At 55.5% G+C, this 97972-nt stretch carries 105 protein-coding genes and 1 pseudogene; 71 read left to right on the top strand and 35 right to left on the bottom strand.

Annotated elements, in window-relative coordinates:
• The first annotated feature begins 120 nt into the window (after window positions 1-120).
• The 8 genes from J3353_RS04400 (at window position 121) to J3353_RS04365 (ending at window position 8445) form a co-directional block, all read left to right on the top strand.
• Window positions 121-543, top strand: a complete 423-nt coding sequence (locus tag J3353_RS04400; protein WP_207684272.1) for a hypothetical protein — start codon at window positions 121-123, stop codon at window positions 541-543.
• Between the two features lie 12 nt (window positions 544-555).
• A complete protein-coding gene (locus J3353_RS04395; protein WP_207684271.1) occupies window positions 556-3153 on the top strand; it encodes a translation factor GTPase family protein in 2598 nt (865 codons plus the stop codon).
• 177 nt (window positions 3154-3330) lie between these two features.
• On the top strand, window positions 3331-4224 hold the full coding sequence (locus J3353_RS04390; protein WP_207684270.1) for an NAD(P)H-hydrate dehydratase: 894 nt from the start codon (window positions 3331-3333) through the stop codon (window positions 4222-4224).
• Window positions 4225-4333: 109 nt separating this feature from the next.
• A complete protein-coding gene (locus J3353_RS04385) occupies window positions 4334-5059 on the top strand; it encodes an NAD-dependent protein deacylase (protein ID WP_207684269.1) in 726 nt (241 codons plus the stop codon).
• A 1-nt stretch (window position 5060) separates the two neighbouring features.
• Window positions 5061-6023, top strand: coding sequence for a D-2-hydroxyacid dehydrogenase (locus J3353_RS04380; protein ID WP_207684268.1), 963 nt, complete (start codon window positions 5061-5063; stop codon window positions 6021-6023).
• A gap of 16 nt (window positions 6024-6039) precedes the next feature.
• Complete coding sequence (locus tag J3353_RS04375) at window positions 6040-6927, top strand: aldose 1-epimerase family protein (RefSeq protein ID WP_156068876.1); 888 nt, start codon at window positions 6040-6042, stop codon at window positions 6925-6927.
• 245 nt (window positions 6928-7172) lie between these two features.
• Window positions 7173-8303 carry a sodium ion-translocating decarboxylase subunit beta gene (locus J3353_RS04370; protein ID WP_156068875.1) on the top strand — a complete coding sequence of 377 codons (1131 nt, stop codon included), beginning with the start codon at window positions 7173-7175 and terminating at the stop codon, window positions 8301-8303.
• Window positions 8304-8316: 13 nt separating this feature from the next.
• A complete protein-coding gene (locus J3353_RS04365) occupies window positions 8317-8445 on the top strand; it encodes an oxaloacetate decarboxylase (RefSeq protein ID WP_097770616.1) in 129 nt (42 codons plus the stop codon).
• Between the two features lie 55 nt (window positions 8446-8500).
• Here J3353_RS04365 and J3353_RS04360 read toward each other — a convergent pair whose 3' ends face one another.
• Window positions 8501-9688 carry an LL-diaminopimelate aminotransferase gene (locus J3353_RS04360; protein ID WP_097770617.1) on the bottom strand — a complete coding sequence of 396 codons (1188 nt, stop codon included), beginning with the start codon at window positions 9686-9688 and terminating at the stop codon, window positions 8501-8503.
• Between the two features lie 176 nt (window positions 9689-9864).
• On the bottom strand, window positions 9865-10704 hold the full coding sequence (dapF, locus tag J3353_RS04355) for a diaminopimelate epimerase (RefSeq protein WP_097772376.1): 840 nt from the start codon (window positions 10702-10704) through the stop codon (window positions 9865-9867).
• 287 nt (window positions 10705-10991) lie between these two features.
• Between dapF and acpP the strand changes: the two genes are divergently transcribed.
• From acpP to mgtE, 6 genes are all read left to right on the top strand, one after another.
• Window positions 10992-11225, top strand: coding sequence for an acyl carrier protein (gene acpP, locus J3353_RS04350; protein WP_005932296.1), 234 nt, complete (start codon window positions 10992-10994; stop codon window positions 11223-11225).
• A 133-nt stretch (window positions 11226-11358) separates the two neighbouring features.
• On the top strand, window positions 11359-12798 hold the full coding sequence (gene proS, locus J3353_RS04345) for a proline--tRNA ligase (protein WP_156061526.1): 1440 nt from the start codon (window positions 11359-11361) through the stop codon (window positions 12796-12798).
• A 143-nt stretch (window positions 12799-12941) separates the two neighbouring features.
• Window positions 12942-13313: a GntR family transcriptional regulator gene (locus J3353_RS04340; protein ID WP_005932304.1), complete on the top strand. Its 372-nt coding sequence runs from the start codon at window positions 12942-12944 to the stop codon at window positions 13311-13313.
• A 3-nt stretch (window positions 13314-13316) separates the two neighbouring features.
• Window positions 13317-14159, top strand: coding sequence for an ABC transporter ATP-binding protein (locus J3353_RS04335; protein ID WP_156061524.1), 843 nt, complete (start codon window positions 13317-13319; stop codon window positions 14157-14159).
• Entirely contained in the window at window positions 14156-14782 is a 627-nt protein-coding gene (locus tag J3353_RS04330; protein ID WP_156061522.1) for an ABC-2 transporter permease, read from the top strand. Before J3353_RS04335 ends, J3353_RS04330 begins: the two co-directional genes overlap by 4 nt.
• A 299-nt stretch (window positions 14783-15081) precedes the next feature.
• Window positions 15082-16461 carry a magnesium transporter gene (gene mgtE, locus J3353_RS04325; RefSeq protein WP_347562931.1) on the top strand — a complete coding sequence of 460 codons (1380 nt, stop codon included), beginning with the start codon at window positions 15082-15084 and terminating at the stop codon, window positions 16459-16461.
• Window positions 16462-16625: 164 nt separating this feature from the next.
• Here the strand turns inward: mgtE and J3353_RS16555 are convergent, their stop codons facing one another.
• The 6 genes from J3353_RS16555 to J3353_RS04295 form a co-directional block, all read right to left on the bottom strand.
• On the bottom strand, window positions 16626-17771 hold the full coding sequence (locus J3353_RS16555; protein ID WP_207684267.1) for a GNAT family N-acetyltransferase: 1146 nt from the start codon (window positions 17769-17771) through the stop codon (window positions 16626-16628).
• Between the two features lie 265 nt (window positions 17772-18036).
• Window positions 18037-18519, bottom strand: coding sequence for a YhcH/YjgK/YiaL family protein (locus J3353_RS04315; RefSeq protein WP_207684266.1), 483 nt, complete (start codon window positions 18517-18519; stop codon window positions 18037-18039).
• A 3-nt stretch (window positions 18520-18522) separates the two neighbouring features.
• On the bottom strand, window positions 18523-19428 hold the full coding sequence (locus J3353_RS04310; protein ID WP_005932322.1) for an SPFH domain-containing protein: 906 nt from the start codon (window positions 19426-19428) through the stop codon (window positions 18523-18525).
• 16 nt (window positions 19429-19444) lie between these two features.
• The gene (locus J3353_RS04305; protein WP_005932324.1) at window positions 19445-19894 is read right to left on the bottom strand and encodes an NfeD family protein; all 450 of its coding nucleotides are present in this window, start codon (window positions 19892-19894) and stop codon (window positions 19445-19447) included.
• Window positions 19895-20043: 149 nt separating this feature from the next.
• Entirely contained in the window at window positions 20044-21900 is a 1857-nt protein-coding gene (locus tag J3353_RS04300; protein ID WP_097770626.1) for a glycoside hydrolase family 13 protein, read from the bottom strand.
• Between the two features lie 238 nt (window positions 21901-22138).
• The gene (locus J3353_RS04295; protein WP_098922739.1) at window positions 22139-24535 is read right to left on the bottom strand and encodes a glycogen/starch/alpha-glucan phosphorylase; all 2397 of its coding nucleotides are present in this window, start codon (window positions 24533-24535) and stop codon (window positions 22139-22141) included.
• A 331-nt stretch (window positions 24536-24866) separates the two neighbouring features.
• Here J3353_RS04295 and zapA point away from each other — a divergent pair, with 331 nt between their 5' ends.
• The 9 genes from zapA (at window position 24867) to mgsA (ending at window position 34019) form a co-directional block, all read left to right on the top strand.
• Window positions 24867-25256, top strand: coding sequence for a cell division protein ZapA (zapA, locus tag J3353_RS04290; protein WP_156066248.1), 390 nt, complete (start codon window positions 24867-24869; stop codon window positions 25254-25256).
• A gap of 39 nt (window positions 25257-25295) precedes the next feature.
• A complete protein-coding gene (locus tag J3353_RS04285; RefSeq protein ID WP_207684265.1) occupies window positions 25296-27365 on the top strand; it encodes a U32 family peptidase in 2070 nt (689 codons plus the stop codon).
• A 166-nt stretch (window positions 27366-27531) separates the two neighbouring features.
• On the top strand, window positions 27532-27978 hold the full coding sequence (gene dut, locus J3353_RS04280) for a dUTP diphosphatase (protein WP_035394001.1): 447 nt from the start codon (window positions 27532-27534) through the stop codon (window positions 27976-27978).
• A gap of 5 nt (window positions 27979-27983) precedes the next feature.
• On the top strand, window positions 27984-28538 hold the full coding sequence (locus J3353_RS04275; RefSeq protein WP_156070679.1) for a nucleoside triphosphate pyrophosphatase: 555 nt from the start codon (window positions 27984-27986) through the stop codon (window positions 28536-28538).
• Between the two features lie 184 nt (window positions 28539-28722).
• A complete protein-coding gene (locus J3353_RS04270; protein ID WP_005932353.1) occupies window positions 28723-29745 on the top strand; it encodes a rod shape-determining protein in 1023 nt (340 codons plus the stop codon).
• A 66-nt stretch (window positions 29746-29811) separates the two neighbouring features.
• Window positions 29812-30642 carry a rod shape-determining protein MreC gene (gene mreC / locus J3353_RS04265; protein WP_099357213.1) on the top strand — a complete coding sequence of 277 codons (831 nt, stop codon included), beginning with the start codon at window positions 29812-29814 and terminating at the stop codon, window positions 30640-30642.
• 12 nt (window positions 30643-30654) lie between these two features.
• Window positions 30655-31188, top strand: a complete 534-nt coding sequence (gene mreD, locus J3353_RS04260) for a rod shape-determining protein MreD (RefSeq protein WP_098922735.1) — start codon at window positions 30655-30657, stop codon at window positions 31186-31188.
• A 26-nt stretch (window positions 31189-31214) separates the two neighbouring features.
• Window positions 31215-33452 (top strand): penicillin-binding protein 2, encoded by a 2238-nt coding sequence (locus J3353_RS04255; protein ID WP_207684264.1) that lies wholly within the window; start codon window positions 31215-31217, stop codon window positions 33450-33452.
• 162 nt (window positions 33453-33614) lie between these two features.
• Window positions 33615-34019 (top strand): methylglyoxal synthase, encoded by a 405-nt coding sequence (mgsA, locus tag J3353_RS04250; protein WP_097770635.1) that lies wholly within the window; start codon window positions 33615-33617, stop codon window positions 34017-34019.
• Window positions 34020-34096: 77 nt separating this feature from the next.
• Here the strand turns inward: mgsA and J3353_RS04245 are convergent, their stop codons facing one another.
• The 4 genes from J3353_RS04245 to J3353_RS04230 form a co-directional block, all read right to left on the bottom strand.
• Window positions 34097-34609, bottom strand: a complete 513-nt coding sequence (locus J3353_RS04245) for a nitroreductase family protein (RefSeq protein ID WP_207684263.1) — start codon at window positions 34607-34609, stop codon at window positions 34097-34099.
• A 96-nt stretch (window positions 34610-34705) separates the two neighbouring features.
• Complete coding sequence (locus J3353_RS04240; RefSeq protein ID WP_207684262.1) at window positions 34706-35602, bottom strand: hypothetical protein; 897 nt, start codon at window positions 35600-35602, stop codon at window positions 34706-34708.
• Window positions 35603-35604: 2 nt separating this feature from the next.
• A complete protein-coding gene (locus J3353_RS04235) occupies window positions 35605-36396 on the bottom strand; it encodes a DUF975 family protein (protein ID WP_207684261.1) in 792 nt (263 codons plus the stop codon).
• A gap of 117 nt (window positions 36397-36513) precedes the next feature.
• On the bottom strand, window positions 36514-37344 hold the full coding sequence (locus J3353_RS04230; protein ID WP_370569160.1) for a helix-turn-helix domain-containing protein: 831 nt from the start codon (window positions 37342-37344) through the stop codon (window positions 36514-36516).
• 216 nt (window positions 37345-37560) lie between these two features.
• Here J3353_RS04230 and J3353_RS04225 point away from each other — a divergent pair, with 216 nt between their 5' ends.
• The 4 genes from J3353_RS04225 (at window position 37561) to J3353_RS04210 (ending at window position 42355) form a co-directional block, all read left to right on the top strand.
• Window positions 37561-38949 carry an MFS transporter gene (locus J3353_RS04225; protein WP_005932378.1) on the top strand — a complete coding sequence of 463 codons (1389 nt, stop codon included), beginning with the start codon at window positions 37561-37563 and terminating at the stop codon, window positions 38947-38949.
• Between the two features lie 3 nt (window positions 38950-38952).
• Complete coding sequence (locus tag J3353_RS04220) at window positions 38953-39708, top strand: S9 family peptidase (RefSeq protein WP_207684259.1); 756 nt, start codon at window positions 38953-38955, stop codon at window positions 39706-39708.
• 12 nt (window positions 39709-39720) lie between these two features.
• Entirely contained in the window at window positions 39721-41646 is a 1926-nt protein-coding gene (bilR, locus tag J3353_RS04215) for a bilirubin reductase, long form (RefSeq protein ID WP_207684258.1), read from the top strand.
• A gap of 232 nt (window positions 41647-41878) precedes the next feature.
• Window positions 41879-42355 (top strand): hypothetical protein, encoded by a 477-nt coding sequence (locus tag J3353_RS04210; RefSeq protein ID WP_207684257.1) that lies wholly within the window; start codon window positions 41879-41881, stop codon window positions 42353-42355.
• 149 nt (window positions 42356-42504) lie between these two features.
• Here the strand turns inward: J3353_RS04210 and J3353_RS04205 are convergent, their stop codons facing one another.
• Together J3353_RS04205 and J3353_RS04200 are read right to left on the bottom strand one after the other, a co-directional pair.
• Entirely contained in the window at window positions 42505-42864 is a 360-nt protein-coding gene (locus J3353_RS04205) for a DUF2500 domain-containing protein (RefSeq protein WP_207684256.1), read from the bottom strand.
• Between the two features lies 1 nt (window position 42865).
• Complete coding sequence (locus tag J3353_RS04200; protein ID WP_005932394.1) at window positions 42866-43213, bottom strand: DUF6054 family protein; 348 nt, start codon at window positions 43211-43213, stop codon at window positions 42866-42868.
• A gap of 155 nt (window positions 43214-43368) precedes the next feature.
• Here J3353_RS04200 and J3353_RS04195 point away from each other — a divergent pair, with 155 nt between their 5' ends.
• The 11 genes from J3353_RS04195 (at window position 43369) to J3353_RS04145 (ending at window position 50193) form a co-directional block, all read left to right on the top strand.
• Window positions 43369-44064 carry a sigma-70 family RNA polymerase sigma factor gene (locus tag J3353_RS04195; protein WP_223453893.1) on the top strand — a complete coding sequence of 232 codons (696 nt, stop codon included), beginning with the start codon at window positions 43369-43371 and terminating at the stop codon, window positions 44062-44064.
• A 472-nt stretch (window positions 44065-44536) separates the two neighbouring features.
• Window positions 44537-44755 (top strand): HFLK protein, encoded by a 219-nt coding sequence (locus J3353_RS04190; protein WP_117532980.1) that lies wholly within the window; start codon window positions 44537-44539, stop codon window positions 44753-44755.
• A gap of 114 nt (window positions 44756-44869) precedes the next feature.
• Window positions 44870-45397 (top strand): isochorismatase family protein, encoded by a 528-nt coding sequence (locus J3353_RS04185; protein ID WP_117532981.1) that lies wholly within the window; start codon window positions 44870-44872, stop codon window positions 45395-45397.
• A gap of 10 nt (window positions 45398-45407) precedes the next feature.
• Window positions 45408-45926 (top strand): O-acetyl-ADP-ribose deacetylase, encoded by a 519-nt coding sequence (locus J3353_RS04180; RefSeq protein WP_156074996.1) that lies wholly within the window; start codon window positions 45408-45410, stop codon window positions 45924-45926.
• Window positions 45927-46038: 112 nt separating this feature from the next.
• On the top strand, window positions 46039-46476 hold the full coding sequence (locus J3353_RS04175) for a hypothetical protein (protein WP_197039584.1): 438 nt from the start codon (window positions 46039-46041) through the stop codon (window positions 46474-46476).
• 14 nt (window positions 46477-46490) lie between these two features.
• Window positions 46491-47156, top strand: coding sequence for a DNA/RNA nuclease SfsA (gene sfsA, locus J3353_RS04170; protein ID WP_207684255.1), 666 nt, complete (start codon window positions 46491-46493; stop codon window positions 47154-47156).
• A gap of 110 nt (window positions 47157-47266) precedes the next feature.
• Window positions 47267-47644, top strand: a complete 378-nt coding sequence (locus J3353_RS04165) for a desulfoferrodoxin family protein (protein WP_055185761.1) — start codon at window positions 47267-47269, stop codon at window positions 47642-47644.
• Between the two features lie 511 nt (window positions 47645-48155).
• Entirely contained in the window at window positions 48156-48617 is a 462-nt protein-coding gene (locus J3353_RS04160) for a DUF523 domain-containing protein (RefSeq protein ID WP_207684254.1), read from the top strand.
• Window positions 48602-49144 (top strand): HAD family hydrolase, encoded by a 543-nt coding sequence (locus J3353_RS04155; RefSeq protein WP_242700850.1) that lies wholly within the window; start codon window positions 48602-48604, stop codon window positions 49142-49144. The genes J3353_RS04160 and J3353_RS04155 overlap by 16 nt, the downstream gene beginning before the upstream one ends.
• Window positions 49141-49728: a pentapeptide repeat-containing protein gene (locus J3353_RS04150; RefSeq protein WP_207684253.1), complete on the top strand. Its 588-nt coding sequence runs from the start codon at window positions 49141-49143 to the stop codon at window positions 49726-49728. Before J3353_RS04155 ends, J3353_RS04150 begins: the two co-directional genes overlap by 4 nt.
• Before the next feature lie 12 nt (window positions 49729-49740).
• Window positions 49741-50193: an aminoacyl-tRNA hydrolase gene (locus J3353_RS04145; RefSeq protein ID WP_117930484.1), complete on the top strand. Its 453-nt coding sequence runs from the start codon at window positions 49741-49743 to the stop codon at window positions 50191-50193.
• Window positions 50194-50215: 22 nt separating this feature from the next.
• Here the strand turns inward: J3353_RS04145 and J3353_RS04140 are convergent, their stop codons facing one another.
• On the bottom strand, window positions 50216-51097 hold the full coding sequence (locus J3353_RS04140) for a DUF5131 family protein (protein ID WP_335341488.1): 882 nt from the start codon (window positions 51095-51097) through the stop codon (window positions 50216-50218).
• Window positions 51098-51211: 114 nt separating this feature from the next.
• Between J3353_RS04140 and J3353_RS04135 the strand changes: the two genes are divergently transcribed.
• From J3353_RS04135 to J3353_RS04085, 12 genes are all read left to right on the top strand, one after another.
• Complete coding sequence (locus J3353_RS04135) at window positions 51212-52246, top strand: macro domain-containing protein (RefSeq protein WP_207684252.1); 1035 nt, start codon at window positions 51212-51214, stop codon at window positions 52244-52246.
• Between the two features lie 91 nt (window positions 52247-52337).
• On the top strand, window positions 52338-52472 hold the full coding sequence (locus tag J3353_RS16460) for a hypothetical protein (protein ID WP_255536305.1): 135 nt from the start codon (window positions 52338-52340) through the stop codon (window positions 52470-52472).
• A 14-nt stretch (window positions 52473-52486) separates the two neighbouring features.
• Entirely contained in the window at window positions 52487-53038 is a 552-nt protein-coding gene (locus J3353_RS04130) for an ADP-ribosylglycohydrolase family protein (RefSeq protein WP_207684251.1), read from the top strand.
• 165 nt (window positions 53039-53203) lie between these two features.
• Window positions 53204-54031, top strand: coding sequence for a purine-nucleoside phosphorylase (locus J3353_RS04125; RefSeq protein ID WP_207684250.1), 828 nt, complete (start codon window positions 53204-53206; stop codon window positions 54029-54031).
• A gap of 10 nt (window positions 54032-54041) precedes the next feature.
• Window positions 54042-54518, top strand: a complete 477-nt coding sequence (locus J3353_RS04120; protein WP_117477261.1) for a hypothetical protein — start codon at window positions 54042-54044, stop codon at window positions 54516-54518.
• 215 nt (window positions 54519-54733) lie between these two features.
• Entirely contained in the window at window positions 54734-55198 is a 465-nt protein-coding gene (locus tag J3353_RS04115; RefSeq protein WP_097770687.1) for an Hsp20/alpha crystallin family protein, read from the top strand.
• A gap of 156 nt (window positions 55199-55354) precedes the next feature.
• Window positions 55355-55633 (top strand): hypothetical protein, encoded by a 279-nt coding sequence (locus J3353_RS04110; protein ID WP_117532994.1) that lies wholly within the window; start codon window positions 55355-55357, stop codon window positions 55631-55633.
• 68 nt (window positions 55634-55701) lie between these two features.
• Window positions 55702-55845: a hypothetical protein gene (locus J3353_RS04105; protein ID WP_223385157.1), complete on the top strand. Its 144-nt coding sequence runs from the start codon at window positions 55702-55704 to the stop codon at window positions 55843-55845.
• Window positions 55846-55847: 2 nt separating this feature from the next.
• On the top strand, window positions 55848-56360 hold the full coding sequence (locus J3353_RS04100) for an NAD(+) diphosphatase (protein WP_207684249.1): 513 nt from the start codon (window positions 55848-55850) through the stop codon (window positions 56358-56360).
• Window positions 56361-56498: 138 nt separating this feature from the next.
• On the top strand, window positions 56499-57692 hold the full coding sequence (locus tag J3353_RS04095) for a Fic family protein (RefSeq protein WP_207684248.1): 1194 nt from the start codon (window positions 56499-56501) through the stop codon (window positions 57690-57692).
• Window positions 57693-57722: 30 nt separating this feature from the next.
• Complete coding sequence (locus J3353_RS04090) at window positions 57723-60881, top strand: DUF3427 domain-containing protein (RefSeq protein ID WP_207684247.1); 3159 nt, start codon at window positions 57723-57725, stop codon at window positions 60879-60881.
• A gap of 12 nt (window positions 60882-60893) precedes the next feature.
• Window positions 60894-61349, top strand: a complete 456-nt coding sequence (locus J3353_RS04085; RefSeq protein ID WP_207684246.1) for a (deoxy)nucleoside triphosphate pyrophosphohydrolase — start codon at window positions 60894-60896, stop codon at window positions 61347-61349.
• A 152-nt stretch (window positions 61350-61501) separates the two neighbouring features.
• Here J3353_RS04085 and J3353_RS04080 read toward each other — a convergent pair whose 3' ends face one another.
• The 3 genes from J3353_RS04080 to mobQ all read right to left on the bottom strand — a co-directional run bounded on the left by J3353_RS04080 (window position 61502) and on the right by mobQ (window position 63665).
• Window positions 61502-61690, bottom strand: a complete 189-nt coding sequence (locus tag J3353_RS04080) for a hypothetical protein (protein ID WP_207684245.1) — start codon at window positions 61688-61690, stop codon at window positions 61502-61504.
• Between the two features lie 209 nt (window positions 61691-61899).
• Complete coding sequence (locus tag J3353_RS04075; RefSeq protein WP_117554711.1) at window positions 61900-62073, bottom strand: hypothetical protein; 174 nt, start codon at window positions 62071-62073, stop codon at window positions 61900-61902.
• Window positions 62074-62087: 14 nt separating this feature from the next.
• The gene (mobQ, locus tag J3353_RS04070; protein ID WP_370569161.1) at window positions 62088-63665 is read right to left on the bottom strand and encodes a MobQ family relaxase; all 1578 of its coding nucleotides are present in this window, start codon (window positions 63663-63665) and stop codon (window positions 62088-62090) included.
• A gap of 99 nt (window positions 63666-63764) precedes the next feature.
• On the opposite strand from mobQ, the gene J3353_RS04065 reads away from it, so the two are divergent.
• Window positions 63765-64577, top strand: a complete 813-nt coding sequence (locus tag J3353_RS04065) for a PD-(D/E)XK nuclease family transposase (RefSeq protein ID WP_055185675.1) — start codon at window positions 63765-63767, stop codon at window positions 64575-64577.
• A gap of 213 nt (window positions 64578-64790) precedes the next feature.
• Here J3353_RS04065 and J3353_RS04060 read toward each other — a convergent pair whose 3' ends face one another.
• From J3353_RS04060 to J3353_RS04025, 8 genes and pseudogenes are all read right to left on the bottom strand, one after another.
• Window positions 64791-65108 (bottom strand): DUF3847 domain-containing protein, encoded by a 318-nt coding sequence (locus J3353_RS04060; RefSeq protein WP_156074980.1) that lies wholly within the window; start codon window positions 65106-65108, stop codon window positions 64791-64793.
• Window positions 65109-65201: 93 nt separating this feature from the next.
• A complete protein-coding gene (locus J3353_RS04055) occupies window positions 65202-66512 on the bottom strand; it encodes a nucleotidyltransferase domain-containing protein (protein ID WP_156074979.1) in 1311 nt (436 codons plus the stop codon).
• A pseudogene (locus tag J3353_RS04050) lies at window positions 66496-66969 on the bottom strand (SLATT domain-containing protein); the annotation flags it as partial. The pseudogene J3353_RS04050 and the gene J3353_RS04055, both read right to left, overlap by 17 nt.
• Window positions 66970-67039: 70 nt before the next feature.
• Window positions 67040-68551, bottom strand: a complete 1512-nt coding sequence (locus J3353_RS04045) for a recombinase family protein (RefSeq protein WP_055080838.1) — start codon at window positions 68549-68551, stop codon at window positions 67040-67042.
• Between the two features lie 94 nt (window positions 68552-68645).
• Entirely contained in the window at window positions 68646-68837 is a 192-nt protein-coding gene (locus J3353_RS04040; RefSeq protein ID WP_002566025.1) for a hypothetical protein, read from the bottom strand.
• A gap of 70 nt (window positions 68838-68907) precedes the next feature.
• The gene (gene mobV / locus J3353_RS04035; protein ID WP_055080837.1) at window positions 68908-69849 is read right to left on the bottom strand and encodes a MobV family relaxase; all 942 of its coding nucleotides are present in this window, start codon (window positions 69847-69849) and stop codon (window positions 68908-68910) included.
• A 185-nt stretch (window positions 69850-70034) separates the two neighbouring features.
• On the bottom strand, window positions 70035-70430 hold the full coding sequence (locus tag J3353_RS04030) for a replication initiator protein A (RefSeq protein ID WP_055080836.1): 396 nt from the start codon (window positions 70428-70430) through the stop codon (window positions 70035-70037).
• 111 nt (window positions 70431-70541) lie between these two features.
• Window positions 70542-70955 (bottom strand): cysteine-rich VLP domain-containing protein, encoded by a 414-nt coding sequence (locus tag J3353_RS04025; protein ID WP_055081050.1) that lies wholly within the window; start codon window positions 70953-70955, stop codon window positions 70542-70544.
• 357 nt (window positions 70956-71312) lie between these two features.
• Between J3353_RS04025 and J3353_RS04020 the strand changes: the two genes are divergently transcribed.
• Genes J3353_RS04020 through J3353_RS04010 form a run of 3 tightly spaced genes read left to right on the top strand, consistent with a single transcriptional unit; the run spans window position 71313 to window position 73323 of the window.
• Entirely contained in the window at window positions 71313-72062 is a 750-nt protein-coding gene (locus J3353_RS04020) for an SMI1/KNR4 family protein (protein ID WP_021750165.1), read from the top strand.
• Between the two features lie 38 nt (window positions 72063-72100).
• Window positions 72101-72901, top strand: coding sequence for a helix-turn-helix domain-containing protein (locus J3353_RS04015; RefSeq protein ID WP_055080835.1), 801 nt, complete (start codon window positions 72101-72103; stop codon window positions 72899-72901).
• A gap of 35 nt (window positions 72902-72936) precedes the next feature.
• Complete coding sequence (locus tag J3353_RS04010) at window positions 72937-73323, top strand: hypothetical protein (protein WP_055080834.1); 387 nt, start codon at window positions 72937-72939, stop codon at window positions 73321-73323.
• Window positions 73324-73795: 472 nt separating this feature from the next.
• Here J3353_RS04010 and J3353_RS16550 read toward each other — a convergent pair whose 3' ends face one another.
• Together J3353_RS16550 and J3353_RS04005 are read right to left on the bottom strand one after the other, a co-directional pair.
• The gene (locus tag J3353_RS16550; protein WP_370569158.1) at window positions 73796-73915 is read right to left on the bottom strand and encodes a hypothetical protein; all 120 of its coding nucleotides are present in this window, start codon (window positions 73913-73915) and stop codon (window positions 73796-73798) included.
• A 163-nt stretch (window positions 73916-74078) separates the two neighbouring features.
• Window positions 74079-74663 (bottom strand): TnsA endonuclease N-terminal domain-containing protein, encoded by a 585-nt coding sequence (locus tag J3353_RS04005; protein WP_197039582.1) that lies wholly within the window; start codon window positions 74661-74663, stop codon window positions 74079-74081.
• 702 nt (window positions 74664-75365) lie between these two features.
• Between J3353_RS04005 and J3353_RS04000 the strand changes: the two genes are divergently transcribed.
• From J3353_RS04000 to J3353_RS03980, 5 genes are all read left to right on the top strand, one after another.
• Entirely contained in the window at window positions 75366-75752 is a 387-nt protein-coding gene (locus tag J3353_RS04000) for a DUF6551 family protein (protein WP_330220936.1), read from the top strand.
• Window positions 75753-75837: 85 nt separating this feature from the next.
• Window positions 75838-76221: a type II toxin-antitoxin system PemK/MazF family toxin gene (locus J3353_RS03995; RefSeq protein WP_156074977.1), complete on the top strand. Its 384-nt coding sequence runs from the start codon at window positions 75838-75840 to the stop codon at window positions 76219-76221.
• 60 nt (window positions 76222-76281) lie between these two features.
• Window positions 76282-76518, top strand: coding sequence for a hypothetical protein (locus tag J3353_RS03990; RefSeq protein WP_005922522.1), 237 nt, complete (start codon window positions 76282-76284; stop codon window positions 76516-76518).
• Window positions 76519-76697: 179 nt separating this feature from the next.
• The gene (locus tag J3353_RS03985; protein WP_156074976.1) at window positions 76698-77231 is read left to right on the top strand and encodes an AbrB/MazE/SpoVT family DNA-binding domain-containing protein; all 534 of its coding nucleotides are present in this window, start codon (window positions 76698-76700) and stop codon (window positions 77229-77231) included.
• A gap of 231 nt (window positions 77232-77462) precedes the next feature.
• Window positions 77463-78548, top strand: coding sequence for a hypothetical protein (locus J3353_RS03980; RefSeq protein ID WP_207684242.1), 1086 nt, complete (start codon window positions 77463-77465; stop codon window positions 78546-78548).
• Between the two features lie 122 nt (window positions 78549-78670).
• Here J3353_RS03980 and J3353_RS03975 read toward each other — a convergent pair whose 3' ends face one another.
• Window positions 78671-79150 (bottom strand): helix-turn-helix transcriptional regulator, encoded by a 480-nt coding sequence (locus J3353_RS03975; protein WP_242700848.1) that lies wholly within the window; start codon window positions 79148-79150, stop codon window positions 78671-78673.
• A 189-nt stretch (window positions 79151-79339) separates the two neighbouring features.
• Between J3353_RS03975 and J3353_RS03970 the strand changes: the two genes are divergently transcribed.
• Entirely contained in the window at window positions 79340-79696 is a 357-nt protein-coding gene (locus J3353_RS03970; RefSeq protein ID WP_097770677.1) for a sigma-70 family RNA polymerase sigma factor, read from the top strand.
• A gap of 63 nt (window positions 79697-79759) precedes the next feature.
• Here J3353_RS03970 and J3353_RS03965 read toward each other — a convergent pair whose 3' ends face one another.
• Window positions 79760-80560 carry an SDR family oxidoreductase gene (locus J3353_RS03965; RefSeq protein WP_207684241.1) on the bottom strand — a complete coding sequence of 267 codons (801 nt, stop codon included), beginning with the start codon at window positions 80558-80560 and terminating at the stop codon, window positions 79760-79762.
• Between the two features lie 366 nt (window positions 80561-80926).
• Here J3353_RS03965 and J3353_RS03960 point away from each other — a divergent pair, with 366 nt between their 5' ends.
• The 10 genes from J3353_RS03960 (at window position 80927) to J3353_RS03915 (ending at window position 89654) form a co-directional block, all read left to right on the top strand.
• A complete protein-coding gene (locus J3353_RS03960; RefSeq protein WP_156074973.1) occupies window positions 80927-81775 on the top strand; it encodes a PRD domain-containing protein in 849 nt (282 codons plus the stop codon).
• Window positions 81776-81863: 88 nt separating this feature from the next.
• Window positions 81864-83939, top strand: coding sequence for a PTS transporter subunit IIABC (locus tag J3353_RS03955; RefSeq protein ID WP_156074972.1), 2076 nt, complete (start codon window positions 81864-81866; stop codon window positions 83937-83939).
• Window positions 83940-84465: 526 nt separating this feature from the next.
• A complete protein-coding gene (locus J3353_RS03950) occupies window positions 84466-85971 on the top strand; it encodes a DNA methylase (protein WP_207684240.1) in 1506 nt (501 codons plus the stop codon).
• Window positions 85952-86449: a hypothetical protein gene (locus J3353_RS03945; RefSeq protein ID WP_207684239.1), complete on the top strand. Its 498-nt coding sequence runs from the start codon at window positions 85952-85954 to the stop codon at window positions 86447-86449. Before J3353_RS03950 ends, J3353_RS03945 begins: the two co-directional genes overlap by 20 nt.
• Before the next feature lie 98 nt (window positions 86450-86547).
• Window positions 86548-86754, top strand: coding sequence for an HFLK protein (locus J3353_RS03940; protein WP_207684238.1), 207 nt, complete (start codon window positions 86548-86550; stop codon window positions 86752-86754).
• Window positions 86755-86871: 117 nt separating this feature from the next.
• Complete coding sequence (locus J3353_RS03935; RefSeq protein WP_207684237.1) at window positions 86872-87597, top strand: MerR family transcriptional regulator; 726 nt, start codon at window positions 86872-86874, stop codon at window positions 87595-87597.
• Window positions 87598-87845: 248 nt separating this feature from the next.
• Window positions 87846-88367 (top strand): O-acetyl-ADP-ribose deacetylase, encoded by a 522-nt coding sequence (locus J3353_RS03930; protein ID WP_207684236.1) that lies wholly within the window; start codon window positions 87846-87848, stop codon window positions 88365-88367.
• 3 nt (window positions 88368-88370) lie between these two features.
• Entirely contained in the window at window positions 88371-89036 is a 666-nt protein-coding gene (gene sfsA, locus J3353_RS03925; protein ID WP_207684235.1) for a DNA/RNA nuclease SfsA, read from the top strand.
• Window positions 89037-89038: 2 nt separating this feature from the next.
• Window positions 89039-89191, top strand: a complete 153-nt coding sequence (locus J3353_RS03920) for a hypothetical protein (RefSeq protein WP_207684234.1) — start codon at window positions 89039-89041, stop codon at window positions 89189-89191.
• Window positions 89184-89654 (top strand): ADP-ribosylglycohydrolase family protein, encoded by a 471-nt coding sequence (locus J3353_RS03915; RefSeq protein WP_242700852.1) that lies wholly within the window; start codon window positions 89184-89186, stop codon window positions 89652-89654. Before J3353_RS03920 ends, J3353_RS03915 begins: the two co-directional genes overlap by 8 nt.
• 141 nt (window positions 89655-89795) lie before the next feature.
• Here J3353_RS03915 and J3353_RS03910 read toward each other — a convergent pair whose 3' ends face one another.
• The 5 genes from J3353_RS03910 to J3353_RS03890 all read right to left on the bottom strand — a co-directional run bounded on the left by J3353_RS03910 (window position 89796) and on the right by J3353_RS03890 (window position 96569).
• Window positions 89796-91397 (bottom strand): glycoside hydrolase family 36 protein, encoded by a 1602-nt coding sequence (locus J3353_RS03910; RefSeq protein WP_207684233.1) that lies wholly within the window; start codon window positions 91395-91397, stop codon window positions 89796-89798.
• Window positions 91390-92775 carry a glycoside-pentoside-hexuronide (GPH):cation symporter gene (locus tag J3353_RS03905; RefSeq protein ID WP_207684232.1) on the bottom strand — a complete coding sequence of 462 codons (1386 nt, stop codon included), beginning with the start codon at window positions 92773-92775 and terminating at the stop codon, window positions 91390-91392. Before J3353_RS03905 ends, J3353_RS03910 begins: the two co-directional genes overlap by 8 nt.
• A complete protein-coding gene (locus J3353_RS03900; RefSeq protein WP_207684231.1) occupies window positions 92766-95147 on the bottom strand; it encodes a glycoside hydrolase family 2 TIM barrel-domain containing protein in 2382 nt (793 codons plus the stop codon). The genes J3353_RS03905 and J3353_RS03900 overlap by 10 nt, the downstream gene beginning before the upstream one ends.
• The gene (locus J3353_RS03895; RefSeq protein WP_207684230.1) at window positions 95144-95707 is read right to left on the bottom strand and encodes a TetR/AcrR family transcriptional regulator; all 564 of its coding nucleotides are present in this window, start codon (window positions 95705-95707) and stop codon (window positions 95144-95146) included. The genes J3353_RS03900 and J3353_RS03895 overlap by 4 nt, the downstream gene beginning before the upstream one ends.
• Window positions 95708-95915: 208 nt before the next feature.
• Window positions 95916-96569: an NAD(P)H-hydrate epimerase gene (locus J3353_RS03890; protein ID WP_207684229.1), complete on the bottom strand. Its 654-nt coding sequence runs from the start codon at window positions 96567-96569 to the stop codon at window positions 95916-95918.
• Window positions 96570-96771: 202 nt separating this feature from the next.
• Between J3353_RS03890 and J3353_RS03885 the strand changes: the two genes are divergently transcribed.
• The gene (locus J3353_RS03885; RefSeq protein ID WP_156069491.1) at window positions 96772-97755 is read left to right on the top strand and encodes a Gfo/Idh/MocA family protein; all 984 of its coding nucleotides are present in this window, start codon (window positions 96772-96774) and stop codon (window positions 97753-97755) included.
• The last annotated feature ends 217 nt before the right edge of the window (window positions 97756-97972 follow it).

Here is a 97972-nt window from a genome sequence, read left to right as displayed (position 1 = left end):
GTATATCTGCAAAGAACAGGCGAAAGAGAGAAACTGTTCACGCTGTGCGCACAAAACAGCTATCTTTTTTCACAAAAACATGATAGAATAAAATGTATCTGTATCAATAAGGAGCGCACCATGAAGAAACTGACCTCGATGTACAAACGCTACATGTTCCACCCCATTTTATATAAGACCGTGACCCGCACCTCCATTGTGGCCGTGCTGATGCTGCTGTGGCAGCGCTATGTCAGCGATGGCACGTTTACCATCTGGGAGGCCCCGGGCTTTCTGTGCGGCGTGGTGCTGCTCATCTGGGCCTGGGTGGACTATCTGCGGCTGGATGGCGTGACCATCCACCATCTGCTGGAGGAGTTCAAGGGGATGGGCAAGCGGCAGAAAAAGATCCACTCCACCCGCTCCATCATCGACTATGCGGATGAGAAGATCGTCTCCTTTGAGGAGCTGGAACCCCAGGAGCGCACCTATTGCAGCCTGCTCTCCAATCTGGTGCTGGGCCTGCCGCTGGTCGCTGCTGCGCTGATCGCCAGCGCACTGTAAGGGGGCCGCGGCATGGAACAAGAGCACAAACAGCTGGTCATCGGCATTCTGGCCCATGTGGACAGCGGCAAGACCACCCTTTCCGAGGCCCTGCTCTACGGCACCGGCACCATCCGCAAGCTGGGCCGGGTGGACCATAAGGATGCCTTTCTGGACACCGACGCGCTGGAAAAGGCGCGCGGCATTACCATTTTCTCCAAGCAGGCCCTCTTCACGGCGGGCAATACCGATTTTACCCTGCTGGACACCCCGGGCCATGTGGATTTTTCCACGGAGACCGAGCGGACACTGCAGGTGCTGGATTATGCGGTGCTGGTCATCAGCGGCACCGACGGTGTGCAGAGCCATACCGAGACGCTCTGGCGGCTGCTGCGGCGGTACCGCATCCCCACCGTTGTGTTCGTGAACAAGATGGACCTGCCCGGCCCGGGCAGGGAAGCGCTTCTGACCCAGCTGAACCGTCGGCTGGGGGATGGCTTTGTGGATTTTGGGGCAGAGCAGGCCGACCGGGACGAGGCGCTGGCTCTCTGCGATGAGCGGCTGATGGAGACGATGCTGGACCGGGGAATCCTGACCGATACCGATCTCATCCCCGCCATTGCCCGGCGGCATGTGTTTCCCTGCTGGTTTGGCTCAGCCCTGAAGCTGCAGGGGGTGGATGCGCTGGTGGAGGGCCTTGACCGCTATACCCGCCCGGCCCCCGCGCTGGAAGCCTTCGGGGCCAAGGTGTTCAAGGTGAGCCAGGATGAGCAGGGAAACCGCCTGACCTGGCTGCGGGTGACCGGCGGCGCGCTCAAGGTGAAAGCCCAGCTCACCGGAGAGGTCGACGGGGAGCCATGGGCCGAAAAGGCCAACCAGCTGCGGCTCTACTCCGGCGCAAAGTTTACGCTGGCGGAGTGCATCGGCCCCGGCCAGGTGTGCGCCGTTACCGGCCTGACCAAAGCCCGCCCCGGCGAGGGTCTGGGGGCGGAACGGGACAGCGACCTGCCGGTGCTGGAGCCGGTGCTGAGCTATCAGGTGCTGCTGCCCGAGGGCGCAGACGTGCACGCCGCGCTGGGAAAGCTCCATCGGCTAGAAGAGGAGGAGCCCCAGCTCCATGTGGTCTGGAACGAGACCCTGGGCGAGATCCATGTCCAGCTGATGGGTGAGATCCAGCTGGAGGTGCTGAAAAGCCTGCTGGTTGAGCGGTACGGGCTGGAGGTCAGCTTCGGCCCCGGCGGCATCCTGTATAAGGAGACCATCACCGAAGCCATGGAGGGTGTGGGCCACTACGAGCCCCTGCGCCATTATGCGGAAGTCCACCTCAAGCTGGAGCCGCTGCCCCGGGGCAGCGGGATGCAGTTTGCCGCCGACTGCCGGGAAGAGGTGCTGGACAAGAACTGGCAGCGGCTGGTGCTGACGCATCTTGAGGAAAAGCAGCATCTGGGCGTGCTCATCGGGGCACCCCTGACCGATGTGAAGATCACCCTCATTGCGGGCCGCGCCCACCTCAAGCACACCGAGGGCGGCGACTTCCGGCAGGCGACCTACCGCGCCGTCCGGCAGGGCCTGATGATGGCAGACCAGATCCACAAGACCCAGCTGCTGGAGCCGTGGTATGCCTTCCGGCTGGAGCTGCCCTCTGACAACGTGGGACGCGCCATGAACGATATCCAGAATATGGGCGGCAGCTTTGACCCGCCCGAGACCGGAGCCGACGGGGATACCACCCTGCTCACCGGCACCGCACCGGCTTCCACCATGCGCAGCTACCCCATGGAGGTGGTGGGCTACACCCGGGGCAGGGGACACCTGACCTTGACGCTGGACGGCTACCGTCCCTGCCACAATGCAGCAGAGGTCATCGAGGCCGCGGGCTATGAGCCGGAACACGACCTCGACAACCCGGCGGATTCGGTGTTCTGCGCCCACGGGGCCGGATTTGTGGTGCCCTGGGAGCAGGTGCGCAGCCACATGCATGTGGACAGCGGCTGGGGCAAGACTGCAAAGACCGAGGAAGCGGTGCAGGCCCGTCCCCGCCGGATGGCCGCCTATCGTGCTACTTTGGAAGAGGATGCTGAGCTGCTGAAGATCTTTGAACAGACCTATGGGCCCATCAAGCGGGACCCGCTGGCGGCGTTCCGCCCCACCCAGAAGCGGGAACGCCCTGATTTCAACGCCGAGCAGTGGGAGATCCAGCCCGAATACCTGCTGGTGGACGGCTACAACATCATCTTTGCATGGGACGAGCTGAACGCACTCTCCAAAGAGAGCCTGGAAGCGGCCCGCCGCAGGCTGATGGACATCCTCTGCAACTATCAGGGCTTTAAGAAGTGCGTGCTCATCCTTGTGTTTGATGCCTACCGTGTGCCGGGCAGCCCCGGCAGCATAGAGCAGTACCACAATATCCATGTGGTCTACACCCGGGAAGCCGAGACCGCCGATATGTTCATCGAGCGTGTCACCCATGAGATCGGCAAGGGCCGCCGCGTCCGCGTGGCCACCTCCGATGGCATGGAACAGGTCATCATTCTGGGCCATGGTGCCCTCCGTGTCTCTGCCCGCATGTTCCATGAAGAGGTGCAGGAGGCGGAGAAGGAGATCCGGAGGTATTTGCAGGGGGAAGGGTAACATCCTCACCCTCTCAGTCAAAGCCTGCGGCTTTGCCAGCTCCCCCGAAGGGGGAGCCTCTGGCGGAACCACACAGCCTTGCTGTGGGTATTGCCAAGGCCTCTCCCTTTGGGAGAGGTGGCAGCGCATAAGCGCTGACGGAGAGGGCGAGCCACGGCAGGAAAGGAGCAGCAGCCTATGTTTAGCACGACCTCAGAATATGTTTGGCAAAAGATCCAGCCCCGCCCCCGGGATGCGCATAAGGGGACTTTTGGCTCCGTGCTGGTGGTGGCGGGCAGTGCGTCCTACCGGGGCGCGGCGGCGCTGGCCGTGGAAGGTGCCCTGCGCACCGGGGCCGGCATCGTTACGCTGGCAAGTGTGGAGCCGGTGCTGGCGGCTGTGGCCGCCCGCCTGCCGGAGTGCTGCCTCTGCCCCTGCGAAGCGGGGGCCGAGGGCGGCATCTCGCCCCAGAATATCGACCGCATCCGGCGGCAGAAGGCCTCTGTCCTGCTGGCGGGCCCCGGGCTGGGTTATACGGCCCAGAGCGCGGCCCGTGCCGCCGAGACCCGGGCACTGGTAAAAATGCTCCTGCCCGGCTTTTCCGGCAGTGCAGTGCTGGATGCGGACAGCCTGAACGCCGCCGCTGACCTGCTCCAAACGGAAAAAATGCCTCACCCTCAAGGAGAACTGATTTTAATGCCCCACCCCGGCGAGATGGCCCGGCTGACCGGACACTCTGCGGCAGAGATCAACGCGGACCGGGAAGGCACGGCGCTGCGCTATGCGAAAGCATGGAATGCTGTGGTGGTGCTGAAGGGAGCGCACACCGTCATTGCAGGGCCGGATGGCCGCTGTGCGGTCAATCCCACCGGCAACCCGGGGCTTTCCCGGGGCGGCAGCGGGGATGTGCTGGCGGGTATGACCAGCGCCCTGCTGGCCTGCGGTCTGCCTGCCTTTGAGGCCGCTGCCTGTGCCGTTTATCTCCATGGTGCAGCTGCCGACCGTGCCGCTGCCCTGCACGGGGAAACCGGGATGCTCCCGCATGATCTGCTGGATGCGCTGGGGACCCTGTTTGCCGAAAACGGGCGCTGAGCAAGGGGACGATCCCATCAAAAAAAGAAACGCTTCCTTTCCGCTGGATTTGTGTTATACTGGAGCTATCCAAAACACAACGATCTGCCGGAAAGGAAGCGTTTCTTTTATGGTTCCTGCACTGGAAAAAATCATTGCCGAGAGCGACCGCATCGTCTTTTTTGGCGGCGCGGGGGTCTCCACCGAAAGCGGCATCCCCGATTTCCGCAGCGTGGACGGCCTGTACCACCAGAAGTACGATTACCCGCCCGAGACCATCCTGAGCCATACCTTCTGGGAGGAGAACCCCGAGGAGTTCTACCGGTTCTACCGGGATAAGCTCATTGTGAAGGGGGCAAAGCCCAACGCTGCCCACCTGCGGCTGGCAAAGCTGGAGCGGGAGGGCAGGCTGAAGGCCATCGTCACCCAGAACATCGACGGCCTGCATCAGGCGGCTGGCTCCAAGACCGTTTACGAGCTCCACGGCAGCACCCTGCGCAACTACTGCGTGAAGTGCGGCGCGTTCTACGATGTGGACTTCGTTGCCAACAGTACCGGCGTGCCCCGCTGCCCCAAGTGCGGCGGCATCGTCAAGCCGGATGTCGTCCTGTACGAGGAAGGGCTGGACGAGGAAGTGCTCTCCGGGGCCGTGTCTGCCATCCGTAAGGCGGATACTCTCATCATCGGCGGCACCAGTCTGGTGGTCTACCCGGCGGCGGGGCTCATCCGGTACTTCCGGGGCCGCCATTTGGTGGTCATCAACATGCAGCCCACCGGGGCCGATGCGCAGGCAGACCTGTGCATTGCCAAGCCCATCGGTCAGGTGCTGAGCGAGGACGTATTGTTGGAGGACTGAGATGAAAGCTGTCATTCTGGAAAGCTATGTCATGGAGGAAGGCGACCTCGACTGGTCGGGGGTAAAGGCATTGGTGCCCGATACCACCAGCTATGTCCGCACGGCCTACGAGGAGATCGCCCCCCGCATTGGAGATGCGGACATCGTTCTGCTGAACAAGTGCCGCATGGATGAGAAGATCTTACAGCAGTGCCCGAACCTGAAATGGGTGGGCATCATCGCCACGGGCACCGACAACCTGGATCTGGAAGCCTGCCGCCGCCACGGCGTTGCAGTGGCCAATGTGCCGGGCTATTCTACCTACAGCGTGGCCCAGATGACCTTCAGCCTGCTGCTGGCCATCTGCCAGTGCGCGGAGCGCTACAACCGTGCCGTCAAGCAGGGATGCTGGCAGCTGGATATCCCGGAGAGCATCGGCCTGCTGCCCCAGATGGAGCTCTACGGCAAGACCTATGGCGTTTACGGCTATGGCAGCATCGGGCGGCAGTCGGCCCGCATTGCCAGAGCCTTTGGCATGGAGGTGCTGGTCTGCACCCGCACCGTCCGGCCCGAATACGCCGCCGACGGTGTGGAGTTCGTGGATTATGATACCCTGCTGAGGCGGTGCGATATCCTCAGCCTGCACTGCCCGGCCACGCCCCAGACCCGGGGCCTTGTCAACGCGGAGGCGCTGGCGAAGATGAAGCCCGGGGCCATTCTGCTCAACACGGCCCGGGGCGCGCTGGTGGATGAGGAGGCCGTGGCAGCGGCCCTCCACAGCGGTCAGCTGGGCTTTTACGGGGCCGATGCCTTTGTCACCGAGCCTCTGCCTCAGGAAAGCCCCCTGCGGGCAGAACCCCACGCTATCCTCACACCGCACATTGCGTGGACGACCCGGGAGGCTTTGCAGAACCTGATGGACATTACCACCCGGAACCTGTGCACCTGGCTGGAAGGAAACGGCGAGCACATCGTCAACAGATAAAAAGGAGAGATGAATCATGCAGGCAACCATTCACAACGAATTCCTGACCCTGACCGTGGATACCCATGGTGCCGAAGCAGTCAGCCTGAAAAATGCCGCCGGGCAGGAGATGCTCTGGCAGGCCGACCCGGCTGTCTGGAAGCGCCACGCCCCCATCCTTTTCCCCTGGACGGGCAAGCTGACCGGCGGGGCCTTTACCCATAAGGGCAAGACCTACCCCGGAGGGCAGCACGGCTTTGCCCGGGACGTGGAGCACACCCTGCTCTGCGCCGAGGGCGACACCATCCGGCTGGAGCTGCGCTCGGATGAAAAGAGCAAGGCAGAGCGCTTCCCGTTTGATTTTGTCCTGACCAGCACCTTCCGGCTGGAGGGCAGGACGGTGCACCACACCCTGACCGTCACCAACCCCGCCGATGCCGCCGAGGAGCTGCAGTTCGGCATCGGCTACCACCCGGCGTTCCGCATCCCCTTTGATGACAAGCACACCACCACCGATTACGAGTTCCGCTTCGACCAGCCGGAGAGCCCGATGATCCTGGACGCTTACCCCAACGGTCTGCTGACCGGCAAGTGCGGTTACCGGTGGAAGAACGAGCAGAGCATCCCCCTGACAGACGATCTGTTTGAGAACGACAGCTTCTGCATGGCCGGTCTGCGCAGCCGCACGCTGGGCATCTACGAGAAGGACACCGGCAAGGGAATTGTCTGCAATGTGGAGGGCTACCCCTATACCCTCATCTGGTCGGCTCCGGCAAAGCCAGTGCGCTTTGTCTGCATTGAGCCGTGGCACTCCCTGCCCGGTGCCCAGACCGATACCCAGGAGTGGAGCCAGCGCGCCGCTGCCGCCTGCCTTGCCCCCGGCCAGACCTGGGAGACCACCCTCAGCACAACGTTTGAGCGCTGAAGCAAAGTTTGGCAAAGAAATGCAGGAACCCCTTGACAGAGGGGACTGCATTCTGATTTAATTAGAATCGATAAAAGGGAGTAAAGGGCATCCCGCAGGGCCTGCGGGGTGCTGCATGGCAGCGTCATCACGGCAGAAATGCCCGATGTCATGTGTTGGCTTGAGACTTTTGTCACAGACAGAGTGCTGTGGCAAGGGTCTCTTTTTTCTTGCCCGGCACAGGAACATAAGGAGGAAAAATAAATATGGATCTTCTGAACACATTCGCCAGTCTCTTTTCCAATTTTGGGAATCTGACCTGGCAGATGGTGGTGATGTGGGGCATCGGTGCACTGCTCATCTACCTTGCCATCGCCAAAAAGATGGAGCCGAGCCTGCTGCTGCCCATGGGCTTTGGTGCCATTCTGGTCAACCTGCCTCTCTCGGGTGCCATCACGCAGGGGGATACGGTCGGCCCCATCTCTGCATTGTTTGAAGCGGGCATGTCCAACGAGCTGTTCCCGCTGCTGCTCTTCATCGGCATCGGTGCCATGATCGATTTTGGCCCGCTGCTGGAAAAGCCGTGGCTGATGCTCTTTGGCGCGGCGGCCCAGTTCGGCATCTTTTTTACCCTGTTTCTGGCGGGCTTCTTCTTTGACCTGAAGGATGCTGCCTCCATCGCTGTCATCGGTGCGGCAGACGGCCCTACCGCCATTTTCGTGGCCAATACGCTCAACTCCCAGTACCTCGGTGCCATCATGGTGGCAGCCTACAGCTACATGGCGCTGGTGCCCATCGTGCAGCCGCCCGTGATCCGGCTGCTGACCACGCAGAAGGAGCGCCGCATTCGGATGTCCTATGAAAAGGGCAGTGTTTCCCAGCTGACCAAGATCCTGTTCCCCATCGTGGTCACGATCATTGCAGGCATGGTGGCTCCGGCCAGTGTGGCGCTGGTGGGCTTTTTGATGTTCGGCAACCTGCTGCGGGAGTGCGGGGTGTTGAATGTGCTGAGCGAGACCGCCCAGAATGTGCTGGCAAATCTCATCACCATCGTGCTGGGCCTGACCGTTGCCGGGCAGATGACCGCCGACAAGTTCGTGCGGCCCGACACCCTGCTCATCCTTGCACTGGGTCTGGTGGCCTTTGTCTTTGATACGGCAGGCGGCGTGCTGTTTGCAAAGCTGCTGAACCTTTTCCGGCCGGAAGGCAAAAAGCTGAATCCCATGATCGGCGCGGCCGGCATCTCGGCCTTCCCCATGAGTGGCCGTGTGGTCAACAAGATGGGCCTGGAAGAGGACAACCAGAATTTCCTGCTGATGTATTCCATCAGCGTCAACGTTTCGGGACAGATCGCGTCCGTCATTGCAGGCGGCCTGATCTTGACCCTGATGGTTTAACGGAGGTGATCGCATGCTTCATCTTACTTCGTGGATGACCACGCTGCCGATGATGCTGATCGGGATGGTCGGCATCATCCTTGTCATCGGTATCATTGTTCTGGCAGTGATGCTGCTCAACCGGCTGACGGGCCGGAAATAAAAGAAAAAGGCGATGCAGCTGTTCAAAACTGCATCGCCTTTTTGCTTGTGTAAGATTACAGAGTCTGGATGGCGGCCTTGATGCGCTGGGCGGCGACCTTGGTCTTTTCGGCATCGCCGAAGGCGGTCAGGCGGAAGTAGCCCTCGCCGCACTCGCCGAAGCCGACACCCGGGGTGCCGACCACGCCGCAGTTCTCCAGCAGCCAATCGAAGAACTCCCAGCTCTTCATGCCGCCGGGGCAGCGCAGCCAGATGTAGGGGCTGTTCTTGCCGCCGCAGTACCACACGCCGCACTCGTCCAGCGCGTCGGCAATGACCTTGGCGTTCTGGCGGTAGTAATCGAGGTTGGCCTGGATCTCAGCCATGCCGCTCTCGGTGAACACGGCGGCAGCAGCGCGCTGAACGACGTAGGGCACGCCGTTGAACTTGGTGGTCTGGCGGCGCAGCCACAGCTTGTTCAGGTTCATGCCCTCGCGCTCCAGCTCGTGGGGCACGATGGTGTAGCCGCAGCGGGTGCCGGTGAAGCCTGCGATCTTGGAGAAGGAGCAGATCTCAATGGCGCACTCGCGGGCACCCTCTACCTCAAAGATGCTGCGTGCCAGAGCGGGATCGGTGATGAAGCACTCGTAGGCGGCATCGTACAGGATAACGGCGTTGTTCTTTTTGGCGTAGTCCACCCAGGCCTTGAGCTGCTCGCGGGTGTAGGCGGCACCGGTGGGGTTGTTGGGGCTGCAGATGTAGATGATGTCAGCCTTCACGCTGTCATCGGGCATCCCCAGGAAGCCGTTCTCCTGGCTGGTGCGGCCGTAAATGATCTTGCGGCCGTCGGTCACGTTGTCGTCCACATAGGTGGGGTACACGGGGTCCGGGACCAGAACGGTGTTATCCACATCAAACAGACCCAGCACGTTGGCCAGGTCGCTCTTGGCACCGTCGGAGATAAAGATCTCGTCCTCAGCCAGCTGGGTGCCGCGGCCTGCGTAGTAGCCCTGAATGGCCTGCTTCAGGAACGGATAGCCCTGCTCGGGGCCGTAGCCGTGGAAGCCCTCCTTGGTGCCCATCTCAGCGGCGGCATCCTGCATGGCGGTGACCACGCACTTTGCCAGAGGCTGGGTCACATCGCCGATGCCCAGGCGGATGATCTCCTTTTCGGGGTGTGCTTCCTGATAGGCGGCCACCTTGTGGGCAATGTCCACGAACAGGTAGCTTGCCTTCAGCTCGCCGTAATGGTGATTCATTTTCATAAGTTGTTCCCTCACTTTATAAGATTGCCCGCCCTCTCAGGCCGCTTCGCGTCCAGCTCTCCCAAAGGGAGAGCCGATGCAGCGTCTACGCCAGCAGAAGCTGACCGTTGAGCCGCAATTGCCTCTCCCTTTGGGAGAGGTGGCATTGCAAAGCAATGACGGAGAGGGCGAGGATGTTAAACTTCCGCAACTCCCTCGTACACCGTGACAGCGCTGCCGGTCATCAGCAGCTGCCTGCCGGGCAGTACCCGGATGACCAGCTCACCGCCGCGCAGCTGCACATGGATATCTTGCCCGGCGGGGCAGATGCCCAGCTCGGTCAGAGCCGCCACGGTGGCACAGGTGCCGGTGCCGCAGGCCCAGGTCTCGCCGCTGCCGCGTTCCCACACCCGCATCTTCAGGTGGGCGGCATCCACCACCTGCACAAACTCGGTGTTGATGCGCTCCGGGAAGTTGGCGTGATGCTCGAACGCCGGGCCGATGGCTTCCAGCTTCAGGCTGTCCACATCCTCCACCACGGTCACGCAGTGGGGGTTGCCCACGCTGATGCAGGTCACCTTCCACACTTTTCCCTCTACGGTGAGCGGCTGATCCACCAGCGGGCCTTCGCCCATGTGGATGGCCGGCAGGTCGGTCGGCAGGGTGCTGTAAGCGCCCATCTCCACCTGCCACAGCTGTGCGCCCTGCCGGCTGATGCGCTTGACACCGCTGTTGGTGTCGATGGTCAGGACAGGCTTTTCCACCCCGTGGGTGTAGAGCCACTCGGCCACACAGCGCACGCCGTTGCCGCACATCTGGGCCTCGCTGCCGTCCGCGTTGAAGATGCGCATCCGGCCATCGGCCCCGGGGGTCACAGGGGCGCAGATGCAGATGATGCCGTCCGCACCCACGGAAAAATGCCGGGCAGAGAGCCGCTGTGCAAGCGCGGCAATGTCTGCGGGCACACCGGATGCACGGCAGTCCAGATAGATGTAATCATTGGCACAGCCCTGCATTTTGGTAAATGACAATTTCATGGAGCATTCTCCTTTACAGGCGGGACCTCTGCGGCCATGCTGATGCAGCACGGCTGAGAGGTTTGGTTCGTCACATATAATCATAAGAATCAAACGGGCTTCTGTCAAGCAAAAAAGAGGGCTTTGTGCAATTTTCATCGGTTTTTTCTGCCCGTAAAGGGCCGGAATGCAAAACAGGGCTTGACAAGATACGGCCCATGGGATATAAAAAGAGAGAGTGCTTTTGCACGCCGGAGAGGGCGTGCGGGCAGAGAAGAAAGAATCATTGACAAAAGGAGACCGCGACGATGGATACTTTTGAAAAGATCCGTGCACTGCTGGCAGAGCAGCTGGATATTGACCCTGCTAAGATCACGATGGAGAGCGACATTATGAGTGATTTCGAGGCCGACAGCCTGGATATCGTGGACATGGTGATGACGCTGGAGGATGAGTTTGGCATTGAGGTGCCGGACGATGCCATCGAGAATCTGCGCACCGTGGGCGACGTGGTGGAATTTGTGGACAGCCACAAGGGCTGATAACAGTTTTGCAAAAAGGCCCCGCACCCGCAGCGCTGCACACGGCGGCACTGCAGCGGGGCTTTTAATATGAGCTCGTGCGGAACGGCTGGAACACAGGCGTTTGGCGCACGGCTTAGGAGGATATAACAAAATGGCAAAAGACAACAAGAAGCTTGTGCAGGCGATCACCAGCCAGGAAGAAAACTTTGCACAGTGGTACACCGACATCTGCGTTAAGGCAGAGCTGGTGGAGTACTCCAGTGTCAAGGGCTTCATCATCCTGCGCCCCTATGGTCAGGCCATCTGGGAGCTGATCCAGAAGGACATGGATGCCCGGTTTAAGGCAACCGGCCACGAGAACGTGGCCATGCCCGTGCTGATCCCCGAGAGCCTGCTGCAGAAGGAAGGCGAGCTGGTCAATGGCTTCGCGCCGGAGGTGGCGTGGGTCACGATGGGCGGCTCCGACAAGCTGGAAGAGCGCCTGGCGGTGCGTCCCACCAGCGAGACCATGTTCTGCGACCACTGGTCCCGCGTGCTGCACAGCTACCGTGAGCTGCCCATGAAGTACAACCAGTGGTGCAGCGTGGTGCGCTGGGAAAAGACCACCCGTCCCTTCCTGCGCAGCCGTGAGTTCTGGTGGCAGGAAGGCCATACCATCCACGAGACTGCCGCCGAGGCCGAGGCTGAGACCCAGCAGCAGCTGAACTGCTACGCGGATGTCTGCGAGCAGGATCTGGCCATCCCTGTTGTCAAGGGCCGCAAGACCGATAAGGAGAAGTTTGCCGGTGCCGAGGCTACCTATACCATCGAAGCCATGATGAAAGACGGCAAGGCCCTGCAGAGCGGCACCAGCCATTACTTCGGCGATAAGTTCAGCAAGGCTTACGATGTGACCTTTACCGGCCGCGACAACCAGCTGCATCACCCGTTCCAGACCAGCTGGGGCGTTTCCACCCGTCTGGTGGGTGCCATCATTATGACCCACGGCGATGACGACGGCCTGATCCTGCCCCCGGCAGTGGCCCCCATCCAGGTCGTGGTCGTGCCCATCGCCGCCCACAAGCCCGGCGTTTCCGAGAAGGCCGCTGAGCTGGCTGAGAAGATCAGCAAGTACGCCCGCGTCAAGCTGGACGACAGCGACAACGCCCCCGGCTGGAAGTTCTCCCAGTGGGAGATGAAGGGCGTTCCCCTGCGCCTGGAGATCGGCCCCAAGGATCTGGAAAAGAACCAGTGCGTGCTGGTCCGCCGCGACACCCGTGAAAAGATCTTCGTGAGCCTGGACGAGCTGGAGACCGCGATCCCGGCCCAGCTGGAGGCCCTGCGCAAGGACCTGTACCAGCGTGCCCTCGCCAACCGCGAGAAGCGCACCTGGGCAGCCACCACCATGGAGGAGGTCAAGGAGCTGGCCAAGGCCAACACCGGCTACATCAAGACCATGTGGTGCGGCGACCTGGCCTGCGAGATGAAGATGAAGGAAGAGGCTGGCCTGTCCAGCCGCTGCATGCCCTTTGAGCAGGAGCACATCAGCGATGTCTGCCCCTGCTGCGGCAAGCCCGCCAGCAAGATGGTCTACTGGGGCGTGGCCTACTAAGCCGCTCCACAGTCAGAGCCTGATCAGATGAAAAAAGCAGCTTTCCCGTCCAACGGGAGAGCTGCTTTTTTGTGTCTGCCTATTGACAATCATGTATCTACTGTATATACTGTAAATATACAGATGCAACGGAGGCGGCAGACATGAATCTCTTCATCGATAACAAGAGCGGTGCACCCATCTACGAGCAGCTCTACACCCAGATCAAGAACCAGATTTTGAGCGGGGAACTGCAGCCGGAGGAAGCGATGCCATCCATCCGGGGGCTGGCGCGGGACCTGCGCATCAGCGTTATCACCACAAAGCGGGCCTACGATGAGCTGGAACAGGAGGGCTTTTTGTATGCCGTGCCCGCCAAGGGCTTTTTCGTGGCAGCGAAAAACACCGAGCTGCTCCGGGAAGAGAACCTGAAAAAAATCGAAGCACACCTGACGGAAGCCGTCCGGCTGGCGGCTCCCTGCGGGCTGACCAAACAGGAACTGACCGAAATGTTGGAATTGCTGTGGGAGGAATGAACCATGAACGCATTAGAACTGCACGGCCTTGAAAAGCACTACCCGGATTTTGCGCTGGGGCCCATTGATCTGGAACTGCCCGGCGGCACAGTCTGCGGGCTGATCGGTGAGAACGGCGCGGGCAAGAGCACCACCATTAAGCTGATCCTGGACATGATCGACGGGGACGCAGGTACCGTTAAACTGTTCGGGCAGGAGGGGATTACCCCGCTTGCCAAAGCCGATATCGGCGTGGTGCTGGGCGGCGAGGGCATCCCCACCTGCCTGACCACCCCGCAGGTGGGAAAGGTGATGGCGGGCATCTATCCCAATTGGGATGCCGCCGCCTACGCCGACTGGTGCCGCCGCTTTGACCTGCCGGAGAACAAGAAGTATGGCGACTACTCCACCGGCATGAAGATGAAGCAGTGCCTTGCCGTGGCACTTTCTCATCACCCCAAGCTGCTGCTGTTGGACGAAGCCACCAGCGGTCTGGACCCGGTGGTGCGGGATGAGCTGATCGATCTGCTGCTGGACTTTGTGCGGGACGAGGATCACGCAATTTTGATCTCGTCCCACATCGTCAGTGATTTGGAAAAGCTCTGCGATACCATTGCCTTTCTGCACAAGGGGAAGCTCCTGCTCTGTGAGGACAAGGACACCCTGCGGGAGGAGTACGCCCTCTGGCACGGCACTGCCGGGCAATTGGAGGAGCTGGATAAAAACGCCATCGTCAGCCGTCGGGTGACAGCCTACGGGGCCGAGGCACTGGTGAAGAGGGAACTTGTCCCGGTGGGCAGCACCCTGACACCGGTGAGCATCGAAGAACTGTTCGTTTTGATGGTGAAAGGGGAGAATGTGCGATGAAAGGGCTGCTGCTGAAAGACTGGTATCAAGTCAAAACAAATATGTGGATGATGTACCTCACGGTGCTGGCTGTGCTGGCGATCTGGATCCTGAGCACTTCCGGGGATTCGAGCTTTGCGGTGAATTATTCAGCTGTTTTTCTGGGGATGATGCCCGCCTACCTGCTTTCCTACGACCACGCCAGCGGGTGGACGGAGTACAGCTTTGCCCTGCCGCTGAGCAAGGAACTTCAGGTAGCAGAAAAATATCTTGTGGGTCTGCTTTGCACGGCGGTCTCTGCGGCGCTGAACGGAATTTTCTGCGGCATCCGGTTCTGGATGGGAAAACCGCTTCCTGCGATGCCGATCGGCCTTTTGCTGGGGGCGGGCGCAGCTTCCATCCTGCTGATAAACGGGATCATGCTGCCGCTGTACTACCGTTTTGGCGCAGAAAAGGCGCGGATGCTCTACATGCTGATGTTTGCCGGAATGGGCGCTGCCCTGGGCGGCGGGATGGTCCTGATGGATGCCGTGCCGGAACCGGGCGCGGCCATTGCCATCGTCGGTGTGCTGGCAGCGGTGCTGGTGCTGTATGCACTTTCCTGGAGGCTGTCAGTGCAGTGGTATGGGAAGTATAAGAAGTAGGCTTTTCTTTGTGCAATATAGCAATAATCCGGTAAAAAAACTGTAAAAGGGGTTGAAAAATCCGGCCCGGCGTAGTATGATAACGGGGCTGAAAGAAAAATCTTACACCAAGGAGGAGTTTGTTTCCATGTCCAGTGACCATACGGATCACCCCAAACAACGCTTCTCCTGCGATGCGGGCCGTGCAAACGTGTTAGCCGCATCCTGAACTGCATGCCCTTTGTACACCGCAGGAGTTGTAACCAGACCGATGCGGTGTATTTTTTATGCCCGGAAACGGGAAACGGAGGGACCAAACCATGCAGAAGAAAAATTATGTGCAGGAGATTCTGGACATCATCCACAGCGGTCTGCCCCAGGCAGAGCTGGCTGAAAAGCTGTCCGATTACCATGAAAATGACCTGGCCGATGCCTTGACGGCCCTGACACCGGAGGAGCGCCAGAAGGTGTACACCGCACTGGGCGTGGATACGGTGGCAGAGATCTTCTCCTATCTGGACGATGCAGAGCCTTACCTGAAGGAGCTGGACCCCGAGCGGGCCGCCCGGGTCATCTCCCACATGGATTCGGACGATGCCGTAGATGCTCTGGATGACCTGGAAGAGGACGATAAGGCAAAGATCGTCCACCAGCTGGACAAGGATGCCGCCGATGATGTGAAGCTGCTGCTCTCCTATAACGAGGACGAGATCGGCAGCTGCATGACCACAAACTACATCTGCATCCGCAGGGATATGACCATCCGGCAGGCCATGAGCGAGCTGGTGAAGCAGGCAGGCGAGAATGATAACATCTCCACCCTGTATGTGGTGGATGAGAACGAGCACTTTTATGGTGCCATTGACCTGAAAGACCTCATCGTGGCCCGTGCGGAGGAGCGCCTGGAAAAGCTGATCGCACGCTCCTACCCCTACGTCACCGACCACGAGAAGATCAGCGACTGCATCGACCGCATCGTGGACTACGCCGAGCGCTCGCTCCCTGTCCTGAACGACAGCGGGAAGCTGCTGGGCATCATCACCTCGGCGGATGTGGTCGAGCTGGTGGACGACGAGATGGGCGATGATTACGCAAAACTCGGCGGCTTGACCAGTGAGGAGGATCTGAACGAGGGTGTGTTCCAGAGTGTGAAAAAGCGCCTGCCCTGGCTGATTGCCCTGCTGTTCCTCGGGATGCTGGTGTCCTCGGTGGTGGGGGCGTTTGAATCGGTGGTGGCGGTGCTGCCCATCGTCATCTGCTTCCAGTCCATGGTGTTGGATATGGCCGGCAATGTGGGCACCCAGTCGCTGGCTGTGACCATCCGTGTGCTGGTGGACGAGAACCTGACCACTGCCAAAAAACTCCAGCTGCTCTGGAAGGAAATGCGGGTGGGCCTGACCAACGGTGCACTGCTGGCCGTGCTGGCGCTGGGCTTCCTGGGCTGCTACATCCACTTCTTCAAGGCCTACGCCTGGGGTGAAGCCTTCCTGCTCTCGGGCTGTGTGGGCGTATCTCTGGTCGTGGCCATGGTGATCTCCAGCCTGGTGGGCACGGTCATCCCCATGCTGTTCCATAAGATCCACATCGACCCCGCCGTGGCTTCCGGCCCGCTCATCACCACCATCAATGATCTGGTGGCTGTGGTGGTCTACTATGGCCTGGCCGCCGTGGTGCTGATCGATATGTTCCATCTGGGCTGAAATAGAGAAAGGCTGCTGCCGACAACTCCCTCAGTCACGGCTTCGCCGCGCCAGCTCCCTCTTGGAGGGAGCCTTGACGTAATGGCAATCTGTGAAAGCCTCCCTCATTGAGGGAGGTGGCATCGCGTGAGCGATGACGGAAGGAGTTTGGCAACAGCCTCTTTTTACTTATTCTGTATCCAATACCGCTGTGTCAGCGTTCCATCGGAGGAATCGAACTGCTCGTCCTCCAGCACGCCGCCGTTGGCGCGGATGGTCTTTGCTGAGGCAACGTTGTAATGGTCGCAGCAGATGCGCACCTTTTCGATGTCTCGTTCTTTTGCCTTTTCCAGCGTCAGGCGAAGCATCTGGGTGGCGTAGCCGTTCTGCCGCTCCGAGGGGCGGACGCTGTACCCGATGTGCCCGCCGTAGGTCAGCAGGTAATCGTTGAGCCGGTGGCGCAGGTTGGTCATGCCCACCAGATGCTCATGCTCGTCCAGAGCCAGATACTCCGTGGCGGGCACGAGACCGGCGGGGGTTGTGGCCGGGTCTTTCAGCTTGCGGAGTTGGGCCAGCCAGGCATCGAAGTCGGCATATTTGTCCAGAGCCGAGGTGCCGTCCATCCGGGAGCCGATGGCCAAAAATTCTTCCCGGTAGGCCATTACCTGTTTCCGGTCACCCTCATCCGGCTCCCGCAGGTGGATCTTCTGGGGTGAGGTGCGCCGGGTGGCGGTGCGGAAATCCGGAGCCTTCATCAGGCCGTGGCAGTTGCAGTAGAAGTAAAGTACACCTGCGCCCCGCAGGGAGAAGCGGGCAGAAGCATCTCCCTCGGGGTAGAGCTTGACCAGCTGCAGCTTATCGCCGGTGAGGTAGGCCAGAAACGAGATGTAATGGTTTTTCTCCATGGGGTGGTGCAGGGTGACGAAGAGCTCGTCCTCCACCCGCTCCACGGTCAGCTGATGATGCTCGTCGGCATCCTCGGCTTCGGCGATGTCCAGCGCAGGCAGGGTGATGCCGCAGCAGCTCACCACGGCCTGCCCGGTGGCGTGGAGCACATTGCCGCAGAGAGGGCAGACGTAGAGCTTGCTCCGCAGCAGGTTGGCTGCCCGGTTCCGGTTGATGATGGGCTCTCCCTGCATCAGCTCCAGCACGCTGACCCCCAGAGCCGCAGCCAGCGGTTCCAGCAGGGAGATATCGGGCAGACCCTTGGCGGTCTCCCACTTGGAAATGGTCTTGGCGCTGACAGAAAGCGTTCCGGCAAGCTCTGCCTGGGTCAGGCCCTTGGTTTCCCGCAACTGCCGGATGGTGCTGCCTGTGACGTATGTGTTCATAATGAATGAAACCTCTCAGTCTCGCGTTGCTCGACAGCGTACGGGTTGCGGCTCCCAGCATCCACTTCGCACAAAGTATTGTGCTCGTGTCTTGCTGGCCGCGGCCCCAACAACTCCTCCCTTCATCCGCCACTGGCGGCGGTCGTCGTCGTTGCCTAATAGGGGAGCCCTTGGCAAGTCGGGCAAGCGTAATTGTTGAACCAGAGTATACTATACAAAAAAACTCCACGCAACCTACGCTGCGTGGAGTTCGTGCTTTCAGGAATTATTCGGCCTCGGTCTCGTCTTCCTCGTCCGGGTCCAGCTCCATGGTGAACACGGCCTTTTTCAGCTTGCCGCAGCCCTGGGCCTTCAAGCCGGATTTGTACGGCTCCCCGGCCAGATAGAGGGCAAAGCGGCCCTCGCAGAGCATTCCGGCAATGCTGGTGCCGGCGGTGCCCACGGTGGTATCAGCGGCTTCATCGGTGGGCCGGGTGGGGCTGAACTCGCCCAGGGACACTTCAAACAGCTCGCTGCCCTCGAGGTCGGTCTCAAGGGTCAGGTGGTTGTCGTGCCGGACAAAGGGGGCCTTGTCGCTGGCCTGCGGGGTCACGGTGCTCACCGTGACCACAGCCTTGTCACCATCGATGCGGGTGCGCCCGGCGGGCAGGTTGTTGATATCCCGCGCCATGATGAACTCGATGACGCTATCCAGACTGCTGCACAGGCCCAGATAGTTGGGGAGATTGTTCAGGGTATCGTAGATCATGGATCAGTCCTCTTTCGGGTCGGTCAGAAGCTCCTTGATGCTGGGCACAACGCCGCCCAGATTTTGCAGCTCCGACGGAATGATGATCTTGGTGGCCTTGCCGTTGGCGACCTTGGCCAGTGCTTCCAGGCTGCGCAGAGCCAGCACCTTGTCGTTGGGCATGGCCTCGTTCAGCAGGCGGATGGCATCGGCGTTGGCCTTCTGCACCGCGAGAATGGCCTGAGCCTCACCCTCAGCTTCGAGAATGCGCTGCTGTTTGACGGCATCGGCACGGAGGATGGCGGCTTCCTTTTCGCCCTCGGCGGCGGTGATGGCGGCCTGCTTCTCACCGTCGGCCTTCAGGATGACAGCGCGCTTTTCGCGCTCTGCCTTCATCTGCTTCTCCATGGCTTCCTGGATCTCGCGCGGCGGGATGATGTTCTTGACCTCCACGCGGTTGACCTTGATGCCCCACTTGTCGGTGGCTTCGTCGAGGATGGCCGTGATCTTGCCGTTGATGACATCGCGGCTGGTCAGGGTGTGATCCAGCTCCATCTCACCGATGATGTTGCGCAGGGTGGTGGCGGAAAGGCTCTCGATGGCTGCGATGGGCTGGTTGACACCGTAGGTGTAGAGCTTGGCATCCATGACCTGGAAGAACACCACGGTGTCGATCTGCATGGTGACGTTATCGCGGGTGATCACAGGCTGGGGAGGGAAGTCCGCGACCTGCTCCTTCAGGCTGACCTTTTTGGCGATCCGCTCAATGAACGGGATCTTGACATGCAGGCCGGCCGACCAGGTGTCGGAGTAGCTGCCCAGACGCTCCACAACGTACACCATGGACTGGGGTACGATGACGATGTTGGTGACGACGATGAGCAGGATGACAAAGATGAGCGCGAGGATCACGAACAGCATGATAGGCATAGAGACGCTCCTTTTTTCAGTGGTTGATGGATTCGGTCAGGATGGGTTCCACGATGAGCAGGGTGCTGTGGATCTCGGTGACCCGGCAGGCCTGCCCGGGGGTCAGGGTATCGCCGGGGGTGGCGCAGCGGGCGCTCCAATCCACGCCATCCAGCCGCACCCGGCCCGTCTGCTGGGCAGAAACGGGGGTCAGCACTCGGGCCTCCCGGCCAAGGGCGCGGTCACCGTTGGTGGGGGTGGGCTGCTTGTGCAGCCGTTTGGCCAGCGGCTTGAATGCCAGCAGGCAGACCGCGCTGACTGCAATGAACACCACCGCCTGCACCCGGAATGAGTGGGTGAACAGGCAGCAGAGCAGGGCTGCCGCGCTGCCTGCCGCAAACCAGACGGATACCATGCTGAAGGTCATACCCTCCAGCGCCAGGAAACCGACGGCGGCAAGGAGCCAGAAAATGGGGTCAATGGACATCGAACATCCCTCCTTCTTCGTTTATTATATAACAAAGGCGTGGAAATGACAATATGTTGTTATTTAAGGGCGAGTGATGCTTTGTCCAACCTCTCAGTCGCAGGCTTCGCCGCGTCAGCGAAGATGACGGAGAGGTTTAATCCGTCTCCTTATACATAATCATAGTAGCTGTGGTTCGGGTTATGCCCCACCTCTTCCACCACGATGGTGAAGCCCATGGGATTCACCTCAGTGCTCTTGCCGCTGGCAAGGGTCTCCACGATGATATGCTCGGTGCGGTTGACGATGATCTCCGCAGTCTCCACCTTGCCCACCCGTTGGTAGTGCAGGATACCGTCCTCGGCACGCAGAACCCGCAGCTGGCCGGTGCGGAAGGCCTCGCAGGTGTGGCGGAGCTGTGCCAGCTGTGCCAGCACGGGACGCAGGCGCTGTTCGTGGGCATCCCACCGGAAGAAAGCCCGGTTGAAGGGGTCCCGGTAGCCCTGCATGGCAATCTCGTCGCCGTAGTACAGGCAGGGCACACCCGGCAGGGTGTAGATGATGGCGTAGGCCATCCGCAGGCGGAGCAGGCCCTCCTCGTAGGCATCGCCGGTCACACAGCGGCCGCTCTGCCACGCGCGGCCCCGGCCATTGGCGGGCTCGTCAGCGATCACGGTCAGGGCACGCTCGGTGTCGTGGGTGGAGAGGAAGTTCAGGGCGGTGTCCATGGCGGGGGCAGGGTAGTGCTCGCAGATGGTCAGGATCTCCGTCATGGCCTGCTCGGCGGGCTTGCCCTTGACGAAATCCAGCACGGCGTTCTTGAAGGGGTAGTTCATCACGCTGTCCAGGCCCTTGCCCAGCAGATAGGTGCGGCGCTTATTGAAGCCGAACTTGGTGGTGGCATCCTCCCACACCTCGCCCAGCAGGAACTTTTCGGGGCTGACCCGCTTGACGGCGGCGCGCACCTTCTCAATGAATTCGTCGGGCAGCTCGTCGGCTACATCCAGCCGGAAGCCTGCCGCGCCACGCCGCAGCCAGGTGTCGATGACACCGCCCGGGCCGGTGATGAACTCCACATAGGAGGGAGTCTCCTCGTTGACCTCGGGCAGGGTCTCAAAGCCCCACCAGCTGCGGTAGCCGCCCTTGTACTGGGGGCCGAAATCGTACCAGCAGCGGTAAGGGGAGTTGGGGTCCCGGTATGCGCCGCCCTCGCCATAGCGGCCCTCGCGGTTGAAGTAGCGGCTGTCGGAGCCGGTGTGGCTGAACACGCCGTCCAGCACAATGCCGATGCCGTATTTTTTGGCGGCGGTGCACAGTGCCTCAAAATCCTCGTTGGTGCCCAGCAGGGGGTCCACATTCAGGTAGTCGGCGGTGTTGTAGCGGTGGTTGGAGTGGGCCTCAAAGATGGGGTTGAGGTAGATGAAATCCACCCCCATCTCGTGCAGGTAGGGGAGCTTTTGCTGGATGCCCTTGAGGTCGCCGCCGAAATAATCCTCATTCAGGTGGCCACCCACCTCGTTGGGCTGCCAGAAGGGCTCGGCGTGCTTGTCGGCCTGATAGATGCGGTCGGCAAAGGGCATGGGCTTGTTCTCCACCCCTTCGCAGAAGCGGTCCGGGAAGATCTGATAGAACACCTTGCCCTTGATGCTCTCAGGGGTCTCAAAGTCCTGCTCATAGACCGTGATCTGCCAGCTTTCGCCATCCTGCCAGCTGATTACACCGCAGTTGTCGGGGCCGCGCACGATGCGGCGGAAGTCGGTGTAGAGGTCGAAGTAGTAGAAGTAGAGGCCCGGGTCATTCAGAGGCACTTCCACAGAAAAGTGGTTCTGCCTGGGGGTCTGGCCATCGAAGTTCATCCGGTAGTAGACGGGAACATCGAACTTGCCCTCTTTTTTCAGGACAAGGTGCGGGTCTACATAGCCCAGCTCCTCGGGGATGCAGAGCGACAGCCGGACAGTCTGCCCGGCGCGCACCGCACCAAAGGGCTGCTTGAAATAGGGGTCAAAACTGTTGAACAGACAAGACAAGTAGGGTCGTTCCTTTCTCAAAAAAAGCCCCGGTTCCGTAATGGCTCCGGGGCAGAGATATATTTGTGCTGAACCCTTCCGTCAATGCTTCGCATTGCCACCTCCCCTAGTAGGAGAGGCCTTGGCAGAACGGTGAAGTCTGTGCGTAAAGGAAAAGCTGTAAAACTTCCCGTAACGCCAGAGGCCCCACTACTAGGGGGGCTGTCACCGTAGGTGACTGGGGGGTTAACCTTTCCAATTACTTCACAGCAGAAGCGTGCCAGATGTCGCGGGCGTAATCCAGCACAGAACGGTCTGCGCTGAAGATGCCGCTGTTGGCGGTGTTCTTCAGGCTCATCTGTGCCCACTTCTCGCGGTCAGCATACAGGCGCTGCAGGTCGGCCTGAGCACGGCGGTAATCCTTGAAGTCGGCCATGACCATATAAGGATCGCTGGTGCGCAGGTTCTCGGTGACCTCGTGGAAGTCCTCGCCGTTCCAGCCGCGCTCCAGGAAGTTCAGAGCGGCATTTGCCACGTCATCGCCCATGATGAAGGCGCTGGGGTGGTAGCCCACCTGCTTGAGGTTGTTGACCTCGGGGGTCAGCATACCGAAGATCAGCTCGTTCTCCTTGCCGGCGGCATCGGCGATCTCAACATTTGCGCCGTCCAGCGTGCCCAGCGTGATGGCACCGTTCAGCATGAACTTCATGTTGCCGGTACCGGAAGCCTCGGTGCCAGCCAGAGAGATCTGCTCAGAGACCTCGGCAGCGGGCATCAGGTGCTCGCTCAGGGAGACGCAGTACTCTTCCAGATAGACCACGCGCAGCTTGTCGCGCACGGCGGGATCATTGTTGATCAGGTCGCCCAGCTTGCAGATCATCCGGATCATCTGCTTGGCCATGTAGTAGCCGGGGGCAGCCTTTGCGCCGAAGATATAGGTCTTGGGGATGAAGTCGGCGTTGGGGTTCTCCTTCAGATACAGGTACTGAGCGGCGATGTTCAGGGCGTTCAGGTGCTGACGCTTGTACTCGTGCATCCGCTTGACCTGGCAGTCGAAGATGGAGTTGGGGTCGATGACCTGGCCGGTGCTCTTCTCGAGATAGGCCGCAAAGTTCTTCTTGTTGTTCAGCTTGATCTCGTTGATGCGCTTCAGCACGGTCTTGTCGTCCGCATACTTGTTCAGCTTGGAGAGGTTGGAAGCGTCGTGCTTGTACTCCTCGCCGATGGTCTCGTCCAGCAGCTTGCACAGCTCAGGGTTGGAGGCCAGCAGCCAGCGGCGGTAAGCGATGCCGTTGGTCACGTTCTTGAAGGCCTGGGGCTTGAACAGGTAGTAGTCGTGGAACACGCTCTCCTTGATGATCTCACTGTGCAGCTTGGACACGCCGTTGATGCTGTTGGCGGTGTAGGCGCAGATGTTTGCCATGCGGACCTGGTTGTCGCCGATCAGGGCCATGTAGTTGATCTTGCCCTCGTCGCCGGGGAATGCCTTCTCCAGCTCCTCGCGGGCACGGCGGTTCATCTCGACCACGATCTGGTAGATGCGGGGCAGGGTCATCTTGAAGATGTCCACATTCCACTTCTCCAGAGCCTCGGCCATAACGGTGTGGTTGGTGTAGGCAAAGACCTTCTGGCAGATCTCAAAGGCCTTATCCCAGTCAAAGCCGCACTCGTCCAGCAGGATGCGCATCATCTCGGGGATGGCCAGCGTGGGATGGGTGTCGTTCAGCTGGATGGCGACCTTGTCGGCCAGATTCTCCAGCGTGCCGTAGGTGGACAGGTGGTTCTGCACGATATCGCCGATGGATGCGGCAGAGAGGAAGTACTGCTGGCGCAGGCGCAGGATCTTGCCTTCAATGTGGTTGTCGTTGGGGTACAGCACCTTGGAGATCAGCTCGGCGCTGGCGTTCTTGCTCATGGCAGTGTTGTAGTTGCCCAGAGAGAAGCTGGACATATCAAAGTCAGGAGCCTTGGCCTGCCACAGGCGCAGCTTGGCAACGCCCTTGCCGTCGTAGCCCTGCACATACATGTCGGAGGGCACAGCCATAACGCTGTTGTAGTTGGTGTGCTGGATATAGTGGAAGCCGTGATCCCAGTTCTCGCGGATCTCGCCGTCAAAGCGGACCTCGATGGCCTGATCGGGGTGGCTCTTCAGCCAGACCTGACCACCGGGCAGCCAGTTGTCAGCGCGCTCCTGCTGCCAGCCGTCCACGATCTTCTGCTTGAAAATGCCGTACTCGTACAGGATGGAGTAGCCGGTGCCGCAGATGCCGGTGGTGGCCATGCCGTCCAGATAGCAGGCAGCCAGACGGCCCAGACCGCCGTTGCCCAGGCCTGCATCGGGCTCTTCCTCAAAGATGCCCTCGATGTTGATGTCGGCATCAGCCAGCACCTTCTGGGCAACATCTTCCAGACCCAGGTTGAACAGACTCATCTTCAGGCTGCGGCCCATCAGGAACTCCATGCAGAGGTAGTATACCTGCTTGGTGCCGGTGCCAATGGCCTTGGACTGGAACTTCTTGTGGTTCTCACTCATCATCTGACGGCAGATCAGGGCAAGAGAGCGGTAGATCTGCTGCTTGGAAGCAACGCTCAGATCCACGCCGTACTCGCTGGTCAGCTTGTCCTGAAGAATTTTTGCAAATTCTTTTGTAGTCATAAGGAACTCCTATCCGCACACACACTTGTGCTGTTTTGAAATATCGTAACAGAGAATTTCTCCTCTTTCCCTCTCCCTGTTACCACAACAAGAACATTATAATCAGTTCTATTCGTAAAAGCAAGGAAAAACGCCGATTTTTGCCGTAACTGACATTTTTGTCACAATCTTTCTGGTAAATATGCAAAAAATTCAAAAATAACACTTTCTCTTGGAACGCATTTATATTATAATAAGAAGTGAACGGCTGTCCCGGCGGGGGTAAAAGCGTGCGCCGGGGCAGGAAACTCGGCCACAAACTCCGCTCAGAGTAATTATTAGTGAGGATACGATGGTTAATAAAGTGAGAGTGACCATTGCGGGCGCGCCCTATGCGATCGCAACGACGGATTCCGAAAAGTATATCGCCTCTCTGGCCAAACGGCTGGATGAGGATATCACCAAACTGCTGGACACCAACGAAAACCTTTCGGTGACCAAGGCGGCGGTGTTCTGCGCCATGGATTATCTGGATGAATACAAAAAGAGCACCGGCAGCGCCGAGAATATGCGCAGCCAGATCCAGGATTATATTGCCGATGCCGCCAGGGCAAAGCTGGCTGAGGATAAGGTGAAAACAGAAAATGAAACACTGCGGCGTGAAAACGATGCCCTGCGGGAGCAGCTGGCACGCCTGCAGGCCAAGCAGAAGGCCGACCGGGAAGCAAAGACGGAAGCGTGAATGGGGGCGCGGTGAGCGCGCCGGAACAAAGGGAGTATTATGCCAAAGATCGAGATCCTTGCCCCGGTGGGCAGTGAAGAGATGCTCCGCGCTGCGGTGTTCAGCGGTGCGGACGCGGTATATCTGGGCTTTTCGGGCTTCAATGCCCGCACAGGAGCCGGAAATTTTGATGCGGACAGCCTGAAGGAGGCAGTCCGGTTCTGCCATGCGCGGGGTGTCAAGGTGCACGTGGCATTGAACACCACCGTTTACGGTGGGGAACTGGCCGCGCTGGCCGCTGCCGTGAAGGCTGTGGCCGAGAGCGGCGCGGATGCGGTCATCTGCCAGGATCTGGCGGTGGCGCAGCTCATCGGGCGGATCGCCCCCGACCTGCCCCGCCACGGCTCCACCCAGATGAGCGTCCACACCCTGCAGGGCGCACTGGAGCTGAAGGAGCTGGGCTTTACCCGGGTGGTGCTGGCCCGTGAGTTGAGCCTGCCCGAGGTGGAGCACATCACAAAGCACTGCGGCATCGAGACCGAGTGCTTTGTCCACGGCGCGCTCTGTATGTGCGTCAGCGGCCAGTGCTATATGTCGGCCTTCCTGGGCGGCCGCAGCGGCAACCGGGGCTCCTGCGCCGGGCCCTGCCGCCTGCCCTTTGAGGCGAACCCGCTGCCCGAGGGCAAACCGGGCCGTCTGCACCACCTTTCCTTGAAGGATAACTCTGTCATCGACAAGCTGGATCGGATGCAGGCCGTCGGCGTGGCATCGGCCAAAATCGAGGGCCGTCTGCGCACGCCGGAGTATGTGGCGGCGGCGGTCAGTGCCTGTCTGGCAGGCCGCGAGGGCCGCGCCTACGACCGTGACCTGCTGAAAAATGCGTTCAGCCGCTCCGGTTTCACCTCCGGCTATCTGGATGGAAAGATCGACGGCACCATGTTCGGCGTGCGCAGCGAAGCCGATGCGGAGCTGACCAAAAAGACCCTGCCTGCCCTGCGCGAGCTCTACCGCCGCGAGCGCAGCCGGGTGCCGGTGCAGTTCAGGCTGGAGATCGAAGAGGGCGGCGAGAAGCTGACCGTGACCGACGCGGACGGCAACAAGGCTTTTGCCTACGGCGATGCGGAACCGCAGCCTGCCCGCACCGACCCCACCGAGAGCCTGCAGCGCAGCCTTTCCAAGACGGGCGGCACCCCCTTTGCGGTGGAAAAGATCGATGTGGAGATGGACGGCGGCCCCTGGTTCGTGCCGGGCAGTGCCGTGAACGAGCTGCGCCGGGATGCGCTGGAGGCCCTGCTGAAAAAGCGGGAGGTCCTGCGCCCCTGGCCGGTACACGAGGCGGAGCCGGATGCTCTGCCCCTGCGCACTCTGCCGCCCCGCCGCACCCTGCGCGCCCGCTTTGAAGCTTGGGAGCAGGTGCCGGAGCAGGCCCTGAGCGGGGTGGAGTATCTCATTCTGCCCATTGCCCAGGCCGACCGGGTGCCCCGGGAGTGGCGGGAAAAGACCCTTCTGGAGCTGCCGCGCGTGATGTTCGGCGCGTTGGAGGAGGACACCGCCCGCCGCATTGCCGCCACTCAGGATGCGGGTTTTGCGGGCTATGAGGTAAGCAACATCGCCCACCTGCGGCTCTGCCGTGGCCTGCCGATGACCGGCGGCTTCGGCCTGAACGTCACCAACCAGATGGCGGCGCAGTTTTACGCCGACCATGGCCTGAACAGTGTGCTCATCCTGCCCGAAGTCAAGGACAGCGATATCAGCACCATTGCCCCCACCCATAACGGCAAGCCTGTGCCCACCGGTGTGCTGGTCTATGGCCACATGCCGCTGATGGTCACCCGTGCCTGCCCGCTGCAGAACATCCATGACTGCGCCCACTGCAATAAAGCAGGGGAACTGACCGACCGCAAGGCCAAAAAGTTCCCGGTGCGCTGCGGCATGGGCGTGCGGACGATCTATAACCCCGTACCTATTTATATGGGAGATAAGCCCGGTGCTCTGACTGTGGACTACGGCGTGGCCTACTTCACACTGGAATCCCGGGAAGAAGCAGCCGCCATTCTGGACAGCATCCGTGTCCACGCACCCTTTGAGGGAGAGTTTACAAGAGGACTGTATTTCAAGGGAACCAACTAAAGATGCAGTTTCCCCGGGCGGGAGCCGAGAGTTTCTCCGAGGACCGTCCGCTGGGGTGGGACCCTGCTGCCGCAGGCAGTAGGGCGGGCGATGGAATGGCCCGTTTCGTGTCCGAGGAGAAAGCTCCCGGAACACGCCCGAATATAACTTTAACAAGAGGTATACTATGGAACCGATCACCGTAAACTATAAAGTATTGGACCCCCGGGCCAAGGTGCCCGCCTATGCAACGCCGGGGGCAGCGGCGGCCGACCTGTGCGCCGTGCTGGATGAGCCCCTGACACTGGCCCCCATGCAGCGGGCGTTGGTGCCCACCGGCCTTGCCATCGAGCTGCCCGGCCCCCACGCTGTGGCGCTGGTCTATGCCCGCAGCGGCCTTTCCATCAAGCACGGCCTGTGCATGGCAAACGGCGTGGGTGTGGTGGACAGTGACTACCGCGGGGAACTGAAGGTGCCCATGATCAATCTGGGCACCGAGGCCTATACCATCCAGCCCGGTGAGCGTGTGGCACAGCTCTGCATTGCACCGGTGTATACCGCTGCCTTTGCTCAGGCGGCCGAACTGGGGGATACCCAGCGCGGCGCGGGCGGCTTTGGCTCAACGGGGAAGTGAAGCGTATGAAAGATCTGATCCTGGCTTCCCAGAGCCCCCGACGGAAAGAACTGTTGAGCTTATACACGACGGATTTTACCGTCTGTGTCAGCGATTTTGACGAGGATGCCGTGACGGCGGATACCCCCGCCCGGCTGGTGGAGCAGCTTGCCCGGGGCAAGTGCCTTGCTGTGGCCAAGGAACACCCCGGTGCCGTGGTGCTGGGCTGCGATACCGTGGTGGATGTGAACGGCGAGGTGTTCGGCAAGCCCCACAGCCCGGACGATGCCAGACGAATGCTCCGCGCGCTGTCCGGTGCGACCCACTATGTGCACACCGGTGTCTGCGTTTCCGATGGCACCCGCACCGAGAGCTTTGTGGATACCTGCAAGGTCACCTTCTTTCCGCTGAGCGAGGAGGAGATCGAGCGGTACGCCGCCACAGGGGAGCCCTACGATAAGGCCGGTGCCTACGCCATCCAGGGCCGCGCGGCGGTCTGGCTGGATGCCATTGAGGGCGATTATTACACCATTATGGGCCTGCCCGTCAGCCGGACGGTCCGCCTGCTTGAACAGTTCTGACAGTTTGTGCGGCGGAACGCGCAGAAAAATGAAAAATACGGAAAAACTTGACAAAACGCTTGAGAAAACGTTGACTTGCGGCTATAATAGAAACGTGTTATTCTGCGATAGGCGGTCAAACCCTGTGGAGTTTGGGCTGCTGTGCGTTTTGGAATAGACCGGAAATACGAAGGAGAGCTTCATTATGAGTTTTTTGTCAAAGGACGTTGGCGTTGATCTGGGTACTGCCAATACCCTGGTTTACATGAAGGGCAAGGGCATCATCATGCGGGAACCCTCGGTCGTGGCTGTGGATACCAAGACCGATGAGGTGCGCTGCGTGGGTGCTGAGGCAAAGGCTGTCATCGGCCGTACCCCCGGCAGCATCGTGGCAGTCCGCCCCCTGAAGGATGGTGTCATCGCCGATTTCGATATCACGGCAAATATGCTGGAAAACTTCCTGAAAAAGGCCTGCGGCAACAGCATGTTCTCCCGTCCCCGCGTGGTCATCTGCATCCCCTCGGGCGTGACCGAGGTGGAGCGCCGCGCTGTGCGTGAGGCGACCCTCAAGGCCGGTGCCCGTCAGGTCTCCGTCATCGAGGAGCCCATGGCTGCTGCCATCGGCGCGGGCCTGCCCATCAGCGAGCCCACCGGCAGCATGATCGTGGACATTGGCGGCGGCACCGCTGAGATCGCTGTCATCTCTCTGGGCGGCATCGTGGCCTCCCGCAGCGTCCGGATGGCCGGTGATATGTTCGATCAGGCCATCATCGCTTTCATCAAGCGCAAGTATAACCTGCTCATCGGTGAGCGCACCGCCGAGCAGATCAAGATCGAGATCGGCTCTGCCTACCCCATGGACCCCGAGATGACCATGGAGATCAAGGGCCGCAACCTGGTGGATGGCCTGCCCAAGAACATCGTCGTCCACTCTGAGGATGTGCGCGAGGCCCTGCTGGAGTGCCTGGTCAAGATCACCAGCGCCATCAAGGAGACCCTGGAGCGCACCCCGCCTGAGCTGAGTGCCGATATCATCGACCACGGCATCACCCTGACCGGCGGCGGTGCCCTGCTGCGGGGCCTGGATCAGCTGATCCAGAGCGAGACCGGCATTGATGTCCATGTTGCGGAGGACCCGCTGGATTGCGTGGCCAAGGGTGCCGGTGCGGTGCTGGATCATGTGGATGTTCTGCACGACGTGCTGGACACCGATGGAGCTCATATGTAACGATGTAACAGAGGGTGCGGACGGCTCTGGGCTGTCCGCGCCCTTTTGCAATCGGAGGAAAACCCCTTGAAAGACTTTTTCGATACCTGGAAATTCAAGATCCTGGTGGGCATCGCGGTGTTTCTGGTGGGCATCATGGCCTACGCCGGTGCCAACGGCCGCCTGACTGCCGCTCCGCAGGAGCTGCTGAGCGTGGCGGCTGCTCCATTCCAGAAAGTGGCTGCTGTGGTCAGCGGCGGCGTGGCCTCCCTGTGGGAAAAGTACACCAGCATCGATGACGTGATGGCTGAGAACGAGACACTCAAGGCCGAAAACGCCGAGCTGCGCCAGCAGATGGTGGATTACGACCGCGTCAAGGCCGAGAACCAGGCCTACAAGGCACTGGAAAGCATCCAGAGCCAGCGGCCAGAGATGAGCTATCTTTCCAGCTTTGTCATTGGCCGTGATCCGCTGGATTCCTTCTATGGCTTCACGCTGGACCGCGGCACGCTGGATGGCGTGGCCGTCAACGATGCCGTGGTCAGTGATCAGGGCTACCTGCTGGGCATGGTGGTGGAGGCTGAGCCCACCAGCTGCAAGGTGATGACCATTCTTCACCCCAACTTCAACGCGGCGGGCGTGGTATCCCGCACCCGTGACAACGGCATCGTCACCGGCAGCTCCGAATATGCCGCCGATGGCCTGTGCGTGCTGACCAACCTTGCGCGCAACACCCTGACGGAGAAAAGCGACCAGGTGGTCACCACCGGGCTGGGCGGGGTGTTCCCGGCTGACCTGCTGGTGGGCGTGGTACAGGAACTGGTGCCCGAGGTCAGCGGCAAATCGACCATTGCCGTCATCAAACCCGGTACCGACCCCCGCACGGTGCGCCATGCGTTCATCATTACCAGTTTCTGAGGAGGGACCCTGATGGAATCACGCCGGAAACGCAGCCGGGGCCAGATCGTCAAATGGATCTGCTATGCGCTGCTGGGCCTTCTTTGTGCTGTTTTGCAGACCACGCCCGGGCTGTTCCAGTTCGGGGCGGCAAAGCCGCTCTGGTTGCTGCCGCTGGCGCTGGCGGTCGCCGTGTTTGAGGGCGAGTTCGCCGGGGCTGTCTTTGGGGCGGTCTGCGGCCTGATGTGGGACTGGCTGGCCGGGCGCACCGTGGGCATGCTGGCGCTGGAGCTGCTGCTGCTCTGCTTTGCCGTTTCGGCGGTGATGCAGCTCTACTTCAAGAATTCGGCCGCAAACTTTGCACTCATTGCGTCTGCTGCCGCCCTGCTGGTGCTCACGCTGGACTGGCTGTTTTTCTACTACATGCCCGGTTACAGCGGCGCGGCCAGCCGCTGGCTGTGGTTCGTGCTGCCCACGGCGGCGCTCTCGGTGCCCGTCTGCTTCCCTCTGTTCGGGGTCGTGCGCCGCATCCACGAAGAATTTAAGATCGACAACGGCGTGGTGTAACGCACCCCGCGCCGGAAGGAGAATCCATGAACCAAGAAGAACGGAAAACCGCCATCCGGCGGATGCGTGTTCTGGTTGCCGCCGCCTGCATCCTCATGCTGCTGTACGGGCTGCGGCTCATCTTTTTACAGCTGGTCAACGGGGACGATTTCAAATCCCAGGCCACCAACACCACCGACTACAAGTTTACGGTCACGGCGGCACGCGGTGATATTGTGGACAGCCGGGGGGAGCGCATTGCCACCAGCGTCACGAGCTACAACGTGGTGCTCAACAAGCTGCTGATGGGAGACGAAGATCTGGACGGGATGCTCCAGAAGATCGTCGAGCTGCTGCGTGCCAACGGTGAGAGCTGGAACGATACTCTGCTCATCAGCCAGCCGGATGCAGCGGGCAATTATACCTTTACCGCCGAAGAGGGCAGCACCAGGGATCAGAAAGCCCTTGCCGCCATGAAGGACAATCTTGGTTTACAGCAGTATGCAACGGCCAATGATGTGATGGAGAAGCTGGTGGAGGACTACGACCTTGCCAGCTATCCGCTGAGCTGGCAGCGCACGCTGGGCGGCATCCACTATGAGATGCAGCTGCAGGCGTTCTCCAATGTGAACAACTTTATCATGGCGGAAAACGTCAGTGAGGCCACCGTGGCGACCATCAAGGAGCACAGCCTCTCGCTGCCGGGTGTGGAGATCGTGGAAACGAGTACCCGCAGCTATGAGCAATCCACGGTGCTGCCCCATGTGCTGGGCCGGGTGGGCAAGATCACCGCTGAAAAGTGGAAGGTGACCGATGAAAACGGCCAGACCACCTACCCCTTGCGCGAAAAAGGCTACAACATGAACGACATCATCGGCATCTCGGGCCTGGAATCGGCCTATGAGGACGAACTGCGGGGCAAGGATGGCGTGGAGACCATCACCCGCAACTCCGATGGTGTCATTGTGGATACGGCCCTGACCACAGTGCCCGAGCCGGGCCACACCGTGCAGCTGACCATCGACAGCCGGTTCCAGAAGGCGGTGGACAAGGCACTGGCCGAGAACATCGACATGATCAACCGGGTCTACAACACCGGCAGCATGAAGGCTGCCGCCTGTGCCGCCGTGGTGCTGGATGTGAAGGACGGCAGCGTGCTGGCCGCATCCAATTACCCCAGCTTTGACCAGAACCTGTATGCCACCCAGTACAGCGAGTACAGCGCGGACGAGAGTCTGCCCCTGTTCAACCGGGCACTGCAGGGCCTGTACACCCCCGGCTCCACCTTCAAGCCTGCCGTGGCGGTGGCGGCGCTGGATTCGGGCCTCATCAACCGGTATTCCACCGTGTTCTGCAACGGTGTGTACAATTATTACAGCGACTACCACCCCAAGTGTACCCGCCACGGCCACAGCGGCAACATCGACGTGATCACCGCCATCAAGTGGAGCTGCAACATCTTCTTCTACGACGTGGGCCGCCGCCTGACCAGTGAGGTCTACGACGCCTACGCCTACAAGCTGGGCATGGGTGTGCGCACCGGCGTGGAGGTCAGCGAGGCGCTGGGTCACCTGACCAGCAAGACCGACTCCAACTATATCGAGTCGCTGGACGTCCAGGCCGCCATCGGTCAGGGCAACACCGTGGTCAGCCCGGTGCAGCTGGCCACCTACGCGGCCACCATCGCCAACCGGGGCACCCGCTACCGCACCCACTTCGTCAAGGCCATCCTGGACTCCAACACCGGCGAGGTGCTGCAGGAGACCCAGCCCGAGGTCATGGACGTCATTGAGGACAGGGGAGAGACCTTTGATCTGGTGCAGCAGGGCATGATCGGCGTGTCCCAGACCATCCCGGTGCTGGCCAGCTACCCCTATACCATCGCCTGCAAGACCGGCACCCCCCAGCGCAGCGAGGGGTACTACGTCGGCAGCACCTATAAGCACTACACCAATACCATGATGATCGCCTACGGCCCGGCGGAGGACCCCCAGATCGCCATCGGCATCGTGGTGGAGTACGGCGGCGGCGGCGCCCGCGCGGGCAACCTGGTGGCGGATATCTTCAACGCCTGGTTCGCCATGCAGGATGGCACCCTGAATGAGGATGGCACCATCGGCAAGCAGGAGACCGCCGCAGACAGCACTTCTGCTGCCCAGACTGCCCCCGCCCAGACCGAAACCGGCACGGATGCGGCAGCGGATACGGCCACAGACCCCGCCGCAGGCACCACGGATGCTGCTCAGGAGACCGCACCTGCCGGGCAGGATGCTTTAGACAATTGAAGAAGGATAAAACGCTGAAACACTGCTTTTGGTGAATTCTGGCGCTTTTTTCCGAAAAAAGTATGAAGTTTGTCTAAAAAACGGTTGTAAAAGAACGGAAACTGTGATACTATGATATATGCAAGAAAATGCCCACTGGCAAAACAAAGGAGAGGTTGACCGATGACGATTGCACTGATTGCGCATGACTCCAAAAAAGAGCTGATGGTTCAGTTCTGTACGGCGTATTGCCGGATTTTGAGCCAGCATAAATTGGTGGCTACGGGCACCACCGGCAAGCTGATCTCTGAGGCAACGGGTCTGCAGATCCAGCGCTTTCTGGCAGGTGTTCAGGGCGGTGATCAGCAGATCGCATCCCGCATTGCCTGCAATGAGGTCGATCTGCTCCTGTTCTTCCGCGATCCGATCAACGCAAAGCCCAGCGAACCCAACGAGATGACCCTGCTGCGCCTGTGTGATGTGCATAACATCCCGCTGGCCACCAACATCGCCACCGCGGAGGTGCTCATCCACGGTCTGGAGCGTGGAGATCTGGATTGGCGGGATATCGTCCACCCGCAGAACTGAAAACTGGAATAAAACACAAGCCCCCGCATGTTGGCCGGAAAACCAACGTGCGGGGGCTTTTTTGCATCCCTGTGATGTTACAGGAACGTGACGGTTTCGGACAGAGGCTTGCGGGAGCTGTGGTTGGGCAGGGGACCTGCACCCTCGGCAGCGTGGCCCAGATCAAGGAGCATCACGATCTCCTCGTTTTCGGGCAGACCCAGCGCTTTTGCCAGCTTGTCCGGGTCAAAAAAGTTGACCCAGCAGCTGTCTACGCCTGCATTGGCAGCGCCCAGCAGCAGGTGGGTGGCCACGATGGCGGCATCCTCCATGCCGGAGTTCATCCGTTCGCCGGGGTAAGTAAAGGTGTGGTTCTTGTCATAGGCGACCACCAGACAGACGGGGGCACCGTAACGGCAGGGAGTGGCAGCATCGATCTTTGCCAGCCCCTCTTCGGACTGAACGACGTAGATGCGCTGTTCCTGGGTGTTCTTGGCGGTGGGTGCCAGCCGACCGGCTTCCAGAATGGTGTGGAGTGCTGCAGCGTCTACCTTGCCTGTACCAAAATTTTTGCAGGAATACCGCTGTGCAATAAGCTGAGTGAATTCCATAACGATCTCCTCCTGACTTGGATTGGACGGAACAGAGCGCCGCATGCAAGTGCTCTGTTATGCTGATTATACCACACTGCGCCGGTGGCGCAACCCTTAAAAGAGATCCAGCATGTTGTCCAGATAGATCGCCTCCCGGACGTGGATCTGATACTCCGGCCGGGTCAGATAATAGAGCAGAAACTCCAGCACCAGCGCGCTGCCCAGCCCGCGCCCTTCCAGCTTGAAATTGGAAAAGCCCAACGGCAGATAGCGCTCCCGGATGTCCGCAGTGCCGATGAACCCGGGGTTTTCCATCGCCTTGGAAAAGCGGTAGCCCTCCTGCGCGCCGGGGGCGGTGCACCGATGTTCGCAGACCTCCCCCAGATTTTTGCGGCTGACGGCTTCGTAGCAGCGCCTGCGCTCAGTGCAGCCGAACCAGCAGCACTCGTTGCAGAGAAATTCTACCTTGTCCTTTTCGGGCTGGGAGAGTGCATTCAGGACATCGAAGGCCTTGTTCAGCCGGAAATCCGGTACGACATACCGGAACTCCGGCCGCCGGACCTCTGCCTGAAACGCCTGAAGATCCGTCAGGACCTTGGTGGTGGAGGATACGAGATAAAGCTCCGGGTAATGCTGCTGCAGGTAGTTCAAAAGCAGCTCGGAGTGAACGATGACCCCATTCTGCACAGTGCCCCGCTGGGCAAACTGCTGACACACTGCGTTGCATTTCCGGTCTGAAAGGTGCTCCGGGCGGAGCAGGGAATTGCTGAATGTGAGCCGGGCAGAGATGCCGTATTCCTGGGTCAGGGCCAGAACTTCGGCGGGGGAGTGCTCCCCGGCCTCCACGCGGCCCCCGCCCCAGATGCAATCCGGCGGCGCGCCATAGATGGAGCCGATCTCGCACCAGTCATAAAAATATTCCCGGTGCTCCCGGAACAGGGGCAGGAACAGGCGGTAGAGCTCGTAGAACTCGAACAGCCCGGGCAGGTGATAGCAGGCGGTATGTTTCATTCTCAGATTTCCTCGGTGTCAGAAGGTGCAGCGGTGATATCCCGGTAAAAGATCGCCCAGGCCGCTTCCTCGTAGGGGTGCAGAAAGAAGAAGCCGGCGCTCAGCGGGATGGACAGCAGGATCAGCGGAACAAGGACCGTATCCGCCGAGCGGGTGAAGGCAAAGACGAGAGAGAAACCAATCAGCATGGGCAGGGTGCAGAGCAGCTCCCAGCCCAGAAAGCTGAGATCGAGGCAGAACAGCCGCCACTTGTTGCCGTCCATGATGCGCCGGGATTCAGTGATGGCTTCGTTGGCCGTCAGGCCGGGGTGCTCGGCCATGATATAGGGGGTCATGGCATAGCTGTAGGCTTTTACCACGCCGGGGATGAACAGCAGCAGCGACCAGAGCGCCACATAAAGCCCCTGCAGGAAATTCATGCAGAAGCCGTCCCACAGGCGGTGCTTCTGGGAAGCGAGGTCGGAGAGGGCAGCGTCCCTGCCGTCTGCAAGGTTCAGGTTGAACCGGGCGTAGCCCAGCCGCGCCGCACCGCCCACGATGAAGGTGAACACTGCCCAGGCAAGGATGCAGACCACAAGAACCGCCAGCACGCCGCCGCTGCCGGTGGAAAACAGCCCGGCAAACCCTGGGGTGTCGCCGTTGGCGTTCTGGCTCATGTTGGAGATGACCCTGTCTGAGCTGCTCACAATGTTGGCGCTCAGCAAACTGGCGATCAGTCCGGCCAGAACAGCTGTCTTCCATCTGCCGCGCAGGGCATCCAGCGCAAGGGCACGATAATCAGCAGAAAATTTCATAGAGCTTTCCTCCTGTCAGCAATGGAGATCGTTTGTTGAAAAACGGCAGCTGCCGTTTTATATAAAATACGTTTCAGCCTGCACAAAAATTGCAGCCGGGACTTCTTTTGCAAAGGCTCATCCCCGGGCATCCTGCCGGGTGGTGCTGAAATATTCCTTGGGGGTCATGCCGTACTCCTTTTTAAAGGCGCGGAAAAAGTGGTTATAGCCCCCGAAACCGCTGGTTTTGTACACCTCGGTGATGGGCAGGCCCTGCTCAATGAGGGTGCAGCAGCGGTCCAGTCGGGCCTTTACGATGTAGCGGTGTACGGTCTGGCCGGTCTGGCGTTTGAATTCCCGGGCAATATGCTCCCGGGAGACGAAAAACTCCTTTTCCAGACGCTCCAACGTCAGTTCCTCGGTGAGGTGCGACTGAATAAACAGGAATACCTCATCCAGCATCAGGTGGTGGCGGCTGACAGAAGCGGTGTGGAATTCGGCATGGATGCAGGCACGCAGTGCCAGCACCACGAACATCTGCAGGATGCCGTGCTCGAACGCCGTCGCGCCGAACTGGCTGCTCTCCTGGGGGAGTACCAGCAGCTTCCGGGCAAGATTCTTCAGCAGCATATAGATCTGGCTGTCCGGCCGGACAGCCACCTGCCGGAAGGGCACCACGTTGAAGCTTTTTTCAAAGTCAGTGTCCTCATCCGACAACTGCGCCAGCATCTGGGGAGACAACTGCACCCGGATGATCTCCAGCGGGCCGTAGGCTCCGGCATATTCCAGCCTGCCGCCCTGCCCGGGCTTGAGGATGATCAGATTCTGCTGCTGGGCGGGCAGCACCACTTCGCTGCACCGGAACACCCCGCTGCCCCGGATGACCAGAAACAGGTCATAATACGCGCCCGAAAAGAATTCCCGAACCGTGCTTTGTTCAAAAAGATAACGTTTGGCTGTATAATTCACCAAAATTCCCTCCGTGGAACTGTCAGATGCGACAGTTTGTTGTACACAACTGAAAAGTACAACTGTCATAATTGCATAATACATCAATTTGCGATAGTTTTCAATCATTTTTTGGATATGCTTTGACGCAAAATTAACGTATAATACAATCGAAGAGAAGAGGCTTGTGTGAAAAGCCTCGTGGTTTCATCTGTTTTTTAAGGAGGATAAAACGCAATGGACCAGAAAAAGACCGTTCGGCCCTTCTCCATGAAGGACAAGATCGGCTATACACTGGGCGATCTGGGCTGCTGCTTCACGGAGCAGTACCGCGCCATGTATCTGTCGATCTTCTACACCCTGATCCTGCAGGTCAACCCCTTCCATGTGGGTATCCTGCTGCTGATCACCAAGATCTGGGATGCCGTCAACGACCCCATCATCGGCGCGATCGTGGACTCCCGCAAGGCCACCAAGGGCGGCAAGTTCATCCCGTGGATCCGCGCTTTCTCGTTCCCCATGGCAGTGCTCTGTGTGCTGGCCTTTGTCAATGTGGGCAACATCAGCTACGGTCTGCGTCTGGCTTACATGTTCATCACCTATGTGCTGTATGAGGCACTGTACACCTGCGTCAACGTGCCCTTCGGCACCCTGTCCAGCGTGATGACCGATGATGTGAGCCAGCGCACCGCCCTGTCCCGTTACCGCAGCCTGGGCGGCACCATCTTTATGACCGTCATGGTTATGGTCGGCCCCCTGTTCCTGTATGTGGACAACCAGCCTGTGGCTGGCCGCTTCCTGATGCTGGCCTGCATCTGCGCCATGCTGGGCCTGCTGTGCCTGCAGATCACCTGCGTGTGGTGCAAGGAGCGTGTGGAAGTGCCTGAGCGTCCGCAGGGCGAAAAGCTGAACTACCTGCATGTTCTCAAGGAAATCTCCCACAACAAAGCCCTGCTGGGCGTGATGTTCTTCAGCCTGACCGGCATGATCGGTGCATCCGTGGTCAACGGCCTGAACACCTACCTGTACAAGGATTTCTTCGGCAACGTTAAAATTCAGGCTGTCTCCGGTATGCTGAGCGTTCTGTACGCTGTGCTGTCCTTTGCCATCACCCAGCCTCTGGCCAACAAGCTCGGCAAGAAGGAGTGGTGCTGCATGGGCGCAGGCTTTGCCGCCGTCGTGTTCGGCATCCTGTTCTTCTTCCCCATCCATAACCCCGTGGCTTTCATCGTTATCAACGGCATCTGCTACCTGGGCGCTTCCGGTATGCAGGTGCTGATCTGGGCCATGGTCAACGATGCCATCGACTACCATGAGCTGCAGACCGGCGAGCGCAACGAGGGCATCGTCTACTCCACCTACTCCTTCTTCCGCAAGCTCGCAAGCGCCATCTCCGGCAGCCTGTCCAGCTTTGTGCTGGGTGCCATCGGCTACAACGTGACCGCAGGCGCTGTGCAGACCGCAGGCGTTGTGAACGCCATCTGGAAGAGCTACACCGGTGTCTACTTCCTGGGCTACGGCATTGCAGTGGCCATCCTGTTCTTCGTCTACCCCCTGACCAAGCAGAAGACGGCCGAGATGCTGGCAGAGCTGAAGAGCCGCCGCGCCGCAAAGGAGAGCAAGTAAACCATGAAGATTTTACAGGTTCAGTTTCAAAACCGCAATGGCCACACCCTGCGTGGCATCGTGACCCTGCCTGATACGGAGGGCAAGGTACCCTTTGTGGTGCATCTGCACGGCTTTGCCGGCAGCTGCAGCGGCTACAAGTCCATGTACACCCACCTGTCCCGCGCTCTGGCAGCGCAGGGCATCGGCAGCGCCCGGTTTGATTTCTACGGCAACGGCGAGAGTGACGGCGAGTTCGAGGATATGAGCTTCGACGGCCTGCACACCGATGCACAGGATATCTTTGCATGGGCAGCTGAGCAGCCCTATGTGGACAGCGAAAAGCTGTTCCTCTCCGGCCAGAGCATGGGCGGCTACATTGCCGCTTCCTGCGCACCGGTGATCCAGCCCCACGGCCTGATCCTGCTGTGCCCGGGCGCCGGGATGTGGTTCGGCTGCGCCCAGCGCGCCGACGGTGTGACCCAGACCGGCAAGGACTACGCCGACATGGAGGGTCTGTGCTACAAGATGGCCTTTAACTACGAGATGGCAAAGCACCCCGATCCCTTTACCGAGGCCAAGGGCTACAACGGCCCGGTGCTGCTGCTGCGCGCCGACGATGACCGTCTGGTGGACGAGGGCACCTGCAGCCGCTATGCCGAGGGTTACACCGCACCTGAGGTGGACACCATTGCAGGCGGTGGACACAACTTTGCCACGCTGACCGCCCGTGCCGCCGTGGAGGAAAAGACCGCCGCATTCATCAAAGCACATCTGTAAGGAGGCATTTGTATGGAAAACATGATCCTGCAGCCCATTGTAGTGGGCGGACAGACCTTTAAGAACCGCATCATGTTCCCCCCGCTGACCACCGGCTACGAGAAGAACGGCATGATCAGCGAGCAGGACATGGGTTTTTACACCCGCCTGGCCAAGGGCGGCGTGGGTTACATCGTTCTGGGCGATGTGGCACCCATCAACAGCTTTTCTCCTACCCCCAAGCTGTTTGACGACAGCCAGATCCCTGCCTTCAAGGAGCTGGCCGACAGCGTCCACGCTTACGGCACCAAGCTGGGCATCCAGATCTTCCACCCGGAGTACGACGTGGATGCCATCAACAGCCTGTTCATGCAGAAGAAGTTTGACGAGATGCGTCAGCGCCTGCATCACGACATGATGTTCTTTACCGATGAGGTCAGCGAGGAAATGCTGATGGCTATCATCGATAAGATGTGCGCCTGCGCGGTGCGTGCCCAGAAGGCCGGTGTGGACGTGATCCAGATCCACGGCGACCGCCTGAACGGCTGCCTGTGCTCCACCCGGATGAACCACCGCACCGACAAGTTCGGCGGCAGTCTGGAGAACCGGGTTCGCTTTGCCCGGATGCTGACCCGCGCCATCCGCAAGGCTGTGCCGGATATGATCATCGACTACAAGCTGTCCATCGTCACCCCGCAGCGCGGCAAGGGCGGCATTGACGAGGCCGATGCCGTGCAGTTTGCCCAGTGGCTGGTGGAGGACGGCGTGGATATGTTCCACGTTGCCCAGGCCAACCACACCGGCAACATGGCCGATACCATTCCTCCCATGGGTGTGCAGCCCTACGGCTTCTTTGTCAGGATCGCCGGCGACATCAAAAAGGCTGTCAACGTGCCGGTCAGCGCCGTGGGCCGTATCGTGGATGCCGAGATGGCTGAGCGCGTCATCGAGAGCGGCATGGCTGATATCGTTGCCATGGGCCGCCCGCTGCTGGCTGACCCCGACTGGGGCACCAAGATCGCTGCCGGTAAGGCCTGCGATATCCGCCGCTGCATCAGCTGCAACAAGGGCTGCACCGATGCTATCCAGAACCGCCAGTTCCTCTCCTGCGTGCTGAACGCAGAGAACGGCTACGAGAACAGCCGCAGCATCCAGCCTGCAGAGCAGAAAAAGAAGATCGCTGTCCTGGGCGGCGGCCCTGCCGGTCTGGAAGCAGCCCGTGTGGCAGCCCTGCGCGGCCATGATGTGACCCTGTTTGAAAAGACCACCTCTCTGGGCGGTCAGCTGAACATCGCCTGCGTGCCTCCCCGCAAGGAGGAGATGCGCCGCGCCACGCAGGATCTGATCCATGCAGTCTGCAACGCCGGTGTGCACCTGTGCATGGGCCAGACCCGCACTGCCGAGCAGCTGAAGGATGCCGGTTTTGAGGCAGTCATCAACGCTGTGGGTGCCCACAGCGCCGCACCCCGCATCCCCGGCATTGACGGCGTGAACGTGGCCGATGCCTGGAAGGTGCTGGCCGGTGAGCAGCAGGTGTACGGCACTGTGGCTGTCATCGGCGGCGGCATGGTGGGCTGCGAGACCGCAGAGTATCTGGCTGCCCGCGGCTGCAAGGTGTCCGTCATTGAGATGATGGACAAGATCGCAGCAGGCGAGAGCACCACCATTCTGCCCACCCTGCTGGAGAACTACAAGACCTACGGCGTGGAGCAGTACCCCAGCCACAAGGTCAAGGAGTTCCGCATGGATGCCGTTGTCTGTGAGAACAAGGACGGCGCAGAGGTGACCATCCCCTGCGATTACATCGTGCTGGCTATGGGCGCACGCTCCAACGAGTTTGACGCTGCTGCGCTGGAAGCTGCCAACATCCCGGTGTACTCCATCGGCGATGCCGCAGGCAAGGCTGCAGATATCTCCAACGCCATCCGTACCGGCTACGATACCGCCTGCCAGCTGTAAAGTAGTCTGAGATGCGCACAGCGCATCGCCAAAAGTGCAAGCCCGGAAGGTCTGTGTGCCTTCCGGGCTTGCTTTTTTTCGGGAAAAGACGTGATCATTGGCCGCCCTCTGCGATATTTTTCCGTCGGTTAAGACTGGATATAGAAATCCGACAAGAGTTGTGTTAGAATAAGGCATCCGGGAGCGCCATGCGGCGGGTGCTCCGCTTCAACATGAAAAATGGAGGCTTTTTATGAAAAAGACCTATCGCTCGTTCTTTTGTCTGCTTGCAGTGCTGCTGCTCAGTGTCAGTGCACTGCCCGCTGCCTCGGCACTGTTTTCGGAGCGGCTCTACTACTATGGTACGGTGGAAGAGATCAGCCGCAATGAGGACGGCACGGTGGAGTCCGTACTGGTGACCGCAGAGGGGCAGGAGACCTATGAAATGGTGATCACTGAGCGCACCCAGTGGCAGGACCATGACGAAAAGACCACCTCCGATCCCGCTACCCTTGCAGTGGGGGAGCAGATCTGTGTGGTGCACGACCCTGCCGTGATGATGTCGCTGCCGCCGCAGTCGGTGGCTTATACCGTCATCCGCAATTTCCCCGCAGGTACGGATCTGGAGCAGGAAGCCCGCGACGCTGCCTGCCCGGTGAAGCAGTTCTTCGCCCGGACCCGCAAGGCCATTGAGGACTGGTTCTACCAGACCATGCCCATTGCGGAGTGAATCTGACTGCATCGTAAAAAAGGAAAAACATCTGCTGTCCCACACCGGAGGCTGTCACGTCCGGCAAAGGGGCAGCAGATGTTTTTTTGTGTGTAATCCTGCCTTGTTCAACTTACGATTCATCCAGTTGGGCAGCAGTGCAGAAACACTCAGTTCCGCTGGAACCCAAGATAGCGGGTGCCCTGAAAACTCAGCTTTCCAATGTCGCCCTCCACAAGCATTCCGTAGTCCGAACCACTTACGGTAAGCTCCATGCGGTCGCCGCTCTCTACCTGAAAGGTCACATAATAGGTGGTAAACGTATGCATCATCGTGTTGTCCGTGTGGTGATGAGAGACCTCCGTGCGCTTTGCCACCACCGCTGCCGGAACGGTGAGCCGCGGCGAATGGTTGTTTTTATTCCATGTGCGGATATTTCCGATGATGGTGTATAGAATCATGCCCAGAACCACAAGGAACAGGATGGGAAACAGGATGTTGAACAACAGATCAAATCCAGCGAAAAACATCTTACTCCTCCAAAATTTCTTCCAGCAGTCCCTTTACGTCCTCCAAAAAGGATTCCTCTCCAAGGGTGTTCACTTTGAAGAACACCGCCTGACTGCCGCCTGCGGTGATGGCGGATAACCGGATCGGGCTGTCCCCGTTCTGAAACATGGTCAGCGTCAGACTCAGGCGATTACCGCCCATCACGCTGTACCGTTCAAAGACGCGGACGCTGCACCGGGCATCGCCCTCTTTGAAATCACTTCCGGCTTCCAGCTCTGCCGACCAGCTGCTGGCCGGAATTTCGTTTTCCAACTTCCAGAGCAGCTGATCAAATTTCTTGTTCTGAATGGTCTTTTCAAAGATCGCCATAATGGTTCCTCCGTTTTACCAACAAAATTCGGTCCCTTATCCTTAATACGAACGAACCCGCAGGAAAATTGCAGAATGCCATCCCTGCGCTCCGGATTCGGAGGAATACTTTGTGATCTTCCAACAGCATACAGTAGCACCAGGGGGTGCTGTGTATGCTATTAACGCTGCTGCAATTTTTCGCTACAAAATTTCTGGTGCTGGCGCTGCATCTGGAAGCGGGGAGTTTCCCAAAGCCGCTCAGCGCACGGGAGGAGATCGAAACCTTTGCGGCTCTGCGGGCGGGGGACAGGAGTGCGCGGGAGAAGATCATCCGGCACAACCTGCGGCTGGTGGCCCATGTGGCAAAGAAATACTACGCCCAGCCCGGCGACCAGGAGGACCTGATCTCAATTGGAACCATTGGGCTGATGAAGGCCGTGGATACCTTTGACACCACCCGCAAGGCGCGGTTTGCGACCTATGCCAGCAGATGCATTGAGAATGAGCTGCGGATGCATTTTCGCAGGGAGCGCAGAAATGGTGTGGTCGTTTCCCTGCAGGAAACACTGGAAGCGGGGAAAGAAGACAGCGCGTTGACTCTTTCCGATGTGCTGCAGGACGGCTTCTGCATGGAGGATGCCTGTGAGCGGCAGGACGAGGCCCGGCGGCTGCGCAGGCTGATCGAGGGCCTGCCCGCCCGGGAGCGCAAGCTGATTCTGCTGCGGTACGGGCTGGCGGGTCAGCCGCCCCTGACCCAACTGGAAACGGCACAGCTGCTCCAGATCAGCAGAAGTTATGTCTCAAGGCTCGAGACCCACGCACTGGAACAGCTGCGCAAAGGCTGGCTTCAAGAATCACCGGGAGAATAAAGGGTGCCGCCTGCGGGCGGCGTACATATCCTCTTTTGCAATGGGATTTGGTGTGGTATACTGAATTCGTAAAATTGAAAAACGAGAAGGTGCAAAATGAAATGAAAATCCGTAAGGCAAACGCGAAAAAATAGATTCCATAAGCGAGTGACCTGAAAAGGACACCACCGAGAAAAGGAAGCCTCTATGAAAAAAGCATTGGCAGTACGGGAGCAGCAATGGTATCAGACGATCACGGCATGCTGCCTTCTGTGAGTGCTAAATTGATTCGAAGGAAAGTATGTGAGAAGAATTCTGTGTTCTGTTGCGTTCTTGCGGTCGAAATGTTGCAGGATGGCAAGCCTACACTGATTTACGCAATAGTTTGCAAGAAACCTGAAGAAAATTTTGCAAAAGAGAACTTTATGGGACATTACTTCTGCTAAAATGACCTTAGAAGAAACAAAAAGAAACTTCTGAGGAGGACAAAACAATGTCAAACGGTGATTATGGTTACTTCGGCAAAGGCGATACGGGCTATGCCCAGTACATGACGGCGTTCAACCGCAACTTCGGCGGCTCGTCCGGCGGCGGTGGTGGTGGCGGAAACCACAACAACAATGGCGGTGGCGGCGGGGACGGCAGCGGATGCGGCTGCCTGATCGCTATTGCAGTGGTCGTGGTGCTGATCCTGATCATCTTGGATGGCTGAATCAATCCCTGCAGGTGAAACACAGGTTTTCCCTGTGGGGATTTTTTGAATCCGCTTGTAGAAAGCAACGGTCTATGGTAGAATGAAACCAAAGAAAAACAGGAGGGCTAACACATGGTTTTATTGGTTGTGGATACACAGAAAGGTATCGTGGATGAACGCCTGTATGCGTTTGAAAAGTTTGTCAGCAACATCAAGGAGCTGATCCGGACTGCCCGCGAACAGGGAATCGAGGTCGTCTATGTCCAGCATGACGATGGGCCCGGCACCGGTTTCTCCATCGGGGATGATGAGTTTGATATCTATTCTGAGTTTGCACCACTGCAGACCGAAAAACGGTTCGTCAAGACTGTATGCAACGCTTTCAAGAAAGAGAGCGGATTGCTGGAATATCTGACCGCAAAGGGCGAAAAAGATGTGATGGTCTGCGGCATCATGACCGACTTCTGCATCAATGCAACGATAGAAGCAGGCTTTGAGCACGATTTTCATATGATCGTCCCTGCCTATGCAAATTCCACGCAGGACAACGAGTATATGACAGGGGAGCAGAGCTACCACTATTACAATGAATTCCTCTGGCCAGATTGTTATGCCGATTGCGTGCCTATGGAGAAAGCGTTGGAACTGCTCAAAAAGTGATGTGTTTACAATGATTTTTGAAAAAGTAAAAAATCAGATTCAAGTGGTGCAGGGTGATATTACCAAACTGGACTGTGACGGCATCGTGAATGCGGCCAATCGCAGTCTGTTGGGCGGCGGTGGCGTGGATGGTGCCATCCACCGGGCAGCAGGACCGGAATTGTTGGCGGAGTGTCGTACGCTGCACGGCTGCCGCACCGGAGAAGCAAAAATCACTAAGGGCTACCGGTTGAAAGCAAAGTATATCATTCATACGGTAGGCCCGATATATTCCGGCACAGCAGAGGATGCCGCGCAGCTGGCGGACTGCTACCGCAATTCGCTGAACCTTGCCAAAGAGCATGATGTCCATAGCATTGCGTTCCCGGCAATTTCGACCGGCGTGTATGGCTACCCGCTGGAAGATGCCACGGAGATTGCAGTCAAAACAGTGGCACAGTGGCTGGAAGCACATGCGTATTACGCAATGCAGGTGATTTTCTGCTGCTTCGATGCCCGGACGGAGCGGGTATATCAGGCAAGGCTGTAACCGGAAGAGGTGTGAGAGATGGGCTTTTTCAAAAAGCTGTTTACAGGGATCGGGTTTGCGGCAGGATTTCTGTTCTTCGGATGCTTGTCAGTGATTGTGTATTCATGCAGACGTGAAACTCCCGACGGACGGTCAGAATGACAGTGGGGCGGTGGAGCAGAAACTGCATGTCCTGTTGTACAAGTCCACGCTGCCAGAAAATGACCTGAATCGGGCACTGGACGAGCTTCGGACAGAGCGCAGACGGCAAAAGGCAGAGTATCAGGGGGCACCGTTTGCGGATGTGTTTCTGGTGAACCTGATTTTATCCGATGAGGACAGTGAACGGGCCTGCATCGTGGATGTGGGGGATACGGGCATGAGCTATGTCATTCCATGGAGCAGCATCCCGAAAGACCTGCAGGAACCTCTGCACCGCTACGTATCGGAAGCGGAAGGAAAACTCTGCGGCTACTGCAAGGAAGAACTCTGCAACAGCGAAAACGGCAGGATGGTCGTGGAACTGTATCTTAGTAAACAGGATGGGCATGGCTCCCGAATCCTGTACTGAAAATGGAGTAAAGATTGAAATACAGAGAAATCGCAGACGGCATTTTTGTTGACCGTCCCAACCGCTTTATTGCCCATGTGGAAGTGAATGGAGCAGTGGAAACCGTCCATGTCAAGAACACCGGGCGGTGCAGGGAACTGCTGCTGCCCGGTGCGGCGGTGCGTCTGGAAGTGTCAGACAACCCGAAACGCAAGACAAAATACGACCTTGTGGCGGTACGCAAGCAGGAACTTGGCTGGGTCAATATGGACAGTCAGGCACCCAATAAGGTGGTAGGGGAGTGGCTTGCAAAACAGGGCTACGACTATATCAAGCCGGAATTCACCTATGGGAAGTCCCGCATCGACTTTTATATGGAAAAGGGCGAGCAAAAGTATCTGATGGAAGTCAAGGGCTGCACACTGGAAGTGGACGGTATCGGCTATTTCCCGGATGCACCCACCGAGCGGGGGGTGAAGCACCTGCACGAGCTGGCACAGGCACAGCGGACAGGATATCAGTGCGCTGTGGCCTTTGTGATTCAGATGGAAGGCATCACCGAGGTGCGGCCAAATGTCAGCACACAGCCGGAGTTTGGCACGGCACTGGCCGAAGCAAAGGCTGCAGGTGTGCAAGTGCTGTTTTTGCTCTGCCATGTAGGGCGGGATAGTCTGGAAATCGTGGAGCAGAGGGAAGGGTGAAGACGGCAGAAAAACGCTTTGCGTGATTCAGTTACAGAAATCATAAATAGGAAATGTTATCATATAGATACAAGAAACACACCGATAACATTCCAATGGAGGATTTCGATATGAAGGCAAAGTTTTACATCTGCAATCACTGTGGCAACCTCGTCACTACCATCCATAACGCAGGCGTTCCGCTGGTCTGCTGCGGGGAGAAAATGAAAGAGCTGGTTCCCAATACGGTGGAAGCCAGCGGCGAGAAGCATCTGCCGGTGGCAGAGCTTTCTGGCAGTCGTCTCACGGTCACAGTGGGCGCGGTGGAGCACCCCATGGCGGATGTTCACTATATCCAGTGGATCTTCGTGGAGACTGAGAACGGCGGGCAGATCCGCTATCTGAATCCGGGGCAGGCTCCCAACGCGGTGTTTGAACTGGGCAGTGAAAAACCGGTGGCCGTTTACGCATACTGCAATCTGCATGGGCTCTGGATGACGAAACTCTGATACAATCAATGCAAACGGGGAGTGATTTGATGTCACTCCCTGTTTTTTTTGATGAGAACTTTATGCGGTTCCTTTGGTTCGGAACTGTGTATAAATGGGATGGATAAAATGAGTAGGCACACTATATGCGTTTGTTAAACGCTGATAGCGTTCAATTTTTTGCGTGGAATCGTGAAAATGAGACCTGTGAAAAACGTAGAAAATTTGATATGGTTGCGCTGCAAACTAAGACATATTGATGCTTTTGAAACGAGAAGCCGCTGCTGCTCGATTGAGTTGCTGCAGGATCTTTCGTCCTGCCTGAATGTCAGAACGGACTATCTGCTGAACGGAGATGCACCGCATAACAACCATCTGAGGGAAAGACTGACGTTTCTTGCACAGGAATTAGAAAAGATTACGGCGGACCTCCCGGTATGGGGATAGGAAAAGCAAAATCCTCTTTTTCAATGCCCAAAAGCGTGGTAGAATAGGGAAAAGATTCAATATCTGAAAAACGGAGCGCGCAACAATGAAGATTCTGGTCAGCGCCTGTCTGCTGGGCGAAAACTGCAAATACAGCGGCGGAAACAATTACAATCAGGCGGTTTGCGATTTTGCGCGGGGGCATCAGGTGGTTCCGGTCTGCCCGGAGGTGCTGGGCGGCCTGCCCACACCGCGGTGCCCGGCGGAAATCGTGCAGGGCGTTGTCACGAACAAAGAGGGCATCAATGTGGACCGGGAGTTCCGAGCGGGCGCAGCCAAGGCCCTTGCCATCGCAAAAGAAAATGGGGTGGAGCTTGCCATCCTGCAATCCCGCAGTCCCAGCTGCGGCGTGAAGGAAATCTACGACGGAACGTTTTCTGGGACAAAGATTCCCGGACAGGGTGTTTTTGCCAAGATGCTGATGGACAAAGGCATCCGCGTTCTGGATGCCGGGGAATTGCCTAAAATTATCTTGAAAAATGAGGACGGAAAATGTCAATCAGACTGATTTGCAGCGATATTGACGGTACGCTGCTGCAATACGGCAGGAAAGAGCTGGAAGGAGAGATCGTTGAACAGATACGGGAGCTGCATCGGCGCGGTATTTTGTTCTGCCCGGCATCCGGCCGGCAGTATACCAGCCTGCGCAAGCTCTTTGCACCGGTGGCAGACTGCTGTGTGTTTCTTTGTGAGAACGGCGGCGTGATCTATAAAGACGAACAGTGCATCGCCAAGAACCCGATGCCCCGTGCACTGGCCGAAGAAATCGCCAACGACCTGTGGACCCGCAGCGACGGGCAGGGCGAAGTGATGCTCTCCGGTCAGAATACTGCATACCTGATGGAGCGGGGTCTGGGAATGCTCAAGCGTATTCAGTTCATCGGGAACAATTATCAAATCATCCATGACCCTTCCGAGGTGCCGGAGGAGATCACAAAAGTATCGGTGTATCTGCACGAAGGCGTAGAATCTTACACGGAACGGCTTGTCCCACGATGGAAAGAGGCGAACTGCGCTGACAGGAGAATTTTATGACAGAGCGTTATTGTGAGGGTGAACGGTTTGCTGACCTGTCGCTCACCGAGGAGGCTTTTGAGGATTGCGGCTTTACCGACTGCGTGTTTGTGGATTGCTCCTTTACCAAATGCGAACTGGATCATACCACGCTGAATGAGTGCAAATTCGTGCGGTGTGAGATCACAGGTCTGCGCAGCACCCATTCTTCGGTGCAGTCGCTGGATTTTGAGGACTGCCGTTTGCAGGAAATCGAGTGGGCACCACTGATGTCCAACGGTGCCTTCCCAGACCCCATTCACACGCTGAAAGAGTGCAGTCTGAAATATAACACCTTCACCGAAATGAACTTTAACCGCTTCGACTTTTCGGATGGCAACGAAATTGTCGGCTCAATGTTTGCCAAATGCGAGATGCAGCTGGCGAATTTCAAGGGCGTGGAACTTCACGAAACGGAATTCTACCAGTGTGACCTGCGCAAGGCGGATTTCCGGGATGCCGCCGGTTATAAGGTGGACATTCTGGGCAGCCGCCTGAAGGATGCGAAATTTTCGCTGCCGGAAGCGGTGAATCTGTTGGCGGATTTGAAGATCAAGCTGTCGTAAGAAGGAGGAAAAATGCGTCAACTCATCATTGCACGAAAAGATCTGCAGATGTCGCCTGGCAAGCTGGCGGCGCAGTGCTGCCACGCTTCGCTGGCATTCCTCACCGACCCCATCGGCATGGGACAGGGCGTGAAACCCATTGAGAAAGACGGAGAAATTACCGGCTATCGGGCAGAAATCATGTTGGAGAAAGCAACCTATGAAGAATGGTTCGATGGCTCTTTTACCAAAACTATCTGCGGGGCAAAGAACCGCAATCAGCTGCTGAAAGCAAAGACAATTGCCGAGGAATTGGGCCTTGTGGAAAACAAAGACTTCTTCCTTATCCGGGATGCCTGCCACACCGAGCTGGAGCCGGAAGAATTTGATGAAAACGGAGAAGGCATGACCCTGACCTGCATCGGTTTCCGCCCGCTGCCGGATGAAATTGCACACCAGATCAGCCATAAGTTCCATTTGTATTGATTCCTGATAGAACTCCTTTATTTTATAAGCATTTTCCGCAATCGCTGCAGCCGTTGCAGATCAACTTGCTGCCGCAGGTCTCGCAGTTTGCGCGGAAATGGGGCACATAGAGATCTTCCTGCGGGATGGGGTAGCCCCAGTCGTCCACGAGGTCAAAATGAATGGGCCTGCCCTGATAGTTCATGCCGGATTTACAGGCCATTCGGCTTTGCAGCTGCTTGTTTGGCAGGTGGTAGCGCCTGCCGTCCTTGATGAACACGGTACCGGTCTCGATAAAGCAGAAGGTCACATTGGCATCCACGCATTCCTGCCGGAGAGACTTGACCCAATCAAAATTGCAGGGGCGGGCACCATCATAGTTTTCGCCGCCGCAGATGACCTGCTCGATTTGCCCGGCGGAAAGGTACTGCCGGATGCTTACTGGCCCGATGAAGGGCGCGCACATGATGCCCTTGTGCTTGAAGGGTAGGTCAAACAGAATGGGAATGCGCTCATCGGCGCGGCGCTGATTTTCACAGGTGACGTTGAAAAAGATGTTGTCCCAACCGCTGCCCCAGTCCGGCGGCAGGCACTCACGTACCCGCTGCGGCCGTTTGGTGAGCAGAAAAAACACCACATCGCTGCGCTGGCGCATGATGTCCCACGCCTCAGCCCGCCACGGGTCGGCTTCTTCCAAGAAGAAATCCGAGGTCATGCAGACCCGGATCTGCTCACCACTCTGGATTTTGTAGTGTCCGGTGCGGTCTTTCTGGAGCGGATAGGAAAAGCCGCTTTTCGTTTTGTAGATCTCGGCTCCGTTCTGGTCCCGCATCCGGTCGAGAAAATACATGTAGCAGTTCTGGCAGCCCTCGCTGCACTTGACGCAGCCGTGCCATGGATTCCAGATGTCGTGCAGGAAGCTCACCTTCTTTCGGTACCTATTATTATAATAGCTGCGCGGACAGGAAACAAGAGCACCCCTTGCGCCACCCCATCGGATGTGATAGGATGAAGAAAACCATGTGAGGGAGGAACCACCATGCCGTTTCTGATGATCCGCAACGACATCACCAAGGTGGCAGCGGATGCCATTGTCAACCCGGCCAACCGGAACCTTTTGCAGGGCAGCGGCACCAGCCGTGCCATCTATCAGGCGGCAGGGGAGCAGGAGCTGACCGCCGCCTGCGAAGCCATCGGCCGTTGCGATTTGGGCAGAGCCGTGTGTACTCCGGCATTCGGGCTGTCGGCAAAGTACGTTTTCCATGCAGTCTGCCCAGCGTGGCACGACGGCGGGTTCGGCGAAGCAGAACAATTAGCCGGTGCCTACCACTCTGCGCTGAAATTAGCCGCAAAGTACCACTGCGAAAGCGTGGCTTTCCCGCTGCTGTCCAGCGGGAACTATGGCTACCCCAAAGAACAGGCCTTCCGCATTGCGGTGGACACCATCACACAGTACGTCATGGAGCACGACCTGACTGTGTATCTGGTGCTTTACGACCGGGACTCGCTGGCCGTGAGCCGGAAGCTGTTCGCCTCGGTGGAGGAGTACATTGACGACCACTATGTAGCACAGAACGATGAAGGCTACGGATTTGGCCGTCGGCGCAGAGAATCCACAGAGCGTCGGCGGAGGCTTCCGGAAGAAGATGCTGCCCTGCCGATGCTAGGTGCAGTTCCGGCACCCGCCGCGGCACCCAGGACATCCCGCAGTCTGGAAAGCCTGATGGACAACCTTGGCGAGAGCTTCACCACCCGGCTGCTGCGGCTCATTGACGAGCGGGGGCTGAAAGACTCCACCGTGTACAAGCAGTCAAACATCTCCCGGCAGCATTTCTCCAAAATTCAGTGCAACCGGGACTACAACCCCAAAAAGAAGACTGTGCTTGCCTTTGCGGTGGGACTGCATCTGTCGGAGGATGAGACCATCGACCTGCTCAAAAGCGCAGGCTATGCCTTCTCCGATGGCTCCAAGCGGGATTGGATCGTGCGGTACTGTCTGGAACAGAAAATTTATAATATCAATCAGGTCAATACCCTTTTGTTTGAATACGATCAGGAACAGCTGGGTGCGTGATTTGTCGCCTGCCCGTTGACCTTTTGCCTGCCGGTTTGTGGTATCCTTCTGTCAGAAAGACAGAACACCACAAAAACGGAGGGCATTTATTATGAAAAAGAATCTTACAGAGCTTGTTTTTATCCTCGACCGCAGCGGCTCCATGGGTGGGCTGGAGCAGGATACCATCGGCGCAGAGTGGAAAGAACAAATCGAAGCTGATTTCCAGAAGCGGCATCATAGGTAAGGGAGGAAACAGCCATGTTAGGAGCAATCTTGGGTGACATCGTGGGCAGTCCCTATGAATTTGACCACAACAATTACAAGCACAAGGATTTTCCGCTGCTGAGCGAGAAATCGCACTTCACCGATGATACCGTCATGACCGCTGCGGTGGCAGTTGGTCTGATTGACGGAAAGGGTCTGCCGGAGAGAACATTTTGTGCAGTGCAGCATGAAATGCGGTTCTGGGGCCGTGAATATCCCCATGCCGGTTACGGCGGGATGTTCCGCGGTTATGACCTGAACCGTACCTGCGATGAAATTCGGCCGACCTATCATCATGTGGAGACCTGTCAGGAAACTGTGCCGGAAGCAATCATTGCTTTTCTGGAAAGCGTCAGTTTTGAGGATGCACTTCGCAATGCGGTCTCTCTGGGCGGCGACAGCGACACCCTTGCCTGTATCACCGGCGGCATTGCCGAAGCTTTTTACGGGATGCCGCAGGAACTGCGGGACGAGACTTTGAAACGTCTGCCGGAGGATATCCGGGAAGCATATGAGCTGTTTCGGTGGAACATCGGCCAGAGATAAGACATTCGGAGAACCAAGGAGCAGATACAACACACTCGTGATGTGAAGTATCTGCTCCTTGGTTTTTAATAAGACTCGATGGAGGGTGTCTTGCATCGGCCTGAAAAATCCGATATACTGAACCCAGAGAGTATATCGAATTTTTTGGGAAAAGGAGAGAACGGTATGGAACATCTTTATGAAAAGGTACTGGAAAGTGCGGAATATATCAAGACACACACGAAAAAGCGCCCGAAGATCGCGGTGGTGCTGGGCTCCGGCCTTGGCAAGCTGACCGCGGACTTTACGGATACGGAAGAACTGTCCTACAAGGATATCCCCAACTTCCCGGTATCCACGGTGGCAGGACACAAAGGCGCATTGTTGGCTGGCAAGCTGGGGGACACGGAAGTCTACGCCATGGAAGGCCGCTTCCATTTCTATGAGGGCTACTCCATGAAGGAAGTCTGCTACCCGTTCTATGTGTTCAAGCTGCTGGGCGTGGAAAAGGTGGTGTTGACCAACGCCTGCGGCGGCATCAACCGGGAGTTTGCGCCGGGCACCCTGATGCTCCTCACCGACTTCATCAACATGATGGGCACGAACCCCCTCATCGGCCCCAACGACGAGCGCTTCGGCCCCCGCTTCCCGGACATGACCGAACCTTACAGTCTGGAACTGCGGAACCTTGCCAAGCAGACCGCCGATGAACTGGGCATTGCCTACAAGGAGGGCGTTTACATGGGCTTTATGGGCCCTTGCTATGAAACGGCGGCTGAAATTCGCGCCTTTGCGGGGATGGGAGCCGATGCCGTGGGCATGAGCACCGTGCCGGAAACCATGGTCTGCAACTACATGGGCATGAAGGTACTGGCCGTCAGCTGCATCACTAACATGGCCACCGGCATCCAGACGGTCAAGCATAGCCACGCCCGCGTGCTGGAGATCGCAAATCAGGCAGGCGATACCCTGTGCCGTTGGCTGGGCGCGGTGATCCAGAAGGTGGAAGGATAAGGAGATTCGGATGAGAGAAAACATCGTTTTTGATTATTTGCTGGCAAATGCCTGGGGTTTGCCGCTTTGCCGTGTGTCCGTGTCAGAAGATGGCTTCGTTCAATGTCAGGAGAACAGAGAAAATACACAAGGACTGCAACTGGAAAAGGCAGAAGTGGATAAAATCAAATCAATCGTTTCAGAACATACGCATATATTGGATTATGACAGTAAAGAACTTGAGTCGCCAGATGTGTTTGATGGAGTTATGAATTTTTTTGATTTTGAGGCATCTGATGGACGAAAAGTGAACTTGATGGCTTTTAATATTGGCGAAGTGAAAACCCCTGGCATGAGCTTTTCAAAAGGTCTCCTGGAGAAAGGAGAACCGGACGAAATCGTCGTTCCGGTAAAAGCAATGGAGGTAGTAAAGACATTCGAGGAAATCGCTGCTACTCTGGTGGCGAATGGAGTGGATGCCAAATGCTTAAGGCTAACATATGCCTGAAAAACGCCTAAGATTACATGAAAGATTATCAGAAAATTATCTTTCTGTGAATTTTAGCACTCTACACTTGACACTGCTAACAAATGGTGCTATAACAGTGGCGTGCTCAGGAGGAAGGGCAAAAGGAGAGCCGCAAGGCTCCCTGGAAAGCCTTTCCGAGTGGACGCTTCAGATTTTTTGCCCCGACCCGAACGCCGGGATTGGAGGAATGATTTATGCTTATGCCGACTGTTTTCCATGAAAACCTGTTCGATGATTTCTTCGATCCGTTCTGGAATGACGCTGCACTGGAACGTATGATGAACCGTGAGGCTCGTGATACCTTTGGTAAGCGTGGTGCAAACATGATGAAGACCGATGTCAAACAGACGGACAACGGCTACGAAGTAGCGGTTGACCTGCCGGGCTGCAAGAAGGAAGACGTTCAGATGGATCTGAACGACGGCTACCTGACCATTCAGGCAGTGCGCAGCCACAGCAATGACGAAAAGGATAAGAATGGCCGCTATCTGCGGCGCGAATCCTTCTCCGGCACCTGCGCACGCAGTTTCTACGTGGGCGATGTGAAGAAGGAAGACATCCACGCAAAGTTCGAGGATGGTGTCCTGCACGTCGAGCTGCCTGCTCCTCAGCAGACGAAGGCTTTGCCTGAGAACCCGAACCTGATCGAGATCGAGTAAAACGCCGGTCGTGTGCGCCAAAGCACAACGCACATAAGATGCCCCCGGAGAGCCGCAACAAGCCCTCCGGGGGCATTTTTGTTTCGCTATCTTTTCCGTAAGGGAAAACCATGGTATACTGAGAACAGCAACTCGGAATTTGAAGGAGTGTTAAATATGAAATTCCCATTTTATGACGCACCAAATACAGCTACAATAACCTGTTTCCACATATTAGAGAATGGAGAGCCTATTTTGTATGTATCACATGATGAAGATGATGGAATGTGGCAATTTCTATGTGGAAAAGCACATGAAACAGACGAAGCAAAGTTAGTATCCTTAAAATCAGTATTCGACTTAGATAATTCTGTTGGTATTCTAAAGGATATGCCTTGCGGTTACTATGCTGAAAGAAAAGCTCAAGATGATGAATGGAGTGTTAGAAAACGGTAACTATCAGCTCGGTCAATTCGCGTTTATCGAGGTGAACATTTAAGTATTAAAAACGGGAGTGAAAACAAATGATGACCATTGCACAGATCATGGAAAAGATGATCGCCTTTTCCGAAGGGAATATCCATGACATCACGCACCTGAGCTGCGTGTGGACCTATGCCAAAACGGCAGCAGGTATCCGGCTGACGAAAACAGTGTTTGGAGTGTAAAAATGATTCAGAAGCATTGCTTTGAATGCGGTACGGCATTGATTGAAAAAGAACTGGAAGAAGAGGGCATTGTGCCTTATTGCCCGAAATGCCAGCAATACCGGTTCCCGATGTACAATGTGGCGGTCAGCATGATTGTTGTGGATGAGGAGACCGGGAAAATCCTGCTCATCCAGCAGTACGGCAAGCCCTCTTATATTCTGGTGGCTGGATATGTGAACCGCGGTGAGGCAGAAGAACACGCCGTGGTGCGGGAAGTCCGGGAAGAAACCGGGTTGGAAGTAGAGCACCTCCGGTTCAACCGTACTAAGTTTTTTGAGCCGTCCAACACGCTGATGTGCAACTTTACGGCTTTCGTCAGAACCGCAAAGGCGCTGCATATCAACCACGAAGTGGACCGCTGCAAGTGGTTCACCCCACAGGCAGCCAGAGAAAACATCCGTCCCAACAGCCTTGCGGCGGAATTTTTGAATGCGTATCTGGACGAAGTGGGGAATAAGCCGATGGAGATGTGATTCGTGGCTGTGCCACGGGAATTTTGACGGAAAGTATGGAAAAAAGTTGGTTCGGCCTGTTTCGGTTGACTTTTTTATAAAGAATCGGTATATTGATACTATGTAGTATCAATAAGTATCAACTGCGAGGTGGACAGAATGGATGGGGCACAGTTTGCCAAAATGCTTTCAGATAAGCATTTGTTTGAACTCAATCAGATGGAATACAAGTACTCGACTGTCAGCGTCAAAGAATTTGCCGAATTGCTGCGGCAAAACTTTGCGCAGCCTCTGCCGTTGACTGATTTTTCTGGAAATAAGTTGTTTTACCTGCCGAACCTCGCGCAAATTTCAACAAATGGTATGAAGCAGTTGCTCTCTGTCCCGGTCAGTGGACAAAATTTCGGCTTGTCGGCGATGACCGAGGAAATTTATGCTACTTTTCAAATTGAAAGTATCCGCTCGACCCGCAGCAGTATCCGTTATATCCTCGATGGTTATGCCCCTCGTGATGAACAAGAAGCCCGCATCTATGGTATGAAGCGCGGACTGGAGTTTATCGCGAATCGTCAGAATAGGATCACCGAGGAGAATCTGCATCACCTATATCAGATCAGCACAGGGGATTATCTCCCGGATGAAGATCGATTACTGCCAAACCACTTTTATCGGCATGGCGAGGTTTTTATTGTGGGCGGTGAAGAACCCAGACCGGGACTTCCGGCAGAGCGGCTTCCCGGTGCCATGAAATGTCTTGTCGATTTTGCGAATGCCAATGACGGCATCAATGAGCTGCATAAGGCTGCCATTCTGCACTTTGCCTTTGCGTACTACCACCCCTATTTTGACGGGAATGGACGCACTGCACGACTATTTCACCTCTGGTATCTTGTTCAGCAGGGCTATCCTGCGGCACTGTTCACGCCGTTTTCCCGATACATCGCTGAAAACAAGGACGCATATTACAAAGCCTACGAACGCGTGGAGAGAAATGCTCTGATTTCCGGTTATACGGATGTGACTCCCTTTCTGTTCTACTTCTGCAATGAGGTCTATAACCGCCTGCAGGTGGATGCAGTCCCGCCGAAAACTGATCTTGAGGTATATCAAACTGCTCTTGCGGAAGGAAAAATCACAGAAAAAGAACGGCTGCTCTGGGAGTATGTTCTGTCTGCTTATGGTGCAGAGGAGTTTACCACAAAGCAGCTGGAAAAGGATTTCCGAAACGCTGCGTATGCAACCATTCGGACGTTTGTGATGAAATTCCATGAGATGGGGCTGCTTACTGCAAGAAAAGCAGGAAACAGGGTGTTCTATCGTGTCGGTGGAGCGTCTGATGTCCTATCATTGTAATGAGGCGAAAAATTCAAGGGGGAATTTGCCATGCTCCAACCCGGACTGTATGAACAGGTCATCAATAACGCACTGAGCAGCGAGCTTTCGGAGATTCCGGAGGCCCGCAAGTCCACTGCACCCATCGATACAGCAGAAGCCTCCAAAGTTCTGGCACAGTACCTGACCGACGTGGTGCAGAAGGGCCTTGAGAATGTACAGGACAACGGTGGAGGACTCGAAGCGCAGATTCAGCTGGCAAATCAGATCGTAAACACGATCCAGAACACCACACAGGAAGCTGACTTTGCTTCGCTGGGCGTTGACCAGCGGGCAGAGCAGCTTCTTGCGCTTTTACGAGACAACGACCCGCGTCTTGCCACAGGAAAAAGCGCAAAAGAGCTGGAACGACCGGAGACCTCTATTGCACAAAGCTCGTTGTTCACCGGTGCCATTCATGAGCCTCAGATGTACACCGAGCTGAAAAAGGAAATCGTGTCTGCTGACCGCATTGACATGCTGGTGTCCTTCATCAAATGGAGTGGTCTGCGGCTTATTATGGACGAGCTGCGCCAGTTCACGCAGAGTGGAGGCGAACTGCGCATCATTACGACTTCCTATATGGGGGCTACAGATGTGAAGGCCATCGAAGAACTGCGTCAGCTGCCGAACACCAAAATCAAGGTCAGTTATGACACGAAGCGTACCCGGCTCCATGCAAAAACTTATGTGTTTTACCGGGATACCGGCTTCACGACGGCGTATGTTGGTTCCTCTAACCTGTCCAATGCCGCAATTTCCAGCGGTCTGGAATGGAATGTGAAAGTCACAAAGAAGGACTTGCCGGAGACGATTGACAAAATTGCAGCCACCTTTGAAAGCTACTGGAACTCCAACGAGTTTGAATATTATGATGAAGGGCAGAAGGAACGCCTGACCCGTGCCTTAAAAGATGAAAAGTACAGCGAAACCGACAACAGTGGCATCTACACGCTGGACATTCTGCCATATTCTTACCAGCAGGAGATTCTGGATAAGCTGGATGCAGAACGCACGGTGCGAGGGTACAACCGAAACCTTGTAGTGGCTGCTACCGGAACCGGAAAGACTGTGATTTCCGCACTGGATTACAAGCGTTTCTGCAAACAGCATCCGGGTCACCCCTGCCGGCTGTTGTTCGTGGCGCATCGGGAGGAGATTCTGAAGCAGAGCCTGTATACTTTCCGGGCAGTGCTGAAAGACGCCAATTTTGGCGAGCTGTTTGTGGGCAGCCACAAGGCTGACAGCATCGACCATCTGTTTATCTCCATTCAGACTTTCAATTCGCAGGATTTTACCACGAAAACAGATGCGGATTTCTACGATTATATCGTTGTGGATGAGTTCCATCATGCCGCTGCACCGACCTACCAGAAGCTGCTGGAATACTATCAGCCGAAAATCCTGCTGGGCCTGACCGCCACCCCGGAACGCATGGACGGAAAGAACATTCTGGACTATTTCAGTGGGCGCATTGCTGCCGAAATTCGTCTGCCGGAAGCCATTGACCGGAAACTGCTTTGTCCCTTTCAATATTTCGGTGTGACCGACACGGCAGATTTGAGCAGCCTGAAATGGCGAACGGGCGGATACGACAAAAACGAACTGTCCAATCTGTACACCCTCAGCGGTTTGGTGGCAGAGCGGCGTGCCGACCTTGTGGTAAACTCGATTTTGAAATATGTGACAGACATCAACGAGGTAAAAGGTCTGGGCTTCTGCGTTTCCATTGAACATGCCAGGTTCATGGCTGATTATTTCAATGCACGTGGCATTTCGTCCATGGCATTGACAGGGGACTCTCCGGATGAGGAGCGCAACGCAGCCAAACAAAGGCTTGTTTCTGGGGAGCTTCATTTCATTTTTGTTGTGGATATTTACAATGAAGGCGTGGACATTCCGGAAGTGAACACGGTGCTGTTCCTGCGTCCCACGGAATCGCTGACCGTGTTTTTGCAGCAGCTGGGCCGCGGCCTGCGTCTGGCCGAAAACAAAGAATGCCTGACTGTGCTGGATTTTATCGGTCAGGCAAACAAAAAGTATAATTTTGAGGAGAAGTTTGCAGCACTGCTTTCCAATACTGCCCGCAGTGTAAGCCGGGAAATCAAGGAAGGTTTTCTCTCTGCGCCAAAAGGCTGCTACATTCAGCTGGAAAAAATCGCAGCAAAGTATGTGCTGGATAATATCAGTGCATCTTATGACCGCACTTCCGGCCTTGTGGCACGGGCAGCCTCCTTCACAGAAGATACCGGCCTGCCGTTGACACTGGGGATTTTTCTCGATTACTACCATCTCGACCCACGGGCGATTTACAGTAAGAAAATCTGCTTTGCCCGTCTGTGTGTCCGTGCAGGGACAGCTTCCGACTTTACGGAACTACTGGAAGAAACCATGACCAAAGCACTTGCACGCTTTGCGGTCGTGGATTCCCGCAGGTGGATTCAGTTTCTGTTGAACCTTTTGCTCAAGTTGGACGACACTGATTTTGCAGCACTATCGCCGCGAGAACAGCGAATGCTGCAAATGTTTTATGTGACCGTATGGGGCAAAGCTGCGGAACGTTGGGACGATGAGGAAGTTCTCGATAACCTATATGCTCTCTCGGACAGCCCGGTTTTGCTGCACGAATTGCAGGCACTCTTGCAATATCAGTATAATCGAATCGACTTTATCGATGAGCCGGTAGATGTTGGTTTTGACTGCCCGCTGGATTTGCACTGTACTTATACTCGTGACCAGCTGCTGGTGGCACTGGACTTTCTGAAACCTGCTACTGTCCGCGAGGGCGTGAAATGGCTGCCGGACAAGAATCTGGACGTGTTCTTTGTGACCTTGAATAAAGCGGACAAGGATTATTCGCCAACCACCATGTACAAAGATTACTCCATCAACGAGAGCCTGTTCCACTGGCAGAGCCAGAGCACGACCGCAGAAAATTCGGCTACCGGTCAACGATATATTCATCATCGGGAGAAGGGAAGCCGTGTACTGCTATTTGTCCGTGAGTTTAAGTCGGACTCCCGTTTTGGCGGTGCAGCTGCCTACACCTACTTAGGCACAGTGAACTATGTAACGCATGAAGGCTCCCGCCCAATGAATATTACTTGGAAGCTGGATCGTCCGATTCCGGCAAAGTTCCTCAAAAAGACCAATAAACTGGTGGTCGGTTAAAAGGAGAACGTTATGAAAACGATTCGTGTTGTGGCCGCTGTGATTTGCGACTCCATGCAGGAAAAGTACAAAATCTATGCTACCGCCCGCGGTTATGGCGACTACAAAGGCCAGTGGGAGTTTCCGGGCGGCAAAATCGAGCCGGGCGAAACCCCGCAGCAGGCTCTGAAGCGGGAAATCGAAGAAGAACTGGACACGGAAATCGCCGTGGGTGACCGGATTGGTACGGTCGAGTACGATTATCCGGCGTTTCATCTTTCCATGGACTGCTTCTGGTGTGAAGTGGTTTCCGGCGAGCTTGTTCTGAAAGAAGCGGAAGCTGCGCGGTGGCTGACGAAGGAGGAGTTTGATTCTGTTCCGTGGCTCCCGGCGGATCAGACCATTTTGGATGTTATCAGAAGCTCAATGCAGCCAGTGAAACCACTCCATACCAGCGAATATGACAAAGAACCTCTGCAGAGATGCTGAGGATTCCCGGAATGAAAGATGAACTGGGCCGTCCCATGACGCTGCTGGTGAAAGCCGCTATTCCGAAAAAATCGTAAAACAGAGGCCTCCGAATCTTTTCCTAATAAGAAAGAGATTCGGAGGCCTTTATTGGTTGATTTAGCTAATTCTGTTCACGCAAGCTGATGCAGGACCTGCCGGACGCTGTAACCGTCTTTCTTGAAATCGGAGAACAGAGCATCGATGCGGGTAGGCGTCACGCAGATCAGATTCATCGGTGAGGGCAGTTTTTTCAGAGCGTCCAGCGGGATCTTCTTGAAAGCAGCATGGGCGTTGTACTCCTCCGAGAAAGGCTCGACCATCGCCGGTGACCTGCAGGCTTCTGAGATTGCCAAAACCATCGTACTTGTCGTAAATGGCAAGGAAGACGTGACTGTTCTTTTCCAGTCCGATGAACTTTCTCCCGCCTTCCGAGAACATCCAGAACTTGCCGTCATCAAATTGCGGTAAAATCTGCGTTACCGTTGGGCTGCATTTTGTCAAGATAAAAAATCAAGATGCTGCTGCAAATTTAAAAATTGCCAGCTTTCGCTTCTTTTTGGATGATTTTTCGCATTTGAGTATCCAATGTGCTCTTTGCATTCGGATTGAAAAAGATGTTGACGTTGTAAGTTGTGTTTCTGACTCGCATGGTCAACAGTCCGTCAGCGGGGCGATGTTCGGTCAGAGTGATAGTTTTGCTCATTTGTGCTTCTCCTTTTACAATGTGTGTTCAGTTGCCTTTTGCTGGGGCTGTAATTTTTTCTGTTCAAGCGCCGCCTTGACTTCTTCCAGCTTTTTCAGCACCGATTCCTTCTCCGGGGTCTTACCGCCCGGTGCAGAAAGCTGCTGTTTATTCAGCACCATGTCGATATACTTGCGGATATTTTTCAGGGCGGAGATATCCGGCTGCAAGGTTTCCAGTTGGGTGCGCAGCTCTGCGCTGCTGGATTGCAGCGCAGAAAATTCGGCATCCAATGCCGAAAAATTCACCGCTGTGCTGCCGTTCAGTTTCATCAGAGTGCGGACGGCTTTGTTGAAGGTGTCCACTTCCTCCTTGTGCTGGGCGGCATAAGCGTCCTTGGTCAGCTTAAAGTTTTTCTTCATAAAGGTATCGTGGACAGGTTTCAGCTTGGCATGGACGGCAGCAGCGTCCTTGATCTGGGCGATTGTCCGCATACGGTTTTCGTTCTGCTTCAACTGCCTGCGGAGAGGGGCGGCGGTCTGATTCAGGTTAGAAATTGCAGTGTCCAAATCCTCGATGGTGTTCAGGGAATGTGCTTTCAGATAGTCCACCGCCTGTTTGACTTCCTCAAAGTCCCGGACAGTGCATTTCAGTTTTGCCTTGCCAGACCAATCGCTGCGCTGCTCATTGCGAAGGTTGAAGTAGTCCACCAGCAGGTCGGACAGCGTGGGTTCTTTCGCCTTTTCCAGAGCGTCCAGAAGAAGCTGTTTCTTTTCGGTCAGGTCTGCGATCCAGCGTTGCAGCCCACGGATGGTGTTACGAATGGACTGCATCAGGCTGTTGGCGGCACGAATGTCCCGGTTCAGGTTGCCGAGAAAGGTTTCTATCCCACGTTTTTCTATCTGGTGAGCAGCGGGGCCGAGATGCACGGTCGGAATCTGCTGCACTCCCTGACGTTCAAACGAACGGAGGTCAACACGCTCCGGTCTGCCAGCGGCTTCCAGATAGCGGTTGGTGATGGTTTCCCAGCTGTGCCGCCAGACCTCGGCGTACTTCTGGTCGTTCCAGTCCACCGTGTTTTCCTTGTGGCATTTCCAGTTGCCGGATGGGAGTTGGATGCGCTCTCCATTTTCATCAAGGTCATAAACCTTGCGGGCTTTCGGGAGCCACTTGCCATGTTCGTCCATTGCCCGAATCGTCAGCAGAATGTGGGCGTGTGGGTTCCCATCGCCCTTGTCGTGGATGGCAAAGTCAGCAATCATCCCTTTGGAAACAAACTGCTCCTGACAGAATTCCTGTATCATGGAGAGATACTGTTCTTTCGGCACCTCCACCGGAAACGCCAGCACGATGCGTCGGGCAAGCTGGGAGTTCCACTGGTTTTCCACGGCTTCCACGGCATTCCAGAGGGTTGCCCGGTCTGCAAATCCGGGTGGTGCATGGGACGGCAGCATGACTTCGGCGTGGACAAGTTCTTTCTTCTTGTTGTAGAATTTCGTTTTCTGGTCGTACTCGCTGAACAGCCGTTCGCCGCTCTGGTAAGCGGCCCCGGCAACAGCGGACTGCCCTTGGCTGCGCTTGACGATGGTGATTTTGAAATGCGGACACGGAATAGGCATCACCTCCTGATGACATTTGAATCGTTCTCTTGTAAAAATCACGGAATTATGGTACTATTATTTTGGATAAGTAAGCAGAAAGCTGGTGAGCCAATGTCGGAAAGAAAATCACAACAGGAACTGGATTTTGAACGGAAACATGAAGAAGATTTGCAGCGGTTGTGTGGATTGCGGTTGATTGATGATGATTTCATGGCTGCGGTGTTTGAAGAACGTGCCTGTGCTGAGTTTCTTTTGCAGATCATCTTGAAACGGGATGATTTGACCGTCAAAGAGGTTCACGGCCAGTACAGCATCAAAAATCTGCAAGGGCGTTCAGTCCGATTGGATATTTTGGCAGTGGATCGGGAAAACCGTGCATATAATATTGAGGTGCAGCGCAGTGACCGTGGTGCGAGTGAAAAGCGCGCACGGTATAACAGTAGTCTGTTGGATGCAAACCTGACTGATGCGGGCGATGATTATGATGCGCTGAACGAAACATACGTTATCTTTATCACGGAAAATGACGTATTAAAGGCAGGCCTTCCAATTTATCATGTTGACCGTACAGTTCGGGAAACTGGAACGGCTTTCAACGATCAGGCGCACATCGTTTATGTGAACTCACAAATCAAGGACGAAACCGCATTAGGAAAACTGATGCACGACTTTTTCTGTACCAACTCAAAGGATATGAATTATTCCATTTTGGCACAGAGAGTTCGTTATTTTAAAGAAGATACGAAGGGAGTGGCAGCTATGTGCAGAGCTATGGAAAAGATGCGGGATGAAACCGAGCATGAAACATCGGTCAAACACGCATTGGCAATGTTGGCAGATGGTGTGCCTTGTGAAAAGGTGGCAAAGTACACCGACCTTTCAATTGAGGAAGTCCGGGCATTAGCTGAAAAGAAATCTGCCTAACAAAAAGATAAGCCGATTGGAAATGTTGCTGTTTCCAATCGGCTTTTTCATGCGTGTTTTATGGTAGCGGGCAAAAGGATAGCTGCAAAGCAGCGCAAGGAAAATGCAGTTTTCCTTGGGATGGAATCGGGCTGGCGCACAAACGCCAGCTTCGATTTCATCGAGCCGTCTGCAAGACCGCAATTTCACCGGAACGGTGTATAATTGCGCCCTTTATTCTAAAGGGTTTTGGACGTTGCTGCGTTCGTGAACATCATGCACCATCTTTGCAAGAGCCAGCACGACTTCCGGTTGACGGAACGAGATCTTCAAAAGCTCCATCACCTGATCATCGGTCAGCTCTCCCGGACAGACCAGAAAGCTTTCCAGCATTCCGGCACGGGTGCAAAGACGATGCACACGTTCTCTCCGATTCAGCTCTGACATCTGGCGTTCAAGGATCTTCTCCCGGTGCTGGCAAGAGCGCAGCTTCTGTTCTACTTTGGCTTTTTCGCTGCGGAGATTTTTAAGTTTTGTATTTTCGTAGTCCAATTTTCCCTCCAGATAGTAAAGAAGGACACTCTCACAAAAGAATGTCCTTCTTTGTAAAAAAGATGAAGTTTGAATGCAACTCAAGAAACGATATCAAGCTACTCCAATAGGCACACTGATATGTGCTCTGGCAACACAAATATTATTTTTCACCAGATAGCATTCAACATAGTGGCTGCCTTGAAAATCTGTATGCTCTCGATGAGTATGTAAATTTGTTTTTTCGATTTGGCCACGGATACAGTTTTTACTTTCAGCAACAGGACCCACATTCCTTACTTTCCAATATATATCATAAGGTTCGGGGCAGTCTGTTTCAGAAATGAAAAATTTCAATTGCTTATTATGTCTTAATATCTGCCTGTCACGAAGAATTGCGCTTAACATTTTTTCTCTAAAACCATTTTGCTTGACTTCACAATCAATTGACAAGGAATATCGAATGTCTACCGGGAACAGATTCTGAATAAATTGCTCTGTGTGTTCGAAAGAACGTGTTGCAAATGCTGCTTTTTCCAGAACTCGCTGTTCAACAGGATATTCGGTGCCCAATATTTCCTGTAAGGTAGCCGAAACATTGTCCTCTTGCTCTGCAACATCGATCTTTTCTAGCACATCACTGGCTTCGTCTACGAAAGCTCCATTTCCAGAGTTCAGTACCTGCTGATTACTTCCAAGCGCATACCAGTACGTTCTTTCTTTGTCTTGTTCACTCAAGTACGAAAACAGATTTTCCAGAATGTCAAAGTAATCATCAATTGATGAGTCCTTATAGAATTCGTTGTCCTCAAAGTGGTCATGGACAAGCGTGTCAATTAACAATCCACCAAATTTAAACCCCTGCTCATTTTTCCACTTGCGAAGGATATGGCAAAAATCAAAGTATATGCCGTTAGAGTTATTGTCGCTCTCTTGGCATGTGTCTTGTTCTGGAAGAGGGTCAGTATATTTCCAACTTCCACCATTGTTTGTATCCGGGTATTTGAAACGACCGTCAGCCTGTTTGAACCCCGGGACAAGTTCAACTGTATAGCGGCTAAATTCTATAACAACAACTTGTCCATCGCCACTTATATCTGTTTTAGGATAGCGCTCTTGCAAGAACTTTTTTACTTCTTGGAGTAATGCACTTTGTCCATTTGATTCATATGCATCAAATTTCTTATATGTATCAGATGGTAAGTCAAACAGAATATCAAGATCACTGCTACCTTTTATTGCTGTCTTTCTTCCTACAGAGCCAACGATATACAAATGGGAGGTATCATCGTTATCTAAATCGTAATATACACTATTTAATTTCTTGGCGATAGATTTTGAGGACTTTTCCATTTCGTCAAAGTTATCAAGTTCAATGTTTGAACAAAGGACATCAAATCCGCCAACCTTAGTTGCTAGTGCCATCGACATACTCCTTTTTCTTTATGGTTCCCTTGAGTGTGGGAGGTAGAAAACGATCTATTTCATCATTTGTATAAGTGTAATCCTTGTTAGTTCCGAGTGCTATTGACGCAGCTACAACAGCATCATCCGTTGTTGATGGAGCTGAAAGATACAGAGCATTAAGCGTTTCTTCAATCCCATGGAATTTTTCATCCAGTTCGTTAACAGACTTTTCCTGCATATGAATTTCTCCAATTAGATGCAGAAGTTCGTTGCGAACGACAAGAAAATGTTCTGCAGCATCTTTATGTTGCTTTTCCATTGCTTTCAAATCAAAACATTTTAGGTATGTTGTTACGGCAGTTGTAATGAACGAAAGGATAACTGTTGCAATCTTTAGTACGAAAGAATCTTGATCCGCAAAAATCGAAACTGCTCCACATGATGTTGCAGCCGCCAATATAACGTTGAAATTTTCAAGTCGCCTATAAAGTACAGTTTACAAGGGACTACACAGGGTAGGTATCTGACGGGAGGAGTTCCGCCCGTCAGATTTTCCATGTGATGTTCAAGCTGTCGTTTGTAGCGGCTATGGTGGTAATCATCAAGTCCACCACCCGCCGCTTGTCGTCAAAGGATACATTCTCCCAAGTGTCGAGGTAGCCGGAAATTTGGCTGACCTGTTCCGGGCTGATGGCTTCCACCGTCAGCTCCGCTATCCTCGCCAGAAGTTCCTGCTTGCGTCCGTCCAGTTCCGCTATCTTCACATTCACATAGGAGAGCAGAACATTGTTTGCACCCGTCAGACTGTCCACCAGCTTTTCAATCTCGCTGTCCACATGGAGAAGTTCCACTTGCAGGGCGGCAATTTTCGGGTTTGCCTTTGCCGCTTTCTTCCTGCCCGTCAGCGTCTTGTGCTTTTCCAGCTTTTTCACCATCTGCTGATAAACAACCGCTTCCAGTTCGGAAGTGATGATTTTCCCACAGCCCGGACAACTCTTGTTATCCAGCCGTTTCGTGCAGCGGAGATATTGCCTGCCGGACGGATTGAAGATACTCATAAGCGCATATCCGCAATTCCCGCATTTGATTTTTCCCGCCAGCCATGTGTGGGTGGCTTTCCGGGCAGACTGGATTTTCATGTTGTTCATCAGCTTCTTGCGGCAGGCCAGCCATATATCCGCCGGGACAATGCCCTCATGGGGAGCCAGTACCAGCATTTGGTCTTTCAAGTCGTTCTTTTTGCTGGGCTTCACATCTCGCCCTTGATACAGATAGCAGCCGTTCATGCCAGTAAAATCGGCAGCGTCATTGACAATGACTGTCCCTTGACTTTTGAAAAACTCGTACACATCAAGGTCTGCCTGCACATAGACAGGATTTCGTAACATCTGCGCCAGCGTGGGGCGTATCAGCTCTTTGCCGTTGAATAAAATCCCCTGTTCGGCAAAGTACCGGGTAATGTCCCCGTAGGAGGTAGTGGGCTGGGCGTACATCTCAAACATCAGCCGGATATTTGCCGCTTCGTCTGGATTTACCACCAGCTTTTTTGTGTTGATACCGTCCATCTTGATCGGCTCTGTATGGAAGCCATAAGGGGCTTTCCCACCCATCTTGAAACCTCGCTGGCTGCGGGAATAGTAAGCGTCCGTTACTCGCTTCTGTATGGTTTCCCTTTCAAGCTGGGCGAACACGATACAGATATTCAACATCGCCCGCCCCATCGGGGTGGAGGTATCAAATTTTTCCGTAGAGGACACAAACTCCACATTGTACTGCTGAAACAGCTCCATCATGTTGGCAAAGTCCAGAATGGAACGGCTGATACGGTCGAGCTTGTAAACCACGACCTTTGCAATTAAGCCCTGCTTGATGTCCCGCACCAGTTCTTGAAACTTCGGACGGTCTGTGTTCTTGCCGCTGTACCCTTTGTCTGTGTATTCCTTGCAGTTACCGCCTTTCAACTCGTATTTGCAAAATTCAATCTGGCTTTCAATGGAAATGCTGTCCTTTTTGTCTACCGATTGTCTTGCATAGATTGCGTCTATTCGATTATTCATATTGTCGCTCCTTTTCTTAAAAAAGAAACGGAGCTGCTGACAGTTTTATTATACCGCCAGCAGCCCCGCAAATCAACGATGGCTTCGGAAAATCTTATGCCCCGGCTTCCTCACTCTGCCGCTTGTCGGCATACTTGCGGAACACCTCATAAAGCTGCTGTTCCAGCTCCCGGCGTTTTGCCGCTTCCTGCTCCGGCGTGAACACCGGGGAGAGATTTTCCAGCGTGATTTCCTTTCCCTGAAAAGTCACGACTTCGGTTTCTTTCTTGTATCTGATATGCTCCATAGTACCTCCGTATTTAATTTTCAAAGTGCAGTGCCGCCATGCTGCGGCGTGAAATGTTTTCTGCCATCAATCACCGTTCCCTTGTGTGTCGCTGCTGCCGTTTCAGCTCTGCCAGCACCTCCGGCGGGATACGGTCTACCAGCCGCTGAATGTCTTTCAGCTCGCTTTTCAGCTTTGCCCGTTCCATCGTATCTTTCATCTTGCCTTTTTCACTGGCTTTTGCCCTTGCTTCCAGCTTTTCATTTTCCGCTAACAGGTCATTGATTGTGACCTTGTATTTTTTCAACTGCCCGGAGAAATTCCCCATCTGTGGGAACCACTTTTTCAGCATGGAGAGGGCTTCCTCTTTTTTCTTTCCGGCATTCAGCGGGTTAATGCCGTCCAGCGTGGCTTCAATGGCTCTTGCCTGTTTGGATAGATTGACCGCCTGCTTGAACAGACGGGTGGGGATATGCTTTCTGCCTGTCTTGCTGGCACTTTCCCCACGCTCCAAGTCAGGATATTTCTCCACCATATAGGCGTGAAAATCGTCCTGCCATTTTGTGAGGTTGGCTCTGTTCCCTATAATCTCCTTTGCACACAGGCGGTTGTCCTCTGTCAGCGGGACAAAGACCAAATGCAGGTGGGGTGTTTTCTCGTCCATGTGTACCACTGCCGACACGATATTCTCCCGGCCTACCCGCCCGATTAAGAAATCAGCCGCCCTCTGGAAAAATTCCTGTATCTCCTTTGGGGGCTTCTTCTTGAAAAACTCCGGGCTGGCGGTAATCAGCGTATCCACAAACCGGGTACTATCCTTACGGGTGCGGCAGCCAGCCTGTTCAATGCGGCTTTTAATGAAGTGGTAGTACCTGTCCGACCGCTTAACGATGTGGAAATTGTACTTGCTCCGGCTGGTGTCAATATCCGGGTTGCTGGCATACTGCTCTTTCTGCCGTTCGTGATGGGCTTCCAGCGGTCTTGCCGGATTGCCCTTGTGTTTTTCAAATCGCAAAAATGCGTGTTGTGCCATTCTGCTCCTTTCCCCATCCCTTTCCTATCCGGGGTTTTCCACAGGAAAAATCTCACAGGAATTAGCTCGGATAGGATTGGAATGGAATAGATATAAATAAAATCGTTTTAATCTCTGTATTTCTATATACCGTCCGATTTTCGTACTTCAAGAGGATTGATTATCGTACTTGTGGAGTGCGGTTTTCAGTCCTCCGGCGTTCCATAACCGGATTTCTTGAAGTCGGTGTTTGAAACCGCTTCATAGGATTTTGGATAAATGCGGTTGGGTTTTCCACAGCCCTGCTTCTGGATCTCCACCAATCCGGCATATTGCAGTTCCCGCAGGGTGTTGACCGCTTTCTGCCGCCCGCAGTGGAGCAGCTCCACCACCTCGTAGATTGGGTAATACAGGTAAATCCGCCCGTACTCGTCCGCCCAGCCGTTTTTTCGGGATAGGTCTGTCCGGCGCAGGATAAAGGCATACAATATCTTTGCCTCGTTGGACAGGGGTGTGAATGTGGGGGCTTCAAAAAGGAAATTCGGAAGCCGGGTAAAGCTGACCGCCTTTTCCGGCTGATGGATATAGATTGTGTTTGTCATATCGTGTTTTGTGGACGGTTAGAAGCCCGTTTTTGGGGGTAGACGGTAGTTTCTATTGCCTGCCCCTGTTCTTTGTTTGCAAAGCCTTGTAAATCAAGGACTTTTCAGCCCCTAACTGTCCACACAAGACCTCCTTTTCCGTTCACTTTCTGTTTTCTGCCGCCTGTGAACTCTGGCGGCGCAGTCGGGACAGTATTTCGCTCGGTTGGACTTTGGGACGAACACTCTGCCGCAGACCGCACAGCGTTTCAAGTCCTTATCCCGGAAAATTTCCGCTTCCAGCGTCCCGATTTGCGGTAAGACCGACCAGCGGAACCACTTACAGCAGACCGAGAAAGAAATGGTCTGGGGGCAGGTGTGGGTATCCCCATCGTCAAGGAGCATACAGTTCCCGTCCTCATAACAGCAGCACTCCCGGCGGATCAGGGCGTTTGCCTGCTTCCTCTGTGCCGGGGTCATGCGGCAGAGGGTACCGTCCGGCTTGCGCTCTATGGGCGGCAGTCGTTTATATGGGTTCTCTCTCATGTGTTCCCTCCATTTTTCCTTAGCCGTTCTCTCCGAAAAGGCTTCCTGCCTCATTCCTGCGGCGTGTTCCGGCGTTGGCACGCTCCCCACAGATTCGGGACAAGTTGTCCCGAAGTGACCTCTGGACAAAGTGTCCAGAAATTGGCTCCTTGCGGTGCTTCCCTTGCCGGGGTATTCCTTTTCGGACGGTCATTTGGTTTTCAAGGTGCAGCTCATCGATGAACTACCACAAGTCTACACTTTTTCGACCGCCTGTGCCGTATATCCATAAGGTAGGAAATCACCTCGGAAAACTCGCTATTTCCACGCTCTCGGAATTGTGGTAGAATAGAAAAAGAATAATGCGAGGTGATAGAGATGGATAAGTTGGAGTTATTTTCAAAGTGCTTAAATTTAGTAGAGGGCAGGGAAAATCCTGAGAGTTGGTGGGGTTGGTGGAACGAACACGAATCCGAAGTGGAAAAACTATTGAACCACGGCGAGTTTTTGAAGTTAAAACCCCGGTCGCATGGATTTTCTTGGGTACCAGTATTTGGTAGCCAAAAGGGAGCCATCACTATTCTGGAGAAGAACGGAATAGCGTTTGAAATTAGCAATCTCTATCAAGAACGGTATCTGGAGGAATTGGACGCTTACTGTAAGGAACAGAAACGAGTACAACGGGAAAAGCAAAAGAAATTCAAGGCACAGCACCCAGAATGGTTTACTCAATACCCTAAGTTCTCAAAAATGTTGGCAAAAGTCTTGGACTCCTCTGATGAAATAAAATCTGCTGCAACTGTGGAGAAGATTGTAGAGATAGAAAAGAAATTAGGATTTATTCTCCCAACACAAGTTCGGGAATTTTTTCTCATAACTGAGGGAGTTAATGTATCTACAGGTTTGAGTATCAGCTTATCCCAGCTCTTTAATCTAACTATTCACGAGGAGCATTATTGTGTACTAGGCGAATTTTGGAAAGAGGCTGACGGAGATTTACTCCTACTTCGCCCCGGCGAAGAAACTGTCTGGTACTATGCCCATGAGCAAGACAAAGTAAAATTTTTGCGGAATACCATGTATGAATTGTTAGAAAAAGAGTTAGTGAATTATCTGCGAGAAAATTAAAAATATTTTTGACTATCAAGCAGACAAGGAGGGGGAGCATGGAACTATCCATACAAGAACGATTGAAAGACCTTCGTGTGGAGCGTGGGTTGACGCTGGAACAGCTTGCGGAGCAGACGCACCTCTCCAAGTCTGCGTTGGGCAGTTATGAGGGGGATAATTTCAAGGACATCAGCCATTATGCCCTTATTGAGTTGGCAAAGTTTTATGAAGTGACTGTTGATTATCTGCTGGGGCGTTCTCAAACAAAAAATCACCCAAACGCCGATCTTGCAGAACTGCGTTTGAGTGATGATATGATTGAACTGCTGAAAAGCGGGCTGATGGACAATTCTCTCTTGTGTGAACTGGCGACACACCCGGATTTTCCCCGGCTCATGGCTGACCTTGAAATCTATGTGAACGGCGTGGCGGTGAAGCAGGTGCAGGCCGCAAACGCCATAGTAGATACCATGAGCGCAACGATTATGAAGCAGCACAATCCCGGCCTGACTGACCCGCAGTTACGGCAGCTTGTCACCGCCCATATTGACGATGACAGCTTTTGCCGCTATGTGATACAGCAGGACATAAACAAGATAGCCCTCGACCTGCGGGAAACACATAAGGACGATTTTTTCAGCGTCCCGGAGGATAACCCACTGGAAGATTTTTTGCAGACCGCCGAGGAAACCGCCAAAGAGGGTAGCGACCCGGAGCAAGCGTCGCTGGCGTTTATCTGCAAGCGGCTCAAGCTGAACTACGGGAAGCTGTCGGAAGAAGAAAGAAAGTGGCTGAAAAGGATTGCGCAGAAGTCGGACTTGCTGAAAAATCCAAATCCACAGCGGGGACGGAAGTAGAGAACAATAAATAAGAATTTACAGGAGGAAAATCAATGGAGAACTTGATTAAGTTTTTAGAAGATAAGATAACGGATAAAATGTCTGTGGAAGAAATAGTTGATGTTTTTGAGCAGATGTGCAGCACACCGCTTGAAGAAGATATGGTTTTATTTGAAACCGGAACATTTACTGCTTTTTCAAAAGAACCATTTTTTCAAATTTCATTAGTTCGACAGTTTTCAAATGATGATGAAGAGTTTTATCAAATCCATGTAGTCATCTTGTATAAGCCAACCGCTGAAAATAAAATTTTCAGCGAAACAACATGGGACGAAGATTTAGACGAAAATATATTTGACTATATCAGAAAATCAGCGTCGTTTGCTTATGCAAGAAATCATGAATACATCGAGGTAAAAATATATATGGACGAAACTTAACTTCTCATTTATCAGGGAGATAGCAAAGCCCTAAAATGGCTTCCCCGCCCATTCCAATTTTGAGAGAAAAATCTGTTTGCTTTTTTGTGAGTGTGTCCACAAGTTCGGGACATTTTGTCCCGAAGTCCGGCGTGGGATAAGGGACGGGGGCTTTCATATACGCCCTGTCTGCTGACGAAACCAGCCCTGCGCTTGCGGCTCCACGACACGCAATCACAGCCCTGTTTTCCTGCTGCTTCAAATGCCCTTGCCCGACCCGGCGGCAACCTCATTTTCGCAGCAACGCCGACAGAGCGTATAACACACTACACTTTGCAAGCAAAGTCGTGTGCCAAGGGGCAAGCCCCTTTGGAAACCCCGGACAACAAAACAGGCTGAATATCTCGCACTTTTTCGGTGCTTGATACTCAGCCTTTATTTGTTGTCAGCAGCCCCCGTTTCGTGGTCTGCGTGTAGTTCCTTGTAAACTGACCTAACGAGTGGCATAAATATCAGCTTGTTTTATTTGAATTTTATGTGTCCAAACGACACTCGCGTAGTTTTGCCGGACAATATCTAGCAATACTTGATACTCGTTTGTGTTATCGCTCATGAAAGCCTCCCTATATTACGAGAAATCTAAATATTGTGGAATTTGGAATCTCATTCCACATCTTATTGTGTTTTCATCAGCACATCACTTTTGCAACGAAATGTCAAATACTCCTATGATATGAAAAATGCACCCGTTCATTTGAGCGGGTGCATCTGTGTAACTACGGCAGCAAATTGGTTTGCTGAACTGGAAGACTTTCAAGAATATGCGTTTTCATAATGGTGCTGCCTGCGTACATTTCATACTTAATTCCACTGGCTGCTGCCATCTCCAGCGCGGCCTCCTTCTTTGCCTGCACGACAACATCATCGATTTTGTTGTCGCCTTTCACCTCAATCAGTTGGTAAGTGCCGTCCTTCATTTTAGCGAGGAAGTCAGGATAATACTGCCGGATACGACCTGATTCAGGATCATAGTAGTATACGGAGAGATCACCTTGGTTCGAGGTGAACATTCCGGTAAAGTACACTTCCTGTACCTTATCACTCTTGATATATTGGAAGAAGCATTCCTTTTCGGGAAGCGAATCAAAGCAGTATGTATCCGCATGGAAGCTCTTGAGCACTTCATCTGGCGTAAATCCGGGGTATTTATTCGTAATCACGAGATCATCCTTTGCGGAGAACTCATAATACGCTGCATCCTTCGGCTCACGGAGCAGTACAACATCTCTATCTTCTGTCTTCTGAATTGCGGTCACATCAAACAGTGCATGGAAAATTGTCGGGATGATAGTGTAATACAAGATATCTGCATGACTTCGTCCTAAAGAACTTTTTCCTTTATCAGACGATCACTACAGCGAAACAAAGTGGGCAGAGCATAAAAAGTTGGTGTGCAGAGAATTCTTCTTTATCATCATACATGCCGCATAAGAGCGGCAAAAATTTTTCTGACAGGTTCAGTATAATCCTTAAAGTTGACTTCAGGTCAAGAGCTTTTTTGAATTTATAACAGTCGTGTCGAAAGACATCCCGTCTGAGGGCAAAGCGAAGGTTTTGCTCTTCAGGCGGGATTTTTTTGCTTTTTGAGACTGTTGTATACAATATATAGACTAAGAGGGTGGGTGACTTGGACTACGAGTCCATAAACTTTTGCTCGAAAGTACGATACACTATTGTCACGGCAGCGGCCCAGCTCCGAAAGGGAGCGGGAGCCGCAGCCGGGCGGACCTTGAAAATTGAATATGCAGCTTCAGGTACTTCCAGATAATGATACTTCCGTAATTCGCGGCCCGGTCATAAAGAAGACGGGGTGGCCGAGAGGCCAATGAAGTTGTGCAAATCCAACACCTGAATGTTTCCCTTTCTCAGGGGTGCCGGGGGCAAATTAAGAGAAACCATACAAAACCTTTTCCAAACGCCGTTCGAGGGTAACTACGGACGGCGTTTTTATATATCAGCGAAAAGGAGTACGCAAATGAACCGTAAGACCACAAAAAAGGTGGATCACGTCGAATGCCGGTGTGGAATTTGCCTATGACGGCATCCGGGCACCCTGGAAAATCTACTGCATCGAAACGGCATACGAGCTGTACAAACAGTATGGCTGTGAGCGCTACGTCGAGATGCTTCACATCATCAACGAGGCGTGGAAGGGCAATGTAGACGCCTACCTTGCCGGTGTGATCCGGGGTGTGGCCCGCTTCATCTCCGTATACGAGGGCGAGTACAGCCGGGAGCGCCTGGTGCAGCAGCTGGCAAGGACACATCCGAAAACCATCACGCAGCTGGCTCAGAAAGACACCGGAAGTTCTGCAAACCGCCACATGCGGCAGATTCTTCGCATCTATAACGGTGCCAGCCGTGAGATGAGCCTGCCGCTGAAAAACTGACAGTTTCGTTTTACCTCCTGAACAACAGCCGTCGTGGTATCCGTCTGCGGCGGCTGTTTCTTACATAAAAAGGAGGTTGATTTTTATGTTACCGAACAATTGGAGATATCTCAGAGGGGACATCTACTATGCAGACATGGAGCCGCATATCGGCTCGGAACAGGGCGGAAAACGTCCTGTGGTGGTTCTGCAGAATAACATTGGAAACCGTCATTCGCCTACATTGATCGTTGCAACTGTTACTACCCGGACGGAAAAGAAGAAAAACCAGCCCACCCATGTGCTGGTGGATTCCAACCCTGCCTTTGAAGAACCGTCCATGATTCTTCTGGAGCAGATCTTCACGATCGATAAATCCCGCATCGAACGCTTTATGGGCTATGCCAGCAAGGCTGAAATGCTCCGCATTGATATGGTTTTGCTGGTCAGTCTGGCTCTGAATGTTCTGAGCGGAAACCGCAGCGAATAGCGGACAACCAGTAACCCGTAAAAATGAGGTGATAGCGATGTAACCGGAGGTGAGTGAGCCATGCGAAAGAGTGCCCCCATTGAAGTGGTGGTACATTACCCCAAAACGAAAGAGGGATGGGACGAACTCGGAAAACGGGTCGCAACCGCCCACGCCAACTATGTGATCGAAAAAATCGACCGTCTGAACTGCCCCACATGGCAGAAGCTCGAATTGCTGCAGGCGGTGATCGATACTACCAAAGGAACCTACAAACCCAAAGAACACCAAAAGCCCGGCTGGCAGCCGAGCCGATAAACAAAGCCCCACGCTCAACATATGCTTTTCTGCTCTGACCAGAGACGGTCAGATTCAGAGGCAGTGTTGAGCGTGGGGCTTTTTGCGTTACATAAGTTTTTGGAATTTTGCTGACAAAATAAAATCATTGATTGTTGGCGGCCAATATGGTATTCTTTTTGCAAGGGAAGGTGAAGTGCATGAATCGTCGCAGCGTGAAAATTATGAGAAGAAAAGCCGGGGGAACAGCAGGAAAGAATGCAGAAAAGTATTCGGTCAATCTCCCGGCAGTGTGGCTTCGTGCGATGGGAATCCAGAAAGATAACCGGGTAGAACTTTCTTTTGACGGTGAAAAAATCACCGTCCGACCGCTTGCATCAACAGACTCGGAACTGTTCCGCAGAAATGCAGAACAGAAAGAACATCAGCTGAAAGAATATCGGTATTATGACAGAGATACGTTGTGTACCGTGATTTTGGCAGATTTTACAGCGGAGCAGATCTGCATCGAAAACAAAGTTGACGAAATACTGGATACTGCGTTTGGTGTGAACGAAACGCCCTCATGGGAAGACTTCCTGGCCTTTCTGGCAGACCGATGCATTCCGAAAACACGAAAGGGCTTGGATTACTATCTGGATGCTGTTGGCGTTCCGGAATATGACCCGGTTCTGCTTGTTGAAAAGACGCAGGGAAGAATGGCGGAGGATCACAAATGGCTGGAAATTATTTGACGCTGCATACGGAAAGCAGCTTGAGGTGAATATTGATAGAGCAAGTATCGATACGATCCTCGACAAATATCTGTGCTATTACCCAAAACAGTTCCACTTTTTGCTGAAAGAGCGTATCGAAACCGTCCTGATAGAGCAGCAGAAAAAGCTTTTTGAAAAGTAAAAGCTCTTGCGTCCCGTGAAAAAAGAAGGTAATATAAATACAGAGCAAGACACAGAACGCAGGGAGGGATGAAAACCATGTTTTACGAGATCATGCACCGGGAAAGCTGTGTGGCACAACTCAGCACGACAGGGGAATGCAGGGTCTGCCTCGAGGATTTCATGCCCTATGATCTGGTTCTGGTGGAATCGGATGATTTTGACGAGCGCATCAATAATGTAACGAACTTTTACTATTGGTGCGCCTCCCGGATGTTGACGTTGGATCGCACCTACGCCAAGGAGATCCTGAACAGTATCGGTGCATCTCAGAGTGTTACGGACAGGGAACGAGCACAGATTGCATTATCCTACCATTGTCTGTCTTTGCTGGATGTGTTCTGGGTGAAAGAAGAAAACGAGAAGATTCGATTCGAGGATATCAACCTTTTTGCACACTCCTTAAGCAATGCGCTTGTGGATATTGCGCTGCGGGGGCACCAAATGACGGTGACAAACGCCCATCTTCTGGCAAATGACCTGTCTACGGGCGGCTTGTACCCCAAGGCGTGGGTGCGAAAAGAGGATGGCTTCTATCTTTACAAGGATGGTGGCAGGGAAGCGGTGGAACGTGAAGTGCTGGCAAGCAAAATCTGCCGGTGCTTTGACTGCCATCAGGTACTGTATGAGCAGGGGATGTTTGAAAATGAGCCGGTTTCTATCAGCAAAATCATGACATCTCAGCGATACAGTCTTGTGACCTATGCAGCCTATGACGTCTACTGCACGAACCATGATTGGAACACGCTGGATAAGATCTTAGAGTTGGATGCTCCCAGCTACTATATGATGAACATTCTGGATTATCTGGTGGGCAATACCGACCGTCATTGGGAAAATTGGGGTCTGCTGGTAGACAACGAAACCAATCAGCCCATCCGTCTGCATGACCTGATGGACTTCAACCGGTCGTTTCAGCAGTACGACACGCCAGAAGGCGCAAACTGTCTGACCGTGGGAAAACGCCATCTGAGCCAAAAAGATGCTGCAGTGGAAGCGGTGCGGAACATCGGACTGAACCAAGTTCGTCAGGTGGAGCACGCCGTATTCTCCGGGCATCCGGCATGGAAAGCAACGTTTGAAGAACGACTGCGTGTTTTACGGAACGCCATGTAAGTCAGAGCGAATATCAGAATGATTGAAACAGAATGATTCCATAACGAAAGCCCGTCTGCGCTGCCACATATCGTGGCTTGCAGACGAGCTTTTTCGTTTGGCCGGAGAAAAATTACCATACCTCACATGCGAAGCATAGATGGAAAATCGGAACCAAGGTTTTCCACCAGATGGCAAAAGCACTTCTGACTGATGGTCTTTTGTCCGTTTTCCCAGCAGCGGATGCTTGTCCGGCTGACCTTTGCGTGGTCGGCAAGCTGCTGACGGTTCCAGCCTTTTGCCTCCCGGTATCTGCGGAGGAAGGCTCCTCCGCCCCGGTGCAGAAACAGGGTGTAGTCGTCCAGAATATCCTCCACCGGGATGCCGTAAAGGGCGGCGAGCTTGTCCGCAAGTTCCGGCGTAAAGCTGCGGTGAAATGCGCCGCTTTCCAGATCCCGATAGAGCCATTCCTCTATGCCCACCATGGCAGCAACCTCTTTTTGCAGCAGGTCAAGACCATAGCGGCACCAACGCAGACGGTCCCATGGGTTCGGGATGTCGGCGTAAGAGTGGTACATACGGTAGAACGCCTGCGCCTCTACGGTGGTGCGGGGGCCTGCCAAACTTACCTGTAAGATGTATAGAGGGGTTAGGCCACAACCCTCACATGACACCCTCTGAAGCAGAAAAAAGGAACCGCTCTCTCGGCTCCAAAAAATCCATTTTGACGTAGATGCGTCATTGCACGAAAGAGGTGGGTTCTCTTTTCCATCTGAAAGTGCGCTGGGGAGAGGATAGCAAATGAGCTGCGGATGCATTTTCGCAGGGAGCGCAGAAATGGCGTGGTCGTTTCCCTGCAGGAAACACTGGAAGCGGGAAAGGAGGACAGCGCACTGACCCTTTCCGATGTACTGCAGGACGGTTTCTGCATGGAGGATGCCTGTGAGCGGCAGGACGAGGCCCGGCGGCTGCGCAGGCTGATCGAGGGCCTGCCCGCCCGGGAACGCAAGCTGATTCTGCTGCGGTACGGGCTGGCGGGTCAGCCGCCCCTGACCCAGCTGGAAACGGCACAGCTGCTCCAGATCAGCAGAAGTTATGTCTCTAGGCTCGAGACCCACGCACTGGATCAGTTGCGCAAAGGCTGGCTTCAAGAATCATCGGTGGAATAGAGCGTGCCGCCTGCGGGCGGCGTACATATCCTCTTTTAGCAGCTTTGCGGAGCAATGCGCCTGTTACCCGTATATTTTCCCCACGATCTTTCCGCGTGCTGCGGCGGGCAGAAGCTTGCACAAAAGGCTCAGGAATTTATACTGCGCACCGGCAACATAAACGACTGCCGGTTTCTTTTTCTCCACAATACCGGCGATGTACCGTCCAATGCGTGCTGGGTCCATGCCGTTTTGCTCGTCATGCTCCATCTGACTGACGCTCCGGGAGATGCGCCCGCCGTATTCATCATCGCCGAGAATGCTTTTCTGACGTGCTTTTGTAAATCCGGTGCAGATGTCACCCAATTCTACGACGGTAACATGGATGCCGTAGGGCTTGACTTCGTTTGCCAGAGCGTAAGAGCAAGAGGAAACGGCGGCTTTGCTTGCGGAGTAGAAGGTCTGGAACGGAATGTGTGCTACGGCGGCAACGGAGCTGATGTTCACAATATGCCCCTTCCCTTGATGGCGCATGAAGGGGAGAACCGCTTTATTTACAGTGACCGTCCCGAAAAAGTTTACATCAAACTGTGCTTTGGCTTGCTCCAAGGACGTAAACTCCACCGCACCGGAAATGCCAAAACCTGCACAGTTGATCACTGCATCGATTTTAGTTTCTTTTTGGATGATCTGCTGCACAGCGGCGTTGACCGCATCTTCATCGGTCACATCGACAGACAGATGGGTGACACCCTCCATAGGGATATTTCTGCGGCTGAACTCATAGACGATGCAGCCATTCTCTTTCAGAGCGGATGCCGTGCACCGTCCGATGCCGGAGCTTCCTCCGGTAACAATGACGACCTTGTTGTTTTCTCCTGCCATGACTTTCCTCCTGAAAATGTTGATCTGATTCGAGTATACCGCATCGCAAGACGACTGTCTATACTGATAGCCGGATTGTGGAAAAGTACAATAAAGTAAAAAAGAAACCCGTTCCCATCTTGACACTACGCAAAGAATGTGGTATTGTAATTAAGCATAGAATAAATTTCCATTCAAGTGTTTAATTTGTTCGTGCCTTACAAAAAAGAGAATTGTATGTGAGCAGCGTCGTTGGATTGTTACCGTTTGGCGGGCTAGACCAACTCTGCATAGCACAAGCCGAAAGCGTGTTTCAGCCTTCGGTATGTTTGCTGTGTCAAGAGTGGTCTTTTTTTATTGCCTTTTTCAACCTGAGGAGGAGAAACAATGCAATATACCGTCAAAAAACCGATCAACAACAACATTCTGCGCGTGGTGGACCCCACGGGCTGTGAGCTGATCGTCACCGGACGCGGTCTGGGCTTTGGTGTTAAGCCGGGCTATAAAATTGAGGCTGAAACCGTGGAGCGCAGCTACCGCATGACCAGCCCTGCCGTGCAGCAGAAGTTGGTGGAACTTCTGGAACAGATCCCGTATGAGCATCTGCTGCTCACCGATGAGCTGGTGGCAATGATCCGCAGCCGGGTGAACTACCCGCTGAACGAGAGCCTGCTCATCACGCTGGCCGACCACATCAGTTTTTCCATCCAGCGCAGCGAGCAGGGGATTCGCTTTTCCAACCCGCTGATGGCTCCCATTCGGGAATTTTATCCGGAAGAGTATCGCCTTGGTATGGAGTGCCTTGCCACCATCCGCCAGCGCTGCCATGCAGACCTTTCGGACGACGAGGGCGGCTTCATCGCGCTGCACATCGTCAACGCAGAGCTCAATACCACAATGAGCGTGGTGAACGATGTCACCCGCTTTGTGGATGGCTGCGTGCAGGTGGTGGAATACTTTTACAACTGCCATTTTGACCGGGATGCACTGGATTTCAGCCGCTTTACAGTGCATTTGCGCTTTTTTGCGCAACGCGTATTTCAAGGAAAACAGGAGCAGGAAAACGATACCCACGACGAAGTGTTCCGCGCCCTGATCGCCCGCAATTGCAGCGAACACTACAAATGCGCCTGCTGCATTGCGGAGTATGTCCGCAACACCTGGCACAAGGAGCTTTCGGACGAGGAACTGGTGTTCCTTACGATCCATCTGAAACGGATTCGGATGGGGAAGTAAGCTTTCTTGCTTCACCTTTGATTCTTCACAGGTCTTTCCTGTGTGGATATATATGCTGGATACGAACTTGAGAAAAGGAGAACTGAAGATGAAAGACAAGATCTTTGGCGTGCTGCAGCGCGTAGGACGCAGCTTTATGCTGCCCATTGCGCTGCTGCCTGTAGCGGGCCTGCTGCTGGGTATCGGCAGCTCGTTCACCAACGAAACCATGCTGGCGGCCTATGGCCTGAACAGCGTCATCCACCCCGGTACCCTGATCTACACCATTCTGGACGTGATGAGCCAGACCGGTAGTGCCGTGTTCAACAATCTGGCGCTGCTGTTCGCCATGGGCGTGGCCATCGGCATGGCTCGCAAGGAAAAAGAGGTGGCCGCCCTGTCCGGCGCAGTGGCCTATATCATTATGAATACGGCCATTCAGGCCATGATCAATGCGGCAGGCGGCGTAGAAGCGATGCCTGCCAACTCCACTACCACCATGCTGGGTATCACAACCCTGCAAATGGGTGTGTTCGGCGGCATCGTGGTCGGTCTGGGCGTGGCAGCGCTGCACAACAAGTTCTATAAGATCGAGCTGCCGCAGGTGCTGGCCTTCTTTGGCGGCACCCGCTTTGTGCCCATCGTCAGTTCTATTGTGTATCTGGTGGTCGGCATTGCCATGTTCTATATCTGGCCGGTGGTGCAGAGCGGTATTGCCGCGCTGGGTGCACTGGTGCTGGCTTCCGGCTACGCAGGCACCTTTATTTACGGCCTGCTGGAGCGTGCGCTGATCCCCTTTGGACTGCATCATGTGTTCTATATGCCGTTCTGGCAGACCGCTGTGGGCGGCACCGCCATCATCGATGGCGTCACCGTGACCGGCGCACAGAACATCTTCTTTGCCGAGCTGGCCTCCAAGTCTACCACGGTGTTCTCGGTCAGCGCTACCCGTTTCATGGCCGGTAAGTTCCCCTTTATGATGTTCGGTCTGCCCGGCGCGGCGCTGGCGATGTACCAGTGCGCCAAGCCGGAAAAGAAAAAGGTGGCAGGCGGCTTGCTGCTTTCCGCAGCCCTGACCGCTTTCCTCACCGGCATCACCGAGCCGCTGGAATTTACTTTTATCTTTGTGGCTCTGCCCATGTACGCCGTGCACTGCGTGCTGGCCGGTCTGTCCTTCATGCTGATGCACATTCTGAATGTGGGCGTGGGCATGACCTTCTCCGGCGGTCTCATCGACCTGGTGCTGTTCGGTGTGATGCAGGGCAACGCCAAGACCCACTGGGTGTGGGTGGTTGTGGTCGGTGCGGTGTACTTTGTGCTGTACTACATCATTTTCCGCTTTATGATCTCCAAGTTTGACTACAAGACCCCGGGCCGCGATGATGCCGAGGAAGTCAAGCTGTACACCCGTGCGGACGTGAATGCCCGCAGCGCCGCTTCCGGCAGCACCGCCCCCGCAGGGGATGATCCGGTCAGCGCCCTGATCGTAGAAGGTCTGGGAGGTGCCGCTAATCTGTCCGACGTGGACTGCTGCGCCACCCGCCTGCGCTGCACCGTCAAGGATGTTGCGCTGGTCAAACAGGATGTGCTCAAGGCCTCCGGTGCCTCCGGCGTGATCTGCAAGGGCGACGGTGTGCAGGTGGTATACGGCCCCAAGGTGGCTGTCATCAAGGCAAAGCTGGAAGATTATCTGGAAAATGCACCTAAGACCCCGGCGGCCCACGCTGCAAAGGATACCGTGCTGTCTGCCTGCCTGAACGGCACTGTAGTGCCGCTGGCCGATGTGAAGGATGAAGCCTTTGCCAGCGGTGCACTGGGGGACGGCATTGCCATTGAGCCCACCGATGGTGAACTGGTGGCACCTGCTGACGGTGAGATCTCCTCCACCTTTGAGACCCACCATGCCGTGGGCATGACCACGGCTGACGGTGCCGAACTGCTGATGCACATCGGCATCGATACGGTCAAGCTGGGTGGCAGGCACTTTACCTACCTCGTCAACGAGGGCGACAAGGTGAAGAAAGGCCAGCCGTTGATTCGCTTTGAACTGGAAGCCATTAAGGCTGAAGGCTATCCCGTGACCACGCCGCTCATTGTCTGCAATACTGATGACTATGCCGCTGTCGCGGCTAAAGCCAGTGGCACCGTAAAGCAGGGCGATGCGCTGCTGGAACTGAAGCACTAAGCGTTTCTCCCAAACTGTAAGGCAGGGTTGTTATAAGGGGGGGGGGCTGTTGCAAAATAGCCCCAACGAAAAAATGAGATAGACTTCCCCGAAAGGGGGGCCTATCTCATTTTTTGTTGTAAGCTGAAACTGCAATGAACCAACTACAACATGAACAGTATCCTCGGCGGCTTTTTTGTATATAGGGCAGCAATTCTTGACCGTTTTTATGAACTACTAATTATCGCTGTATTCTTGCTATGAATGTCTTTTGCCGGTATATTGCAAAGAGGACCTCTGTAACACCGAAAACGGACGAATGATCGTGGAGCTGTATCTGGGTAAACAGGAACATCACGTTTCGAGGATCTTATATTAAACAGGGCAGCAGCCCTATAAAAAAAGTGACAGCGTTTCAACTTGAAATGCTGCCACTCTTTTTTGTTGTCTAAATCATAGATGAAATAGCAGCTCCATCTTGAAAACGGCGTAAAGATTTATTATAATAAGATAAATAGTTGTGACTTTTGCAAAGGAGGGCTGAAGTATGGCAGCGCAGCGCACCTATCTGGCAATCGACCTGAAAAGTTTCTATGCCTCGGTGGAGTGCGTAGACCGCCATCTGGATCCCCTGACCACCAATCTGGTGGTGGCGGACGCCTCCCGCACCGAAAAGACCATCTGCCTTGCGGTGTCGCCGTCCTTAAAAGCTTACAAGATCCCCGGCAGAGCGCGGCTGTTTGAAGCCGTCCAGCGTGTCCGGGAAGTCAACACCCAGCGGCTGCAAACTGCCATCCGGCAGAAAAAGGCGGTCCGGGGAGAGGACGGCAAGTACCACTTTGCCAGAACCTCTTTTGATGCCAACGCCCTGAACGCAGACCCTGCGCTGGGCTTGAGCTACATCGTTGCGCCGCCCCGGATGCAGCGGTATCTGGACGTGTCCACCCGGATCTACAAGACCTACCTCAAATATGTGTCCCCGGCGGACATCTACCCCTACTCCATCGACGAGGTTTTTATCGATGTGACAGGCTATCTGCCCTATTACCAGATGAGCGCCCATGAGCTTGCCATGACCATGGTGCGAGAGGTGCTGTGCAACACCGGCATCACCGCAACGGCAGGCATCGGCACCAACCTCTACCTTGCAAAGCTGGCCATGGACATTGTGGCAAAACACATCCCGGCGGACAAGGACGGCGTGCGCATTGCAGAGCTGGACGAGCAGTCCTATCGGTATCTGCTGTGGAACCACCGCCCTCTGACGGATTTCTGGATGACCGGTCCCGGCACGGTCAAGCGGCTGGAAGCTCACGGTATCTACACCATGGGGGACCTGGCACGGTTTTCTATCCACGGGGAAGATCGTTTGCATGAGATTTTCGGCGTGGACGCGGAAATTCTCATCGACCACGCATGGGGCTATGAACCCTGCGGCATGGCCGAGATCAAAAGCTACAAGCCCAGCACCAACAGCATCAGCGAGGGGCAGGTGCTGACCTGCCCCTACCCCAACGACAAGGCACAACTCATCGTCCGGGAGATGGCGGAGATTCTGATGTTCCGGCTCACCGAAAAGAAACTGGTGACAGAATCCATCACCTTAGAGGTGGGCTACGACCGGGAGAATGTGGACAAGGGTAGCTACCGTGGTCTGACCCAGACCGACCGCTACGGCAGAATCATCCCCAAAGCGGCCCACGGAACTGTCCGGTTCGATGCTCCCACCAATCTGGGCAGTACTCTCATCAACGAGAGCGCAAAGCTGTTTGAGCGCATCACTAACCCAGCGCTGACGGTGCGGCGTATCACCCTCAACGCCAACAAGGTCACGCCGGACGAGGGCATCTATCAGGTGGACTTTTTCACCGACACCAGGAAGCTGGAAAAGGAGAAAAAACTCCAGCAAGCGATGCTGGGCATCAAGAACAAATACGGCAAAAACGCCGTGCTGAAGGCCAGCAGCTATGAGGAAGGCGCTACCATGCGCCAGCGCAATGCGCAGATCGGCGGGCACAGTGCGGGAGGTTCGGATGGAAAACTACAAAAATAGCAAGATCGGACGGGAAACCGCCCAAAAGTACGGGGATATTCTGGAGATGGAACGCCCTCAGACCGAAGAATCCCTCCGCAAGCACCCCCGCATGACCCTTCAGAACCGTGCCAAAATTTTCTCGCCCTTCTCTCCGCTGCGGGGCTATGACGAGCAGCTTGCCGCAGAAAAGCAGCGCACCGAGCGTGTACCCAAGCGCATTCTGACCGAAGAAGAAATGTCGGCTCTGTCCGATCGGCTGATGCAGGTCACCAAGGGCATGACCATCACGGTGCGGTACTTCAAGGAGGATACCGCCCACCCGGAGATCCCGGCGGTAGGCGATTACCTCACCCTGACCGGCAAAGCAGACCGCATCGACCCGGTGTTCCGCACCTTGCAGGTGGGAGACACCGTGGTGTCTTTTGAAGATCTGGTGGAGGTCAGCGGGGAAGGTATCATGGACATTGATGCATATCTGGGCATCGGAGAAGAATGACATTGCAAAGAAATGCTGAAAGTGAGTTTTATGGGACATCACCTTTGGTAAAATGACCTCAGAAGAAACAAAACACACTTCAGACGGAGGAAAATACCATGGCAAACGGTGATTACGGCTATTTCGGCAAAGGCGACACGGGCTATGCCCAGTACATGACGGCTTTCAACCGCAACTTTGGCGGTTCGTTTGGCGGCGGTGGGAACCACAACAATGGCGGCGGCGGGGGAGATGGCAGTGGCTGCGGCTGCCTCATCGCTATCGCGGTGGTGGTCGTGCTGGTGCTTATTGCCATGGGGAGCTGAGGGCATCCCCACGGTGCAGAGCTGCTTGTGGTAAACGGCGGAAAAAACTAAAAAAGCACTTGACCCTGACGTTGCGTCATAGCGTATACTGAGCTTGTCGCAAGGGAGAAAAACGAAATGATGACTGTCAAGAAAGTGAGCAATCTGACCGGGGTGAGCATTCGGACGCTGCAATATTACGATAAAATCGGTCTGCTGCATCCGACGCATCGAACGCAGGCGGGATATCGCCTGTATGATGATGCTGCACTGGAACGATTGCAACAGATCTTGCTGTTCCGAGAACTGGAATTTTCACTGGAGGATATCCGAAGAATTCTGAAAAATCCGGAGTTTGACCGGGAAAAGGCACTGGAACAGCAGATCACATTGCTGAACCTGAAAAAACAGCATCTGGAAAAGTTGATCGCTCTTGCGGAGAAGATTCGGACGACAGGAGGAAACGTTATGGACTTCAACGCATTTGACACACAGAAGATCAAGGAATACGCAGAACGTGCAAAGAAAGAGTGGGGCAAAACCACAGAGTATCAGGAATTTGAGGCAAAAAATGCCCGGCGGACGCAGAAGGAATCTGACAACATCAACGAGCAGTTGATGGGGCTCGTAGCGGCATTCGGAACGCTGCAAACCAGAGAACCGGCAGACCCCGCGGTGCAGGCACAGGTGAAAAAACTACAGGACTTTATCACGGAAAATTACTATACCTGTACGAAACCCATTCTGTATCAACTTGGACAGATGTACGGTGCTGGCGGCGAGTTTACGGAGAATATCAACGCTGCCGGGGGAGAGGGCGCGGCAGAATTTGCTCAGAAAGCCATTGAAATTTATTGCCGATAAGCCCAAAGTCGGTGGTAATATACGCCTACTGCAACCCGCATGGTCTTTGGATGACGAAATCTTAAGAAACGAACGGGTTCCTGCCAGTGGTTAAACGCTTGCAGGAGCCTGTTTTGGCGTGCAGCCAGAGGGATGATGCAGCGTTGAAAATGTTCTGCTTAACCTTGTGCAGAGGATGAAGTATGATACTCGTAAGAAACTAACTTACGAGTATATTTTATGCAACTGCGCTTTGAGGAGGAAATACCATGCGTTCCAAACAAATCAGAAATCAACTGGAAATCGTGCAGGGAGACATTACCAAGCTGGACTGTGACTGCATCGTGAATGCAGCCAACCGCAGTCTGTTGGGCGGCGGTGGCGTGGATGGGGCCATCCACCGGGCAGCAGGGCCGGAACTGCTTGCCGAGTGCCGCACCCTGCACGGCTGCCGCACCGGCGAAGCGAAGATCACAAAGGGCTACCGGCTGAAGGCAAAGTACATCATCCATACGGTGGGCCCCATCTACTCCGGCACCCCGGAGGACGCTGTGCAGTTGGCAGACTGCTACCGCAATTCGCTGGAGCTGGCAAAGACCTACGATGTCCACAGCATCGCCTTCCCGGCAATTTCTACGGGCGTGTATGGTTATCCGCTGGATGCCGCCACCCAAATTGCGGTGGATACAGTGGCTGATTGGCTGCAAAGCCACGCCGACTACGATGTGAGGGTCATCTTCTGCTGCTTTGATGCCCGGACGAAGCAGGCGTATCAGACAAAAATGGAGTAAACATTGAAATACAGAGAGATCGCGGACGGCATTTTTCTTGACCGCCCCAACCGTTTTATCGCCCATGTAAACGTGAACGGTGTGGTGGAAACCGTCCATGTCAAAAACACCGGGCGGTGCAGAGAACTGCTGCTGCCCGGTGCGGCGGTGCGTCTGGAAGTGTCAGACAATCCGAAACGCAAGACAAAATACGACCTTGTGGCGGTACACAAGCAGGAACTTGGCTGGGTCAACATGGACAGTCAGGCACCCAACAAGGTGGTAGGAGAATGGCTCTCAAAGCAGGAGTTTGACCTTGTCAGGCCGGAGTTTCCCTACGGAAGATCTCGCATCGATTTCTACATGGAAAAGGGCGAACAGAAATACCTGCTGGAAGTCAAAGGCTGCACATTGGAAGTGAGCGGCATCGGTTATTTCCCGGATGCGCCCACCGAACGGGGCGTGAAGCACTTGCACGAGCTAGCCCAGGCACAGCGGGCAGGGTATCGGTGCGCAGTAGCCTTTGTGATCCAGATGGAAGGCATCACCGAGGTGAGGCCGAATGTTGGCACGCAGCCGGAGTTTGGCACAGCGCTGGCCGAAGCGAAAGCCGCAGGTGTGAGCGTGCTGTTTCTGCTTTGCCATGTCGGGCGGGACAGTCTGGAAATCGTGGAGCAGCGGGAAACATGAAAATGGGATGGAATGAAGAAAGCCATGTGAGGGAGGAACCAGCATGCCTTTTTTTGATGATCCACAACGACATCACCAAGGTAACAGCGGATGCCATCGTCAACCCGGCGAACCGGAACCTTTTGCAGGGCAGCGGCGGCAGGCTGGCTGTTTGACACGCTGGATAAAACGCTGGAGATGGCAAAGGTGACTGCCGAGGTCACCCACAATCACCCGGAGGGCATCAAGGGCGCACAGGCCACGGCGGCAGCGATCTTTCTGGCACGCACCGGCCACAGCAAGCCGGAGATCCGGCAGTATGTGGAGCAGACTTTCGGCTACGATTTGAGCCGCACCTGCGATGAGATTCGTCCGGGCTATCGCCATGTGGAGACCTGTCAGCAGACCGTGCCGGAGGCCATCGTCGCCTTTCTGGAAAGCAATAGCTTTGAAGATGCCCTGCGCAATGCTGTTTCCCTTGGCGGCGACAGCGACACCCTTGCCTGCATCACCGGCTGCATTGCCGAAGCCTTTTACGGGATGCCACAGGAACTGCGGGCAGAGACCTTGAAGCGTCTGCCGGAGGATCTGCGGGCGGCGTACAAGCTGTTCCGGCAGAACCTTGAGCGCAGGATGTGACACCGTCGGTGCTGCACAGACCCAAGCTGTATTTAAAAAACTGAGGATCGTACCGGAAGAACAGCAAAACACCCGCCTGCGTATTGTGTGCAAAGCACAGTACATGGGCGGGTGTGGTTTTGTTGTGGTTTGTTCGCACTGTCAGAACAGGTCGAAACATAATTTTTGTGGAGTTCCGTCCAGCAGATACCGGATATAGAGACGGTCGTTTTCCGCTTCTGCCTGCACCTGCGTGGCGTGCTCAAAGAGGGTGCGCAGACGGCGGTATTCTGCCCGCTGCGCTTCTGTATAGCGGGACGGCATATCCGAGGTAAGGAACACATTGCCAAGCAGGGCATTGACCGTGGCAAGGGTGCGTTTTTGCTCTGCCGTCAACTTGCAGTTTTCCTCCCGGAGGAAGAACACATCCGGGTCGCTGCCATAGGCACGGCCATTGAGCTGCCGCCGGAATAGCGTGTTGTTGATGGCCTGCTTTGTGGACACCCGCTCCCGGTGGAACAGGCGCATATACCACACATCGTCCCAGTCCAGCCCTACGTCACAGCTGACACGGCAGTAATCCACCAGCCCGAAAGCCGGCATCACCGGTACGCCGCAGCCGAGAATCTGCTTTTGCCCGCACCATGTGCGCAGCAGCTCCATAGCACGGTACATCCGGGCTGCCCGGCTCTCGCGGGCGTTGCCAAAGGGGGCAGCGCCGTACAGAAAATCCAGCTTGACAAGGTCGAAGCCCCAGTCGTTCAGCACCAGGTCAAACACCCGGCGCAGATAGTCCAGCACGGCCGGGTTGTCGAGATTCAGCGCATAAAAGCTGCTCCAGTTGCAGCCGCAGCACCACGGTTTGCCGTCCACTTTCAGCAGCCAGTCCGGGTGCTGCCGGAAAAGGGCAGAGTTCTTTTCGCACACAAAGGGTGCAAGCCATAGCCCGGCCTGAAAGCCAGTGGCATGAATTTCCTCCACCATGCCTTTCAGCCCGTGGGGGAATTTCTGTGCATCTGTTTCCAGCCAGTCGCCCACCTTGGGCTCCCATCCATCGTCGATCTGGAACAGGTCTCCCAGACAAAGCAGGCTGCGACATCCGGTCAGGTCCTCCCGGATGGTATCCTCGGTGATGTCCTGATAGCGGTTGTACCAACTGGAATAGCCTGCCAGCTTCTTTTCAGTCCGGGGCTTGATGCCCATAGCCTGAAACCAGCCGTCGAACACCTCGGTCTCGCCGCCCTCGGCAAAAAACAGGTCAAGGAGTGGGAAACTGCCGCCGGGATGCTCCACCCCGGCGCAGTCACGCTCCAGCGTCAGCAGGGCTTTGCCGCTGTCGTAGCGGAGGATGGTGTAGCCCGGCTTCTCGTCCAGCGATGCCACCAGCCGGAACTGTGTGCCCTTGCGGAAATAGCAGTAGGAAAAGCCGTGGCTCTGCCCCTTTTGATGCCCATAAGGCGCAAAATGATAATCGCCGTAGCGGTCAAAGGCGTATTTCTTGCGCAGAAAGCCGGGGATATGGTCGGTGCCGCGCAGCTTGCCGTTCCGGTCAAGCTCCGGGCTGTAGGTCCATGTCTGGTAGCCGTTCATGAACAGACGCTCGTCTGCTTCCATCGTCCACGGCATCTCGGCACGCACCGTTTTCAGCGTCCCGGCGGGCAGGTCTGCCGTCAGATGCAGCGCACCGCCATTCTCCGTGACCGTGCAGTTGCCTGTCTGTACGCCGCCGGAAGTTTCCGCGTACCAGTGCAGTGTTTCAGTCATGGTGCGCTTCCTCCCCGTGGAGCTGTGCGCTGATCTCGGCAGCGCGGGCATCGGTCAGAACAAATTTGCGGCGGAACAGCACCAGCGCACCAGCCAGCACCAGCATGGGCAGAACGGTCATCATCAAGCGCAGACCCAGCAGGGTTCCGGCGCTTTGTACTGCCACCGGGCCGGTCTCCTCCGTGTTGCCCACAAGACCGATGAGGTCCAGCCCGATGCCGGTCAGGAATACCGCCACACCGGAGGCAGCCTTGACCACAAAGGTCTGCATGGAAAAGATAACGCTCTCCTCCCGGCGTCCGGTCTTGAGCTGACCGTAATCCACGCTGTTGGAAAGGAACAGGGTGGTCAGCACGGTCAGCATACCGTTGCAGGCGAACACCACCACGCCCGGAATGCACAGCATGGCAAGGCTGTGGGAAAGGCCGGTCAGGCAGAACACCAGCAGCGTGCCGTAGCCGCACAGCGCCAGCACAAGGCTTAGGTGAAATACCTGCGTACTGCTGAACTTTTTGCGCAGCAAGGGGTAAAGCACCATCATGCCAAGAATCTGCGCCGCACCGCCCACGGTGGAAAACAGGGTGTAGGTGGCTTTCCAGCCTGCACCGCCAAGGTCGTATTTGAAGAAATAGATGATGAAGTTGGAGGTAAGGTACAGCGCCGAGTTGATCAGCACGATGCTGCCTACCACTACCATAGCCTGATCGTTGCGGAACAGGGCGGAGAACATCTCCTTTACGGTGGCGGTCTTCATCTCACTGGGGGTAGTTTCTTTCATGGAAATGCAGCACACCAGCTCTGTCACTGCAAAAATTACCGCTACGATCAATGCCACCCAGCGGAAGCCAGCGCGCTCGCTGTCGCCGCCAAGGGCTCCCACCAGCAGCATGGTGAACATGGCGATGAGGGCAGAGCCAACGCCTGCACAGGTGCGCCCCACCATGGAGAGGTTCTCCCGGTCTTTTGGGGTGCGGGTCACGGCGGGGATCATGGACCAGTACGGAATATCCATCATGGTATAGGTGACGCCCCACAGGATGTACACCACGCTGAAGTAGACCATCAACGCCGCTTCGTCCAGCACCGGGGCGGCAAACAGGGCGTAGAGCACCAGCGCATTGAGCAGCGTGCCGGAAAAGATCCACGGACGGAAACGTCCCCAGCGGGTGCGGGTCTTTGCCACCAGAACCCCCATAAAGGGGTCGTTGAAGGCATCAAAGAACCGGGCAACCATGAGCACGACGCCCACAAAGCTGGCCGAAAGCCCCAGCACATCCTGATAATAATACATGACGTAAGAAGCCGACAGGGCATATACCATATCCTTGCCCACGGCACCAATACCAAATGCGGTTTTCTGTTTCAGGGTCAGTTCCATACAGCGTCCTCCTTTTCAATGGTGAACCGCAGCACAACGGGCTGGGTCTGCGGGGCAGAAACGGTCAGCAGGGCTTCTCCGGCAGTGCCCACGGTGCGCAGATAGGTTCCGGTCATGCCGCCCTCGGCAACGGCGGTCTGCGGGCCCACAAGGGCGGCGCTGCCCTCCACCGCAAACTGCACCGGGAACTGTGCGTAGGGGGCAGGGGTGCCATTCTCGTCCAGAATGCGTACCCGGACAGCCGCCATATCGTAAGTGTCTTTTTCCCGAAGAGCCGTCCGGCTGACCTTGACTTCCAAGTGCAGCTTTGCGCTGGGGCAAAGGGTCACGCTGCGCACCACGTTGCCGTTCTGCACGGCATCGAACCGCCAGCGGGTGGCTTCGCCGCCCCAGTTGCTCACATATTTGCCGTAGAGCGCCACGCCATCTTCAAAGCTCATTTTGTAGTGCAGCATACACCAGCCGAATTTGACCTTGTAGGCCAGCGGCAGTCCCGGCAGCCCATATTTCCCGGCAGCCAGCAGGCAGTCCCGCACAGCAGCTGCCTTGGCGGGGGAAAAGTGCTCCTGCGTTTCCAGCAGCTCGCCAATGGGATCGTCCATCACAAAGGGAGGGTGGGGCAGCGCCGTCCACTCGCTTTGGCGCAGGGCGGTGACGAACACATCGTTTTTGTAGAGCTTGACCTGCTGGGCATTGCTGAAAACGTAGGCCGTGCCCAGTTGCCCGGCAGGGTTATCGCCGATGTCCATGGAAGAGCTGACCGCCAGCACCGGGTCAGTATCACCCTGACTGGCATAGACCGCTGCCGCCAATTTGGGGTTGCGGAAGCTGTCCAGCACACCGTGGTAGCAGATGCGGTCACCGGAGCCAAAGTCCTTGTGGGTCTGGTAGTCGAACATACACCAGCCAAAGCACCCGGCGTGCTCTCCGCTGGCATAGGCGGCGTTCTGCACCCGGACGTGCCGCAAGGCGTGCTCCTGTCGATGAGGGCCATCGTCAAAGGGCTTGGTGGGGTACATGTGACCGTTGCACTCCGAGATGAGCAGCGCCTTGCCCATATCCGGGGTCACGTCCTTTTTGGGCTTTGCGCCGGGCGTTACGCCGTTGTGGGAAAAATCGTTGTAGGCGTAGACATCCTCCAGCAGATGGCTCTTTTCCAGATATCGCACACCGGAGGTGGCGCGGCTGGGGTCCAGCTGATGGGCAATTTGATTGGTGCGGGTGTAGAAGGCATCGTCGTCCACGCTCTCGTTGATGCGCACGCCCCACAGGATGATGCTGGGATGATTGCGGTTCTGCAAGATCATCTCTTGTAACATTGCACAGGCAGCGTCTTTCCATGCAGCATCTCCGATGTGCTGCCAGCCCGGCAGCTCGGTGAACACCAACAGACCCCGCCGGTCGCACTCGTCCAGAAAATATGGGCTTTGGGGGTAGTGGCTGGTGCGCACGGCGGTGCAGTGCAGTTCCTCCTGCAAAATGCGGGCATCCTCCCGCTGCAGGCTTTCCGGTGCGGCGTAGCCGATGTAAGGGTAGCTCTGGTGTCGGTTCAGACCCCGCAGGAAGGTCTTTTTTCCGTTGAGGTAAAAGCCATCCGCCCGGAACTCTGCGGTGCGGAGGCCAAACGTCACCTGTTTGCGATCGATGGGTTGTCCGGCTGCGTTCAAAAGCTCTGCCACGGCATGATGCAAAACCGGGTGCTCGGTATCCCACGGCTGTGCGTCCGGGACGGAAAACTGTATCTTCCCGGTTTCTGCCGCCTGTGCGGTCTGCTGGGCCAGCAGGGTGCCGTCTGCGGTCTCCAGCCGGATGCGGATCGCTGCGGCTGCGGGCGTAAGCTCTGCCGTCCACTGCACCACGGCATCATGCAGGGTGGGCGTGTAGACGAACAAATCGGTCAGGCGGCTCTCTGCCGTAGCTTCCAGCCAGACCTCCCGGTACAGCCCGCCGTAGGTCAGGTAGTCGATGACAAAGCCAAAGGGTGGAATGGCCGGGTCTTCACGAGTATCCAATTGCACGGTCAGCAGGTTTTCACCCTCCCGGTCCACAAGGTCTGTGATCTCCACCGCAAAGCCGGTATAGCCGCCCCGGTGCTGCCCGGCAACCCTGCCGTTGACCCGCACCACTGCCTGATGAGCAGCGCCGTCAAAGCGGATAAACAGCCGGGGCGCAGCCTGTACCGGCGGCACCCGGAACCGTTTGCGGTAGCCGCAGACCATCTCATAATCGGCGGGGGAGGCATAGTGCAGCGGTACCTCCCGGCAGGTATGGGGCAAGCGGACGGCTTGTTGTTTTGGCACCGGCAGCCCCTTGCCAAAGGCTTCGGTCCAGTGGTGGGTAAACTCCCAATCATCGCAAAAACTGTGTTTCATCGCGGCAGCACTCCTTCCAGTAGAATCGAGATCATTTCCTCCAGTACAGCCACATACTGTACCCCGCTTTCTGCCAGACTGCGGTCTGCCAGAAAGCTCTCAATGGATGCGGTGATCATCTGCCGCAGCACCGGCAGGGACACCGGACGCATGACCCCCTCTGCCACAGCCTGATCCAGCAGCGCCATGGTGGGTTCCCACCCGTTTTCCAATTGACTGCGCACCCGCGCCGCCACCACCGGGTATTTCTCGTCCAGCTCCTTCATCTGCCGCAGGTCCAGCGCGGCGTATTCCGTCGGCATGGCAATGATGACCGCCCGCAGCTTCTCCTGCAAAGTACCGCTGCCTGCCAGAATTTTCTGCTTGCAGTGGTGGATCTCCGCAAAGGCATGGTCTACCATGTCCAGCAGAAGCGCCTCCTTGGAGGGGTAAACGGTGTAGATGGTTTTTTTGCTGATATGCAGCGGCTCTGCCACCTGCTGCATGGTGAAATGCAGCCCCTGTTGACGGAATAACTGCATGGCCTGCGTGCGCACCAGCGCATCGAGCTTTTCCTGCATGAGCGTCCTCCTTGCGGAAACTGTGCTTGCTTTTCTGGTTTCCATTCTAGTGCGGAAACCGAGCTAAATCAAGCGGTTTCCGCATTTTCTGCGTTCTGCCAAGAAAGTGCAGACATTTTGCAGCAGAATGACAAAAAGAACCCCGGCGTGCCTTGAAAGCTGCCGGGGTCTTTTGCGTGCAGGTGCTTTTCCGCAGCGGCAAGCCTCGTCAAAACTCCGGGTGCCATTCATCCCGGATGCCAATGTCGGCACAGACGATTTTTCCGCACAGCGGCGCAGAAGATTCTGCGATATGCAAAGGCTTATAGCTGTCGAAGGTTACGGTCAGATCTGCATGGGCAGCACCCTCGGCAACCTCCCCGGTATCCGTGTTGATGCCGCTGGGCAAGTCTACGGCAAGCACAAAGGCACCGCTCTTGTGCAGAAGGCGTATCAGCCCGCAGGCAGCAAGGCCGGAAGGCCGCAGTTCACCATGGAACCCGGTGCCGTAGAGGGCATCCACAACGGCAGCAAAGCTCTGGGTTTCCAGTACAGAACTGTCAGTGCAGATATGCACTGGCAGGGAGTGCAGGCGCTCAAAATTGAGGATGGAATCCGCGGTTTTCGGCTCGCCCTCGGCCAGAAGAACGGTCACATTCCAACCGTCTTTTGCGGCGGTGCGGGCAATCACGAACCCATCGCCGCCGTTGTTGCCCTTTCCGCAGACCACCAGCAGCCTGCCGGAATGTGGGAACTGTTTTTGCAGTTCAGCGTAAGCCGCCAGTCCGGCATTTTCCATCATTTGCAGGTAGGGCAGACCGTGGGCATCCCCGGCTCGTTCAATTTCCTTCATCTGCGCAGCCGTCACAATGCGATGTTTCATGTTGGCACCTTCTTTCTGTCTCTATTATAATGGATGAGAATGTTTGGAACAAGATGAAAGATACCGGTGCATAGAATCTGTCCCCGGAGAGTTGGAACAAGCCCTCCGGGGGCATTTTTGCTTTTCACTATCTTTTCCGTAGGGGAAAACCATGGTATACTGGACGCAACGAATCCAAAGTAATAAACCGGGAGGTACCGTTATGAAGTGGGGAATTTTAGCCACCGGCACCATTGCCAAAAAGTTTGCATCTACGGTGGAGCAGATGGGCGCAGAGGGGGAGCGGCTTGTTGCCGTGGGCTCACGGCATCTGGAAAGCGCACAGACGTTTGCGCAGCAGTACGGCATCCCCCGCTGTTATGACTCCTACGAAGCCCTTGCCGCAGATCCGGAGGTGGAGGCCATCTATATCGCCACCCCCAACACCCTGCACTACGAAAACTGCAAGCTCTGCTTGGAGCAGGGCAAGCATGTTTTGTGCGAAAAGCCCTTTACCATCACCCCGGAACAGGCGCTGGAGCTGTACCGTCTGGCGGAGGAAAAGCACCTCTTTCTCATGGAGGCATTCTGGATCTGGCTTCTGCCGCTGTACGACCGCCTGCGCGAGATCCTTACTGCTGGCACCATCGGGGAACTGAAGCAGATCACCTGTCAGTACGGCTTTGTGGCCTCCGGTGCCCGGAAGGACCGCAAGTTTGATTCCGGTCTGGGCGGCGGTGCGCTGCTGGATATCGGCATCTACAATCTGGGCTTTCTGCGCATCCTTACCGGACAGGACCCGGAGAAGGTGGAAACCAAAGAGGTGCACATCAACGAGTACGGCACCGACGATTACAGCCGCCTTGCGCTGACCTACCACGGCGGCTGCATGGCAGAGTCTGTCCAGACCATCGGGCAGGAGCTGGAGCGCAACGCCCGCATCGTTGGCACCAAGGGCAGTATTTTCCTGCCGGATTTTCAGCACGCCGAGACCATGACGCTGGAAGTGGATGGCAAAGAGCCGGAGGTCATCCGCTGCCCGGTGGACATCAACGGCTTTGAGTACGAGATCCGGGAAGCAAGCCGCTGCGTCAAGCTGGGGCGTACCGGCAGCGACCGCTACACCCCGCAGGACAGCCTTGCCCTGACCCGCCTGATGTACGACACCCGCATGAGCTGGGGCATGAAGTTTGCAGGCGAGGTGTAAGCGCACAGCTTGCCGCAAAGGGCTTTTTTTGCGTGCGGAGACTATGGCATACGGAGAGCGACAACTCGGAATTGATATAAAAAAGGAGGACACATAGATGAAAACAGTGGTTCTTTATAATATTATTTCTTTTATCATCCTCGTTGCTTTGATTTTTGTCTTAAGGATTGTTAGTAAGAGTAATTTAAGACAAAATCAACAACTTGTTATTAAAGTC

The organism is Faecalibacterium sp. Marseille-Q4137 (assembly GCF_017377535.1).
Taxonomy (GTDB): Bacteria; Bacillota; Clostridia; order Oscillospirales; family Ruminococcaceae; genus Faecalibacterium; species Faecalibacterium duncaniae.
The sequence above is the reverse complement of the archived record's forward strand: the minus strand, read 5'-3'. Positions and strand labels throughout refer to the sequence as shown.

Coding starts and splice junctions, on each gene's coding strand:
- J3353_RS04400 (WP_207684272.1), top strand. CDS start 121: ATGAAGAAACTGACCTCGATGTACAAACGCTACATGTTCCACCCCATT.
- J3353_RS04395 (WP_207684271.1), top strand. CDS start 556: ATGGAACAAGAGCACAAACAGCTGGTCATCGGCATTCTGGCCCATGTG.
- J3353_RS04390 (WP_207684270.1), top strand. CDS start 3,331: ATGTTTAGCACGACCTCAGAATATGTTTGGCAAAAGATCCAGCCCCGC.
- J3353_RS04385 (WP_207684269.1), top strand. CDS start 4,334: ATGGTTCCTGCACTGGAAAAAATCATTGCCGAGAGCGACCGCATCGTC.
- J3353_RS04380 (WP_207684268.1), top strand. CDS start 5,061: ATGAAAGCTGTCATTCTGGAAAGCTATGTCATGGAGGAAGGCGACCTC.
- J3353_RS04375 (WP_156068876.1), top strand. CDS start 6,040: ATGCAGGCAACCATTCACAACGAATTCCTGACCCTGACCGTGGATACC.
- J3353_RS04370 (WP_156068875.1), top strand. CDS start 7,173: ATGGATCTTCTGAACACATTCGCCAGTCTCTTTTCCAATTTTGGGAAT.
- J3353_RS04365 (WP_097770616.1), top strand. CDS start 8,317: ATGCTTCATCTTACTTCGTGGATGACCACGCTGCCGATGATGCTGATC.
- J3353_RS04360 (WP_097770617.1), bottom strand. CDS start 9,688: ATGAAAATGAATCACCATTACGGCGAGCTGAAGGCAAGCTACCTGTTC.
- dapF (WP_097772376.1), bottom strand. CDS start 10,704: ATGAAATTGTCATTTACCAAAATGCAGGGCTGTGCCAATGATTACATC.
- acpP (WP_005932296.1), top strand. CDS start 10,992: ATGGATACTTTTGAAAAGATCCGTGCACTGCTGGCAGAGCAGCTGGAT.
- proS (WP_156061526.1), top strand. CDS start 11,359: ATGGCAAAAGACAACAAGAAGCTTGTGCAGGCGATCACCAGCCAGGAA.
- J3353_RS04340 (WP_005932304.1), top strand. CDS start 12,942: ATGAATCTCTTCATCGATAACAAGAGCGGTGCACCCATCTACGAGCAG.
- J3353_RS04335 (WP_156061524.1), top strand. CDS start 13,317: ATGAACGCATTAGAACTGCACGGCCTTGAAAAGCACTACCCGGATTTT.
- J3353_RS04330 (WP_156061522.1), top strand. CDS start 14,156: ATGAAAGGGCTGCTGCTGAAAGACTGGTATCAAGTCAAAACAAATATG.
- mgtE (WP_347562931.1), top strand. CDS start 15,082: ATGCAGAAGAAAAATTATGTGCAGGAGATTCTGGACATCATCCACAGC.
- J3353_RS16555 (WP_207684267.1), bottom strand. CDS start 17,771: ATGAACACATACGTCACAGGCAGCACCATCCGGCAGTTGCGGGAAACC.
- J3353_RS04315 (WP_207684266.1), bottom strand. CDS start 18,519: ATGATCTACGATACCCTGAACAATCTCCCCAACTATCTGGGCCTGTGC.
- J3353_RS04310 (WP_005932322.1), bottom strand. CDS start 19,428: ATGCCTATCATGCTGTTCGTGATCCTCGCGCTCATCTTTGTCATCCTG.
- J3353_RS04305 (WP_005932324.1), bottom strand. CDS start 19,894: ATGTCCATTGACCCCATTTTCTGGCTCCTTGCCGCCGTCGGTTTCCTG.
- J3353_RS04295 (WP_098922739.1), bottom strand. CDS start 24,535: ATGACTACAAAAGAATTTGCAAAAATTCTTCAGGACAAGCTGACCAGC.
- zapA (WP_156066248.1), top strand. CDS start 24,867: ATGGTTAATAAAGTGAGAGTGACCATTGCGGGCGCGCCCTATGCGATC.
- J3353_RS04285 (WP_207684265.1), top strand. CDS start 25,296: ATGCCAAAGATCGAGATCCTTGCCCCGGTGGGCAGTGAAGAGATGCTC.
- dut (WP_035394001.1), top strand. CDS start 27,532: ATGGAACCGATCACCGTAAACTATAAAGTATTGGACCCCCGGGCCAAG.
- J3353_RS04275 (WP_156070679.1), top strand. CDS start 27,984: ATGAAAGATCTGATCCTGGCTTCCCAGAGCCCCCGACGGAAAGAACTG.
- J3353_RS04270 (WP_005932353.1), top strand. CDS start 28,723: ATGAGTTTTTTGTCAAAGGACGTTGGCGTTGATCTGGGTACTGCCAAT.
- mreD (WP_098922735.1), top strand. CDS start 30,655: ATGGAATCACGCCGGAAACGCAGCCGGGGCCAGATCGTCAAATGGATC.
- J3353_RS04255 (WP_207684264.1), top strand. CDS start 31,215: ATGAACCAAGAAGAACGGAAAACCGCCATCCGGCGGATGCGTGTTCTG.
- mgsA (WP_097770635.1), top strand. CDS start 33,615: ATGACGATTGCACTGATTGCGCATGACTCCAAAAAAGAGCTGATGGTT.
- J3353_RS04245 (WP_207684263.1), bottom strand. CDS start 34,609: ATGGAATTCACTCAGCTTATTGCACAGCGGTATTCCTGCAAAAATTTT.
- J3353_RS04240 (WP_207684262.1), bottom strand. CDS start 35,602: ATGAAACATACCGCCTGCTATCACCTGCCCGGGCTGTTCGAGTTCTAC.
- J3353_RS04235 (WP_207684261.1), bottom strand. CDS start 36,396: ATGAAATTTTCTGCTGATTATCGTGCCCTTGCGCTGGATGCCCTGCGC.
- J3353_RS04225 (WP_005932378.1), top strand. CDS start 37,561: ATGGACCAGAAAAAGACCGTTCGGCCCTTCTCCATGAAGGACAAGATC.
- J3353_RS04220 (WP_207684259.1), top strand. CDS start 38,953: ATGAAGATTTTACAGGTTCAGTTTCAAAACCGCAATGGCCACACCCTG.
- bilR (WP_207684258.1), top strand. CDS start 39,721: ATGGAAAACATGATCCTGCAGCCCATTGTAGTGGGCGGACAGACCTTT.
- J3353_RS04210 (WP_207684257.1), top strand. CDS start 41,879: ATGAAAAAGACCTATCGCTCGTTCTTTTGTCTGCTTGCAGTGCTGCTG.
- J3353_RS04205 (WP_207684256.1), bottom strand. CDS start 42,864: ATGTTTTTCGCTGGATTTGATCTGTTGTTCAACATCCTGTTTCCCATC.
- J3353_RS04200 (WP_005932394.1), bottom strand. CDS start 43,213: ATGGCGATCTTTGAAAAGACCATTCAGAACAAGAAATTTGATCAGCTG.
- J3353_RS04195 (WP_223453893.1), top strand. CDS start 43,369: ATGCTATTAACGCTGCTGCAATTTTTCGCTACAAAATTTCTGGTGCTG.
- J3353_RS04190 (WP_117532980.1), top strand. CDS start 44,537: ATGTCAAACGGTGATTATGGTTACTTCGGCAAAGGCGATACGGGCTAT.
- J3353_RS04185 (WP_117532981.1), top strand. CDS start 44,870: ATGGTTTTATTGGTTGTGGATACACAGAAAGGTATCGTGGATGAACGC.
- J3353_RS04180 (WP_156074996.1), top strand. CDS start 45,408: ATGATTTTTGAAAAAGTAAAAAATCAGATTCAAGTGGTGCAGGGTGAT.
- J3353_RS04165 (WP_055185761.1), top strand. CDS start 47,267: ATGAAGGCAAAGTTTTACATCTGCAATCACTGTGGCAACCTCGTCACT.
- J3353_RS04160 (WP_207684254.1), top strand. CDS start 48,156: ATGAAGATTCTGGTCAGCGCCTGTCTGCTGGGCGAAAACTGCAAATAC.
- J3353_RS04155 (WP_242700850.1), top strand. CDS start 48,602: ATGTCAATCAGACTGATTTGCAGCGATATTGACGGTACGCTGCTGCAA.
- J3353_RS04150 (WP_207684253.1), top strand. CDS start 49,141: ATGACAGAGCGTTATTGTGAGGGTGAACGGTTTGCTGACCTGTCGCTC.
- J3353_RS04145 (WP_117930484.1), top strand. CDS start 49,741: ATGCGTCAACTCATCATTGCACGAAAAGATCTGCAGATGTCGCCTGGC.
- J3353_RS04135 (WP_207684252.1), top strand. CDS start 51,212: ATGCCGTTTCTGATGATCCGCAACGACATCACCAAGGTGGCAGCGGAT.
- J3353_RS16460 (WP_255536305.1), top strand. CDS start 52,338: ATGAAAAAGAATCTTACAGAGCTTGTTTTTATCCTCGACCGCAGCGGC.
- J3353_RS04130 (WP_207684251.1), top strand. CDS start 52,487: ATGTTAGGAGCAATCTTGGGTGACATCGTGGGCAGTCCCTATGAATTT.
- J3353_RS04125 (WP_207684250.1), top strand. CDS start 53,204: ATGGAACATCTTTATGAAAAGGTACTGGAAAGTGCGGAATATATCAAG.
- J3353_RS04120 (WP_117477261.1), top strand. CDS start 54,042: ATGAGAGAAAACATCGTTTTTGATTATTTGCTGGCAAATGCCTGGGGT.
- J3353_RS04115 (WP_097770687.1), top strand. CDS start 54,734: ATGCTTATGCCGACTGTTTTCCATGAAAACCTGTTCGATGATTTCTTC.
- J3353_RS04110 (WP_117532994.1), top strand. CDS start 55,355: ATGAAATTCCCATTTTATGACGCACCAAATACAGCTACAATAACCTGT.
- J3353_RS04105 (WP_223385157.1), top strand. CDS start 55,702: ATGATGACCATTGCACAGATCATGGAAAAGATGATCGCCTTTTCCGAA.
- J3353_RS04100 (WP_207684249.1), top strand. CDS start 55,848: ATGATTCAGAAGCATTGCTTTGAATGCGGTACGGCATTGATTGAAAAA.
- J3353_RS04095 (WP_207684248.1), top strand. CDS start 56,499: ATGGATGGGGCACAGTTTGCCAAAATGCTTTCAGATAAGCATTTGTTT.
- J3353_RS04090 (WP_207684247.1), top strand. CDS start 57,723: ATGCTCCAACCCGGACTGTATGAACAGGTCATCAATAACGCACTGAGC.
- J3353_RS04085 (WP_207684246.1), top strand. CDS start 60,894: ATGAAAACGATTCGTGTTGTGGCCGCTGTGATTTGCGACTCCATGCAG.
- J3353_RS04080 (WP_207684245.1), bottom strand. CDS start 61,690: ATGGTCGAGCCTTTCTCGGAGGAGTACAACGCCCATGCTGCTTTCAAG.
- J3353_RS04075 (WP_117554711.1), bottom strand. CDS start 62,073: ATGAGCAAAACTATCACTCTGACCGAACATCGCCCCGCTGACGGACTG.
- J3353_RS04065 (WP_055185675.1), top strand. CDS start 63,765: ATGTCGGAAAGAAAATCACAACAGGAACTGGATTTTGAACGGAAACAT.
- J3353_RS04055 (WP_156074979.1), bottom strand. CDS start 66,512: ATGGCACTAGCAACTAAGGTTGGCGGATTTGATGTCCTTTGTTCAAAC.
- J3353_RS04045 (WP_055080838.1), bottom strand. CDS start 68,551: ATGAATAATCGAATAGACGCAATCTATGCAAGACAATCGGTAGACAAA.
- J3353_RS04040 (WP_002566025.1), bottom strand. CDS start 68,837: ATGGAGCATATCAGATACAAGAAAGAAACCGAAGTCGTGACTTTTCAG.
- mobV (WP_055080837.1), bottom strand. CDS start 69,849: ATGGCACAACACGCATTTTTGCGATTTGAAAAACACAAGGGCAATCCG.
- J3353_RS04030 (WP_055080836.1), bottom strand. CDS start 70,430: ATGACAAACACAATCTATATCCATCAGCCGGAAAAGGCGGTCAGCTTT.
- J3353_RS04025 (WP_055081050.1), bottom strand. CDS start 70,955: ATGAGAGAGAACCCATATAAACGACTGCCGCCCATAGAGCGCAAGCCG.
- J3353_RS04020 (WP_021750165.1), top strand. CDS start 71,313: ATGGATAAGTTGGAGTTATTTTCAAAGTGCTTAAATTTAGTAGAGGGC.
- J3353_RS04015 (WP_055080835.1), top strand. CDS start 72,101: ATGGAACTATCCATACAAGAACGATTGAAAGACCTTCGTGTGGAGCGT.
- J3353_RS04010 (WP_055080834.1), top strand. CDS start 72,937: ATGGAGAACTTGATTAAGTTTTTAGAAGATAAGATAACGGATAAAATG.
- J3353_RS16550 (WP_370569158.1), bottom strand. CDS start 73,915: ATGAGCGATAACACAAACGAGTATCAAGTATTGCTAGATATTGTCCGG.
- J3353_RS03995 (WP_156074977.1), top strand. CDS start 75,838: ATGTTACCGAACAATTGGAGATATCTCAGAGGGGACATCTACTATGCA.
- J3353_RS03990 (WP_005922522.1), top strand. CDS start 76,282: ATGCGAAAGAGTGCCCCCATTGAAGTGGTGGTACATTACCCCAAAACG.
- J3353_RS03985 (WP_156074976.1), top strand. CDS start 76,698: ATGAATCGTCGCAGCGTGAAAATTATGAGAAGAAAAGCCGGGGGAACA.
- J3353_RS03980 (WP_207684242.1), top strand. CDS start 77,463: ATGAAAACCATGTTTTACGAGATCATGCACCGGGAAAGCTGTGTGGCA.
- J3353_RS03970 (WP_097770677.1), top strand. CDS start 79,340: ATGCATTTTCGCAGGGAGCGCAGAAATGGCGTGGTCGTTTCCCTGCAG.
- J3353_RS03965 (WP_207684241.1), bottom strand. CDS start 80,560: ATGGCAGGAGAAAACAACAAGGTCGTCATTGTTACCGGAGGAAGCTCC.
- J3353_RS03960 (WP_156074973.1), top strand. CDS start 80,927: ATGCAATATACCGTCAAAAAACCGATCAACAACAACATTCTGCGCGTG.
- J3353_RS03955 (WP_156074972.1), top strand. CDS start 81,864: ATGAAAGACAAGATCTTTGGCGTGCTGCAGCGCGTAGGACGCAGCTTT.
- J3353_RS03950 (WP_207684240.1), top strand. CDS start 84,466: ATGGCAGCGCAGCGCACCTATCTGGCAATCGACCTGAAAAGTTTCTAT.
- J3353_RS03945 (WP_207684239.1), top strand. CDS start 85,952: ATGGAAAACTACAAAAATAGCAAGATCGGACGGGAAACCGCCCAAAAG.
- J3353_RS03940 (WP_207684238.1), top strand. CDS start 86,548: ATGGCAAACGGTGATTACGGCTATTTCGGCAAAGGCGACACGGGCTAT.
- J3353_RS03935 (WP_207684237.1), top strand. CDS start 86,872: ATGATGACTGTCAAGAAAGTGAGCAATCTGACCGGGGTGAGCATTCGG.
- J3353_RS03930 (WP_207684236.1), top strand. CDS start 87,846: ATGCGTTCCAAACAAATCAGAAATCAACTGGAAATCGTGCAGGGAGAC.
- J3353_RS03920 (WP_207684234.1), top strand. CDS start 89,039: ATGGGATGGAATGAAGAAAGCCATGTGAGGGAGGAACCAGCATGCCTT.
- J3353_RS03910 (WP_207684233.1), bottom strand. CDS start 91,397: ATGACTGAAACACTGCACTGGTACGCGGAAACTTCCGGCGGCGTACAG.
- J3353_RS03905 (WP_207684232.1), bottom strand. CDS start 92,775: ATGGAACTGACCCTGAAACAGAAAACCGCATTTGGTATTGGTGCCGTG.
- J3353_RS03900 (WP_207684231.1), bottom strand. CDS start 95,147: ATGAAACACAGTTTTTGCGATGATTGGGAGTTTACCCACCACTGGACC.
- J3353_RS03895 (WP_207684230.1), bottom strand. CDS start 95,707: ATGCAGGAAAAGCTCGATGCGCTGGTGCGCACGCAGGCCATGCAGTTA.
- J3353_RS03890 (WP_207684229.1), bottom strand. CDS start 96,569: ATGAAACATCGCATTGTGACGGCTGCGCAGATGAAGGAAATTGAACGA.
- J3353_RS03885 (WP_156069491.1), top strand. CDS start 96,772: ATGAAGTGGGGAATTTTAGCCACCGGCACCATTGCCAAAAAGTTTGCA.